Source organism: Streptomyces umbrinus, from assembly GCF_030817415.1.
Classification (GTDB): domain Bacteria; phylum Actinomycetota; class Actinomycetes; order Streptomycetales; family Streptomycetaceae; genus Streptomyces; species Streptomyces umbrinus_A.
In genome coordinates this window covers 6,075,441-6,189,548 of the sequence record NZ_JAUSZI010000002.1, presented here as the reverse complement: position 1 = coordinate 6,189,548, position 114,108 = coordinate 6,075,441, and the positions used below count along the sequence as shown (strand labels likewise).

The 114,108-nt window shown below is 70.3% G+C and carries 103 protein-coding genes and 2 pseudogenes (1 of these 105 cut by a window edge); 45 read left to right on the top strand and 60 right to left on the bottom strand.

What is annotated here, in order from left to right; genetic code table 11:
• Positions 1-533, top strand: partial view of a DNA polymerase III subunit beta family protein gene (locus QF035_RS27170; protein ID WP_307523201.1) — the end only. The gene continues 577 nt to the left of window position 1, outside the view; 533 of the gene's 1,110 nt are visible here — the last part of the coding sequence; its start codon lies off the left edge, out of view; it ends in the stop codon at positions 531-533.
• Positions 534-710: 177 nt separating this feature from the next.
• A complete protein-coding gene (locus QF035_RS27165; RefSeq protein WP_307523200.1) occupies positions 711-1,082 on the top strand; it encodes a VOC family protein in 372 nt (123 codons plus the stop codon).
• Here the strand turns inward: QF035_RS27165 and QF035_RS27160 are convergent.
• Both QF035_RS27160 and QF035_RS27155 read right to left on the bottom strand, forming a co-directional pair.
• On the bottom strand, positions 1,079-1,309 hold the full coding sequence (locus QF035_RS27160) for a winged helix-turn-helix domain-containing protein (RefSeq protein WP_307523199.1): 231 nt from the start codon (positions 1,307-1,309) through the stop codon (positions 1,079-1,081). The two genes, QF035_RS27165 and QF035_RS27160, sit on opposite strands and share 4 nt — an antisense overlap.
• A 306-nt stretch (positions 1,310-1,615) precedes the next feature.
• The gene (locus tag QF035_RS27155) at positions 1,616-2,260 is read right to left on the bottom strand and encodes a hypothetical protein (RefSeq protein ID WP_307523198.1); all 645 of its coding nucleotides are present in this window, start codon (positions 2,258-2,260) and stop codon (positions 1,616-1,618) included.
• Between the two features lie 293 nt (positions 2,261-2,553).
• On the opposite strand from QF035_RS27155, the gene QF035_RS27150 reads away from it, so the two are divergent.
• From QF035_RS27150 to QF035_RS27140, 3 genes are all read left to right on the top strand, one after another.
• Positions 2,554-2,928 (top strand): peptidase inhibitor family I36 protein, encoded by a 375-nt coding sequence (locus QF035_RS27150; RefSeq protein ID WP_307523197.1) that lies wholly within the window; start codon positions 2,554-2,556, stop codon positions 2,926-2,928.
• Positions 2,929-3,022: 94 nt separating this feature from the next.
• Positions 3,023-3,409: a peptidase inhibitor family I36 protein gene (locus tag QF035_RS27145; protein ID WP_307523196.1), complete on the top strand. Its 387-nt coding sequence runs from the start codon at positions 3,023-3,025 to the stop codon at positions 3,407-3,409.
• 502 nt (positions 3,410-3,911) lie between these two features.
• On the top strand, positions 3,912-5,255 hold the full coding sequence (locus QF035_RS27140; protein WP_307523195.1) for a helix-turn-helix domain-containing protein: 1,344 nt from the start codon (positions 3,912-3,914) through the stop codon (positions 5,253-5,255).
• 82 nt (positions 5,256-5,337) lie between these two features.
• On the opposite strand, the gene QF035_RS27135 is transcribed toward QF035_RS27140, so the two are convergent.
• Positions 5,338-5,913 carry a TIGR03086 family metal-binding protein gene (locus tag QF035_RS27135; RefSeq protein WP_307523194.1) on the bottom strand — a complete coding sequence of 192 codons (576 nt, stop codon included), beginning with the start codon at positions 5,911-5,913 and terminating at the stop codon, positions 5,338-5,340.
• Between the two features lie 269 nt (positions 5,914-6,182).
• On the opposite strand from QF035_RS27135, the gene QF035_RS27130 reads away from it, so the two are divergent.
• Positions 6,183-7,430, top strand: coding sequence for an amidohydrolase (locus QF035_RS27130; RefSeq protein ID WP_307523193.1), 1,248 nt, complete (start codon positions 6,183-6,185; stop codon positions 7,428-7,430).
• A 117-nt stretch (positions 7,431-7,547) separates the two neighbouring features.
• On the opposite strand, the gene QF035_RS27125 is transcribed toward QF035_RS27130, so the two are convergent.
• The gene (locus QF035_RS27125; RefSeq protein WP_307523192.1) at positions 7,548-8,768 is read right to left on the bottom strand and encodes an IS110 family transposase; all 1,221 of its coding nucleotides are present in this window, start codon (positions 8,766-8,768) and stop codon (positions 7,548-7,550) included.
• 209 nt (positions 8,769-8,977) lie between these two features.
• Here QF035_RS27125 and QF035_RS27120 point away from each other — a divergent pair, with 209 nt between their 5' ends.
• Positions 8,978-9,676, top strand: a complete 699-nt coding sequence (locus tag QF035_RS27120) for a response regulator transcription factor (protein WP_186001353.1) — start codon at positions 8,978-8,980, stop codon at positions 9,674-9,676.
• A 209-nt stretch (positions 9,677-9,885) separates the two neighbouring features.
• On the opposite strand, the gene QF035_RS27115 is transcribed toward QF035_RS27120, so the two are convergent.
• Together QF035_RS27115 and QF035_RS27110 are read right to left on the bottom strand one after the other, a co-directional pair.
• Positions 9,886-11,100, bottom strand: coding sequence for a hypothetical protein (locus QF035_RS27115; protein WP_307523191.1), 1,215 nt, complete (start codon positions 11,098-11,100; stop codon positions 9,886-9,888).
• 188 nt (positions 11,101-11,288) lie between these two features.
• The gene (locus tag QF035_RS27110; protein WP_307523190.1) at positions 11,289-12,452 is read right to left on the bottom strand and encodes a PP2C family protein-serine/threonine phosphatase; all 1,164 of its coding nucleotides are present in this window, start codon (positions 12,450-12,452) and stop codon (positions 11,289-11,291) included.
• 372 nt (positions 12,453-12,824) lie between these two features.
• On the opposite strand from QF035_RS27110, the gene QF035_RS27105 reads away from it, so the two are divergent.
• A complete protein-coding gene (locus QF035_RS27105; RefSeq protein WP_307523189.1) occupies positions 12,825-13,223 on the top strand; it encodes a hypothetical protein in 399 nt (132 codons plus the stop codon).
• 127 nt (positions 13,224-13,350) lie between these two features.
• Here the strand turns inward: QF035_RS27105 and QF035_RS27100 are convergent, their stop codons facing one another.
• A complete protein-coding gene (locus tag QF035_RS27100; RefSeq protein ID WP_307523188.1) occupies positions 13,351-13,914 on the bottom strand; it encodes an SH3 domain-containing protein in 564 nt (187 codons plus the stop codon).
• A 309-nt stretch (positions 13,915-14,223) separates the two neighbouring features.
• On the opposite strand from QF035_RS27100, the gene QF035_RS27095 reads away from it, so the two are divergent.
• The 3 genes from QF035_RS27095 (at position 14,224) to QF035_RS27085 (ending at position 17,150) form a co-directional block, all read left to right on the top strand.
• The gene (locus QF035_RS27095) at positions 14,224-15,279 is read left to right on the top strand and encodes an ATP-binding cassette domain-containing protein (protein ID WP_307523187.1); all 1,056 of its coding nucleotides are present in this window, start codon (positions 14,224-14,226) and stop codon (positions 15,277-15,279) included.
• Entirely contained in the window at positions 15,276-16,136 is an 861-nt protein-coding gene (locus tag QF035_RS27090; RefSeq protein WP_307523186.1) for an ABC transporter permease, read from the top strand. Before QF035_RS27095 ends, QF035_RS27090 begins: the two co-directional genes overlap by 4 nt.
• 129 nt (positions 16,137-16,265) lie before the next feature.
• Positions 16,266-17,150 carry a hypothetical protein gene (locus tag QF035_RS27085; protein ID WP_307523185.1) on the top strand — a complete coding sequence of 295 codons (885 nt, stop codon included), beginning with the start codon at positions 16,266-16,268 and terminating at the stop codon, positions 17,148-17,150.
• On the opposite strand, the gene QF035_RS27080 is transcribed toward QF035_RS27085, so the two are convergent.
• Positions 17,065-18,387: an aminotransferase-like domain-containing protein gene (locus tag QF035_RS27080; protein ID WP_307523184.1), complete on the bottom strand. Its 1,323-nt coding sequence runs from the start codon at positions 18,385-18,387 to the stop codon at positions 17,065-17,067. The two genes, QF035_RS27085 and QF035_RS27080, sit on opposite strands and share 86 nt — an antisense overlap.
• A gap of 77 nt (positions 18,388-18,464) precedes the next feature.
• Here QF035_RS27080 and QF035_RS27075 point away from each other — a divergent pair, with 77 nt between their 5' ends.
• Positions 18,465-19,241, top strand: a complete 777-nt coding sequence (locus QF035_RS27075) for an alpha/beta fold hydrolase (protein ID WP_307523183.1) — start codon at positions 18,465-18,467, stop codon at positions 19,239-19,241.
• Positions 19,242-19,406: 165 nt separating this feature from the next.
• Positions 19,407-20,486 carry an endonuclease/exonuclease/phosphatase family protein gene (locus QF035_RS27070; RefSeq protein ID WP_373466727.1) on the top strand — a complete coding sequence of 360 codons (1,080 nt, stop codon included), beginning with the start codon at positions 19,407-19,409 and terminating at the stop codon, positions 20,484-20,486.
• A gap of 102 nt (positions 20,487-20,588) precedes the next feature.
• Here the strand turns inward: QF035_RS27070 and snpA are convergent, their stop codons facing one another.
• Positions 20,589-21,257 (bottom strand): snapalysin, encoded by a 669-nt coding sequence (gene snpA, locus QF035_RS27065; RefSeq protein WP_307523182.1) that lies wholly within the window; start codon positions 21,255-21,257, stop codon positions 20,589-20,591.
• A 227-nt stretch (positions 21,258-21,484) separates the two neighbouring features.
• On the opposite strand from snpA, the gene QF035_RS27060 reads away from it, so the two are divergent.
• Entirely contained in the window at positions 21,485-22,408 is a 924-nt protein-coding gene (locus QF035_RS27060) for a LysR family transcriptional regulator (protein WP_307523181.1), read from the top strand.
• A gap of 120 nt (positions 22,409-22,528) precedes the next feature.
• Here the strand turns inward: QF035_RS27060 and QF035_RS27055 are convergent, their stop codons facing one another.
• Positions 22,529-24,601, bottom strand: coding sequence for a PhoX family protein (locus QF035_RS27055; protein WP_307523180.1), 2,073 nt, complete (start codon positions 24,599-24,601; stop codon positions 22,529-22,531).
• Between the two features lie 246 nt (positions 24,602-24,847).
• Here QF035_RS27055 and QF035_RS27050 point away from each other — a divergent pair, with 246 nt between their 5' ends.
• Both QF035_RS27050 and metG read left to right on the top strand, forming a co-directional pair.
• Complete coding sequence (locus tag QF035_RS27050; RefSeq protein WP_307523179.1) at positions 24,848-26,584, top strand: VWA domain-containing protein; 1,737 nt, start codon at positions 24,848-24,850, stop codon at positions 26,582-26,584.
• A gap of 209 nt (positions 26,585-26,793) precedes the next feature.
• The gene (metG, locus tag QF035_RS27045) at positions 26,794-28,530 is read left to right on the top strand and encodes a methionine--tRNA ligase (protein ID WP_307523178.1); all 1,737 of its coding nucleotides are present in this window, start codon (positions 26,794-26,796) and stop codon (positions 28,528-28,530) included.
• A gap of 71 nt (positions 28,531-28,601) precedes the next feature.
• Here the strand turns inward: metG and QF035_RS27040 are convergent, their stop codons facing one another.
• From QF035_RS27040 to QF035_RS27020, 5 genes are all read right to left on the bottom strand, one after another.
• Positions 28,602-30,800: a hypothetical protein gene (locus QF035_RS27040; RefSeq protein ID WP_307523177.1), complete on the bottom strand. Its 2,199-nt coding sequence runs from the start codon at positions 30,798-30,800 to the stop codon at positions 28,602-28,604.
• Positions 30,797-31,909: a hypothetical protein gene (locus QF035_RS27035; protein ID WP_307523176.1), complete on the bottom strand. Its 1,113-nt coding sequence runs from the start codon at positions 31,907-31,909 to the stop codon at positions 30,797-30,799. The genes QF035_RS27040 and QF035_RS27035 overlap by 4 nt, the downstream gene beginning before the upstream one ends.
• Positions 31,910-32,014: 105 nt before the next feature.
• Positions 32,015-32,716 carry a Crp/Fnr family transcriptional regulator gene (locus QF035_RS27030; protein WP_307523175.1) on the bottom strand — a complete coding sequence of 234 codons (702 nt, stop codon included), beginning with the start codon at positions 32,714-32,716 and terminating at the stop codon, positions 32,015-32,017.
• A 117-nt stretch (positions 32,717-32,833) separates the two neighbouring features.
• Complete coding sequence (locus QF035_RS27025) at positions 32,834-33,580, bottom strand: class E sortase (protein ID WP_307523174.1); 747 nt, start codon at positions 33,578-33,580, stop codon at positions 32,834-32,836.
• A 153-nt stretch (positions 33,581-33,733) separates the two neighbouring features.
• The gene (locus QF035_RS27020) at positions 33,734-34,786 is read right to left on the bottom strand and encodes a saccharopine dehydrogenase family protein (RefSeq protein WP_307523173.1); all 1,053 of its coding nucleotides are present in this window, start codon (positions 34,784-34,786) and stop codon (positions 33,734-33,736) included.
• A 71-nt stretch (positions 34,787-34,857) separates the two neighbouring features.
• Here QF035_RS27020 and QF035_RS27015 point away from each other — a divergent pair, with 71 nt between their 5' ends.
• The gene (locus tag QF035_RS27015) at positions 34,858-35,814 is read left to right on the top strand and encodes a helix-turn-helix domain-containing protein (RefSeq protein WP_307523172.1); all 957 of its coding nucleotides are present in this window, start codon (positions 34,858-34,860) and stop codon (positions 35,812-35,814) included.
• Positions 35,815-35,827: 13 nt separating this feature from the next.
• On the opposite strand, the gene QF035_RS27010 is transcribed toward QF035_RS27015, so the two are convergent.
• Both QF035_RS27010 and QF035_RS27005 read right to left on the bottom strand, forming a co-directional pair.
• On the bottom strand, positions 35,828-36,724 hold the full coding sequence (locus tag QF035_RS27010; protein ID WP_307523171.1) for a hypothetical protein: 897 nt from the start codon (positions 36,722-36,724) through the stop codon (positions 35,828-35,830).
• A 33-nt stretch (positions 36,725-36,757) separates the two neighbouring features.
• The gene (locus QF035_RS27005; protein ID WP_307523170.1) at positions 36,758-37,174 is read right to left on the bottom strand and encodes an ATP-binding protein; all 417 of its coding nucleotides are present in this window, start codon (positions 37,172-37,174) and stop codon (positions 36,758-36,760) included.
• A 240-nt stretch (positions 37,175-37,414) separates the two neighbouring features.
• Between QF035_RS27005 and QF035_RS27000 the strand changes: the two genes are divergently transcribed.
• Together QF035_RS27000 and QF035_RS26995 are read left to right on the top strand one after the other, a co-directional pair.
• Positions 37,415-38,266 carry a helix-turn-helix domain-containing protein gene (locus QF035_RS27000; RefSeq protein ID WP_307523169.1) on the top strand — a complete coding sequence of 284 codons (852 nt, stop codon included), beginning with the start codon at positions 37,415-37,417 and terminating at the stop codon, positions 38,264-38,266.
• Between the two features lie 8 nt (positions 38,267-38,274).
• Positions 38,275-38,472 (top strand): DUF397 domain-containing protein, encoded by a 198-nt coding sequence (locus QF035_RS26995; RefSeq protein ID WP_307523168.1) that lies wholly within the window; start codon positions 38,275-38,277, stop codon positions 38,470-38,472.
• A 55-nt stretch (positions 38,473-38,527) separates the two neighbouring features.
• Here QF035_RS26995 and QF035_RS26990 read toward each other — a convergent pair whose 3' ends face one another.
• Together QF035_RS26990 and QF035_RS26985 are read right to left on the bottom strand one after the other, a co-directional pair.
• Positions 38,528-39,871 (bottom strand): pectate lyase family protein, encoded by a 1,344-nt coding sequence (locus tag QF035_RS26990; RefSeq protein ID WP_307523167.1) that lies wholly within the window; start codon positions 39,869-39,871, stop codon positions 38,528-38,530.
• A gap of 168 nt (positions 39,872-40,039) precedes the next feature.
• A complete protein-coding gene (locus QF035_RS26985; protein ID WP_307523166.1) occupies positions 40,040-40,846 on the bottom strand; it encodes a DUF3152 domain-containing protein in 807 nt (268 codons plus the stop codon).
• Positions 40,847-41,197: 351 nt separating this feature from the next.
• Between QF035_RS26985 and QF035_RS26980 the strand changes: the two genes are divergently transcribed.
• The 3 genes from QF035_RS26980 to QF035_RS26970 all read left to right on the top strand — a co-directional run bounded on the left by QF035_RS26980 (position 41,198) and on the right by QF035_RS26970 (position 44,014).
• A complete protein-coding gene (locus QF035_RS26980; RefSeq protein ID WP_307523165.1) occupies positions 41,198-41,896 on the top strand; it encodes a response regulator transcription factor in 699 nt (232 codons plus the stop codon).
• 82 nt (positions 41,897-41,978) lie between these two features.
• Complete coding sequence (locus QF035_RS26975; RefSeq protein WP_307523164.1) at positions 41,979-43,457, top strand: sensor histidine kinase; 1,479 nt, start codon at positions 41,979-41,981, stop codon at positions 43,455-43,457.
• Positions 43,454-44,014, top strand: a complete 561-nt coding sequence (locus QF035_RS26970; protein WP_307523163.1) for a hypothetical protein — start codon at positions 43,454-43,456, stop codon at positions 44,012-44,014. Before QF035_RS26975 ends, QF035_RS26970 begins: the two co-directional genes overlap by 4 nt.
• An 84-nt stretch (positions 44,015-44,098) precedes the next feature.
• Here the strand turns inward: QF035_RS26970 and QF035_RS26965 are convergent, their stop codons facing one another.
• Entirely contained in the window at positions 44,099-44,794 is a 696-nt protein-coding gene (locus QF035_RS26965; protein ID WP_307523162.1) for a hypothetical protein, read from the bottom strand.
• 422 nt (positions 44,795-45,216) lie between these two features.
• On the opposite strand from QF035_RS26965, the gene QF035_RS26960 reads away from it, so the two are divergent.
• Positions 45,217-45,693 carry a hypothetical protein gene (locus QF035_RS26960; protein WP_189841432.1) on the top strand — a complete coding sequence of 159 codons (477 nt, stop codon included), beginning with the start codon at positions 45,217-45,219 and terminating at the stop codon, positions 45,691-45,693.
• Positions 45,694-45,756: 63 nt separating this feature from the next.
• Here the strand turns inward: QF035_RS26960 and QF035_RS26955 are convergent, their stop codons facing one another.
• The 4 genes from QF035_RS26955 to QF035_RS26940 form a co-directional block, all read right to left on the bottom strand.
• Entirely contained in the window at positions 45,757-46,122 is a 366-nt protein-coding gene (locus QF035_RS26955) for a hypothetical protein (protein WP_307523161.1), read from the bottom strand.
• A gap of 136 nt (positions 46,123-46,258) precedes the next feature.
• Positions 46,259-48,148 (bottom strand): carbohydrate-binding domain-containing protein, encoded by a 1,890-nt coding sequence (locus QF035_RS26950; RefSeq protein ID WP_307523160.1) that lies wholly within the window; start codon positions 48,146-48,148, stop codon positions 46,259-46,261.
• Positions 48,145-48,945 carry a polyphosphate polymerase domain-containing protein gene (locus tag QF035_RS26945; protein WP_307523159.1) on the bottom strand — a complete coding sequence of 267 codons (801 nt, stop codon included), beginning with the start codon at positions 48,943-48,945 and terminating at the stop codon, positions 48,145-48,147. The genes QF035_RS26950 and QF035_RS26945 overlap by 4 nt, the downstream gene beginning before the upstream one ends.
• Positions 48,942-49,568, bottom strand: a complete 627-nt coding sequence (locus tag QF035_RS26940) for a DUF4956 domain-containing protein (RefSeq protein WP_307523158.1) — start codon at positions 49,566-49,568, stop codon at positions 48,942-48,944. The genes QF035_RS26945 and QF035_RS26940 overlap by 4 nt, the downstream gene beginning before the upstream one ends.
• Positions 49,569-49,878: 310 nt before the next feature.
• Between QF035_RS26940 and QF035_RS26935 the strand changes: the two are divergent.
• Positions 49,879-50,952 (top strand): annotated as a pseudogene (locus tag QF035_RS26935) (CHAT domain-containing protein); the annotation flags it as partial.
• Positions 50,953-51,592: 640 nt separating this feature from the next.
• Here the strand turns inward: QF035_RS26935 and ltrA are convergent.
• Positions 51,593-52,648: a group II intron reverse transcriptase/maturase gene (ltrA, locus tag QF035_RS26930; RefSeq protein WP_307518095.1), complete on the bottom strand. Its 1,056-nt coding sequence runs from the start codon at positions 52,646-52,648 to the stop codon at positions 51,593-51,595.
• A 671-nt stretch (positions 52,649-53,319) separates the two neighbouring features.
• Here ltrA and QF035_RS26925 point away from each other — a divergent pair.
• Positions 53,320-55,503, top strand: coding sequence for a tetratricopeptide repeat protein (locus tag QF035_RS26925; protein ID WP_307523157.1), 2,184 nt, complete (start codon positions 53,320-53,322; stop codon positions 55,501-55,503).
• Positions 55,504-55,523: 20 nt separating this feature from the next.
• Positions 55,524-55,901: a hypothetical protein gene (locus tag QF035_RS26920; protein WP_307523156.1), complete on the top strand. Its 378-nt coding sequence runs from the start codon at positions 55,524-55,526 to the stop codon at positions 55,899-55,901.
• Here the strand turns inward: QF035_RS26920 and QF035_RS26915 are convergent, their stop codons facing one another.
• Genes QF035_RS26915 through QF035_RS26905 form a run of 3 tightly spaced genes read right to left on the bottom strand, consistent with a single transcriptional unit; the run spans position 55,902 to position 57,397 of the window.
• Positions 55,902-56,369, bottom strand: coding sequence for a hypothetical protein (locus QF035_RS26915; protein ID WP_307523155.1), 468 nt, complete (start codon positions 56,367-56,369; stop codon positions 55,902-55,904).
• Between the two features lie 2 nt (positions 56,370-56,371).
• Entirely contained in the window at positions 56,372-56,551 is a 180-nt protein-coding gene (locus tag QF035_RS26910) for a DUF397 domain-containing protein (protein ID WP_079053342.1), read from the bottom strand.
• A 3-nt stretch (positions 56,552-56,554) separates the two neighbouring features.
• On the bottom strand, positions 56,555-57,397 hold the full coding sequence (locus QF035_RS26905; protein ID WP_307523154.1) for a helix-turn-helix domain-containing protein: 843 nt from the start codon (positions 57,395-57,397) through the stop codon (positions 56,555-56,557).
• Between the two features lie 237 nt (positions 57,398-57,634).
• Here QF035_RS26905 and QF035_RS26900 point away from each other — a divergent pair, with 237 nt between their 5' ends.
• On the top strand, positions 57,635-58,081 hold the full coding sequence (locus tag QF035_RS26900) for an ATP-binding protein (protein ID WP_307523153.1): 447 nt from the start codon (positions 57,635-57,637) through the stop codon (positions 58,079-58,081).
• Positions 58,082-58,207: 126 nt separating this feature from the next.
• Here QF035_RS26900 and QF035_RS26895 read toward each other — a convergent pair whose 3' ends face one another.
• From QF035_RS26895 to aspS, 4 genes are all read right to left on the bottom strand, one after another.
• Entirely contained in the window at positions 58,208-58,600 is a 393-nt protein-coding gene (locus QF035_RS26895; RefSeq protein WP_307523152.1) for a hypothetical protein, read from the bottom strand.
• Between the two features lie 221 nt (positions 58,601-58,821).
• Positions 58,822-59,802 (bottom strand): intradiol ring-cleavage dioxygenase, encoded by a 981-nt coding sequence (locus QF035_RS26890; RefSeq protein ID WP_307523151.1) that lies wholly within the window; start codon positions 59,800-59,802, stop codon positions 58,822-58,824.
• 207 nt (positions 59,803-60,009) lie between these two features.
• The gene (locus QF035_RS26885) at positions 60,010-60,705 is read right to left on the bottom strand and encodes a JmjC domain-containing protein (RefSeq protein WP_307523150.1); all 696 of its coding nucleotides are present in this window, start codon (positions 60,703-60,705) and stop codon (positions 60,010-60,012) included.
• Between the two features lie 171 nt (positions 60,706-60,876).
• Entirely contained in the window at positions 60,877-62,640 is a 1,764-nt protein-coding gene (gene aspS, locus QF035_RS26880; protein ID WP_307523149.1) for an aspartate--tRNA ligase, read from the bottom strand.
• A 178-nt stretch (positions 62,641-62,818) separates the two neighbouring features.
• Here aspS and QF035_RS26875 point away from each other — a divergent pair, with 178 nt between their 5' ends.
• Complete coding sequence (locus QF035_RS26875; protein WP_307523148.1) at positions 62,819-65,032, top strand: SpoIIE family protein phosphatase; 2,214 nt, start codon at positions 62,819-62,821, stop codon at positions 65,030-65,032.
• Here the strand turns inward: QF035_RS26875 and QF035_RS26870 are convergent.
• Positions 64,936-66,072, bottom strand: coding sequence for an AI-2E family transporter (locus tag QF035_RS26870; protein ID WP_307523147.1), 1,137 nt, complete (start codon positions 66,070-66,072; stop codon positions 64,936-64,938). The genes QF035_RS26875 and QF035_RS26870 overlap by 97 nt on opposite strands.
• Positions 66,073-66,163: 91 nt before the next feature.
• Between QF035_RS26870 and QF035_RS26865 the strand changes: the two genes are divergently transcribed.
• Positions 66,164-67,540, top strand: coding sequence for a cytochrome P450 (locus QF035_RS26865; protein ID WP_307523146.1), 1,377 nt, complete (start codon positions 66,164-66,166; stop codon positions 67,538-67,540).
• 123 nt (positions 67,541-67,663) lie between these two features.
• Here the strand turns inward: QF035_RS26865 and QF035_RS26860 are convergent, their stop codons facing one another.
• Both QF035_RS26860 and QF035_RS26855 read right to left on the bottom strand, forming a co-directional pair.
• Positions 67,664-68,635, bottom strand: a complete 972-nt coding sequence (locus QF035_RS26860; protein ID WP_307523145.1) for a pirin family protein — start codon at positions 68,633-68,635, stop codon at positions 67,664-67,666.
• A 230-nt stretch (positions 68,636-68,865) separates the two neighbouring features.
• Positions 68,866-69,360, bottom strand: a complete 495-nt coding sequence (locus QF035_RS26855) for an SseB family protein (RefSeq protein ID WP_307523144.1) — start codon at positions 69,358-69,360, stop codon at positions 68,866-68,868.
• Positions 69,361-69,636: 276 nt separating this feature from the next.
• Between QF035_RS26855 and QF035_RS26850 the strand changes: the two genes are divergently transcribed.
• The 5 genes from QF035_RS26850 (at position 69,637) to QF035_RS26830 (ending at position 74,916) form a co-directional block, all read left to right on the top strand.
• The gene (locus QF035_RS26850) at positions 69,637-71,463 is read left to right on the top strand and encodes an acyl-CoA dehydrogenase (RefSeq protein ID WP_307523143.1); all 1,827 of its coding nucleotides are present in this window, start codon (positions 69,637-69,639) and stop codon (positions 71,461-71,463) included.
• 276 nt (positions 71,464-71,739) lie between these two features.
• A complete protein-coding gene (locus QF035_RS26845; RefSeq protein WP_307523142.1) occupies positions 71,740-73,038 on the top strand; it encodes a M18 family aminopeptidase in 1,299 nt (432 codons plus the stop codon).
• 138 nt (positions 73,039-73,176) lie between these two features.
• Entirely contained in the window at positions 73,177-73,917 is a 741-nt protein-coding gene (locus tag QF035_RS26840) for a hypothetical protein (RefSeq protein ID WP_307523141.1), read from the top strand.
• Positions 73,818-74,498 (top strand): hypothetical protein, encoded by a 681-nt coding sequence (locus QF035_RS26835; RefSeq protein ID WP_307523140.1) that lies wholly within the window; start codon positions 73,818-73,820, stop codon positions 74,496-74,498. Before QF035_RS26840 ends, QF035_RS26835 begins: the two co-directional genes overlap by 100 nt.
• A 172-nt stretch (positions 74,499-74,670) precedes the next feature.
• Positions 74,671-74,916, top strand: a complete 246-nt coding sequence (locus QF035_RS26830) for a DUF6458 family protein (protein ID WP_307523139.1) — start codon at positions 74,671-74,673, stop codon at positions 74,914-74,916.
• 81 nt (positions 74,917-74,997) lie between these two features.
• Here QF035_RS26830 and QF035_RS26825 read toward each other — a convergent pair whose 3' ends face one another.
• Positions 74,998-75,399, bottom strand: coding sequence for a cupin domain-containing protein (locus QF035_RS26825; RefSeq protein ID WP_307523138.1), 402 nt, complete (start codon positions 75,397-75,399; stop codon positions 74,998-75,000).
• 52 nt (positions 75,400-75,451) lie between these two features.
• On the opposite strand from QF035_RS26825, the gene QF035_RS26820 reads away from it, so the two are divergent.
• Together QF035_RS26820 and QF035_RS26815 are read left to right on the top strand one after the other, a co-directional pair.
• Complete coding sequence (locus tag QF035_RS26820) at positions 75,452-76,492, top strand: GlxA family transcriptional regulator (RefSeq protein ID WP_307523137.1); 1,041 nt, start codon at positions 75,452-75,454, stop codon at positions 76,490-76,492.
• Positions 76,489-76,983, top strand: a complete 495-nt coding sequence (locus tag QF035_RS26815) for an LURP-one-related/scramblase family protein (protein WP_307523136.1) — start codon at positions 76,489-76,491, stop codon at positions 76,981-76,983. The genes QF035_RS26820 and QF035_RS26815 overlap by 4 nt, the downstream gene beginning before the upstream one ends.
• A gap of 192 nt (positions 76,984-77,175) precedes the next feature.
• On the opposite strand, the pseudogene QF035_RS26810 reads toward QF035_RS26815, so the two are convergent.
• Positions 77,176-77,971 (bottom strand): annotated as a pseudogene (locus tag QF035_RS26810) (carbon-nitrogen family hydrolase).
• A 154-nt stretch (positions 77,972-78,125) separates the two neighbouring features.
• Here QF035_RS26810 and QF035_RS26805 point away from each other — a divergent pair.
• Complete coding sequence (locus QF035_RS26805; protein WP_307523135.1) at positions 78,126-78,950, top strand: maleylpyruvate isomerase family mycothiol-dependent enzyme; 825 nt, start codon at positions 78,126-78,128, stop codon at positions 78,948-78,950.
• A 147-nt stretch (positions 78,951-79,097) separates the two neighbouring features.
• Here the strand turns inward: QF035_RS26805 and QF035_RS26800 are convergent, their stop codons facing one another.
• Both QF035_RS26800 and QF035_RS26795 read right to left on the bottom strand, forming a co-directional pair.
• Positions 79,098-80,402, bottom strand: a complete 1,305-nt coding sequence (locus QF035_RS26800) for an MFS transporter (protein WP_307523134.1) — start codon at positions 80,400-80,402, stop codon at positions 79,098-79,100.
• Positions 80,399-81,049 (bottom strand): GntR family transcriptional regulator, encoded by a 651-nt coding sequence (locus QF035_RS26795; protein WP_307523133.1) that lies wholly within the window; start codon positions 81,047-81,049, stop codon positions 80,399-80,401. Before QF035_RS26795 ends, QF035_RS26800 begins: the two co-directional genes overlap by 4 nt.
• 260 nt (positions 81,050-81,309) lie before the next feature.
• On the opposite strand from QF035_RS26795, the gene QF035_RS26790 reads away from it, so the two are divergent.
• On the top strand, positions 81,310-82,206 hold the full coding sequence (locus tag QF035_RS26790) for a D-alanyl-D-alanine carboxypeptidase family protein (RefSeq protein ID WP_307523132.1): 897 nt from the start codon (positions 81,310-81,312) through the stop codon (positions 82,204-82,206).
• 145 nt (positions 82,207-82,351) lie between these two features.
• Here the strand turns inward: QF035_RS26790 and QF035_RS26785 are convergent, their stop codons facing one another.
• The 3 genes from QF035_RS26785 to pdhA (QF035_RS26775) are packed head-to-tail and all read right to left on the bottom strand — an operon-like array spanning position 82,352 to position 86,026.
• On the bottom strand, positions 82,352-83,866 hold the full coding sequence (locus tag QF035_RS26785) for a dihydrolipoamide acetyltransferase family protein (protein WP_307523131.1): 1,515 nt from the start codon (positions 83,864-83,866) through the stop codon (positions 82,352-82,354).
• A 10-nt stretch (positions 83,867-83,876) separates the two neighbouring features.
• On the bottom strand, positions 83,877-84,857 hold the full coding sequence (locus QF035_RS26780) for an alpha-ketoacid dehydrogenase subunit beta (RefSeq protein WP_143641408.1): 981 nt from the start codon (positions 84,855-84,857) through the stop codon (positions 83,877-83,879).
• 2 nt (positions 84,858-84,859) lie between these two features.
• A complete protein-coding gene (gene pdhA, locus QF035_RS26775; protein ID WP_307523130.1) occupies positions 84,860-86,026 on the bottom strand; it encodes a pyruvate dehydrogenase (acetyl-transferring) E1 component subunit alpha in 1,167 nt (388 codons plus the stop codon).
• Positions 86,027-86,404: 378 nt separating this feature from the next.
• Between pdhA (QF035_RS26775) and QF035_RS26770 the strand changes: the two genes are divergently transcribed.
• The 3 genes from QF035_RS26770 (at position 86,405) to QF035_RS26760 (ending at position 88,769) form a co-directional block, all read left to right on the top strand.
• On the top strand, positions 86,405-87,067 hold the full coding sequence (locus QF035_RS26770) for a response regulator (protein ID WP_307523129.1): 663 nt from the start codon (positions 86,405-86,407) through the stop codon (positions 87,065-87,067).
• A 208-nt stretch (positions 87,068-87,275) separates the two neighbouring features.
• Complete coding sequence (locus QF035_RS26765) at positions 87,276-87,698, top strand: pyridoxamine 5'-phosphate oxidase family protein (protein WP_307523128.1); 423 nt, start codon at positions 87,276-87,278, stop codon at positions 87,696-87,698.
• Between the two features lie 45 nt (positions 87,699-87,743).
• Complete coding sequence (locus tag QF035_RS26760) at positions 87,744-88,769, top strand: phosphotransferase (protein WP_307523127.1); 1,026 nt, start codon at positions 87,744-87,746, stop codon at positions 88,767-88,769.
• 137 nt (positions 88,770-88,906) lie between these two features.
• On the opposite strand, the gene QF035_RS26755 is transcribed toward QF035_RS26760, so the two are convergent.
• Positions 88,907-90,457: a protein kinase domain-containing protein gene (locus QF035_RS26755; protein ID WP_307523126.1), complete on the bottom strand. Its 1,551-nt coding sequence runs from the start codon at positions 90,455-90,457 to the stop codon at positions 88,907-88,909.
• 348 nt (positions 90,458-90,805) lie between these two features.
• On the opposite strand from QF035_RS26755, the gene QF035_RS26750 reads away from it, so the two are divergent.
• Positions 90,806-92,449: a protein kinase domain-containing protein gene (locus tag QF035_RS26750; protein ID WP_307523125.1), complete on the top strand. Its 1,644-nt coding sequence runs from the start codon at positions 90,806-90,808 to the stop codon at positions 92,447-92,449.
• A gap of 145 nt (positions 92,450-92,594) precedes the next feature.
• Here QF035_RS26750 and QF035_RS26745 read toward each other — a convergent pair whose 3' ends face one another.
• The 10 genes from QF035_RS26745 to pdhA (QF035_RS26700) form a co-directional block, all read right to left on the bottom strand.
• On the bottom strand, positions 92,595-93,137 hold the full coding sequence (locus QF035_RS26745) for a bacterial proteasome activator family protein (protein WP_143641401.1): 543 nt from the start codon (positions 93,135-93,137) through the stop codon (positions 92,595-92,597).
• A 100-nt stretch (positions 93,138-93,237) separates the two neighbouring features.
• Positions 93,238-93,813, bottom strand: a complete 576-nt coding sequence (locus QF035_RS26740) for a PadR family transcriptional regulator (RefSeq protein WP_307523124.1) — start codon at positions 93,811-93,813, stop codon at positions 93,238-93,240.
• Between the two features lie 324 nt (positions 93,814-94,137).
• Positions 94,138-94,311, bottom strand: a complete 174-nt coding sequence (locus tag QF035_RS26735; RefSeq protein ID WP_307523123.1) for a hypothetical protein — start codon at positions 94,309-94,311, stop codon at positions 94,138-94,140.
• Between the two features lie 214 nt (positions 94,312-94,525).
• Positions 94,526-95,506 carry an NAD(P)H-quinone oxidoreductase gene (locus QF035_RS26730; RefSeq protein WP_307523122.1) on the bottom strand — a complete coding sequence of 327 codons (981 nt, stop codon included), beginning with the start codon at positions 95,504-95,506 and terminating at the stop codon, positions 94,526-94,528.
• A 58-nt stretch (positions 95,507-95,564) separates the two neighbouring features.
• Positions 95,565-96,662, bottom strand: coding sequence for a potassium channel family protein (locus QF035_RS26725; RefSeq protein WP_055613043.1), 1,098 nt, complete (start codon positions 96,660-96,662; stop codon positions 95,565-95,567).
• Positions 96,659-98,101 (bottom strand): molybdopterin molybdotransferase MoeA, encoded by a 1,443-nt coding sequence (locus QF035_RS26720; RefSeq protein ID WP_307523121.1) that lies wholly within the window; start codon positions 98,099-98,101, stop codon positions 96,659-96,661. The genes QF035_RS26725 and QF035_RS26720 overlap by 4 nt, the downstream gene beginning before the upstream one ends.
• Positions 98,098-99,165 (bottom strand): NTP transferase domain-containing protein, encoded by a 1,068-nt coding sequence (locus tag QF035_RS26715; RefSeq protein WP_373466726.1) that lies wholly within the window; start codon positions 99,163-99,165, stop codon positions 98,098-98,100. The genes QF035_RS26720 and QF035_RS26715 overlap by 4 nt, the downstream gene beginning before the upstream one ends.
• A 90-nt stretch (positions 99,166-99,255) precedes the next feature.
• On the bottom strand, positions 99,256-100,800 hold the full coding sequence (locus QF035_RS26710) for a dihydrolipoamide acetyltransferase family protein (protein WP_307523120.1): 1,545 nt from the start codon (positions 100,798-100,800) through the stop codon (positions 99,256-99,258).
• Entirely contained in the window at positions 100,800-101,804 is a 1,005-nt protein-coding gene (locus QF035_RS26705) for an alpha-ketoacid dehydrogenase subunit beta (protein ID WP_307523119.1), read from the bottom strand. Before QF035_RS26705 ends, QF035_RS26710 begins: the two co-directional genes overlap by 1 nt.
• Positions 101,801-102,964, bottom strand: coding sequence for a pyruvate dehydrogenase (acetyl-transferring) E1 component subunit alpha (pdhA, locus tag QF035_RS26700; RefSeq protein ID WP_307523118.1), 1,164 nt, complete (start codon positions 102,962-102,964; stop codon positions 101,801-101,803). Before pdhA (QF035_RS26700) ends, QF035_RS26705 begins: the two co-directional genes overlap by 4 nt.
• A 175-nt stretch (positions 102,965-103,139) precedes the next feature.
• Between pdhA (QF035_RS26700) and QF035_RS26695 the strand changes: the two genes are divergently transcribed.
• Complete coding sequence (locus tag QF035_RS26695) at positions 103,140-103,640, top strand: Lrp/AsnC family transcriptional regulator (protein WP_372505488.1); 501 nt, start codon at positions 103,140-103,142, stop codon at positions 103,638-103,640.
• A gap of 36 nt (positions 103,641-103,676) precedes the next feature.
• Here the strand turns inward: QF035_RS26695 and QF035_RS26690 are convergent, their stop codons facing one another.
• On the bottom strand, positions 103,677-104,267 hold the full coding sequence (locus QF035_RS26690; protein ID WP_055613049.1) for a TetR/AcrR family transcriptional regulator: 591 nt from the start codon (positions 104,265-104,267) through the stop codon (positions 103,677-103,679).
• A complete protein-coding gene (locus QF035_RS26685; protein ID WP_307523117.1) occupies positions 104,264-105,778 on the bottom strand; it encodes a 3-hydroxyacyl-CoA dehydrogenase in 1,515 nt (504 codons plus the stop codon). Before QF035_RS26685 ends, QF035_RS26690 begins: the two co-directional genes overlap by 4 nt.
• Positions 105,779-105,926: 148 nt before the next feature.
• Here QF035_RS26685 and paaN point away from each other — a divergent pair, with 148 nt between their 5' ends.
• The gene (paaN, locus tag QF035_RS26680; RefSeq protein ID WP_307523116.1) at positions 105,927-107,618 is read left to right on the top strand and encodes a phenylacetic acid degradation protein PaaN; all 1,692 of its coding nucleotides are present in this window, start codon (positions 105,927-105,929) and stop codon (positions 107,616-107,618) included.
• A 91-nt stretch (positions 107,619-107,709) separates the two neighbouring features.
• On the opposite strand, the gene QF035_RS26675 is transcribed toward paaN, so the two are convergent.
• Genes QF035_RS26675 through QF035_RS26665 form a run of 3 tightly spaced genes read right to left on the bottom strand, consistent with a single transcriptional unit; the run spans position 107,710 to position 110,887 of the window.
• Entirely contained in the window at positions 107,710-108,486 is a 777-nt protein-coding gene (locus tag QF035_RS26675; protein WP_307523115.1) for a TrmH family RNA methyltransferase, read from the bottom strand.
• Complete coding sequence (locus QF035_RS26670; protein ID WP_307523114.1) at positions 108,483-109,967, bottom strand: HTTM domain-containing protein; 1,485 nt, start codon at positions 109,965-109,967, stop codon at positions 108,483-108,485. The genes QF035_RS26675 and QF035_RS26670 overlap by 4 nt, the downstream gene beginning before the upstream one ends.
• Complete coding sequence (locus QF035_RS26665; protein WP_307523113.1) at positions 109,964-110,887, bottom strand: DUF5819 family protein; 924 nt, start codon at positions 110,885-110,887, stop codon at positions 109,964-109,966. Before QF035_RS26665 ends, QF035_RS26670 begins: the two co-directional genes overlap by 4 nt.
• 297 nt (positions 110,888-111,184) lie before the next feature.
• Here QF035_RS26665 and QF035_RS26660 point away from each other — a divergent pair, with 297 nt between their 5' ends.
• The gene (locus QF035_RS26660) at positions 111,185-112,321 is read left to right on the top strand and encodes an acyl-CoA dehydrogenase family protein (RefSeq protein ID WP_307523112.1); all 1,137 of its coding nucleotides are present in this window, start codon (positions 111,185-111,187) and stop codon (positions 112,319-112,321) included.
• A gap of 57 nt (positions 112,322-112,378) precedes the next feature.
• Here QF035_RS26660 and QF035_RS26655 read toward each other — a convergent pair whose 3' ends face one another.
• Together QF035_RS26655 and QF035_RS26650 are read right to left on the bottom strand one after the other, a co-directional pair.
• Positions 112,379-112,708 (bottom strand): rhodanese-like domain-containing protein, encoded by a 330-nt coding sequence (locus QF035_RS26655; protein WP_200401672.1) that lies wholly within the window; start codon positions 112,706-112,708, stop codon positions 112,379-112,381.
• 115 nt (positions 112,709-112,823) lie between these two features.
• Positions 112,824-113,783, bottom strand: coding sequence for a J domain-containing protein (locus QF035_RS26650; protein ID WP_373466978.1), 960 nt, complete (start codon positions 113,781-113,783; stop codon positions 112,824-112,826).
• Between the last annotated feature and the right edge of the window lie 325 nt (positions 113,784-114,108).

Sequence of the window (114,108 nt, the reverse complement as noted above, 5' to 3'; positions counted from 1 at the left end):
TCGTGCCCGCCCCGCTCGCCGACGCGATGCGGGCGCTGCTGAACGGTGAGGACGGCGGGGGACCAGTCCAGCTCTCCGTGGACGGTGACCGCGTGACGCTGGAGGCCGGGGACCGGCAGGCGGCCGGGCAGTGCCTCGACCACGACTTTCCCGACTACCGTCGTCTCGTCCGCCTGCCGACCGGGCGCCGCGCGGTCGTCGACGTGCCCGCGTTCCGCGAGGCGCTGGAGACCGGGCCCGTCCGTACGAGCGAGACGCCCGGGCCGGATGGCAAGCCCTGCGACCTCAGCGTGCTCAAGCCGGCGGCCGACGGCACGGTGACCGTCTGCGCGGACAGCGAGGAAGGGAAGGAGGGGGAGGAAGGCCGGGACCACGTCGCCGTCAACCGCGAGTTCCTGCTGCACGCGCTCGCCGCCGGAGCCCGCGACCGACTGGTGCTCGAGTTCGGCGCTCCCACGGCTCCCCTGGCGATCCGCCGACCCGACACCGAGGACACCTTCTCGCTCCTGATGCCGGTCCGCCTGGAGAACTGAGCGCTCCGCCGGGAGGGTGGTGCTTCAACTGCGGGTCCGTCGTGGATGGTCGCGCCCGCGGCGGAGCCGCACGACGACACAGCCCGGCTCCCCTTCGGGGCGCCGACGAACCGCACCGGACTTCGTCCGACACCCGCTCAACCCCCGTCCGGGCGATCCGCGGGCACACTGGCCGCTATGCCTCTCGCACTGCATCACATCGTCATCGACGCCCACGATCTGCCCGGCCTGGCCCGGTTCTGGGCGGAGGCGCTGGGCTGGCGGATCCTGTCCGAGCGGGAGCGGGAGGTCGTGATCGGGCCGGACGAGACCGCGCCCGTGGGGATCTGCTTCATGCCGGTGACGGACCGCAAGGTCGTCAAGAACCGGCTGCACCTCGATCTCACGTCCGCCGCTCAGGACCGGGAGGCCGAGATCGAGCGCATCCTCGCCCTCGGCGCCCGCCGGGTGGACGTCGGCCAGACCGGCAACGAGTCATGGACCGTGCTGGCCGATCCGGAGGGGAACGAGTTCTGCGTGGTCCGCCCGAAGGAGACCCTCATCGGCTAGCACACCACCGCTTCTTCGGACTCTGTGCCCCGCCGCCGCACCTCCCCGGACCGGTTCGCCGTCAGCAGGCTGAGGCCCAGCGGAGTGGGAACGTGCAGCATGGTGTTCCGGTCGCGGACCGACGCGGTCAGGCCGGCCTCCCGCAGGATCCTGACGTGTTCGCTGACCGTCGCGGAGGTCACGCCCGCGCGCCGGGCCACCTCGCTCGTCAGGCCCCGGTCACACACCAGCGGTCCCGGCCGGGGGATGGCCGGGGCGGGCGGGCGGCGTCAACTCCCGCTTACGCACCGCCCACGAGTCACCGGAATGCTCCAGGCCGTCCCTGCACCGCGCCTTGAGATCCTTCGAAGCCAGCGACCCCAGATGCGCACCCACCCACCCCTGTCACCCCCGCCCGAAGAACCCGTCACCGCCTCCAACGAGCAGTTCCCGTAGAAGGTCACGCATTCGATGCAAGAACGTCAGTCCCTCTGAGAACCGGTGCCACAGCCGCGGCCCACGACTTGACACAGACCATCAACACTCACTCCCGCTCACCAGAACACCCTTGAACGCACCCCAGCGACAGCAGCTCCAAACCCCCTTCCACCGAGCCGCAGTTCACGGTCGAGCGGGTACTCCGCCTCCAGATGGGGCGGCCGCCAGCGCAGTGACGGACCCAGGCTCGACAGCAGCGCCTCGACTCCGCCGCTCAGCATCTCCCGCGCCCGCACCGCCCGGTCGGCCTCGATCTGCGCCCGCACGGCGGACCAGTACGGGGTCAGTGCCGCGTGGAAGTAGCCGTGCAGCGCCTGCCCGAGGCTCTCCAGCGCCGCGGGCTCACCGTCCGCGAGGGGACGCAGCCACGACGGTGCCTCGGTGAGTACGTTCATCTCCTCGGCCAGCCGTCGGCGAGGCGTGGACAGAATCGCCCGCACACCCTCCGACAGCCCCTGGGCGGCTTCCGCCGGATTCAGGAAGTCGGGGAAGCTGCCCCGGGGCGGTGCCAAAGTCCTTACCAGGTGCAGCTGGTGACGGGGCAGCCGCCGCAGCCCGGCCCGTGCCTGCGCGCGCCACGCGCCGAAGACGGCCCGGCCCTGACGCGTCGCCAGCAGGTTCGCGCTGAGCACGGTCTCCCACAACGGGTCCGGCGCGGCGGCGACTCGGGTTCCGAGCAGGTCTTCGCACGTGAAATGCACTCGGAGCACGGCAAACTCTCACGGTCGGTGGTGCGATCGACTGAGGCATCGGCGTGAAATGTTCCCTTGGATTGGAAGATCACGAAATATCCATTCGCGCCAACTCGCCACCACCATTCCCCGGATCACCGCACGCCACACGGCCACGAGGACCGTCGTGCGCACCACCGTTCCCGCACTCCACCAGCCCTTTTCGGCACGCGCCGAAACACCTGGCAGGAACAGTCGGCACCGGGCAGCCTGAAGGGCGTACGCGACCAAGATCTTCACAACGGCCAAGGGGGAAGAACGACATGCGCAAACGTGCTGCTTTCGGAGCGGTGGCGGCCGCGGCTTTCACTGCCGTGCTGGCCACCGCGCCGAGTGCTTCGGCCGAGCCCAATCCGCCCGGGTGCGCGAAGGAGTACTTCTGCGCCTACAGCGGAGAGAACCAGACCGGCCAGCTCGTCCTCAAGACCAAGGGGAACTGGTCCGGGAACGTCGCCATCCGCTCGGTGTTCAACAACGGGGTCGCCTTCCCGGGCGCCGACCACGTCGACGTGACGTACACGTCGCCCGGCGGCGGGGAAACGGCCTGTCTGCACTACAACCCCGGGCCCGGCGCCTACAAGGTGAACGCGGTCGCCGGCGTCCACATCACCAAGGTCGTATGGCGCGGCGAGTGCTGACAACGCGGATGCTGCCAACGCGGATGCTGCCAACGCGGATGCTGCCAACGCGAGTGCTGACCACACGAGTGCTGACTACGGAGGAGTCCTCATCATGCTGACCGGAAAGCGACTCGTCACCCTGGGCGCCGGAACCGTCGCGGCCGCCTTCCTCGGTGTCCTCGCCGTGTCCCCGACCGCATCGGCGGAGGCGAACCCGCCCGGCTGCGGGAAGGGCAACTTCTGCGCCTACAGCGGCCCCGACCAGACCGGCCGGCTCGTCCTGAAGGTCGCGGGCAACTGGTCGGGCAACCTGTCCGTCGGCTCCATCTTCAACAACGGAACCGTCTTCCCGGGCGCGGACCACGTGGACGTGACGTCGTACCTGGGCGGCCAGCCGTCGACCGACTGCTTCCACTACAACCCCGGCCCCGGCAAGTACAAGGCCAACGCCGAGGCAGGCCTCACCATCACCCGAGTGGTCTGGCGAGGCGAATGCTGACCGGCTGACACGGCGGGCCGGTGGGGGGGCTGAAGGACAGGGGCACAGCCCCGTCTCTTCAGGGGCGCAGCCCCTTGTTTCAAGGGGCGCGGGGCTGTGACATTTTGCGGCTCCGCCGCGTGGGCGCGACAAGCCCCCACCGGCCCGCACCCAACAAGCAAAACACCAGGCGGGGCCCCTAATGGGGCCCCGCCTCCGCCGCGCTGATCAGCGCGGCGAAAGCGATCACGGCGGCCCCCAGCGCGGTCATGAACCGAGCGGGGAAGAAGCGAGTGGCAATGCGTCGTAACACGGCGACAACCTCGCATCGTCAACGTAGGCCAGCGTATTAAGTCTGCGTCATCGTGCGCTTAACGCGCCGCTTAACCTAGGGCGTGTTCGCCTCCGGGGCAAGGGCCGCATTGAGCCGATCGGCGGCCTGCCCGCCCGTCTTAACTGCCTTCTTTCAACGGGAAGTTGAATAGCGTGCGGGTGTAAGTCGACTTACTGGCATGCTTACGCCATGGCCGAGCGCGACGACCCGGGAATCATCGGGCGCAGAGTGCAGCAGCTGCGTACGGAACGCGGGCTGACACAGAAGCAGTTGGCGGAACCCGCCTACACACCCGCGTACGTCTCCACGCTGGAGGCGGGCCGCGTACGGCCCTCCGAGGAGGCGCTGCGGCACATCGCGGAGCGCCTCGGGGTCGCTTACGAGGAGCTCGCCACCGGGCGGCCCGCACACCTCGCCACGGACCTGCGGCTGCGGCTCACCGACGCCCAGCGGACGCTGGCGACCGGCGAGGCGGAGGTCGCCGCCGAGCAGTACACCGCGCTCCTCGCGGAGGCGGAGTCGCACGGGCTGAACGCCGAGTGCGCGGCCGCGCTCCTCGGCCTCGGCGAATGCGCCCTGGCCACAGGGGATCTGGGGACGGCCCGGCTGCGTTTCGAGGAGTCGGAGAAGCGGCTCGCGGACTCCCCGCTGCCCGTGCGGGTCCCGGCCCTGCGCGGCCGGGCGGTCTCGCACTACCTCGCGGGTGAACTCCGGTACTCCTGCTACCTGCTGGAATCCACGATCGACGAGCTGAACCGTGGCGGGCTGCACGATCCGGACGCCCTGCTGCTGCTCTACGCGGCGATCATCGCTCCGTACATGGACATGGGAGCGCACGCGCGGGCCGCGCAGGCAGCGGAGTACGCGCTCGCGCTGGCCCCCCAGGTCGGCGAGCCCGCGCTCCTGGCCCGAATGCACCGGTCCGTCGCCCGCACGATGATCGCCGAGGGCCGCATCGCCGAGGCGGACGCGTCGCTGGGCAAGGCGGCGGAGCTGTACCGGCAGCTCCAGATCCGTACGGAACTCGCCAACTGCCACTGGATGCGCGGGTACATGCACGCGCAGAACGGCGACATGGAGCGCGCGGAGAGCGAGTTGCGCGAGGCGCAGGCCATGCACTCCGCGCAGCGCGCCACGCTCTACACCAGCCAGGTCGCCGTGGAACTGGCGGACGTGCTGCACCGGCGCGGGAAGTCGGACGAGGCGGCGGCCCTGCTCCACGACGTGCTCGGGGACCTGAGTTCGGAGCGCGGGGCCGTCCACTCCGCGGCCGCGCACCGGCTGCTCGGCATCATCGCGGAGGACGCCCGGGACACGGAGACCGCCGAGGAGCACTACGTGCGTGCGCTCAGCCTCCTCGAACGGGCCGGTGCGGCAGGGGACTTGGCGGACCTGTGCCGGTTGCTGGGGGATCTGCTGCGGCGTACGGGGCGGATCGAGGCGGCGTTGGATGCGTACCGCACGGGGCTCGGCCACCGTACGGCGCCGGGCACGACCACGCTCGGTCCGGCGCCGGCCCACCCGCCGCTCTGACGAGCACCTGGTCCGCTCCGCGGAGGGGGGCAGTCATTGATCTGCGGGTTCGTTGTGGCTGGGCGCGCAGTTCCCCGCGCCCCTAAAGGGGCCAGGCCGCGGGGTCCCGGCCCAGGAAACCCGCCAGGCGGTCTGCCGCCGGGGCCTCCTCCGCCACCGGGACGATGTTGCCGAAGGGCATGCCCTCGCCGCGGTACTGCGGCGGGAGGGTGGCCTCCGCGCGGGTCAGGATGTCCGCTGCCTCCTCCTCCGTGAAGGGGACCGGCTGCCCCGTGGCCACCGCCAGGTCCCAGCCGTGGACCGTGAACTCCATGAGGGTCATGTTGAGCACCATGGCGGCGGGCAGTTCGGCGTCGCCGGTCACGCCCACCTCGCGGTCGAAGCCGTACTTATGCCATCCGGCGACCAGCCCGGCCGCCGCGGCACGGAACTCACCGGCGGGGTCCGGCCCCGTCCGGTGCCGCGCGGGGTCGGCGTCGTACGCGCGGCCGTGGCAGCGGGCCTCGAACAGCAGCAGCCAGCCGACGAGATGGTTGACCAGCGTCTCGACGTCGTACTCCTCGCAGGGCGTCGGAGCACCCAGCCGCCCGGGCTCGACGCCCTCGATGAGGTCACCGGTCTTGGACAGAACACCCGAAAGCAGCTCGATCTCATCCATGCCCGGAGTCTAGGAGCGCCCGCGCACGCCGGTCTTGAAGAAACGCGTCACGCCGACGGCGTCACGACGACGACATGACGACGACCGCGTCACGACGACACATCACGCCGAGCGTCATGGGGCGACGGCACCCGGAACCGGCCGGGACAAGTCGCCGTCCCCGCGTTCCGACGAACGGGTCCGCCCGGGCCGCGGCTGCCACTCCCCCTCCCGTCGGCGGACGTTCCCGTCCCGGCCCACGGGACGGCGTACGGACATACGCTGGCCCGGTGACCTCTCCCGCCGCACGCATAGCGCTGGACCTCACCGCCGACCTCCCGGTCCCGTCCCTGGAGGACCTCTACCGGGACCTGCACCGCCATCCCGAGCTGTCGGGGCAGGAACGCCGGACGGCCGCGAGACTCTCCGAGCGCCTCGCCGGGGCCGGGTACGAGACGGTGGACGGCATCGGTGGCACCGGAGTCGTCGGGATGCTGCGCAACGGCGACGGGCCGACCGTCCTGCTGCGCGGTGACATGGACGCGCTGCCGGTCGCCGAGGAGACCGGGCTGCCGTACGCGTCCGGGACGCCCGGGATCATGCACGCCTGCGGCCACGACCTGCACGTCACCTGGCTGACCGGCGCCGCCGAGACGCTCGCCGCCGGGCGCGACACCTGGAACGGCACGCTGCTGGTCGTCGGCCAGCCCGCCGAGGAGACCGGCGAGGGCGCCGCCGCGATGGTGAACGACGGCCTGTACGAACGCTTTCCGCGCCCCGACGTCCTGCTCGCCCAGCACGCGGCCCCGGGTCCCGCCGGGCTGTACGCGCACTCGCCCGGACTGATCATGTCGGCCTCGACGGACGTCGACATCGTCGTGCACGGGGTGGGCGGGCACGGCTCGCGGCCGGAGGCGACCGTGGACCCGGTGGTGACGGCCGCGTACATCGTGACGAGGCTGCAGACGGTCGTCTCGCGGGAGGTCGCGGCCCGCGAGTCCGCCGTGCTGACGGTCGGCCGGATCGAGGCGGGCACCCGGCACAACATCATCCCGTCCGAGGCGCACATCTCCCTCAACCTCCGTACGCAGTCCGCCGAGGTGAGGGAGCGGATGCTGGCCGCGATCCGGCGGATCGCGGCGGGCGAGTGCGTCGCGGCGGGCTGCCGGCGCGAGCCCACGGTGACGGTCGGCGGCAGCTTCCCGATGACGGTGAACGACGCCGACACCGACCGCCGGGTGGCCGCCGTGCACGGCGAGGTGTTCGGCGCGGGCACGGTCCTCGACTTCGGGCCCGTCATGGGCAGCGAGGACTTCCCGCTGCTCGCCGAGGGCGGACTCCCGTACGCGTACTGGTTCGTGACGAGCACACCCGCCGAGGTGTGGGACGCGGCGGGGAGCGCGGCCGGGGGCGACCTGATGGAACAGCTCGCGGCCGTGCCCAGCAACCACAGCCCGCACTTCGCACCCGACCTGGCGACGGTCGGGCCGGGCGTACGGACGCTGGTGTCGGGGGCGTTGGAGATGTTTGCTCGATAACACGTGTTACCCGCTACCGAGCGGTACGTGTGACGATGTGCCCCCCCCTGAGCTTGAATCCTCAATAGCCCCCCACCTTCACGGTCGGCACAGCGAAGGAACTTCCCAATCGTGATGTCAAGCCGCCAGTGTGACGGGGGGTGAAGCATGGAACTGCTTTCCGTCACGGATCATCGCCCACAGGACATTGAGGCGTCGGCGTGCGAGAGCCAGCAGGGCCTGCTTGTGGCCCTTGCCCTCGCTCCGTTTCCGGTCGTAGAACGCCTTCGACACAGGGCAGCACTGAAGGCTCACCATGGCCGACAGGTACATGGTTCTCAGCAGACCGCGGTGGTAGCGCCGGGGACGGCGCAGATTGCCACTGACGCGCCCGGAGTCGCGCGGCCTGGGGGCCAGGCCGGCGAAGCCGGCCAGGCGGTCCGAGCTGCCGAAGGCGTCCATGTCGCCACCGGTGGCGGCAATGAACTCGGCCGCGAGTTTCGTGCCCATGCCGGGCAGGCTGCGGATCACTTCGGCGTGCGGATGCTCGCGAAACCGGGCCTCGATCAGGGCGTCGAGCTCGGCGATCTCCTCATCGAGGGCCATCACCCCCTTCGCGAGGCGGACCACCATGGCGGCGGCCAGCTTCTCGCCGGGCAGCGCGGTCTGTTGGGCCTGGGCGGCTTCCACGGCCGTCTTGGCCAGTGTGGCGGCGCCGCGGACTTTGCGGTTCTTCAGCCAGGTCCCGATCCGGCTCGCTCCAGCCCGGCGGATCCCGGCCGGGGTCTGGTATCCGGTCAGCAGCATCACCGGCCCCCGGTTCGTCAGTTCCAGGGCCCGCTCCAACGCGGGGAAGATCTCCAGCAGTTGGGCCCGGAGCCGGTTGATCTGCCGGGTCCGGTCGAAGACCGCGTCCAGGCGGCGGGTGGTCAGGGTGCGCAGGTCCACGGCGATCTCATCGCCGGGCCGCAGCAGGCCGAGGTCGCGGCGGACGCGGGCCTGGTCTGCGATGACGAAGGCGTCCTTCGCGTCGGTCTTTCCCTCGCCGCCCTTGTAGGTGGCCGAGGCCCGGTGGACCGCCAGGCCGGTGAGGTAAGCGACCGGCTGGCCGTGGCTGACCAGCAGGCCGATCAGCAGCGCGGCACCGCCGTGGTTGAGGTCGACGGCCCACAGCACCTCCCGGGATATCTCCAGGACATCGCTGATCAGGGCGAGGAGCTCGCTCTCGTCGTTCGCGACCCGGCGGGACAGCAGGCGCTTGCCCTCCGTATCGATGACCACGCAGTGGTGGTGCGTCTTGCCGATGTCCACTCCGGCCCAGATCTCGGGCACGTATCCCTCCGCCAGCTCGTCGTTCATCGATCCCGCAGACGACCTCGCCGACGTTGTCCTACAGCAGCGATCGGAGTCGCATCTCCCAATTGGCGGTCGAGTCGTCGCGGGGCTCCGGGTGGCCAAGTTCCTTAAGCCATCCCAGCGGCGCCGACATGACAGCCATGCCCAGAGCCCCTGGGCCCTCCGATCTTACGAATGACCAGAGCAACCACTCTTGAAAGGTAGGACAGGACATGACCACCCCTGTCTCCCCTGCCCCCGCCCATCTCCTCGTCGTCGACGACGAGGAGAGCGTGCGCGCCATGCTCACCACGGCGATGGAGTTCCTCGGCTTCCGGGTGACCGGCGCCGCCACGGGCCGCCAGGCGCTGGAGGCCCTCTCCCGCCACAGCCCCGATCTCGTCCTGCTCGACGTCGGCCTCCCCGGCATCGACGGCTTCGAGGTCTGCCGGACGATGCGGACGCGGGGCCACACCATGCCGGTGATGTTCCTCACCGGCCGCGACACGGTCGACGAGCGCGTCCGCGGACTCGACCTGGGCGGCGACGACTTCGTCACCAAGCCCTTCGAGCTCAGGGAACTCGCGGCCCGGGTCCGGGCGCTCCTGCGCCGCACCTCGGTCCGCTCGGCCGAACGCCGCAGCCTGCTGGCCGGCGACGTACGGCTGGACGCCGACACGCACGAAGTCTGGTCCGGCGGGCGGCCGGTGAGCCTGACGACCACCGAATTCGCCCTGCTGCGCTACCTGATGGAGAACCCCGGCCGCGTGCTGACCCGCGCCCAGATCCAGGAACGCGTCTGGAACCACCGCGCCGAGGGCTCGGGCAGCGTCGACACGTACGTCTACTACCTGCGCCGCAAACTGGGCGGCCCCGGTCAGGCACTCATACGGACCGTGCGCGGCACGGGCTATCTGCTGTGCGCGGACTGAACCCGGCCGAGCCGCGCAGAACCCGGCCGGGTGGTGCACCGTCGCCCCGTGCCCGGCCATCACGTCCGGGAGACGTCTACCCGCATAGGGATTTCTGAGGGAACTCTGGATCCGGCCCAGACCGATTCGTGATCTTGGCTTGATTCACTTGTTCTTCTCGGAAGCGCGCTCCCCTGCGCCTTCCGGCGACGAGGAAAGGCTCAGCCTCGTCAGACCTGCGCCTGAAGCCGGCTGAGGTTCCGCTGGACATCGTCCAGCGCCCCCTGCCGACGCCCCGGAACGCGCAGGCGCAGGTCGGCCAGCGCGGGCCCGAGCTCACGGGCCCGCGCGGAGTCGTCGATACGGCCCCACTGGTGATGCGCCCGGTCCACGGCCGCCTCGACACCGGGCGCGCCCGGCTCCTGCCCCGCGGCCAGCCGTACGTCGGCCACCGCCAGCCAGATCCGGCAGCTGAGCTCCGCGTCGCCCGCGAACATGGCCAGATCCGCCCGTACTTCCATCCAGTGCACGACCTCGTCGGCGCCGGGCCCGTGCGCCCGCAGCGCTTCCTGCTCCCGCCGCCCGGCCAGCTCCGCGGCCTCGGCATGCCTGCCGCTCTCGACGGCGGCGGTGATCTCGGCGTGGGGGTCGGAGGGCGGGGGCGGAGGTGCCATGGGGGAGGCGGGGGCCGGTACGGACACCGGGACGGGGGCGGGTACGGGAGGGGGTGCGGGCCGGAAACCGGGTACGGGGTGCATGGGCGGCTGTGCGGGATGCACGGGCTGTGGGGGCCGGGTTGGCTGCGTGGGGTCGACCGCCAGCACGATGTCCCGGCGGGCGGCCTCCGGGTCCTCGCCCGACGACCGTGTCAGCGCCTGCTGGTGGAGGTGCGCGAGCGGCGGCCGGTGACCGCTGCGGAGGATCGTGGCCACGGCCTTCATGTACGTGGGCGACGCCACCGCGCGCCGCGGGGGAGGCGGGGCGACGCGGCCGTACAGCAGGGCGCCCGGTCCCACGGTGAGCGGCTGGCCGGCCAGGTGCTGCCAGGTCTCCGCGTCCGTGTGCAGGTCGACGACGACCGCCGTACTGCCCGGCGCACGCAGCCGGAGCTCCTCGCGGATCCAGTGCCAGGGGAAGCCGGTGTAGCGGACGGTCGCGGCGGTCGTACGGGCCAGCGCGAGGTGCGGGAGCCGTTGGCGGCGGTCGAGTTGGAGCTGGCCGGTGAGGAAGACCGTGAGCGGGCCCGGGGCCGTCGCGGCGGCGCGCAGGCGGGTGAGGACGGCCTGCGGTTCCAGGGGGTCGGCCAGTTCGACGACGTTGGCCGTGTCCGTACCGGAGAGCACGTCGGGGGCGACGGCGGCGAGTATGGGGAGTACGGAGGCCGCGTCCACGAGGCAGCTCTTGCCTGTCGGCGACGCTGCGAGCAGCAATACGGTTCCTGGCATCGCCGTTGTCTCCTGCCCTTGGATCACCACGGTCTGCACGGTAACCGGTGCGGGTGCAAAGGGTGTTGGGGTGGGGGCGATAGGGGGTGGGTGGTGGGGGTTTGTTCGGCCTCTGCGGGGTGGTGGGGGCTTGTCGCGCAGTTCCTCGCGCCCCTTGAAAGCAGGCGGTTGCTCCTGGGCCGTCTCCATCACGGGGCCGGCCTCACCGCGAAGATCGTTGTGTCGTCCGCCACGTGGGTCGTGTGGTGGAGGGTGCCCTCGCGGATCAGTTCCACCAGGCGGTGGGGGTGGGCGGTGGTGGGGTCGGTGGTGACGGCATGGGTCACGCGTTCGTGGAGGGGGAAGAAGACGCCGGCCGCGTCCCGGGCCTCGGTCACGCCGTCGGTGACGAGGAGGAGGGTCTCGTCGGGGGCGAAGGGGACCCTGCGGACGGGCGGGACGCCCGCGCCTGAGCCCGCGAGCCCGGAGAAGCCGAGCGGGAGTCCGTCGCCGGGCGGCAGGACGCGTACGCCGCGCGGGCCCGCCACCAGCGGGGGTTCGTGGCCGAAGTTGACGACCTCGATGTGGCCCGCGGGGGAGCCCGGGGGCGGGAAGGCGACGAGGACCGCGGTCGCGAAGCGCTCCACGCCCCGTGCGGGGTCGCCGTCCAGGTCCTCGCCGAGGTCCGTGACGTACTGGCGGTGGCGGCCCATGCGTACCTCCAGCCGTTCGGCGACGACGGTCAGGGAGGCCTCGTGGTACGCGGACTCGCGGAACGTGCCCAGCAGGGCGGCGGCCGCCGCGACCGCGGGCAGGCCCTTGCCCTGGACGTCCCCGAGGAGGACCCGGGTGCCGTGCGGGCCGGGCTGGATGTCGTAGAAGTCGCCGCCGACGCGGGCCTCGCTGTCGGCGGCCAGGTACACGGCCGCGTGGTCGAGGCCGCCCCACGGGGTGGGGAGGGGGCGCAGCACGGTACGGCGGGTCGTGTCGGCCACGTCCCGCATGTGCAGCATCCGGCGCTCCTCCCGGACCCGTACGGCACAGGCGAGCGTCGCCAGGGCTCCGCCCACGGCGACGAGGATGAAGTCCGGCAGGCCGGTCTGGTCCTGGTGCGGCCAGGAGGCGTCGACCTCGATGTACGTGAGGAGCGCGAGGACGGCGAAGGCGGCTGTTTCCCGGACGCCGCAGATCGCCGCCGCGATGCCGGGGACGAGGACGATCCAGGAGATGACCCTGAACTCGCCCGAGGTGTTCCAGTCGACCACCGCGATGGCGACGAGCAGGAGGAGGGGTGGTACCCAGGCCACGCTGCGGCCGCGCACCCGGAGAAGCTGCTGCCGCCGGGCGCGGGTGCCCGGATCCGCGGCGCTCACCCGCCCAGCGAAGCACGACCGGGTGCTTGGCGCACGCCGACTTTCCTACATGGCCGGCGCCGGCTTGTTTTCGGGTGCGGCCGGGTGGGGGCTGGTCGCGCAGTTCCCCGCGCCCCTAAAGACAAAAGCCAGGGGCGCAGCCCCGCTTTCAGGGGCGCGGGGAACTGCGCGCTCAGCCCAAACGCACCCGCACCCGACACACCACGCCGACCCCCACCCACCCCAGGGGCGCGGGGAACTGCGCGACAAGCCCCCACCCAGCCGCACATGACACACAAGCCGGCGGCAGCCAAGCCGCACCCGACACACGACTTGCCAGGGGCGTCCCCCAGGTGTGCTCTGGAAGGCAGGGGCGAATGAGAGGAGTGCCCGATGACTCACGCGGCACCCGCACCACGCACACCCACCGCCGCCACAAAAACGACGGCGGCCTCGGCGAAACTCGCGATCCCGGCGCTCGGCGGCATCGTCTACGGCTTCTGGACATCCGGCATCGACCGCCACTCGGGCCCGATCACCGGCTGGAACGTCCTCCTGGGCGTCGTCTCGGCGGTCCTGTTCGCCGTGGTCGCGCAGGGCATCCACACCGTCGCCCCACGCCTCCCCCGGGAGGCCAGGGCCCTCGCGTGGGCGGTGTTCGCGGGCATCTCGTTCGGGTTCCTCTACAGCCTCACGGACGCCAGCATCCTCAAGTCCTCGGGCATCTCCCTCGTGATCGCCGCGGGCGTGTTCGCGGTGGTGTTCTACCGCTACTACACGACCGAGGAGTGAACCGGCGAACGACGGCGAACGACGTAGTACCGGCCTGTGCCCATCGGGCACAGGCCGGTACTACGTGTGCGGGTGGCCCGGGCCTCACCCACATCTCCCCGTCCCGGGCCACCCGTTCTCCTCGGACTCACCGCCCGCCGGGCACCCACTCCCAGCCCGAGCCCGAGGCGTCCCAGGAGCCGGAGAAGCTCCAGCTCCACGAACCGGACGCGCTCCAGGAGCCGGTGGAGCTCCAGGAACCGTCGTCGCAGCCGTTGCAGCCCCCCGAACCGTCGTGCCACCGGTCCTTCCAGGCCCCCTCGCAGGGGTCGGAGCACCGCGGCACCCCCGCCCCGCCGATGTCCACGAACGCGGCACTCGCCCAGGCACGCGCCCCGACGAGCCAGTACCAGTGCGGGTTGCCGAACACGTGCGTGCCGCGCGCCACGCAGGCGACCCGGTCCTGGCTGCCCGGCGAGAGCCGCCCGAGCACGGCCGAGCCGGTGTCGGGATGGGCCCGCACATTCAGGTCGCCGCGGGAGACGACGGTGCCCCACACCGGATCCTCGGAGCCGCCTCGACCGGAATCTCCTGCCGCCGGACCGGGAGAAGCCGTGCCGCCCGCCGTCGCCGTACCGGCGGCGGCCACCGTCAGCACACCGCCGCTGACCAGGGCGATCGCAAGGGTCCGCAGGGCCGGAGTGATGCCCATGATCGGCCTCCTTCTCCCCGCCTCCGTCCCCAGAACCAGGAAACACCCGTTCGGGTGAACCCTCCACCGGAGCCCAGGGAGAACGACGGAGAAATCTCCTGCCTCCCCGCCGATGAGTTTTCGTGCGTCCCAGGGTCTGCATCTCGAGACCGATCGAGGACTGCGTCGACAGACCGATGCTCTTCGGGCCCCGCGGACGCACCCTGAGAGCTACGGAAGCGCCGCGAGAGACCTCGAAGACCTCAAGATCTCGAAGACCTCGAAAACCGACAGCAGGCACGAGAGAACGACGCGGATGGGCGGACCGACATGACGAGCAAGAACCGCACCGACCAATGGGCCGGGCCGGCCATCGAGACCGCGGGTCTGGTGAAGACCTTCGGCGACAACCGCGCCGTCGACGGCGTGGACCTGCGCATCGAGGCCGGCACCGTGTACGGCCTGCTCGGTCCGAACGGAGCCGGCAAGACGACGACCGTGCGCATGCTGGCGACCCTGCTGCGCCCCGACGGCGGCGAGGCCCACGTCTTCGGCCACGACGTCGTACGGGAGGCGGACGCCGTACGGACCAGGGTGAGCCTGACCGGGCAGTACGCCTCGGTGGACGAGGACCTGACGGGCACGGAGAACCTCGTGCTGCTGGCGCGGCTGACGGGCCACAGCAAGAAGGCCTCGTACGACCGGGCGGCCCAGCTCCTCGACGCCTTCGGTCTGTCGGAGGCGGCGGCCCGCCAGGTGAAGAACTACTCGGGCGGCATGCGGCGCCGTATCGACATCGCCGCGTCCATCCTCAACACCCCCGACCTGCTGTTCCTGGACGAGCCGACGACGGGCCTTGACCCGCGCAGCCGCAACCAGGTGTGGGAGATCGTGCGGGCGGTCGTCGCCCAGGGGACCACGGTCCTGCTCACCACCCAGTACCTGGACGAGGCCGACCAGTTGGCGGCCCGGATCGCCGTCATCGACAAGGGCAAGGTCATCGCCGAGGGCACCAAGGGCGAGCTGAAGGCGTCGGTGGGCGCGGGAGCCGTGCACGTACGGCTGCGGGACGCGCACCAGCGGCCGGACGCCGAGCGGCTGCTGAGGCAGGCCCTCGACGCGGACGTCCAGCTTGAGCCGGACCCGGTGGCACTGACGGCCCGGGTCGGCAACGGCTCCTCGAACGGGGCCGGGGCCGCCGAGAAGGCGTCCCGTGCCCTCGCCGAGCTGGCCCACGCGGGCATCACCGTCGACAACTTCTCCCTGGGCCAGCCGAGTCTCGACGAGGTGTTCCTCGCCCTCACCGGCAAGTCCGACCACGCAGAGACCTCACCCCAGCCGCCGACGAAGCAGGCACAGCAGCAGACGAAAGAGGCCACGGCATGAGCACCGCGACCAAGCCCACCAACGGCACAGACACCGCCGACCTCGCGCCGGTCAGTACCGAGAGCCTGGCCGCGCTGCTCGTCGCCACCGAGCGCCCGCCGCGGCCGAACGCGATCCGGACGTCCCTCACCTTCGGCTGGCGCGCGATGCTCAAGATCAAGCACGTGCCCGAGCAGCTCTTCGACGTGACGGCGTTCCCGATCATGCTGGTGCTGATGTACACGTATCTGTTCGGCGGGGCCCTGGCGGGCTCCCCGCGCGAGTACATCCAGTACCTGCTGCCCGGCATCCTCGTCATGTCCGTCACCATGATCACGATGTACACGGGTCTCGCGGTCAACATCGACATCGAGAAGGGTGTCTTCGACCGCTTCCGCTCGCTGCCCATCTGGCGTCCGTCGACGCTGGTCGGCTATCTGCTCGGGGACGCCCTGCGCTACGCGATGGCGTCGGTCGTGATGCTGTCGGTGGGCCTGATCATGGGCTTCCGCCCGGACGGCGGCTTCCAGGGAGTGCTCGGAGGGGTGGTCCTCCTGCTGATCTTCTCCTTCGCCTTCTCCTGGGTGTGGACGATGTTCGGCCTGCTGCTGCGCACGGAGAAGTCGGTGATGGGCGTCAGCATGATGATCCTTTTCCCGCTGACCTTCCTGAGCGACATCTTCGTCCGCCCCGAGACGATGCCGGGCTGGCTGCAGGCCTTCGTCAACAACAACCCGATCACGCATCTGTCCTCGGCGGTGCGCGGTCTGATGGACGGCTCCTGGCCGACCGCGGAGATCGCGTGGTCGCTGGGCTGGGCCGGACTGTTGGTCGCGGTCTTCGGCCCGGTGACGATGCGGCTCTACAACCGCAAGTAGCGCGGTTCCACCACCACACGCTCTCCCGGGGGCCCGTTGTCCCCCGGAAGAACGCAATCCAGGCCCGGATGCAGTCACCCCGGCCGTGCCCCGATGGCGGAGGTCACGGCCGGGGTTCTTCCTTGAGGGGTGCGGAAAGTCCTCTCGGCGGTGCTGATCGTGCTCGCCTGCGTCCTCGTGCCGCTGGGCGGGCTTTCGGCATGGGCGAAGTACGAGATCGGCGACACCGGACGGTACGTCGACACGATGGCGCCCCTCGCCGCCGGGCCCGACGTCCAGAGCGCGATCGCCGACTCGGTCACCGACGGCGTCATGAACCAGATCGAGGTCGGACCGCTGGAGAGCGAGGTCCGCGCGTACGTGCGCAGGGCGGTGCGGTCCTTCACCGGTACGGAGGCCTTCCGCGCGGCCTGGAACACGGCGAACCGGGCCGCGCACGACGCCGTCCTGCGGGCCCTGCGCAGCAGCCGCGAGGGCGCCGTCACGCTCGACCTGGCACCCGTCACCCAGCAGCTGAAGTCCCAGCTGTCCTACGACCGGGTGCCGTTGGCGAACCGCATCCCCATCGAGCACACCGAGGTCACTGTCCTTGAGGCCCAGGAGCTGAGCACGCTCCGAAAGGGGTTCCACGTGCTGGAGATCGCGGGCTTCTGGCTCCCGCTCGCGGCGGTCGCCCTGGCCGTCAGCGGCATCCTGCTGGCCGTACGCCGCCGCCAGGCCGTCACGGCCACGGCACTCGGCATGGCCCTGGGCGCAGCCCTGCTGGCCCTCGCCACGGTCATCGGCCGCGCCCTGACGCTCGCCGACCTCCCCACCCATGTCTCCCGGGCGGCGGCGGGCACCGTCTACGACGCCCTGACCTCAACCCTTCGCACGGCCACCTGGTTCATCCTGGCCCTTGGCCTCACCGTCGCCGCCACGACCTGGCTCATGGACCACCACGCGCGACGTCGCGAAGCGTCCGCAGCGCCTGCCCCAGCGCCGGCACCGGAACCGACGCGAGCCCGAGCCTGACGGCGTCCGGCGCCGCCTGCGCCCCCACCGCGAAGACGGGCCCCGGCGTGATCGCGATCCCGCGCGCCGCCGCGGCCGCCGTGAAGGTGTCGGCGCGCCACGGCGACGGCAGCTCCCACCAGGCGTAGTACGCGGACGGGTCGGCGCGTACGGCGAATCCGTCGAGCAGTTCCGCGACGACCCGCTGCCGCCGGGCGGCGTCCGCGCGCCGGTCGGCGACCAGCCGGTCCACGACCCCGTCCTGGATCCACCGCGTCCCCGCCTCCAGCGCGAACCGTCCCGCCGTCCACCCGCCCGACCGCAGCGCCCCGGCCGCCGCCTCGACGCGCCCCTCGGGCACGACGAGAAACCCGACGGTGAGCCCGGGCGCGACCCGCTTGGACAGCCCGTCGACGACATGGACGCGCTCGGGGGCGTACGCGGCGAACGGCACGCCCTCCTCGTGCAGGAACGACCAGATCCGGTCCTCCACGACCGGCAGTCCCAACTCCCGAACCACCTCCGCGAGTTCACGCTTGCGCGCGTCCCCCATCGTGGCCGAGGTGGGGTTGTGCAGGGTCGGCTGGACGTAGAGGGCGGAGAGCGGCGCGGAGCGGTGGGCGGCGGCGACGGCCCCGGGCAGCAGCCCTTCCCCGTCCGTCTCCAGCGGTACGAGCACGCACCCGATCCGCGCCGCGATCTCCTTGACCAGCGGATACGTCAGTGCCTCGACCCCCACCCGCCCGCCGGGCCGTACCAGCGAGGCGAGCGCGCCCGCGATGGCCTGCCGTGCGTTCCCGGCGAAGAGCAGCTGCTCCGGGTGGGGCCGCCACCCCGATCCGGCCAGCAGCCCGGCGGCGGCCTCGCGCGCGGCGGCGGTCCCGGTGGCGGGAACCGCACGGGTCACCTCCCCCAGCACATCGGGCCGCAACAGCGGCACGAGTCCGCCGGCCAGCAGCTCCGACTGCCCTTCCACGGACGGGTAGTTGAGCTCCAGATTGACGACCGCCGTGGTCGCCGGCTCGGCGAGGGCCCGCCCCGACGGCACCGGCGCCGCCCGTACGAAGGTGCCGCGCCCGACCTCCCCGACGACCAGGCCCCGGCGCACCAACTCCCCGTACACGCGCCCGGCGGTGGACCCCGCGATGCGCCGCCGCTTCGCGAACACCCGCTGCGGCGGCAGCCGTTCACCGGCCTTCAGCCGCCCCGTGAGGATCTCCTCGGCCAGCCGGTCGGCGATCCGCCGATAGTCCTCCACGCCCACCCCTCCCTGGATTGCACCGAGAGCAAAGATCTTATTGCACCGAGGAGTTCCCTGAATCTAGGGTCCTGAACATGGCTCCCTTCCTCCTGTACGAGGACAAAGGCGCGCATGCCTCAACCTCCGTGCCCCTTGTCCTGATCCACGGCCACCCCTTCGACCGCACCATGTGGGCCCCGCAGATCGCCGCCTTCTCCCCGGACCGCCGGGTGATCGCCCCCGACCTGCGCGGCTACGGCAGGTCCCCGGTGGTGCCCGGGGTGACCGCGCTCGCCACATTCGCGGAGGACATCTCGGCCCTCCTCGACGACCTGGGCGTACGCGAGTTCGCGCTGGCAGGGCTCTCCATGGGCGGCCAGATCGTCATGGAGTGCTACCGGCAGTTCCCCGAGCGCGTCCGGGCGCTGGTCCTGGCGGACACGTTCCCGGCGGCCGAGACCCCGGCCGGCAAGAAGTCCCGCAACGACATGGCCGACCGCCTGCTCCGCGAGGGCATGCGGCCGTACGCCGACGAGGTCCTGCACAGGATGGTGGCCCCGTACGCCCACCCGGACGTGGCGGCCCACGTGCACCGCATGATGACCTCCACGTCCCCCGAGGGCGCGGCGGCCGCCCTGCGGGGGCGGGCGGAACGCCCCGACTACCGCGAACTGCTGACCCGCGTCACCGTTCCGACGCTGGTGGTGGTCGGCGAGGACGACGAGTACACGCCTGTGGCGGACGCGCGGGACATGCACGCGGGGATCCCGGGCTCCGCGCTCCGGGTCGTCCCGCGAGCGGCCCACATGCCGAACCTGGAACAGCCGGAGCAGTTCAACGCGGCTCTGGCCGCGCTTCTGCGTCGTCTTTGAGTACGGGGAAGGGGGGTTGAAGGAACAGGGGCGCAGCCCGTTCTTTCAGGGGCGCGGGGAACTGCGCGACCAGCCCAAGCGGACCCGCACCCGGCAGCAGCCCTGAACCGTCCCCCCACATCCCCCGTCTTTAAGGGAGGATCCAGCAAACGGAAGGGGGCGAATTTGCGCAGCGCAACGGCTGAGACGGACGAGTGGACGGACGACGTCCCGGTGTCACGCCACGGCGGAAGCCGGGCCGGCGCCTGGTTCGCCGCACTCCTGCTCGCCGGCGTGAGCACAGTCGTCGGGTGCCGCATCGCGGACACCGACGGCATCACCCCCGTACCGCAACTGCTCGCGTTCCTGCCCTGGCTCCTCGCCCCCACCACCGTCGCCCTCCTCTTCGCCGCCCTCACCCGCTGGCGCCTCGGGCTCGTCTGGAGCGTGGCCGTGCTCGCCGCGCTCGCCTGGTACATCGAGCCGTACGGAAAGACGTCGCAGCCCAAGGGCGCCCCGGTCGCCGAACTCCGCGTACTCACCTCGAACGTCGAGTTCGGCCAGGCCACGGACGAACTCATCGACGCGATCAGGGACCAGCGCCCCGACCTCGTCTTCGTCCAGGAATGCGAGTACGGGTGCGAGGAGAAGCTGGAGCAGGCCTTCGGAAAGGACACGGGGAGCAAGGGGGACAACACAGGCGGGGAGGCCGGGGAGGACACCGGGAGCGGTGCCGTGGGCAAGGGGTCCTATCCCTATCGGCAGGTGGTGGAAGGCGCGGGCTCCGACGGTTCGGTGATCCTCAGCCGCCATCCCCTCAAGCCGGCCGCGGGCATCCCCGCGACGATGGGCATGCCCGGTGCCACGGCCGATGTGAAGGGCCACGAGATCAGGCTCCAACTGGCCCATCCCATGCCGCCGCTGCCGACGCACCTGTCCACCTGGCGCGAGGAACTGTCCGACCTCCGCGACTACGCGGCGGCGCACCGCACCCGCCCCACCGTCCTCGCGGGCGACTTCAACGCCTCCCAGGACCACGCGGCCTTCCGCCGGATCCTGGACGTCGGCTTCGGGGACGCCGCCCGCCTCACAGGCGACGCCCGCACGCCGAGCTGGCCGGCCAGAACGGCCCCGCCCCTCGGCGCCCAGATCGACCACGTCCTCGTGTCCCGGGACTTCTCGGCGAACAGGGCCCGCTTCCTGGACTTCGGAGACACGGACCACCGGGCGCTCGTCGTGGACCTGACCCTCTTCAAGAGCACGTAGGGGCAGGGGTGGCGACACGGTCGGGAAAAGGCGACGTGGGCCGCCCCTGTGCAGGAGGGACGGCCCACGTCAGTGGGGGGTGGGTGGTACATCCAGGGGGACCTACCGGTCCTGGTTCACCTTCGCCAGTGCCTTCGCGAGGCCGTTGACCCACAGCTGGTCGACGCGGGCCCGCTCGGCCGCGTTCGGGTTCGCGTTCGTGCAGGACGTGCCGGGGCCGCCGCCCGACATCAGCTCGCTGCAGGGCCCGGTGTAGTGGTCGGGGAGACCGAGCACGTGCCCGGTCTCGTGGGCGGTCACGCGCGTGGAGTCGTACTGCTCGTTCTGCGCGTAGTCGAGGAAGATGTAGCCGCTGCCGTGCCCGTCCGTGGAGGCGTAGGAACCGCGGGAGTCGTTGCCCTCGCGGTACGTGAAGTCGGCGTTGGAGCCGGACTGGAGCTTCACGTTCGAGACGGAGCTGTTCCAGATCTGGGTGCTGCGGGCTATCTCGGCGCTGAAGGAGGGCGCGGAGGAGGCGTTGTAGACGACGGTGACGGCGGCGGCCTTCGGGTTCGCGGCACGCTTCTCGGCCACGGACTTCAGCACCGCGTCGAAGAAGGCCTTGTTCGCCTTGGCCTCCTCGCCGGAACCGTTGTAACCCGCGAAGGGGGCGGCCGGGGCGACGGGCGCGGGTGCCGCGGAGGCCGGGACGGCCCCGAGCACGGCGGCCGTGAGACCGAGCCCGACCGCGGCCGAGAGAACGGGTGTGGACAGACGGGTGGACAGTCGCATCGATGACTCCTTGAGTGGGGGGTGAAGTCGTCATCGGTGAGTGTCTGTGTCTGTGGGGCAGCTGTGATGATGGCAATCGGAGATAGGACGCAGCTATCACCCGGTCGGAAACAATCATCAATGGTCGATCATTGATCACTTACCGATCAGTATCCGACCCAACTCGCCCCCTTCGGTTGGGGTTTGTGCGTCTGGTGCGGCTCGTGCGACCGTCCTAGGCTCACCGCATGGAGCTCGAGGTGAGGCACCTCCGCGCACTGTGCGCCATCGCCGACACCGGCAGCCTGCACCGGGCGGCCCGGCAACTCGGCGTGGCCCAGCCCTCGTTGAGCACCCAGCTCAAGCGCATAGAGCAGGAGCTCGGCGGCCCGCTCTTCCTCCGCGAACGCACCGGCTGCCGGCCGACCCCGCTCGGCCGCATCGTCCTGGGCCGCGCCCGCCCGCTGGTGGCCGAAATGCGTGCCCTGGTCGCGGAGGCGCGGGCCGCCGCGAAGGACGACGACGGTCCCCAGCTCCGGATCGGCTCCACCGCGAGCCGCGCCCTCGCGGGGTGGCTGCGACGGCTTCGCGCGCGGCAGCGGGAGCCGGTCCTGCAGATGGACGTCTCCCCGAACGCGCTGCTGCGCATGCTCGCCGACGGCCGCCTCGACGTCGCCTACGTGCACGAGGTGGAGGGCTGTCCGCTGCGGGTGCCGGAAGGGCTCGCCATGCGCGTCCTGGTCGAACGCGAGCCGCAGTTCGTCTCCCTGCCCGCCGACCATCCGGCGGCCGCGCGCTCGGAGGTTCAGCTCTCCGACCTGGCCGAGGACCGCTGGATGATCGATCCCACGGTGGACGGCGAGTGGGACGCGGTGCACCGGATGCTGCGGGCGGCGGGGCTCAATCCCCGTGTGCTGCACGGGGATTACCACACGGCCGCGTCACTCGTCTCGACCGGTGAGGTCGTCACGGTGTGCCAGCCGACGTGTCAGCCCGGGCCGGCGATGGCCGTCCGGCGGATTCAGGGGGATCCGCTGGGTGTGCGGCTTTTGCTCGCGGCGCGTACGGAGGGGGAGTTGGACTCTGTTTTTCCCGGGCTGTGGGAGGCGTACTCGGAGGTTGCCCGGGAGGCGCCGGGGTATCGGGAGTGGCTGGATCGGGTGGGTGTTTGAGGTGCGGTCGTGTGTCGGGTGCGGGCCCGGTGGGGGCTGGTCGCGCAGTTCCCCGCGCCCCTGAAAGACAAAAGCACCAGGGGGTGCCCTCTTCTTGGAGAGGGCACCCCCTGGTGTGGGTCAGGTGCCGATGTCGCAGCCGTCCTTGCGCCAGACCGCTACCACTGCCGGGCGGACGATCTTGCCGGGGCCGTCGGGCCAGATGCTGGCGGGGTTCTCGACGGTCGCGCCGGTGATCTCGCCCGGGTGCTGGACCGCCACGAGGACGCGGCGGTCCTGGACGATGGGGCCGCAGGTCTCGGCGCCCTTCGGCACGGTGAGGAACTGCTTCAGTTCACCGCGGCGGTCGCCCTTCGTGGCCACGCCGAACAGGCCGTCGTGGGAGCCGAGCTGGGCGCCGTCGGTGGAGATCCACAGGTTGCCGTGCGGGTCGAAGGCCACGTTGTCGGGGCAGGAGATCTGGCTGACCTTGTCCTTCGGGAAGCCCGCGAAGTACGTGGCCGGGTCCTTCGGGTCGCCCGCGACGAGGAACAGCGACCAGGCGAAGGTCAGGGCGTCGGCACGGTTGCGGCGCTCGGTGAGTTCCAGGACGTGCCCGTGCTTGTTGGCGTTGCGCGGGTTGGCCTCGTCCGCCTTGGCGTTCGAACCGACACCGCGGTTGGTGTTGTTGGTGAGGGCGACGTAGACCTTGCCGCTGTGCGGCGAGGGCTGGATGTCCTCGGGGCGGTCCATCTTCGTGGCGCCGACCTTGTCACCGACGAGGCGCGTGAAGACGTACACCTCCTCGGCGGTCATGCCCTCGACGTGCGAGACGGCGCCCTTGGCGGTGGCGGTGGCCAGCGGGATCCACGTACCGCTGCCGTCGAACTCACCGTCCGCCGGGAGCTTGCCCGTGCCGTCGATCTCGGTCGCCGGGGAGTCGCCGGTGAGCTTGGCGACGTAGAGGGTGCCCTCGTCGAGGAGGGTCAGGTTGTGCTCGCGGGCGGAGCGGCTGTTGCCGTGGCGCATCCGCTTGCTGCCGACGAACTTGTACATGTAGTCGAAGCGCTCGTCGTCACCGGAGTAGGCGACCGGGCGGCCGTCGTCCGTGAGACGGATGGTCGCGCCCTCGTGCTTGAACCGGCCGAGCGCGGTGCGCTTGCGGGGCGTCGAGGTGGGGTCGTACGGGTCCAGCTCGACGATGTAGCCGAAGCGGTGCACCTCGTTCGGCTCCTGGGCGACGTCGAAGCGCTTGTCGAAACGCTCCCACTTGCGCTCGGTGGCGCCGGTGCCGATGCCGTAGCGCGCGTCCGTGGGACGGCTCGCGTTGGCGAAGTACTGGTTGAAGTTCTCCTCGCCGTGCAGCGTCGTGCCCCAGGGGGTCTGGCCGCCGGCGCAGTTGTTGAGCGTGCCGAGGACCTTCTTGCCGGTCGGGTCGGCGGAGGTCTTGAGGAGGTTCGAGCCGGCCGCCGGGCCGGTGACCCGGAACTCGGTGGTCGCGGTGACGCGGCGGTTGAGGTGGTGGCGGGGTACGGCGGTGAGCCTGCCGCTCTTCCGGTCCTCCTCGACCACGACGACGCCCAGACCGTGGGCGGCCCAGGCGATCTCCGCCTGCTCGCGGGTGGGGTTGGCGGGGTCGTATCCCTTGAACATCAGGACTTCGTCCGTGTACTCGTGGTTCGCCACGAGCAGTTGGCGGCCGCGCTCGCCCGGCAGCGGGAGCAGGGCGAGGAAGTCGCAGTTGTAGCCGAACTGGCCCGCCTGCGCCTTGGCGGTCTGCTTGTCCGGGTCGAAGGCCGGGGCGCCTCGCAGGATGGGCTCGCCCCAGCGGATGACGACGTTCTGGCCGTAGCCCTCCGGGACGGTCACGGCGTCGGCGGTGTTCGGCGCGACGGGGGTGAAGCGGAGGCCGCGGGCAGCCTTGCCGCCGGCGAAGGCGGCGGGCGTGCCCTCGGGGGCCTGGGCGGCGGCGGGGGTCGCGCCCGCACCGACGACCGCGCCCCCGGCGGCGGCGGTGACGGTCACGGCGGCTGCCGCGCGCATCATGGAACGGCGGCTGAGCGCTCCGGCGATGACGTCGCCGACGTATTCGTTGGCGCTGGTGTTGGGCGCCGGGTGAAAGCAGGCGTCACCACAGCGGTACCGACAGGTCATCTCGGACCGGCCGCCCGGGTGTGAGCCGGTCGAGCCGATCAACGGCAGCAGGTTGCGCACGTTCCCTCCCCTATGTCTGTGTCCGGCGTGACGCTATGGGCACGCACGTTCGCGGGCGCAGCCATGAGGTGAACGAGGGGTGAACCCCCGCCGTCCGCAGGGGGGTCGAGGCAAAGGGGAGGTAAGGGGAACCTAACTTGGAGGCCATAATCGACCCTGCCCAAGATCTCCAAATCCTGCGGCTAACCTTACGTGTCCGTCCTGGCCAGGGATTGACGGAACCAACTCATGCGAAGGGTTGCGCACATGGGCATTCTCACCCGCCTGCGGAATGCGTTCGGAAAGTCACGCAAGGGGGACGCTGCCGCTGCTGCCGCCACCCCTGCCGCCGAGCCGAGCGTGCCGGCGGCCCGACAGGAGACGGCTCCCGAGCCGGTGCCTACGGCGGCCGAGCCGAACTCACCGGCTGAGCCGGCTCAGCCGGAGGCCACGGTGCCGGCCCCCGCCACCGAGCCCAAGGCCTCAGTGGTGGAGGACCTGGTTTCGGCGGCCTTCGACAATGTGACGGTCCCGAAGCAGGCGTCTCCGACGACAGAACCGGAAACCAAGCCCGAGCCTGCCAAGAAGGCCAAGACCGAGCCGGTGACAGAGGCCGAGCCGGCAGCAGAGCCGGTGGTTGAGGCAGAGCCGGTGGCAGAGCAGACGGCTGCGGCGGAGCCGGTCGCCGAGACCGAGCCGGCGGCCAAGGCTGAGCCGGTTGTGGAAGCCGAGCCCGAGCCGGTTGTCGAGGCCGAGGCCGAGCCCGTCGTGGAAGCCAAGGCCGAGCCCGTGGCCGAGGCCGTCGTCGAACCCGAGCCGGTCGTCGAGCCCGAGGCCGAGGTGAAGCCCGAGCCCGTGGTCGACGCCGAGCCGGAGGCCAAGGTCGAGGCCAAGGTCGAGGCCGAGCCCGAGCCCGTCGCCGCCGACGTGACCCCGGAGCCCGAGCCGGTCGTCGAGCCCGAACCCGAGCCCGTGGTTGCCGAGGCCGTCCCCGCACCCGAGCCCGTGGTTGCCGAGGTCACCCCCGAGGCCGAGCCCGTCACCGCGCAGGCGGACGAGCCCGCGGCCGCCGACGGTGATGAGGACCCACAGGGGCCACTCGCAGTCGACGACGAGAGCGTCACGAGTGGTGCGGGTGGGAAATCCGAAGCGGACGAAGGCGAAGCCGAGTCCGCAGGGCCGGCACCCGAGCCCACCATGGAGCCCATCACGGAGCCCATCGCCGCCGACGGCGGTCAGGCCCCACAAGGGCCACTCGCAGCCGGCGACGAAAGCGTCACGGGCGGTGCGGGTGGGAAAACCGACGCGGACGAAGGCGAAGCCGAGTCCGGGGAGGCGGCCCCCGCCACCACCCTCACCCAGGTCAAGGCCCACGCCCCCGGCCTACTCACGGCCTACAACGCCGCCACCTCGACCCTCGAAAAGCACAACCTCACCGGCACCCGTGCCAAGGTCTACCTCGTCCTCGACCGCTCCGCGAGCATGCGCCCGTACTACAAGGACGGCTCCGCCCAGGCCCTCGGCGAGCAGACCCTCGCCCTGGCCGCCCACCTGGACCCCACCGCCACGGTCCACGTCGTCTTCTTCTCCACCGAACTGGACGGCACCGGCGAACTCGCCCTCCCCGACCACGAGAACAAGATCGACGAACTCCACGCGGGCCTCGGCCGCATGGGACGTACGAGCTACCACGCCGCCGTACAGGAAGTCCTCACCCACCACGAGAAGTCGGACGCCCCCACGGCCCCGGCCCTCGTGATCTTCCAGACGGACGGCGCCCCGGACGCCAAGACCCCCGCGACCCAGTCCCTCACGGACGCGGCCAAGAACCACCCCGGCGTCTTCTTCTCCTTCATCGCGTTCGGCGAGCAGGACAACAAGGCCTTCGACTACCTCCGCAAGCTCAAGACGGACAACACCGCGTTCTTCCACGCGGGCCCGACCCCGCGCGAGCTCACGGACACGGAGGTCTACGAGGGCGTACTGGCGAACTGGCGCCCGTAGCCCCACAGGAACGCACCAAGGAACGCACCAAGGAACGCACCCAGGAACACCCAGCAGCATCCACCGGGCCGCCCGCTTCCCACCCCTTAAAAGGGGGAGCGGGCGGCCCACCCATGTCGGCTACGATTTCAAGGTTCGTAAGACGGTCGACGATCGAAGCATCACCCACCGAACCGTCACCCCACGTAACGACCTGGGAGCAGCCCGCAATGGCTCGACACCTCATCACCAGCGCCCTTCCGTACATCAACGGGATCAAGCACCTGGGCAACATGGTGGGGTCCATGCTCCCGGCGGACGTGTACGCCAGGTACCTCCGCCAGCGCGGCCACGACGTCCTCTACATCTGCGCGACGGACGAGCACGGCACCCCGGCCGAACTGGCGGCTAAGGAGCAGGGCCTGCCGGTCGACGAGTTCTGCGCCCAGGCCCACGACGCCCAGAAGGCGGTCTACGACGGCTTCGAGCTGGCCTTCGACTACTTCGGCCGCAGCTCCAGCCCGCAGAACCGCGAGATCACCCAGCACTTCGCCCGCCGCCTGAACGAGAACGGCTTCATCGAAGAGCGCGCGATCCGCCAGGTGTACTCGCCGACCGACGGCCGCTTCCTCCCGGACCGTTACGTCGAGGGCACCTGCCCCCACTGCGGCTACGACAAGGCCCGCGGCGACCAGTGCGAGAACTGCACCCGCGTCCTGGACCCGACCGACCTGATCAACCCCCGCTCGGCGATCTCCGGTTCGACGGAGCTGGAGGTCCGGGAGACGAAGCACCTCTTCCTCCTCCAGTCGAAGCTCCAGCACGAGGTCGAGGAGTGGGTGGCGCGGACCTCCGAAAAGGCTCCGGAGTGGCCGCAGCTCGCCTCCTCCATCGCCCGCAAGTGGCTGAACGAAGGCCTGCACGACCGCGCGATCACCCGTGACCTCGACTGGGGCGTCCCGGTCCCGGCGGACACCTGGCCGGAGCTGGCCGCCGAGGGCAAGGTCTTCTACGTCTGGTTCGACGCCCCGATCGAGTACATCGGCGCGACGAAGGAATGGTCCGACAAGGACCCGGAGAACCGCGACTGGAAGTCCTGGTGGTACGAGTCCGACCAGGGCGAAAACCCCGTCCGCTACACGGAGTTCATGGCGAAGGACAACGTCCCGTTCCACACGGTGATGTTCCCCGCCACCGAGCTCGGCATCCGCGAGCCGTGGAAGAAGGTCGACTACGTCAAGGCCTTCAACTGGCTGACGTACTACGGCGGAAAGTTCTCCACGTCCCAGAAGCGCGGCGTCTTCACCGACCACGCCCTGGAGATCCTCCCCGCCGACTACTGGCGCTACTTCCTGATCGCCAACGCCCCGGAGTCGGACGACTCGTCCTTCACGTGGGAGCACTTCACGGCCACGGTGAACAAGGACCTGGCGGACACCCTCGGCAACTTCGTCAACCGAGTCCTCTCCTTCTCCAAGAAGCGCTTCGGCGAGGAGGTCCCGGCGGGCGCGGAGGCGGGCGAGCCCGAGACGAAGCTGGGCGAGGAGATCGCGGCCCTTCTCTCGGAGTACGAGACCCAGATGGAGGCCCTCCAGTTCCGCAAGGCCGCGGCCGCCCTGCGCGCCCTGTGGTCGGCCGGCAACTCCTACCTGGAGGAGAAGGCCCCCTGGCTGGAGATCAAGACCAACCCGGACGGCGCGGCCCTCACCCTCCGCGTCGCGATGAACCTCATCCACCTCTACTCGGTCATCTCCGAACCCTTCATCCCGGCCTCCTCCAAGGCGATGCGCTCGGCGTTCGCCCTGCCGGACGACACGGCGACCTGGGCGACGGCGGCCGAGGCGAAGTCCCTGACCTTCCTCCCCGCCGGCACCCCCTTCACGGTTCCCCCGGTCCTCTTCGCCAAGATCACGGACGAGGACGTGGAGTCGTACAAGGAGCGCTTCGGCAGCGAAGCCGCGGCCTAGGCCTGGCCTAGGGTCTGTCTGAGCCGAGGTGGCCGGCCTGTCCCCCGTGGCAGGCCGGCCACCGACCCGTCCTACTCGGACAGCAGCAGGACGGGGGGCTCGGCGACCGGATGGTCGCCGTCCAGGGGGCCGGAGCCCACGAAGGCCTGGTACGACCGCTGCCGCCGCTGCGCGAACCACTTCCTGCCCTCGGTGGCCAGTGCGGTCAGGATCCGGAACCCGGCCGTGATGCCGGACGACTCCAGAGCGAGACGGCGAAGCTGCACGCGGTCCTCGTGGTCGGAGTCGTACAACTGCTCGTAGTTCTCCAGCAACGCGGTCAGCCGCTGCCCGTTGTGCAGGGCCAGCCGCAGCGCTTCGTGAAGCACCAGGCCGTCCTCCTCCCCGGCATCGCGCAGCGCTCCGTCCTCGGAGAGGGCGACGATCTCCCGCAGGGAGTCGCCGGAGCGGACGCCGACCGACTCCACCGTCACCGAGCTGATGGCGTCGTAGCGGAACACCGTGTCCTGCCGGCCGTCGTGCTCGCCGGTGGCGAAGTCCACGTTCCAGGCGCTCACCCACACCCCGCTGGAGGTCAGGACGTAGAACGTCTGCCGGTACTGCGAGTAGCGCGGCGGACCGTTCTTGACCTTGGCCCGGACGCACCCCGGGACGCCTTCCACCAGGAAGAAGCTGAAGAGGATGTCGCGGTGCTCCATACGGTGTTCGGCGAGGACCTCCCTGCGCAGGTACCGCTGGTCCAGGTCGTACCAGCGGGCCATCTGCTCGTCACCCGGGCGGCCCAGCCTGAGTTCGTTCTGCCATCTTTCACGCTCCAGCAGATCGTCTTCGTACTGCTTCCTGTCGCGTCGGTACGCCCGAAAACGGGCGTAGTGGCGAGCGGACAGTGACATACCCGCCACGCTGACCACGAGCAGAGAGGCAGCCATGAATCCGTCGTCGGGAGCCCGGCCCGGGATGATCCGCACGACGGTGACGGCGAGCAGGCCGACCCCGAGGAGCGCGCAGAGGCCCCTGACGCGCCGGAAGCCCTCCTCGAACCGCACCTGCGCGGGGTCGACGTGCCGCCCCCCGATCTCCTTGGCGCGCAGTTGGATCAGCCAGTCGAGCGCACCGGGAGCGCCGGTCCGCCAGTGGCGATGGGTGAGGTCGTCGATGAGGTCCTGCCGCGCGCGCTCCGTGTGCCGCCGCCACTGCTTGGCGTTCTCGGAGCCCTTCGGCTCGTAGTCCAGGAACCGGTCCTGCACGATGGCCTCGACGGTACGGCGGAACCTCGCCTTCTTCGTCTTCCGCCGTTCCTTGGCCCGCTGCTCCCGCTCCTCACGCCACTGCTTGTTGTTGATCAGAACCGCGCCCAGTCGTGCCCCCTGCCGACGGAACGGGTTCTGCTCCTGGTCGAACACGACCTTGCCGTCGGGGTCGGCCTGCCACTCGCGGCGCCGAGCGTCTCGGACGGCCGACCGCAGCCATTCAGGTACGCCGAACGCCAGCGCCAGGCACCCCGTCGTGAACGCGAGCCAGGCGACGGACTTCTCGTTGTCGAGGAGGTCGTCCGGGATCTGCACGATGAGCAGCAGGACACCGAGGACCGCGCCCATACCGCCGAGAAGGCCGGCGATCGCCGGATCGATCTTCGGCTCCTCGGGCGGGAGGGGGCATTGCAGCACGGGATCCGGCGTGAAGAAGAGCGGCGCCCTCTCCTTCCGGTTCTTCGCGAGCCGTTCGCCCAGCTCCCCTGCTTCCTCGGAGTCCAGGGAGTCCCGCTCGATGCCGCGCAGGAGGTACCTCAGGTGGTCCTTGAGCTGGGCGCGGATCTCGTCGTCCGGAAGAGTCTCCAGGAGCAGCGTGGCGTCCAGGCGGCTTCCCGGCTCGCCGGTCCGAGAAGGGCCGACCGATGCCTTCATCAACTCGTGCAGGGCCCGGCCCGCCGCACCGTACTCCCCGGGGTCGTCCCTGAGCAGGTCGAGGGCGTGGCGCAGCTTGTGCCAGTCCTCGTCCGTGAGGTCCTCCGGGGAGCGGCGGCTCACTATGGACAGTGCCCAGTAGTACAGCCCTTCCGGCGAAGGTGTGTCGCTGCGCTCGACCGCCTCGGCGATCAGCTGCTCGGCCCTGTCCCGCATCCCCGCCCGCAGGCTTCGTACGCCCTGTTCGAGCCTTTCCTCGGCGGTGGCGTCCTCCCCGATGACGTACTGGTTGACCTGACCGTGGTTGACCCCGACACCATGGACGTTGACGTCCAGTGCCTGGATTCCCTGGTTCCCCGGTGTCATGCCTGGCCTTTCACGAGCTGTATGAGTTGTGTGACGGTCGCCACGAGGCCTGCCAGCGCGGCGGTGTCCGCGACGATGCCCCGCAGGCTCATCAGCGCGCGCAGCAGCCTGCCCCGGCCCTCCTCGTGACGGGTCTCGGCGTTCTGCTCCGCGGTCTGGAGTTCTTCGTCGGCGGCCTGGAACGTGAAGTCGTCGATCTGGTCCCGCCGACGAGCTTCCTTCAAGTCGGTGCGCAGCCGGGACAGTTCGCGAAGGAGGCCGGCTGTCCCGTCGGGGTCCGGGCCGGTCGTGGACGTCCAGGACTGGCTGACCGCGCCGTGGTTCACGCCCACGCCCGTGACCGTGACGTTCGTCGCGCTGATGCCGAGGTTGCCGCTGCCGGGGTTGCCGCTGCCGGCCGACGGCCGCGGAGGCATGGGCGGAAAAGGTGGGACCGGTGGAACCGACGGCTCCCGCGATGCGGCACGCGGTCCGTGACCCTGAGTCCCGGATGCGGCGGGCGCGTGCGGGTCCAGGGACACCGGCCGACCCGGAACCCTGATCCACACCTTCTCGTCCCGGAGCTCCTTCGCGGACAGTACGAAGGGGGCGAACTCGGCGTCCGCCAGGCCCGGATGACGGTGACGGATCACTCCCTGGTGCAGGACGTGGGACACCGCGAGGGACAGGACCGCCCCGGGAGCCCCGGCCAGTGCCTGCCGCAGCGGCTCCATGTCCGCGATGCGGAAGGCGGTGTTGAGGTCCGCACCGACCCAGCCCGTGCCGTGGCGGGCCACCTCGCCCGCGTGGAAGGCCGCGCGGAGCCGCATCTCCCTGTCTCCGGTGTGGCTGCGGGCGTGCTCCCGCAATTCGCCCACGAGCGTGCGGACGAAACCTCCCAGGAGATCGGTCTTGGGCACCGTGCCGGGGAGGATCAGGAGCACGGCGTCGCCGCGGTCCTCCAACGGCGGCTCCTCGATGCGGGCGGCGTGGAGCGCCTTGGTCACGACGGCCCGCAACCGCTCACGGAGCCATGCCTGATCCGGGTCCGTCCGTCGTCCGAAGCCCTCGATGTCGAGGATGACGATCAGGGAATACCGCGCCGAATGACGCGCTGTGGAACTCAACATGCGTAACTGGATACCGCACAACTACCTTGCCGACAGTGTCAGTTGACACCCTGTCGGCTCTCGTGAGGCGTCCGTGGCCACTCCGCCCACCCTGTTACCGGATCTTCACTCGCCTCTCCATCTCAGCAGCGCCCGCGAATCCCGCATCACGACGCGCCCCCGGCCGACGGTGACCAGTCCGTCCTGCTGCAGGGCCCGCACGGTGCGTGCCACGGATTCGCGCGAGGTGCCGGCCGCGCCCGCCAGTTCCCTCTGGGTGATCCGTACGGATACGGATCCGGATCCGGCATCGGCATCGGCATCGGCATCGGCATCGGCATCGGACGGACCTGGCACGGGCTCGCCGTGGCGCATCGCGAGGTCCGCGAGCACCCGGGCGATGCGTGTTCCGGCCGGATAGGCGCCGTATTCGCCGCGCTGCCGGTCGGACTGGCGCAGCCGCCCGGCGACGCTGCGCAGCACCGCGAGAGCCAGCGGCCCCTGCTGTGCCAACAGTTGCCGGAACCGCTCGGCCGTCACGACCACTCCCCGACCGTCCCAGAGCGCGGTGGCGGTGGCCGACCGCCGACCGCCGTCGACGCAGGACAGTTCCCCCAGCAGTTCTCCGGGGCCGCGGATGGCGAGCACGCTGGTGTAGCCGTTCGAAGTCTCCGTCGTGATCTTCACGAGGCCGTCCTCGATCAGGATGACGTTGTCCGGCGGGGACCCCTCGTGCATCAGCGGCTCCCCGCGCTCCCAGTCACGCCGACGCCCCGCATCGCAGATGTGCCGCAACTCATCCTCCGTGAAGGGGCTGTGCTCCCTCACATTCACCTCCGTACGGGGCCGGTTCCGGACCGGCCACCCTGACGAGGACTCCAGCGACACCGGTCCCGGTCCCGGTCCTGGAGGAGACCCGGACCCTTCAGTGCACTCCCGAGGAGGCTACGGCGTCCGGCCACCCGCCTCGGTCAGTACGCCGATCTTGTCGATGCGGTGTTCGGGATTGCCTCTGTCGTCGCGCCAGAAGTTTCCGGCCGCGTTGTCCTCGGGTGTCGCGCAGGTGGAGATGGTGATCATGGCCTGGGTGGGGCTTCTGCCCGGGAAGCCCGGGACCGCCGCCCGCTGTTCGGCGAGCGAGCGCTCGGAGCGGAAGGAGGTCTCCCTTGTGCCGGTGATCTCGTACTCGTACACCGTGCCGCCGGACGTGACGACGACCGAGTCGCCCTTGTCGAGAGCCGGGAGGTCGCGCAGCGGGCCGCCGGCGGAGAGCCGGTGGGCCGTGACTAGGTAGTTTCCGACCTCACCGGGCCCGACCCCGCCCGTGCTCCCGTACGGGCTGGCTCCGGCGCCACCGTTCTGGATCCGGGTGCCCGGCCAGTCGTCGGTCGTCCCCTCGTACGGGACGACGCGCAGGTCCTTGAGCCCGATCGCGGGGATGGCGAGCCGGGCGGTCCGGGTCCGAGTATCGGTATCGGTCTCCGTCTCGGTCTCGGTCTTCGGAGGGGCCGGGCTCGCGGAGGACGGGGGCGGGGCCGGGGTGGCGGGAGCCGTCGGGACCTGGGCCGTCGTGGACGTGTCCCGTGGAGGCTTCGCGGAGGTTCCCGTCGGCACGGTCTCGCTGGAACAGCCCAGGAGCAGCGCGACGACAGCGCCCGTGAGCGCGCCGGAAAGTGCTCGGGAACGGGACATGGCACTCGGGATCGATAGCCGGGTTCGGGTCGTACCGCCACGCGTGGCGGCCGCCCGACTCAAAGACAAGAACGGCGAGACCGGCCCAGGTGTTCCCGCGCGACGGATGTACGCCCTCGACCGGCCGCCGAGCCGACCGGGCGACCGGGTTCGCTACTGACCCACTTCCACTTCCACGGAGATGTGCGGCGCCAGTGCGCGCAGAAGCTCCGAGGCATCGAAGATCTCGCCCGCCGAGGCGACGCCGACCGTGCGGGTCCGGCCGGTGAGGATGCGGTGGACCGCCTCCACCGCGAGCGGCGCGGTGACGGCGTAGATGTCCTGGCCCCGCGCCACGGCGTGCCGTTCCGTCTCGCCGGAGCGGACGACGACGTCGACGAGGAAGGTCTGGTCGGAGCGGCCGTGCTCGTCGACCGCGGACGGTGCCGGGGTGTCCGGGGCGGCCAGGTCCCCGGCCGCCTCGACCGTCATGTAGGTGCGCACCTCGGGGATGGTCAGATGGCTGGGGATCGTGACGACGTCGGCCATCGTGAACTCCCCGATGACGGCCCGGGTGCCCATCGGTTCGGGGAAGGGCCACTTCAGGGTGGGCAGGGCGTCGCTGTGGTACTCCAGCTTCCCGTTCGTGTGGCGGACGCGCCGCCCGTTGCGCCGCTCCCCGGAGATCCTGCCCGCCTCGCGGGTCCCGGGTGTGGGGTGCCAGCTGTTCAGGCCGTACGCGATGTGCGCCTCGTCGGCCGTCGTCCAGTCGCCCATCGCGGCGGTGACGAGCAGGTCGCCGAGGCCGCCGTAGAAGGCCATCGCGGGGACGATCACGGCTCCGGCGGCGCGGGCACGGTCCGTGAAGTGCGCGAACGTGTCGACGTTGGCCTCGATCTCCGCCGCCACGTCCACGTACGGGATCCCGGCGCGCAGGGCCGCCTCGATCACGGGCGCGGCGGTGGTGGCGAAGGGCCCGGCACAGTTGATCACGGCCGCCGTGCCGGCCAGGGCCCGGTCGAGCGAGGCCGCGTCGTCGACCGACGCCGGCCGGACGTCGAGCCCGGGACCGTACGCCGCCGCCACCTCCCCCAGCCGGCCGGCGTCACGGCCGGAGAGAACCGGGACGAACCCGCGCTCCAGCAACTGCGCCACCACGAACCGCCCGGTGTGCCCGTACGCACCGAACACCGCCACCGTCTGCCCCGACCCCGCCTCTGATCTCATACGGACATCCTGTCGGAGGCGGGCGCCCAACCGTGAGTGTCCGGAACGACACACCCCATACAATTCCGGACATGAGCTCTGTCGCGCTGGCCGTCACCGACAGGATGCTGCACTTCGAACTGTCCGTGGCGTACGAGGTGTTCGACGCGGCGCCGGTCGGCGTGGCCGCTCCCTGGTACGACGTGTCCGTCTGCGGATCGGCCGCCGTGCAGGTCGGACGATTCAGGCTGGAGCCCGACCACGGTCTCGACCACCTCCGCAGCGCCGACACCGTGATCGTCCCGGCCTGGGCGGACGTCGACGAGGATCCGCCCGCCGACCTGATCGACGCGGTACGTGCCGCCCACGAGGCGGGCGCGCGCGTGGCCTCGCTCTGTACGGGCGCGTTCGTACTGGCCGCCGCCGGTCTGCTGGACGGGCGGCGCGCGACCACGCACTGGGCGCACACCGACGTCCTGGCCGCCCGCTACCCAGAGGTGGAGGTCGACCCGGACGTGCTCTACGTGGACAACGGCAGCGTGCTCACCTCCGCGGGCAAGGCCGCCGCGCTGGACCTGTGCCTGCACCTCGTGCGCCTCGACCGCGGTTCGTCGGTCGCCAACGCCGTCGCCCGCCGCCTGGTCGTGCCGCCGCATCGGGCAGGCGGCCAGGCTCAGTTCGTCACCGCTCCGGTCCCCGCCCGGGACGACCACCCGCTCGCCGACCTGCTCCCCTGGGCCGTCGACCGCCTCGACCACCCACTGACCGTGGAGGACCTGGCCCGCCAGGCACGCATGAGCTCCCGCAACCTGGGCCGCCACTTCAGAGCGGCAACCGGCACAACCCCACTCCAGTGGCTTCTCACCCAACGCATCCGCCGCGCCCAGGAACTCCTGGAAACCACCGACAACAGCATCGACGCCATCGCCACAGCCACCGGCATGGGCACCGCCACAACCCTGCGCCGCCACTTCAACCGCACCATCGGCGTCCCCCCGGACACGTACCGCCGCACGTTCCGCTCGTCGTCCCCGCGGCCGGGAGGCTAGGCCTACGCCGGTGTCAGCTCTCCTCGAAGAGCTGCCCCGCCTCGGTCGCGTGCACCGCTCGCCGTGCCCAGAGTTCGAGCTGCTCCAGGTCCTTGCAGGCGCGCACACGCTCGCGCACCGAATCCGGAACCTCGATGCCCCGCCACTCAAGAACGTTCAGGGTCATCTCGGCACGGTCCTCAAGTCGGCCCTCTTCCCGGCCTTCCTCCCGGCCTTCCTCCCGCACCTTCTCAGCGACCTCGTGCCGGAAGAAGTAGTTGATCGCCGTCATCAGGTCCCTCCAGATCTGCTGCGCCTGGGGGTCGACCAGGCATGACTCGGTGAACTGCGCGAGGACCGCCGCGGTGTCGGGGTCGATGGTCTGCAGAGCGGCTGCCAGGCTCTCCAGTATGGCTGCCGACTGCGGGCCCCTGCCATGTGTCATCGCCGAGAACGCGGCGAGCGGCACGTCCTGTGCGGCCCCGCGTTCGTCCGTGATCAGCGGCACGTTGTCCGGGCCCAGAACCAGCGGCCGTACGGTGAGCGAGTTCCAGACGGGCAGCCCGAACCGGATGGGCCGGGCCGCCCAGCGGGCTGTGGCACTGGTCTGGGTGAGGACGATCAGGATCGGCTCGCAGTGGTACTTCGCGTACAGGTACGAGAGGTAGTAGGCCCAGCTGCCTCGCTTCCCCTCGTCCACCTTCCCCTGCGCCTCGACGACCAGGAGGTACGTCCCCACGTCCGTCTCCACGCGTAACAGGGTGTCCACGCGCCGCTCGATCGGTTCGATCTCCGTGAGGTCCGCGTTCAGGATCGCGATGTCCCTGGGCTCGGGGAACGGGATGTGCAGTACGCGTTGCAGCGTGCGGGTGAGTAGCGCGGGGTCCTTCTGGAAGATCCGGTGCAGGGCCTCGTGCGACGAGCCGACCATCGGGTCTCCTTTCTTGTCGACGTGATCAACTCGCTACGCGGCACCGAGGTCACACCACACGTACTTGCCCCGGTCGGCACCTCTGGCCAGCGGGTGCCAGCCCCAGACGTCGGCGCAGGCCTGGACGAGGGTCAGACCTCGGCCCGTTTCCGCGTCCAGGGAGGCCTGGTCCAACGCCGGCGCGGGGTCAGGGGGTTCGGGGTTCGCGTCCCACGCTCCGATGCGGAGTACTCCGTCGCGCCAGCGGAGGCGTAGGGCGGCGGAGCCCTTTGTATGGCGTACGGCGTTGGAGATCAGCTCCGTTGCGAGGAGTTCGGCGACGTCCGTGAGGCGGATCAGACCGTGAATCGTGAGGATCAGGCGGAGGGTTCGGCGGCAGACCGTCACCGCGCGGGGGTCGTGGGGGATGTGGAGTGTGTACTCCCAAGGCTCGGTGGCGTTTTGCGGCATGCGTGAACTCCGGTTCAGGTGTGGGGAGTTGGAGGGCGGCTGCGGGTGGCGGGCGGTGGCTGTGTCACGGCCGTCATGGCAGGACGGAGTGGTGCGCTTCCGGAGATCCCGGACCTTTCGCAGCGTGTGCGTCGCGTCACTGACGCGAGGTCCTTAAATTAGGACCTCGCAAGTCGCTGCCGTAATCTTCCCCCTGAACGAGTCACTGCCTCCCTGCAGTTGGGGGGCGAGGAGGAAGCCATGCCGCGTCGACGGCAGCCCACCGCGCGCCAGCTACGCCTGGGCTCCGAGCTGCGCAAACTGCGTGAAGCAGCAGGCCTGAAGGCCCGCGAAGCCGCTGAGCTGCTCGGAGCCGACTCCGTCCAGATGAGCCAGATCGAGTACGCCATCGCGGGCGTGAGCGAGACACGCATACGTCGTCTTGCCGCTCACTACGCCTGCGCGGACGAAGAGTTGATCGCGGCACTGGTCACGATGGCCACCGATCGCACGCGCGGCTGGTGGGAGGAGTACCGGGGCTTGCTGCCCACCTCGTTCCTGGACCTGTCCGAACTGGAGCACCACGCCACCTTTCGGTGGGATGTGGACTGCCTGTACGTGCCAGGTCTGCTCCAGACAGAGGAGTACGCCCACGGGGTCTTCTCACACAGAGTGCCCGAGCTTCCTCAGAGTGAGCTCGGCCTGCGCGTTGAACACCGGATGAAGCGGCGCACCATCATCGAGGGCGCGCAACCCACTCCGTACACAGCAGTGATGCACGAAGCAGCCCTGCGCATCAGGGTCGGCAGCCGCGCCGCTTCACGGGCCCAGCTCGGCCGCGTCCTGGAACTCTCCGAAGCGGATCACGTGACCGTGCGGGTCATCCCGTTCGACCTCGATGGATTCATCGACGCCGGAAGCGCGATGGTCTTCGCGGGCGGCGCCGTTCCGAAACTGGACACCGTCGTACGGGACGCACCGCACGGCTCGGCATTCGTCGACTCCGAAGCCCAACTCGGCAGTTTTCGAACGCTCTTCCGTAGAGTGGAAGGTGCATCACTCGAACCCGAACGGTCGCGTGACTTCATCCACAGGCTGGCGAAGGAACTGTGAGGCGCACCATGACGACCCCCGACAACTGGCAGAAGTCGTCCTTCTCCGGTGGCGGCGACGGCAACGCCTGCGTCGAACTCGCATCGACCCGCGACGCCGTCCACCTCCGCGAGAGCGACACCCCCTCCATAGAACTCGTCACCACCCCCACCCCCCTCTCCCACCTCCTCCACCGCATACGCTCCGGCGCCCTCGGCCGCGTATGAAAGTGGCCCTGGACGCCAAGTCCCGGGCCGCTCTCATGCCTTCAGTGGGGCGAGGTCAGGAAAGAACCCCCGCGCCCGTCGTCTTCAGGAGCTCCGTCGGCAGGCTGTTCGCCGAGGTCTGGAGGCCTGCCGTCAGGGTCGGCTTCCAGTTGACCGTCGTCTTGAGCTTCTTCGAGTTGGCCGCGTTGTACGCGGCGACGAGGTCCGTGGACTTGCCGTTGACGAAGTTGCCCGTGCCGGCGACCGAGCCCGTGCCGTCGCCGCTCAGGAGCTTGGCGACCTTCGCGCCGGACGGGAGGGTCCAGGAGTTGTGCTCGGCGACGACCTGGGCCTTGGCCCGGGAGTCGAGGCTGTACTTGGGGGCGTAACCGTTGAGGGTCGTCGTGTCGTAGACGTTGTTGTAGAGGTGGATCTGGCCGATGCGGGCCAGCGGGGCGCGCTGCGTGATGCCCTTCCACACGTTGTGGTGGATGGAGACCCGCAACTTGCCGACGCTGTCGGTGTCGCTGCTGCCGATCAGCATCGTCTTGTCGTGGTTGGTGAACTGGTTGCGCTCGACGGTCACCAGGTCCGAGCCGTTGGTGATGTCGAGGGCGCCGTCGTGGATCTGGTACTTGCGGCCGAAGTACGTCTGCTCGGACTTGTCGAAGAACGGCGCGTCGCTGAACGTGTTGTGGTCCGCCCAGACATGGGTCGCCCCGCGCAGCGTCACCGAGTCGTAGTTGGAGTTCCACTCGCCCAGGGAACCGTCCGTCGGGTCCCACTGCGGGAAGCAGTCCTCGGTGGCGGTGAGCGAGAGGTTGCGGATGATGACGTTGTCGACGTCCTGCACCTGCAGACTCCCGCCGGTGATCCCGGCCTTGGTGCCCGGGACGCCCACGACGGTGGTGTTGGCCGGGGCCCGGAAGACGATGTTCTTCTTCTGCTTGGTCTGGGCGGCCGCGCGGGCCTTCTCCTGCGTGCCCACGGGCGCCTTCTTGCCGTACGTGGCCGGGTCGAACGCCTTCAGGTACGCGGACAGTGAATACCCCGTGCCGGAGGCGTAGTCGGCGCAGGTCAGCTTCTTGCCCGCGTCGTCCGTGTTGGCGTCGATCGTGCCCTTGATCTTGATGATCTTCGGGGTGGAGTTGGTGGCCGCGCCGAGCGCCTTCACCAGCTGGGCGCGGGTGCTGACGGTGAAGGTGTGCGCGGAGTCGGCCTTCGAACCGCCGGTCGTGCCCGAACCGGACGCCGCCCAGCCGTCCTTGGCCGGCAGGGCCTGGTGCGCCAGGTCGACGACACCCGCGTTCGCGTTCATCACGAAGGGGACGGCGCCGAGACCCGCGGCCACCACGGCAGCGGCGGAGAGGAGCGCGGTGCGCCGCTTGCGGAGGGACCTGCGGTGGGAGGGGGATGCCACGGATGAGTCCTTACGTGGTTCTTGTGGGGCTCGTGCGTTGTGTGGAGCCCCTGTGAACAGGGTTCCGACTCATCTGTGGTCGCGGCGGCCGGAAAGGTTGCCCTCTTTCCTGACAGCGCGTTTCAGGCCCTCCTCCAGGGCACCCCTCACGTCCTCCTCAGGGCACCCTCAGGACACCGCCGGCCCCGTGACGAACCGTCCCTTGGTGTCGTACGGCCAGACGTTGGGCTTGCAGCCGAGCATCCCCTTGATCTGCTGCATCATCGCCGGGGCCGGCTTGCCCGCTCCAGGACACGTCACATGGCCGTGGCCGAGGAAGTGGCCGACCTCGTGGTTGATGATCAGCGCGCGGTACGCGTCCACGTCGGCGGCGTAGACCGGCGTCGCCAGCAGCCACCGCTTGAGGTTGACGACAACGTCCTTGCCCACGTTGCAGTTGACCTCACCGCGCGTGTTCAGGCCGTACTTGCCGCAGATGGCGTCCACCGTTCCCGGCGTGGCGAGCCGTACGACGAAGTCGGCCGTACCGCCGGAGACGCGACGGAAGCCCGACCGGCCGTCGGCCGTCCAGCCGCGCGGGTCGGCGAGTATGCCCTCCACCTGCTCGGCGACATCGGCCGCCGACTGCTTGAGGCCGTCCTCGACGACGACCTTGTAGCTCAGGACCCGGCTGCCCTTCCCGACGGTGCCGCTCCCGCCGCCGGCGGTGGCGAACGTCCCGGGACCCGAGGCCGGGATCTCGGGCGCGGAGGAGGACGAGGAGGCGGAGGGGCTGCCCTTTCCGGACGGCTCGGCGTCGGCCTTCCCGCCGGCCTTCTCGTCGGGCTTCCCACTCGCCTCGGCCGACTCCGTCCCGCCGCCCGGTTCCGGTGTCGGGTCCGGCGACGGAACGGACGGCGACGAGGAAGCGGATCCGTCCGCGGCGTCGGAGGACGAGGACGTCGTCCAGTTCACGGCCACAGCGGCGGCGATCACCAACGCGACCAGCGCCGCCAGGCCGCCGACTAACGGACCCTTGCTCTTCCGGCCGCGCCCGCCGGAACGACCGCCGGAACCCCCCGGGCCACCGGATTGCGCGGCACCTCTGCGACGACGCCGGGACGGTCGGGAGGCGGAGGGCCCCCTGGTCGAGGACGGCTTCGTGCGACGGGCAGTCGTGTTCATGGTCATCAAGAGTGAGTACGGCATGTGATGGGATATCGCTCAGCCGATAACGAAGAGATAACGGTCGATCACCCGTCCGGCCTATGTGATCGTCCCGTAACAGTTCCCCCACCGGCGCCCGTACCTGCCTCAACTCCCCTGAGGCGTACGGATACTGAGCACATGCCACGCGTCCTGCTGATCGAAGACGACCGCGCCGTACGGGAGGGCGTCCGGCTCGCACTGCGCCGCCAGGGGCACGACGTCACCACCGCCGGAACCGGTGAGGAGGGGCTGGCCCTGCTGCGGTCCTTCCGGCCTGACGTCGTCGTGCTCGACCTGATGCTGCCCGGCCTCAGCGGTCTCGAGGTGTGCCGCCGGATCCGTACCGAGGACCAGGTGCCGATCGTCATGGCGACCGCCCGGGGCGACGACACGGACATCGTGGTCGGGCTGGAGGCCGGGGCGGACGACTACGTGGTCAAGCCGGTGCAGGCACGCGTACTCGAAGCGCGTATCCGCGCGGTCCTGCGCCGGGTCGGCGGCGCACCGAACGCCGAGGGCATACCGAAGATCGAGACCCACGGCGACGACGGCGAACTGACCATCGACCGGGCCGGGCTGGCCATCACCCGGCGCGGTGCGCCGGTCTCCCTCGCCCCTTCCGAACTACGGCTCCTGCTGACCCTCTCCGCCTCGCCCGGCCAGGTGTTCTCCCGGCAGCAGTTGCTGGAGGCGGTCTGGGAGCACAGCTACCACGGCGACTCCCGGCTGGTGGACGCGTGCGTCAAGCGGCTCCGCACCAAGATGGGCGAGCCCGCGGGGCAGCCGCGCTACATCCAGACCGTGCGCGGCTTCGGCTACCGGTTCCAGTCCCGGTGAGCGGTACCTCGACGCGTACCTGGACACATACCTGGACACGTACCTGGATGTGCGGGTCGGCCGGATACGGACAGGTGACCCGGTGAAGCGACCGCTGCGCGGTCTGCGCGGCCGGCTGCTCGTCGCCTTCGTGCTCGTCACCGCCGTCGCCACCCTCACCACGGGCGCCCTCACCTTCCGGGAGGCCCGCATCGCCGTGCTCCAGCAGAGCCAGGACACCATCATCAAAAGGCTGCGGGCACACGTCGACGGCCTGGCGCCCGGCATCGCCTACCCGCCGACCCAGAGCGACCTGGAGTCGGTCGCCCAGGAGGTGGCCGCCGCCGAACCGGCGCAGAACTGGCGGGTCCTGGCCACCTACCGCGATCTGCGGGCCACCTCCAGACCACAGGACGCGTTCACCGAGCTGACGGCCGGCATGCGGTCGGCCGTGGGCTCCCGGCGGGCCGCCGTCTTCCAGCGGGTGACGACGGACGGCCGCTCCTCGCTCGTCGTCGGCCTGCCGGTCACCTTCAGCGAGCCCGCCGAACGCTCCGCCTCCGGGGTCTCGGTCTTCCTGACGGTGCCGCAGACCGGCGAACAGGGATACGTCGACGCCCTGGTCACCGCCATCGGACGCGCCGTCGTGCCCGCCCTCGGCCTCGCTGTCCTACTCGCCCTGCTGGCCGCCCGCGGAGTGCTGCGCCCGGTACGCGAACTGCGTCGCGCCACCCGGAGCATCGCCGAGGGCCACCTGGACACCCGGCTCGCCGTCAACGGCTCCGACGAACTCGCCGATCTGTCCCACACGTTCAACGAGACCGCCGCCGCCCTCGAGGAGTCCGTGGCCGAGCTGCGCCGCATGGAGGCCCGCGCCCGGCGTTTCGTCGCGGACGTCTCGCACGAGCTGCGCACCCCGCTGGCGGCGATGTCGGCCGTCACCGACGTCCTGGACGAGGACGCGGCCCGGCTCGACCCGGACACCGCGATGGCCGTACGCCTCATCAGCGGGGAGACCGTGAAGCTGGCCCGGCTCGTCGGCGACCTGATGGAGATCTCCCGCTTCGACGCGGGCGCGGCAGGCCTGCAACTGGACGACCTCGACCTCGCGGAGTCCCTGCGGCGCACCCTCGCCGCCCGCGGCTGGCAGGACACGGTGGACACCCGGCTCCCCGGACCCGGCGAACTGCGCGGCCGGGTCGACCCGCGCCGCCTCGACGTGGCCGTCGCCAACCTGGTCGGCAACGCGCTGCGGCACGGCGCATGCCCCGTACAACTGCGTCTGTACGCACGGGAGATGCCGGATGCCGCCGACGACGGGGGGTGGGCCGTCATCGAGGTGACGGACAGTGGGCCCGGCATTCCGGCGGACGTCCTGCCGCATGTCTTCGACCGCTTCTACAAGTCGGACACCGCCAGGACCCGGTCGGAGGGCAGCGGCCTCGGACTCTCGATCACGGCGGAGAACGTCCGGCTGCACGGCGGTACGGTCCGGGCGGCGAACCGGGAGGAGGGCGGCGGGGCCGTGTTCACGGTCGAGATCCCCCTGGGCCAGGAGGAGAAGGAGGTACGGGAGACATGAGATGGCGCATCGGACGTGGGCAGCGGGCGGTGCGGTCCGGGCTTTCGCTCACGGCCGCCGCGCTCCTGCTCTCGTCCTGCGGGATTCCCTCGACCGGTGTGGTGGAGGCGGGAGAGGCGGCCACCGGAATACGGCCGGCCTACGTCCTCTACTTCGTCAGGCAGGACACGCTGCTCGGCGTCCGCAGCCAGGTCCCCGGCACCTTCGACATCGGAACGGCGGTGGAACTGCTGTTCCGGGGGCCGGACGCCATCCTCGGCCGCAAGGGCCTGGCCACGGAACTTCCCCCCCTGAGGTCCACGCCGACCGTCCGGGCGAACGGGGCGCGGGTGTCGGTCGAACTGCCCCGCGGCACCGAGCCCCTGACCAGGACGGCCCTCGCCCAGCTGACGTGCACGATCGCGGACGCCCGCCTCGTCGTGTCCGCGGGCTCCGGGAGCTCGGGCGGAAGCGCGAACGACACCGCATCGTCGACGAAGGTGACCGTGACGATCCCCGGCGTCAGGCGGGCCGGGGGCTCGGGCGAGACGTGCCCCGGGTCCGCGGCCGCGGAGTGACCGGGCAACCGGCCCAGCGGGCCGGGGTGCCGCGCGCGCCGGCTGTAGCCATTGCGCGCGCGGCGAACCGGGCTGGTGTCGGGGTCAGGAAACCAGCACACCTGTCGGGACACGGTTGGGGTTGACCGGTGTCACCTTCTCGCCCTTCTCCCTGGTCGCGAGGTCGTTCTCCCGCGGCGTCTCCAGCTTCACCCAGTCGTCGTTCCAGGTGAACTCGGAGCCCTCCTTGCTGCCCTCGGTCTCGTAGACGCGGCCGTTTTTGGTCAGCACCTTGATCCAGGCGTCGTCGTCTCCGTCGGTCGAGATGGAGATGGCGCAGGCCTTGTCGGGGAAGCCGTCATTGTTGCTGATCTTGTCCCATTCGTAGTCGCTCGGGTCCCCGTTGAAGGTCCGTTGCCCGGCGAACGCCTTCCCGTCGGTCAGCACGGCGCTGAGCTCCACCCTGGGCACCTGGTTTTGGGGCGGCAGGACGACCGAGTCGATGTCCGAGCACTCCTGCTTGTCGCGGTCCCGGTCCTCGCACTGGTCGTGACCCGGTCCGGTGGGCGTCTGGGCCTTCCCCTCCGGCTGGTACTTCTCGTGGTGCCCGTTCTCCTTCTTGCAGTCTTCGTTCGACGGGCCGGCCACGACGCTGTCGGCGGCCGGGGTGACCGAGGCCGATGCGGGAGTCGCGACGCCTGCGAACACGAGAGCGAGCGAGGCAACAGCCCCGCCGGTCAGCCACGCGCCACGGGCGGCGAGGGGGCTCAGGGAGGACCTTGTCCTGAGTTCAGGACTCATGCATTGCTCCTTTGATCCGAAGGTACAGATGTGCGAGTGCACCGGAAGCGAGTTCGAGCTTCCTCTGCAAACATCGGGTCGCGGACGCAACGACTGAAGGACTTCCCCGTACGATCAACACATCAGCCGACACGCGAAACTCCAATGGGTTCCTGCGCGAAAGCGAATCGGAAAACGGGTACTCGGCAAGCCGCAGCAAGGCGGACAGGGTCGCGTACGGACGGCCTTCCGGGTCGAGTCGCCGGCAATGGTGTTGCCGTGAGGCCGCCGATCTGCGTCGGCGCGATCGTCAGGCCACAACCGTCGAAAACGTGTCGAACAAGGCGAACGTCTCGAACACACCTCGCATCCGCCCGGAGTCCGAGGGCTGTTACGGTGGCCCCGCCTGTGGCATGTCCACGATTCATCCGTATGGTTTCGCCATGGCAGTCCCCGAGGTCATCCCGATCGCCTACGAGCCGCGCCACCGCACCGAGGCCATCGGTCACTACGCGGAGGGGCAGTTCCTGGGGTCGATCACGTACGCGTTCCCCGAGGGGTACCGGCCCGACGACGGCTGGGAAGAGCACAAACGTCTCTACGCGGTGCTCCACACCTTCGACGCCGAGGGCCGTTACCGGGACTCGGACATCTGGTGTGCCGGCACGTGGGCCGAGCAGCAGCGCGCCCCGGAGGGCCAGGACTCGGTCCTCGCCCGGGCCCAGGCCCACCTGGCCAAACTCCTCAGGAGCCTCCCCCGGCGCCGGTACACCGACATCGCGGTCCGCCCCTTCCGGCTCACCGTCGACGGCGTGCTGTTCGGCATGCTGACCGGCGAGGACGAAGGGGAGCCCTGGGCCGAGCTCTACCCGGACCGGCTGGGCTTCGGCCCACCCTGGGACGGGCTGTACGAGACCTGATCCGCCACCGCCGCTCCGCCGCGGGTTCGACCGGTCCGCCGGACAGGCTGCCCTGCCCCGGCCCTAGCTCATCTGCGCCTTGACGTGGTCGATAACCTCGTTGAACTCCTTCGTCGGCGAGAAGTCGACGTACTCGCAGTCCTCGAGCGCCTCCGGTACGTGGCCGGGCGCCCAGTAGAAGGCCTGCCCCGCCTCGTAGACCTCGCTCCCCGCCTTGGTGCGCATCCTGAGCCGCCCCTTGAGGAGGTATCCCCAGTGGGGGCACTGGCACTGGTCGTCGGGCAGGCCCTTCACCGCCGGCCCCATGTCCGTCCCCTCGGGGAGGCTCGCGAAGGCGACGCTCATACCGCCGCCGACTTCCTGCATGCGCAGTTCCACACCGTTGCCCTCGATCGCGACGGGTGTGTCGTTCCGCGTGGCTGCCGTCATGATTCCTCCATGGCCGGTCCGCTGCGGGTCTCGGGATCCGCGTCTCGGGAATCTCCGCTCATGGGATTCTCGGCGTCTCGGGAATCTCCGCCTCCTTCCAGTCTGGCCCCGGGGACCATGGAGTGCGACAGCTCGCCTATCGCCGGCCGCCCCCGAAGCCTCCCTCCGGTGCCTCGCCCGCCGTCACCGTGGCGATGCGCTCGGCCGAGCCCAGGGTGCCCGAGGGGGCCAGACCTCCCGTACCGGTACCGGACTTCGTGCCGCCCGAGTAGATCTCGTACTCCTCTCCGCTCTTCACCGCGGAGGACGAGTAGACGACGTTCTGGATCGACTTCGAGGTGACGTACGTGGCGACCACCTTGCCGTCGGAGTCGACGACGTGGAGGGTCGTGCCGGCCGGGACCGACGAGTCGAGGGTGGCGGAGAGCCAGCCCTGTTCGGAGTCGGTGGAGGGGGCGACGGCCATGCCCGCGCTGCCGGCGGCCAGCAGGACTCCGCCGCTGATGCCGAAGTCGCCGTTGACGTCGAGGGCGCCGTTGCCACCCTGCTGCGGGCCGTTCACGACGACCGTGCCACCGGTGATCTCGGCGGTGCCGTTGGAGTCGAGGCCGTCGCCCTCGGAGTCGACGACCAGGGTGCCGCCGCTGACGGTGAGCTTGTAGTCACCGACGCTCTCACCGCCGCCGCCTCCGCCACCCCCGCCGAGGCCGCCCCCACCACCTCCTCCGCCATCGCCCGAGGAGCTCGTACCCCCCGCCGCGTTGATCCCGTCGTCGCTGGAGCGGATGTCCACCCTCCCGCCGTTCACGGAGATGTCGGCGCCCTCGACGCCTTCGACGGCGGACGTGACCTTCAACGTCCCCTTGCCGACGGTCAGATCGCCCTCCGCGTGAACCCCGTCGTCGCCGCTCGCGGCCGTCACCTTCGCTCCGTTGACGTGGACCGCGCCGTCGCTGTGGATGGCGTCGTCGGAGGCGTTCACCGAGACGGTGCCGCCCTCCAGGACGTTGATCACGCCCGCCTTCAGCCCCTTCGTGGACGCGTCGTCCGAGGGCTGCGTACCGCTGCCGCCGCCGCTCTCGACGGTCAGCGTGCCGCCGGTGGCGACCAGGTCGGTGGCCGCGTCGACCCCGTCCCCCTCGGCGGTCACCTTCACGGTGCCGCCGCCGACAGCGACGTAACCGGAGTCCTTGTCCTCGGAGTTGTCGGCCTTGAGCCCGTCGCCACCGGCCGTGACGGTCACCGAACCGCCCTCGACGATCAGGTAGTCCTTGCCGCGGATGCCGTCGTCCACGGCATCGACCACGATCGCGCCGGAGGCGATCACCAGACCGTCCGTGCTCGCGATCCCGTCGTTGCCGTTGCCCCGCACGGTGAGCTTCCCGTCGCCGGTGACCGTCAGATCGGCGGCGCTGTGGAGCGCGGCATTGGCTTCAACATCATCGGCGTACGAGTCGGCGTCACTGAGGGTGTTCTCGCTGCCGTCGGCGAGGATCACGACGGCCTCGTCCGCCTCGGTGATGTCGATCGCCGCACCGGAGGAGTGGGAGATCTTCGCCCCGTCGAGCACCAACCTCACGTCCTGATCAGGGGCGTTGACGACGATCTGCCCGTCGGAGAGGGTGCCGCTGATGCGGTAGGTACCGCCGGCGGTGATGGTCACGGTGGCCCCTTTCGCGGTCACCCCGTCCCCATCCCCATCGACGGAGGCCGAGTCGCCCTTGAGCTGGACCGCGACGGCGTCCGACTCGTCCCACTCGGCGTCGGAGCCCTCGGCGTGCGACTCCTTGTTGTCGGCGAGCACGGCGGCGGCGTCCTGCCCTCCGTCCACGGCGGCTGCGGACCCACTCGTACCGGAAGAGCCCGAGGAGGACCCTGAGCCGGAATCGGAGTCGCTCCCGGAAGAGCACCCGGCGAGCGCGGCCGTGGCGAGCGCCATCGAAGCGAGGGCGCCGGCGGCCTTCGTACGAAACCGTCGTGCCCTCTTCGGAGGCGTGCTCGGCTGGGTGTTGAGGTAGGTCTTCATGCTGGTCTCCCGTCGAGCGCGGTCGGAAAGTGGCGCCGCAGTACGGGCAGCCAGCGGTTGGAGGGCAGGTCGGGGCGCAGGGCGGCGAGCCCGGTGCCGTACTTCGACACGGGACAGGGCCGGTGCTTCAGCGACCAGAGCAGCCGGTCGGCACCGGAGCCCGCCCGGCCCGCCTTCGTCTCGACGATGGCTCGGTCCGGGGTACGCAGCGCGGTCCCGTCGGGCAGTGCCCAGGTCAGATCGGTGTCGACGGTCAGCCGGCTGCCTGTGGCCGGGAGGAAGAGGGTCGTACGCCGGTAGTACGTGGTCAGCGCGGGTACGAAGCGCAGGCGCCCGGAGTTGATCCCGGCCTCGGCGAGCACGGTGTCGGCGTACGCCCGGGCGTCGGGCCCGAGCCGCCGGACGTCCCCCTCGTACGGGATGCGCTGTTTGACGGTGGTGCCGCGCGGGCCGCGTGTCTTGACCTCGAAGTAGTGCCGCCCGGAGTCGAGATAGGTACGGATCCGGAGCTTGAACCGCCGCCGCCGATGCCGGGCCGCGCCGAGGTACCCGTCCATCTCCGGGGTGTCGAAGTAGACGGACCGGTACCCGAACTGCCGCGCGCCGTCCACGTCCAGGACCCGCGTGTCCTCGTCGAGGCCGCCGAGCACCAGGGGCAGATCGGCGACCGGCAGCATGTACTTGCGGTCCAGCCGGGTCAACAGCGAGGCCTGAGCGACTAGTTCGTCGAGCCCGATGGCCGGCAGCGCGCCGACCACGCGCCCGACCGACTCGGACTCGAACCCGAGGGCTGTCATGCCCGCACTCCGCGCCCGCGGGGGGAGTCGTCGGTACGGGGGTTGCCCTCCCGGGGCTTGGTCACTGGGGCCCGGGACGCGTTGGGGACCACATACCGGACCTCGACGAGCGTCGTGTCGTTGACGAGGTCGATGCCCTTGACCGACAGGTTCAACACCCGCCCGCCCAGCAGCACTTCAAGATGCGCGCGCAGAGCCTCCTCGTCGGTGTAGGCGGAGTCCAGGCGCAGTTCCCGCTGCCGGTGGCGCGGGAACAGCCGGGGATGGTCACCGGCGTAGAGGGTGGCCACGACCAGCACCATCAGCCCGGTGTGGAGAAGGTCGAGGGACTCGGACAGCCCGGTCAGCAGACCGAGCGCCAACGCCGAGAAGTAGTACGCGATCTCGTGCTGCGCGATCTCGTACGACCGCAGCCTGATGATCGACAGAACCCCGAAGAGCCCCATCCCCATCCCGATCCCGACCGACGTCGACCCGAGCACCATCGCCACGGCGAGCACCCCGACATTGACCCCGAGAAACGCGGCGACCAGGTCACGCCGGTGATGCCGCGGGAAGTAGACCGCGAAGGTCAGGAGGGAGATGGCGACGAGATCGGCGCCGACAAGAAGCAACCGGTCCATGTCAGCGGTCTCCCTGGGATCTGCCGTCGAATGCGTCGACTGCGACGAATGCGATGACTTCGATGGCTGCGCTCATGGTGACGACGATCGGGGGTCCGCCTGTGGGTTCCCTTTGGGTTTCCTTAACCACCGTTGAGAAGTACGCACGGGAAATGGGAGGTGAACTCGCCGCCACGGAAGTCGTGTTGTGTACGAGTTTCGTCCTGATCCGATCACTTCGGACCTTGCCCTGTTGATGACAGAGAGTGGTGGATAAAGTCGCTGGTGCGAGCGGCCGAGAGGCCGTTGAACGGCAGCCGTCACGGGGGCGATGGGCATGACGGAGCGGCTTCTGCTGGATGTGGACGAAGACGGCCGGGTAAGCGTGTCCGCCTGGCGGGCCGGTGAGACGCTTCCCAACCGCGTGGGTGATCCGGCCCCGCTGGTGTGGCCGCTGGACGGGCCGGCGCTGGAGGAGTTGCGCTGGTACCTGGAGGACTACCTGCGGGCACCGTTCGGCGTGTACGGGGAGCGCGGGCCACGGGTGGAGGCCCAGTTCCCGAAGTGGGGCGCCCAGGTCTTCGAAGCGGTGTTCGGTTCCGGTCCGGCGCGCGATGCGTACACACGGGCGCGGGCACGGGGTGGCCGGGTCGAGATCGTAGTCCGGTCGGGCACGGCCCAGCACTTGGGTCTGCCGTGGGAACTGATGGCCGATCCGGAGCGGCCGACACCCATCGCGCTCGACGACCAGGTGGTGGTGTCCCGCAGCCTGCCGACCGCGGCGCTGGGTGATGTGTTCACGGTCGGAGGCTCCCGGCTGCGCGTGTTGATGGTCATCTCACGGCCGTCCGGTACCGCCGACGTGGGCTACCAGATGATCGCCCGACCGTTGCTGCGCCGTTTGGAGGCGGTGCGGGGGCAGGTGGACCTGGTGGTGCTGCGGCCACCGACGCTGGAGCACCTGGAGAAGACGCTCGAAGAGGCACGGGAGGCGGGGGAACCGTTCCAGATCGTGCACTTCGACGGGCATGGGGTGTTCGGGCAGGCGCCGGGTGGTGGGGGCGGTTGGCCGTCGTCGGTCATGTTCAATGGGCCCGGCCCGCAGGGAATGCTGGCGTTCGAGAAGGCGACGGGCGGCTCCGACCTGGTACCCGCCGGGCGCGTGGCGCAGGTGCTGAAGAAATCCCAGGTGCCGGTGGTGGTGCTCAACGCCTGCCAGTCGGCCGTGCTGGGCTCACAACTCGAAGCGGCCGTCGCGACACGGTTGCTGCAGGAGGGCGCCGGCGCGGTGGTGGCGATGGCGTACAGCGTGTACGCGGTCGCGGCGGCGGAGTTCATGACGGCGTTCTACGAGCGGTTGTTCGCCGGGGATCTGTTGTCGGCGGCGGTGTCGGCGGGGCGCCAGCGCCTGGACCGGCATCCGCTTCGCCCCTCTCCGAAGGGGTTGATGCCGCTGGCGGACTGGGTGGTGCCGGTCGTTTATACACGGACTGACGTGCACTTTGCCGGGTTGCGCACCAGTCGCGGTCAACAGGAGTCGTTGGACGAGCTGTTGGACCGGATGCGGGAGCAGCCTGCTGTCGAAGACGCCGAGGCCGGGGAGGCGGACCCGGAATCCGCGCTGGCGGCCGTGGGTGAGTTCACCGGCCGCGACGCGTTGCTCTACACGCTGGACACGGCGGCCCGGCTGAACCGAGTCGTCGTCCTGCACGGGCCAGGAGGAACGGGCAAGACCGAGCTGGCCAAGGCGTTCGGGCGGTGGTGGCGGGACACGGGCGCGCTGGACGATGTGCGCGGGGTGATCTGGCACTCGTTTGAGCCCGGCGTGGCGAGCTTCGGCCTGGATGGGGTGATCAACGCCGTCGGACTGGGTCTGTTCGGTGCGCAGTTCGCCCTCTTGGACCAGGAAAGGCGCCAAGGCCTCGTGGAGAAGACACTTGTCACTCATCGACTACTGCTGCCGAGTAGCCGAGGGGAATCTCACCCCTCGGCTCTCACAGAACCGTGCGTAACAGTCGCCCGTTACACGGCTCTTGCCGTTCTGATCAGCAGGCCAGTACGGCATCCGTCGTCAGGCGCCAGTGCGCGAACATACGGGGGTATCGCTGAGCGATCTCCACGAGTTTCGCAAGGGCCTTCCGTCTGCCCGCGAGCCGCTTGTACTTCTGGCGGATCCAACGCACCAGGTAGGCGTTGATGCGCATCGCGAAGGTGCGCAACTCCCACGGCCGGAAGCGGCTGTAGTAGTTGAGCCAGCCCGCCACCACAGGGTTGGTCCTGCGGGCGAGCTCGTTGAAGGAAAGGTCCGAGCGGGTGTGCAGGTGCCAGGAGCGCACCTCCCGGCTCATCCTCGTCAGGGCGTCCTTGCTGACCGCCGGGTCGAACGACAGGAACTGCCTGCCGTGCCGGTTCCGGCTTCGCCTGGCGCGGAAGGTGTATCCGAGGAAGGTGAACGCGGTGTGCTCGTAGGAGCGTCGGCGTTTGCCGTTCTGGCAGTACACAATCCGGGTCTTGGCCGGGTGCAGTTGCAGCCCGACCTCGGCCATCCTGCCCGTGAGCGCGGCCAGCACCCGCTGGGCCTCGCGCTCGGAGACGCAGTGCAGCACCGCATCGTCCGCATAGCGCTCGAACCAGACGGCCGGGAACTCCCGGGCCATCCACATGTCGAACGCGTAGTGCAGGAACAGGTTCGCCAATACGGGAGAAACCGGAGCCCCCTGTGGGGTCCCTCGCTCCCGCTCCAGCAGGGAGCCGTCGGGCATGGCGAGCGGGGCCGCAAGCCACCGCCGCACATACAACTTCACCCAAACGGCGTCAGTGTGCGCCTCCACCGCCTTGACCAGCAGGTCCCAGGGCACACTGTCGAAGAACTTGGCGATGTCGAACTCCACCACCCAGTCCCGCTTCCAGCAGCGCTCCCGGCATTTCCCCACCGCGTCCAAGGCGGACCGCCCGGGCCGGTATCCGAAGCTGTCCGGATGGAAAATGGGCTCCACCCTTCGCATCAGGTGCCGGGCCACTACGGTCTGCGCCACTCGGTCGGCGACAGCGGGAATGCCGAGCATTCTCGTGCCGCCGCCGTGCGGCTTGGGAATGGCCACCGCACGCACCGGCGGTGGAAAGTAAGAGCCCGACGACATCCGGTTCCAAGACCTTGAACAGATTATTCTTCAGGTCCTTCTCGAAGTCGTCGATACTCTGCCCATCCACTCCTGGTGCGCCTCTGTTCACCCTGACTTCCTCCCACGCCTCCTTGACTTCCCACTTCGAAATATCAAACGGCTTGGCCTGCGACTTCAACTGGCCCATCGAACTCCTCCCGGACACCGTCCGGTTGATGCGATCAACTCAGTCACGAACGACCCGGCCCCTTCGCTCCACCCCCATTACAGGGGCTTCATCACTACTACGAGCCGGTCCGCCGGCAGGCCCCGCATCGGTACTCGACCCCTCGCGGTGTCCGCCGCTTGGGGCACTCCCTCTCGCCCGCCGCCACGCGGCGGACAGTGTCGGGGCCTGCCTTCTCCTGTTCCATGCGGAAGCCGCAGACCGGGCTCACGTCGCCTACATGCCGGACACCACCTGGCCAATAAACGGGCACCCGCCAGGCTCATCCCGGAGCCCAGATCATGCCCCGGTTTCGATGTCATCTGTTTGTCTTTCGACACATCAGCAGCGATTCACTTGCGTTCGTCTTCCCGGTCCCCACCTGACGCCTCTTACAACGCCTTTTCCTCATCGCTCACCACGACGGTCTTCAACCCAACGCAGCATGAGGCGGTTTGAAGTCTCCCCCCGCAGGGCGACTCCGAAGGGCCACAAATCCTTCATCTTCCGCACAGCACCATTTTCGGAAGCTGTTCCTACAACCAACTCCCTTTCATGTTCAGGACACAAGATCTGGGACAACTTCGAATCCGTCCACACCCTGCCCGATCCCACCCACGCCACCCAGCCCTTGACCGAACCCGAGCGCGAGGAACTGCGCGGCTTCCTTGACCACATCGCGACGAAGGGCAAAAGCGCGATCATCGTGACCAGCCGTACCCCGGAGACCTGGCTCGGCGTCGAGCGACGGCGGATCGAGGTGGGCGGCTTGGAGACCGATGAGGCCAACGAGTACGCGGACCAGCTGCTGTCCTCCTACCCGGACACCAAGCAGCGCCGGGAGTCGAAGGCGTTCGGCGAGCTGATGCAGTGGCTCGACGGACACCCGCTCAGCATGCGGCTGATCCTGCCTCGTCTGGACAGCACCGGGCCGCGGGAACTGCTGGCCAGCCTCCGGGGCACTACGCCGTTGGCGGACACCGAAGGCAGCGACCGCACCACATCGTTGTCCGCCAGCATCGCCTATTCCTTCACGCACCTGTCGGCCGCGGACCAGCACGCTCTTACCGTGGTCAGCCTCTTCCATGGAGTTGTTGATGCTGACGTGTTGGGCCAATTCTCGACACTTCCCGATGTTCCGGAGTGGTATCAGGGCCGCACCTCCTCCGAGTGGGCGCAGGTTTTGGAGCGGGCGACGGAGGTGGGGCTGCTGACATCTCTGGGCGCGGGTATGTACCGCATTCATCCGGCCCTGCCCTCCTATCTGACCTCTCTCTGGCAGACCCTGGCCCTTGGCCGCCACCAAGAGCTGCGCAGAGCTGCCGAACTCGCCCTCCTCGACGCATACGCCTCCTTCGGCGGATGGCTACTCCAGCAGATTCAGAGCGGGGACGCCCAGTTGGCCATGGTGGTGATCCACCTCCAACGGAGGACTCTGGGGAGCCTGCTTGGTTACGCGCTCGACCACAGCCTGTGGGACCAGGCACAGGACATTGCCCAGCCGCTGGAGGAGTACTGGGACGCGCGAGGATTCGTGGAGGAGGCTCGTGCATGGGTCAACCGCACGCGAGTGGCCGTGGAAGACTCCGATGGCAACGCGCCCGACCTGAACTCCTCCGCCGGCGCACTGTGGCTGTTCCTAACGGGCTCTCAAGCGAACCGGCAAGTCACGGCCGGCCAACTCGGCCAAGCCGAACGCACATACAGAAACATCCTGCACGCCCTGCAGCTACAACCGGCTGCCTCGGAGCAGCGCAGCCGTCTTGCCGTCACCTACCACCAGCTCGGCGTGGTCGCCCAAGAACGAGGCCGACTCGACGAAGCCGAAGACTGGTACCGCCAATCCCTCACCATCAACGAAGACCTCGGCAACCGACCCGGCATGGCCAGCACCTACCACCAACTCGGCAGGGTCGCCCAAGAACGAGGCCGACTCGACGAAGCCGAAGACTGGTACCGCCAATCCCTCACCATCAACGAAGACCTCGGCGACCGACCCGGCATGGCCGTCATCTACCACCAGCTCGGCAGGGTCGCCCAAGAACGAGGCCGACTGGACAAAGCCGAAGACTGGTACCGCCAATCCCTCACCATCAACGAAGACCTCGGCAGCCGACCCGGCATGGCCGTCATCTACCACCAGCTCGGCAGGGTCGCCCAAGAACGAGGCCGACTCGACGAAGCCGAAGACTGGTACCGCCAATCCCTCACCATCAAGGAAGACCTCGGCAGCCGACCCGGCATGGCCGGCACCTACCACCAACTCGGCATGGTCGCCCAAGAACGAGGCCGACTCGACGAAGCCGAAGACTGGTACCGCCAATCCCTCACCATCAACGAAGACCTCGACAACCGGCCCGACATGGCCAGCACCTACGGGCAACTCGGTCTTCTGGCCGGGAACCGGCAGCAACCGGGGGAGGCTCTCAAGTGGATGGTCCAATGCGTCACCCAGTTTGAGCAGTTCCCACATCCTCTGACCGGCCCCGGCCCCGCCCATCTCAAGCGCCTGACCAATTCCCTGGGAATAGGCGCCCTCGAACAGACCTGGCAGTCAGTCACCGGCAGCCCCCTTCCCTCGCCCGTACGCGACTTCGTCCTCGCAGAAGACCCACCCGCCACCGACTGAGCACCGCAAGGAGATCACCCATGGCCGACCCGGTCGAACTCGGCGCCCGCGCCGCGGCGAAGCGGCTGATCACGCCGCATGCCCCGGCGCTCACCACGGACGTGGAAGTCGCCCTCCACACCCGCGACACCACCACCCGCCCCGACCAGTACGTCGACCCCATCTCCCTCGGCGCTCTCATCGTGAGCATCGCCAGTCTCACCTGGACCGTCTACAACGACCTCAGGAAGAGCAACCCCACGCCACCACCCGAGGCAGTCACCCGCCGCGTCCGTGTGCAGCTCGACCGGCTCGACACGCCCCAGGCGGGGGTCAGCCCGGCAGAGCGCGAGCGCTGCATCGACATCACCATCGAGGAGACGCTCAACAGCGCCCAGAACGGCGACGGGTCGACCTGATCAGCGGCCTCGCCGTGAGTGTTTTCGTCCGCCTCGGCCACGACGAAACGCTCGGCCGCTCACACCTGCACCCGCTTCCGACACAGGCAGTTCGCCGATGCGGGCCTCGGTGTTGCCGGTACTCGGGCAGACCCAGACCGCGTCCCCCTCTTCCACCTGTTCCACGGTCGCGGCCAGCGGGTGCGTGTCCAGGTGGCTCGGGCACCGGGGCCAGACCGCCGGTTCGCCCTGCCCCCACAGGGCCTCCACCGCCCACTCCTGAACCTGGTCCGCGACGTGGGCGAGCAGCATGGCGGGCCTGCCGTCCGGCTCCGCGTACACGCCCTGGCCGGAGCCGTCGGGGGCGTAGAGCATGACCCCGCGAAACTCGTCGTCGTCCTTGCGGAGGTCCGGCTGTACGGGGCATTGCGCACGCAGGTCTCGCAGGACGGTTTTCAGGGCGTACGTGAACTCCTCGTCGTCGTCCACGGTCAGGGACGGTTCGCCCGGAGGTGGTGGAGGAGGGCGGCGAGGCCGGTAGGGGTGGCGGAGAGTATTCGGGCGGGGTCATCGCTTTCACGGAGGAGCAACAAGCCGTCTCCGGGGGCGAGTTCAACGCACTCGTTGCCGTCTCCGCCACCGGAGAATGAGGACTTCTGCCACTGGATCACGGCTCACAGCTCCTTCGTCAGTCGGCTGATGTAGTCCCGAGACCGGGCAGCCGTCAGCGCTGCCGACTCCACCCTACGGAAGAGCGTTCGCATGGCCAGTAGTCGAGCAGAGGCGTCCAGGAACATCGAGCCGTACGGGGCGTCCCGCTGCACGGTGTCCAGCGCCGGTACTCGCCCACCGGCGTAAAGCATCATCGCGCCCGCCCCGGCAAACCCATCGGCGTCGAACGGGATCACCCGCACGCTTACGTTCGACCGCTCCGACTGGCTCAGCAACTCGTCGAGTTGAGCACGGGCACCCCGGCGATCGGCAACGCGCGTACGCAGTACGGACTCATGGAGCACCGCCTCGTAGGGGACTCCGGAGAGGATCTGCCGACGGCGCATCCGGTGCTCCACACGCAACTCCACCTCGTTCTCAGGCAGTTCCGGCACCACATACGCGAACACCGCCCGCGCGTACTCCTCGGTCTGAAGCAGTCCGGGCACGTGGACGGTGCCGACCACCCGCATGAAGGTGGCGTGGTGTTCCAGCTCCGCCAAGTCCTGGAAGACGGCGGGCAGCACACCTCGGTACTCCTCCCACCAACCGCGCGTACGGTCTGTCGCCATCTCCACCAGGGCGTCGATCAACTCCGTGTCGGAGCAGTCGTACTGCACTCCGAGCTTGCGCACGCGCTCTCCGCTGACTCCCGCGTTGCCCGCTTCGATCTGACTCATCTGAGCCGGGTTGGTCCCCAGCAACGCGGCCGCCTGCCGGGAGGTCAGCCCCGCCGCCTCCCGCAGTTTCCGCAGCTCAGCACCGAGGCGTACTTGCCGAGCGGTCGGCTGAATCCTCGCGGGCACACTGCCCCCACTTCCTGAACGACAGGGTCCTCAGACGGGGTTGAACGTCCCCGATCGGGTGTCAGGTTACGCGAACGACTTGCCTGGGCGAAACATTTGGCCCTACCGTCGGTGACGCGACGCACACGCTGCGGAACCCCGGGACCCCGGAAGCGCACCGCCCCGCCATGCCACGACGGGAGCGACACAGCCACCGCCCGACGACCGCACCCCTCCCTCCCTGACCAGGAGTTCGTCATGCCCGCACCCGCATCCGAAGACCCGTTCGGCGAACCATGGCAGTACACCCTCTCCCTGCCCAACGACCCCCGGGCCGTCACGATCTGTCGCCGCACCCTCCGCCTGATCCTCACCCTCCACGGCCTGCCCCACCTCACGGAGGTGGCCGAGCTGGTCGCGACGGAGCTCGTGGCCAACGCCGTACAGCACACGAAGGGCCCGGCGGCCATAAGGCTTCGCTGGGTGGCGCCGGTCCTCCGTATCGGCGTATGGGACACGGACCCCAGACCTCCCGCACCCCCAGCCCTGGCGGCCATGCCGAACCCGGCCCTCGAATCGGGCCGCGGCCTCACCCTCGTGGAGGAGTGCGCGGACAAGTGGGGTTGGTACTCCCTGGGCGCCGCGGCCCAACTACCGCACACCAACGGCAAGTTCGTGTGGTGCGAACTGGCCCAGACGGCGTGAACGCCCCGCTCACCCCGACAAACGACTATCGGCGCGTACTTCTGTAGATGGCATCTACGTAGATTCAATCTACGTACTCAGGTGTCGCCTCACCGAGTCCGGACGGGATCTCGTTACGGGGTCTCGTTACGTCCGGACGTGATCTCTTTGGTGCCGGCGTTGGCCCGAGGGCGAGGCAATGCCCAGAGCCGTGCGGGCCGCGCGGACATGGTGCATGCCCTCCAGGGCGGTGCGGGTCACCACCGCGTACTCGGCGGGGGTGCGGGCGGTGGCCAACTGGTGGCGGGCGGTGCGGTGGCGTTCGGCGGCGGCCGAGAGTTCGCGGGCCGCGGTCCGGTCGGCCCGCGCGCCGGCGGTGAAGGCGGACAGGCTGCCGCCCAGCCGGACCACCCAGCGGTTGGCCTCGGCCTCCGCGTCCAGGTCGGACATGGCGCCCCCGCCGTTCGACCGCCGCTGTACGACGACCGCGGCCACCGCCCCGACGATCAGCAGCAGTGCGAGCAGCACGGCGAATCCCATGATGTCCTCCGGTGGTCTCTCCTCCGGCGCTGCCGGTCTCCTGCGGGAGGTTCTCGTCCCGCACCACCCATCAGACTCCCTGCCGCTGTGCGTCTCCGACGAGAATCCTGTGCGCCACCTGATCAGATGCCCACGAATTGCCGATCCATGACCGCCGAGCGAGCAGGGCGGGCCCAGGGTCCCACTCCCCGGGACCGCCCTGCGGTCAGCGCCGAACCGGGCTACGAGGCCGAGGCCGAGGCCGACGCGGACGCCGACGCGCCCGGCTGCACCGCGTCGTCCGTGCCCTCATGGGTCGCGTCCGGGTCGACGCCCATGGTGATGGTGCCGAGGACGCCCTTGGCGATGCCGTTCTTCTTGTACTTGAGCTTGAGGAGACCACCGGCCGTGCCGGACTGGTCGTAGATGGTGTCCTCGGTGAGCGTCGTGCGCTCGGTCGTCGACGTGGAGTACGGCTCGACCTCCGCCGAGGCGAGCACCGACTCCTCGTCGAAGAAGAACTGGCCGGTGTGGCAGGTGTTCCCGCCCTCGTAGCCGGCGTCCGTCCAGGTGCCGCTGACGTGCACCTTGGTGTGGATGTGGACGCAGCGGCCCCGGTACCAGCCCGGGAAGACCGTCTTGAAGGTGACGAAGCCCTGCTTGTCCGTCTTCCACGTGCCGCGCAAGTAGCGCTTGTCGTCGGTCGGCTCCTCGTGGCCGCCACCGCCGCCACCCGCGGGCGGGGAGCCGGTCGGCGTGCCGGACGGGACATCGGTGGGCGTTCCGCTGGGCGGCGTGCCCCCGCCGCCGCCGGAGGAGAGGTCCTCGTACCCGGAGTACAGGCCCAGCGCGTCACAGTGCCAGATGTCGACGGCGGCGTTTCTGATGGGCTTGCAGGTCTCGTTGTCGATCACCTTGAGGCGCAGGGTCAGCGGGATGCCCTCCCGGTCCTCGGTGATGTCCTGGCGGAGCTTGTCCGCGTCGATGTAGTACGGGCCCTCGGTGGTCTCCGACGTGAGCTTGTAGCACGTCTCCGAAGAGGTGGAGGAGGCGGTCGGCGAGGCGCTCTTCTTCGTCTGGCCGGCGTTCGCGGTCGCGGCGATCGTGCCGCCCACGCCCACCGCGGCCACCGCCGCGCCACCTGCCACGACGACCTTGCGACGCGTCACGTTCCGCTTGTGTTTCGGACCCTGGGCTGTTTGGTTTCCTTGGATTCCCGTCATGGACAGGGAAGTTAGGTAAGAAGACTGTCAAGGGCGTGGGCACGGACTGTGGGTTGCTGTGTCCATGAAGAACGTGGCGCGAATCGATCGCAGACCTACCTCTCACGACCGTGGCTCTACCTCCCACGACCGTGGCCCTACCTCCCACGACCGTGGCCCTACCTCCCACGACCGTGGCCCTGCGACTCACGACCGGAGCCCCGCAGCTCAGCGGCTGCCGCGGGTCTCGGCCGCGCGGCGCGACAGGTCACGTACCAGGGCGGCCCGGTCCACGCGCCCGAGCGCTTCGGCGAGCCGGGTCAGGAGTTCGTCGGCCGTCTCCTCCCGCTCGGCTCCGGTCCCCGACAGGGTCGCGTGGTCCGGGATGCGTGCGAGGCAGGCGCGTACGGCCAGTTCGACCGTGTCCCGCAGCCGGGGCTCCCTGATCGCGACGGTGACGTGCACGGACTCCGTGTCGAGGGTGCGGGTGTGGTGGACGATGCCCTCGGGCAGATACAGCACCTGGCCGGGCCGCAGGTCGACGGTCCGGGCGCTCGCCAGGTCCTCGACGTATCCGGGGCTCCAGTCGGCCGCGTCGCGCGGGGTGTCGTACAGATACCAGCGCTTGATCCCGGAGATCTGCACCACGAACAGGTGGCCGTCGTCGCGGTGGACGCGCAGGCCGTCCTCCCCCGCCCGCGTCCAGAACTCCACGGCTCCGGCTTTGGCCGAGAACAGCTGTGCCAGGCGGCGGCACTGGACGACGACGAAGCCGGCCGACGCGAGCGGCGCCGCCTCAGCAAGGAGTCCCGGCGCATGAACCTCCAGGTACGCATACACCGCTACACCCGAGGCAGCGACGACGAGGGCCCGGTACCGGGCGACCTGCGACTCCCGCCCCGCCCGGACCCCGAGGACGATCACGAGCCTGGCTGAGCAGGCAAGTCCCGGCGCGCCCCTAAAGTGGCGCGGGGAACTGCGCGCCCAGCCACAACGGCCCCGCAGACAAAGCGAGACCTCCCAGCGGAGCGCCCTGCGGGCCCGACCCGAGAGCCGGACCCGCAAACCGAACCTGAGAGCGGGGCCCGCAGGGCCCTACTTCGGCTGAGGCTTGCGCACCGAAAGGTGCAGTTCCCGCAGTCGCGTCTCGTCCAGCTCCGTCGGCGCGCCCATCATCAGGTCCTGCGCGTTGCCGTTCAGCGGGAACGCGATGGTCTCCCGGATGTTCGGCTCGTCGGCGAGGAGCATCACGATGCGGTCGACGCCCGGGGCGATGCCGCCGTGCGGCGGGGCGCCGAAGCGGAAGGCGCGGAGCATGCCCGCGAACTGCTCCTCGACGGTCTCACGGTCGTAGCCCGCGATCTCGAAGGCCTTGAGCATGATGTCCGGCTCGTGGTTCCGGATGGCGCCGGAGGACAGCTCGACGCCGTTGCAGACGATGTCGTACTGCCAGCCCAGGATGTCCAGCGGGTCCTGGGTCTCCAGGGCCTCCAGACCGCCCTGCGGCATCGAGAACGGGTTGTGCGAGAAGTCGATCTTCCCGGTCTCCTCGTCCTTCTCGTACATCGGGAAGTCGACGATCCAGCAGAACCGGAAGACGCCGTCCTCGAAGTGCCCGGCGCGCTTGGCGGCCTCGACGCGGACCGCGCCCATGATCTTCGAGACCTCGTCGAACTCGCCCGCGCCGAAGAAGACCGCGTGGCCGGCCGCGAGCGACAGGCGCTTCGTCAGCTCGGCGACGTTCTCCTCGGTCAGGAACTTCGCGATCGGGCCCGTCAGCGAACCGTCCTCGGCCACCCGCACCCAGGCCAGGCCCTTCGCGCCCTGCGAGACCGCGTAGTCACCGAGCTGGTCGAAGAACTTGCGGGACTGCGCGGCCACGTCCGGCACCGGCAGGGCCCGTACGTGCTTGCCCGCGAAGGCCTTGAACTCCGAGCCCTCGAAGACGTCGGTGATGTCGACGAGCTCCAGCTGGGCCCGCAGATCCGGCTTGTCCGAGCCGTACTTCAGCATCGACTCGCGGAACGGGATGCGCGGGAACGGGGACGTCACGTGACGGCCCTTGCCGAACTCCTCGAACAGCTCGGTCATGAGCTTCTCGATGGGCTGGAACACGTCCTCCTGCTCGACGAAGGACATCTCCACGTCGAGCTGGTAGAACTCGCCCGGCGAACGGTCGGCGCGCGCGTCCTCGTCACGGAAGCAGGGCGCGATCTGGAAGTACCGGTCGAAGCCCGAGATCATCAGCAGCTGCTTGAACTGCTGCGGCGCCTGGGGGAGGGCGTAGAACTTGCCCGGGTTCAGGCGGGACGGGACCACGAAGTCGCGCGCGCCCTCGGGGGAGGTGGCGCTGAGGATCGGGGTCGCCATCTCGTTGAAGCCCAGCGCCGTCATCTTGTGACGGATGGCGGAGATGACCGACGTACGCAGCAGGATGTTGCGGTGCATGCGCTCGCGTCGCAGGTCGAGGAAGCGGTACTCCAGACGCCGCTCCTCGTTCACACCGTCCTCGGCGTTGATCGTGAAGGGCAGCGGGGCGGCCGCGCCGAGCAGCTCGACCTCGCCCACCTCGACCTCGATCTCGCCGGTCGGCAGCTCCGCGTTCACGTTCTCCGCGCCACGCGAGACGACCTTGCCGTCGATACGGACCGTGGACTCCTTGGAGAGCTTGTCCAGGGCCTCGTACGCGGGGGTACCGGGGCGGGCGACGAGCTGCGTGATGCCGTAGTGGTCGCGCAGATCGATGAAGAGGATGCCGCCCAGGTCTCGGCGATTGTGCAGCCAGCCGCTCAGCCGGACGTCGCTGCCGACGTCAGAGGCGCGGAGCTCGCCGCAGGTGTGGGACCTGTACCGATGCATCGTCGTTTCATCCAGTCTTCGCGGTCGGGGGCGTTGTTTCACGTGAAACACAGCAAGCCTACCGGCCGCCCCAAGATCGCTGTCCGCAATAGTTCCGCCACCGGCTGCCGCTCAGCGCCCACGCGCCCCTCACCTGCCTCGGTGGCAGCTTTCGTTCACCTCTTCATACAGTGGGGCAATGCGCATCGGTGATCCCCTTCCCTCAGTGGGGGACGTCCTCGCCACCCTCGCCACCGGCCTGTGGAGGTGGGACGACGCCGCCGGGAAGGTCACCCTCGACGCCGAGGCCGCCCGGCTCCTCGGCCTGCCCGCGGAGCCGACCGTGCTCACGGAGGCAGGTGTACGCGCCCGTTTCCACCCCGTCGACTGGAACGAGGTCAACGGGGTCGTCCAGCTCGCCGTCGTCGAGGGCACACTCGCCGAGCTGCGGCTGAGGGTCATGGACGAGCAGGGCCATGTGATCCGTACCGTACGCAGCCGTTCCAAGCCGTCGATCGACCCGGGCACCGGGTCGTACCAGCTGATCGGCACCATGCAGGAGGTCACCGAGCCGCAGCCGGGCTCCGCCGCGCGTACGCCGGTCACGGGTGACTGGAGACGCTCGCGGGAGGCGTTCCTGCTGGACGCGGGGCGGGCGCTGGCCGAGGCACGGTCCACGGCGGAGGTGCTGCGGGTCGCGGCGGGCCTGTCAATGCCCGGTTTCTCGCCGGACGGGCTCGCGGTCTTCGGCGCGGCGGGCGACCGGCTGACGGTCATCGGCCACCACGGGCACAACCCCGGGGACGAGGAGCCGTTCACCCAGATGCCGCTGGACACGGACTATCCGGCCGCGGAGGTCGTCCGCACCGGCCGTGCCGTCTATCTCTCCTCGCCCGACCACTACCGCGACCGCTATCCGGCCGCCTGGCCGCTCGCCCAGCACTTCGACCGCCAGTCCTGGGCGTTCCTGCCGCTCACGTTCGCAGGGCGCACGATGGGCGCGTGGATGGCGGCCTTCACGTACCCCGTCACGTTCACGCCCGACGAGCGTTCCGTGCTGACGACGGTGGCGCGGATGCTGGCACAGGCCCTCTCGCGGGCCGGGGTCGCCGAGTCCGAGCGGGAGCTCACGGACGGCCTCCAGCGCTCGATGCTGCCCACCCTGGGGCCGCAGATCCCGGGCATGAGCGTCGCGGCCCGGTATGTGCCCACCGGCGGCGGACTCCAGGTGGGCGGCGACTGGTACGACATGATCCCGCTGCCCGGCGGCACCTCCCGGAACAGCCCCGAGGGTGGCCGCTTCGCCCTTGTCATCGGCGACGTCCAGGGCCATGACGTACGCGCCGCCGGACTGATGGGCCAGCTCCGGATCGCACTGCGGGCGTACGCCTCCGAGGGACACCGCCCGGACGCGGTCCTCTCCCGCGCCTCCCGCTTCCTGTACGGGATCACGTACGACGAGGAGATCTCGGACCTGCGCTTCGCGACCTGCCTGTATGTGGAGGTGGATCCGGAGAGCGGGGTCCTGGAGATAGCCAGGGCCGGGCATCCGGATCCGGCGATACGCATGGCCGACGGGACCGTGCTGACCCGGCCGACCGCGGGCGGGCTGCCGCTCGGCATCGACCCGGACGCCGACTATCCGACGACGCGGCTCGTCCTGGAGCCCGGCGAGACCATGCTGATCTGCACGGACGGGCTCATCGAGACCGGCGGGCACGACCTGGACACCGGCTGGCGGCGGATCCGCAAGATCCTGGAGAGCCACGACGGCGACATGGAGGAACTGGCCGACGCACTGGTCCAGGCCGTGCACGGGCCCTCCTCCCACCACACGACCGGACCCCTGGTGGACCGCCGCGAGGACGACATAGCGGTACTGCTGCTGAACAGGGCGGGGGAGGACAGCAGCCTCGGCGGCACCCTGACCGAGCGGTCCTCCGTACGCCGCACGATGGTGACCGTCGCTCAGGCCGAGCACCAGCGGGTCGCGGGAGCCCGGCAGCAGCTGCGGGAGTTCCTGCACGACTGGGCCTCCGCCGACCAGGTCGACTCGGCGGTCCTGCTGGTATCCGAGATGATCACGAACGTCCTCGTCCACACCGACGCGGACGCGCTGCTCGTCGCCGAGATGACGGGCGGAGCGGGTGCCCGTCGGATACGGATCCAGGTGACGGACGGGAGCGACGACCTGCCCCACAAGCGGCACCCCGGCGAACTGGCGTCCTCCGGGCGGGGCCTGATGCTGATGGAATTGCTCGCGGACGCGTGGGGGGTGGACCCGCGAGGCGAGGGCAAGAGCATCTGGTTCGAGCTCTACGAGGAGGAGCCGGGCGGCGAGGAGCCGGGCGGCGAGGCCGAGCCCGGGCTTCCCGGCTTCTCCGGGGTCACCGACGTCTCCAAAGACGCGTAACGTCCCCGCAGTTCAGCGATCACCCCGAACGCCGCCGCCGTCAGGGGCACCGCCAGCAGCATCCCGAGGATGCCCGCCACGGACGCGCCCGCGGTGATCGCCAGCATGACGACGGCGGGGTGCATCTGCACGGTCCGGCTCTGGATCATCGGCTGGAGCACATGCCCCTCAAGGACCTGCACGGCCAGGACGACCCCCAGCGCCCACAGCGCGATCACGAAACCCCGGTCCGCGAGGGCCACCAGAATCGCCACAGCGCCGGACAGAAAGGCGCCCAGATACGGGATGTACGCGCCGACGAACACGAGCGCGCCGAGCCCGACGGCCCCCGGCACCCGCAGCACGAGCAGGCCCACGGTGATGCAGATCGCGTCGATGAGCGCGATGAACGTCGTCCCGCGCATGAACCCCTCGACGGCCTGATAAGCCCGCCGCGCCATCGCCTCGGCCATGTCGCCCGAGCCCTGTGGCACCAGCGAGCGCAGGGTCCCGGCCGCGCGGTGCGAGTCCCGCAGGAAGAAGAAGACGAGCAGCAGCGCGAGGACGGCCATGGCGATGGCCTGGCCCACGACGCTGATCCCGCTGATCACCCCGGACGCCGCCGTCCCGCCGAACTTGCCCAGCAGCTCCTTGGCGTTGGAGGCGAGGTCGTCGAGCGAGGTGCCGGCCGCCCCGAAGTGCTCGGACAGCGACTCGGCGGCCTGCTTGAGCGAGGCGGTGATCTCGTCACCGGTGTCGATCAGCGCGGCCACCACGATGTACGTGGCCCCGCCGACGACGGCGAGCACGGCGGCACAGGTCACACCGGCCGCGATCGACCGGTTCACCTTCGCCCGCACGAGTCGCCCGTACAGCGGCCGGAGCAGCGCCGTCCCGAGCAGCGCGAGCAGCACCGGCACCACCGCGGTCTTGAATTCGACGCACAGCCGCACCCCGACCACCACGACCCCGGTCACCAGCAGAGCGACGACGCACCAGGCGGCCACGCGGCGCACGGGTTCGGGCAGGAGCCGGGCGGATTCCGGAAGCAGGGGCTGCACGCCTCCACCTGACCATGCGTCAGTCGGGGCGGCGCTCCGGGAGGGCTGAAAGGGGGACCCGCCGGGGGACCGGTGCGCGATGATGCGAACCATGGCCGCCATCACTGAGATACCAGGGCCCAAAGGCCTCCCCCTGCTCGGCTCGGCACTCGACCTCCGGCGCGACGCGCTGGATGCCTTCCTCCGCGCCCGGCGGGACCACGGCGACGTGGCGCGTCTCTCGGCGGGCCCACCGGGAGTCCGTTCGGTGCTGCACTGCGTCTTCTCCGCGGAGGGCGTGCAGCAGATCCTGGCCTCGCAGGCGGCCAACTTCCGCAAGGACAACCAGTTCTACGAGGAGCTGAGGCAGTCCGCCGGCAACGGCCTGCTGACCGCGCAGGACGCCGACTACCGGCGCCAACGCCGTCTGATCCAGCCGCTGTTCACGCAACGGCAGGTGGACACCTATGCCACGGCGGTGACGCTGGAGGCCGACGGCACGGTCGAGCGCTGGCGGGACGCGGCCGACGGCGTCGTCGACGTGGTCCGGGAGATGGACCGGCTCGCGCTGCGCACGGTCTCCCGCATCCTGTTCGGCGCGGACGTCGAGGCCGCGGTCGAGGTCATCCACGACAACTTCCCCGTGGTCAGCGAGTACGTGACGCGGCGCGGCTTCTCCCCCGTCAACCCGCCGCGCTCCTGGCCCCTCCCGTCCAACCGCCGGGCCGAGGCGGCGTCCCAGGCGGTGTACGCGGTCTGCGACCGGATCATCGCTGAGCGCAGGGCGGCCGACGCGACGGCCGGGGCCGCCTCCACCGAGGGCGACGACCTGCTCTCCCTTCTCTCCCGGGCCAGCAGCGAGGAGGACGGCATCCTCGACGCGGACGAACTCCGTAACCAGGTACTGGTCTTCCTGGTCGCGGGCCACGAGACGACCGCGACATCCATGGCCTTCGCGCTCCATCTCCTCGCCCGCCACCCGGAGGCCCGGAAGCGGGCCCAGGAGGAGGCCGACCGGCTGCCGTCGGGGCGGGCGCCCTCGGCCGCCGACCTCGACGAACTCCCTTACCTGACAAGGGTGCTGAAGGAGGCCATGCGGCTGTATCCGGCCGCTCCGGTGGTCGGCCGCCGGTCCGTCGAGGCCGCGGAGGTCGAAGGACATCTGATCCCGGCGGGCGCGGACGTCCTGGTCCTGCCCTGGGTCACCCACCGCCACCCGGACCTGTGGGACGACCCGGAACGCTTCGACCCCGACCGCTTCACCCCCGAACGGGAGGCGGCCCGCCACCGCTACGCCTGGTTCCCCTTCGGCGGCGGCCCGCGCGCCTGCATCGGCCAGTACTTCTCGATGCTGGAGTCCGTACTGGCCCTGGCGGCCCTGCTGCGCTCGTACGAACTGGAGGCCGTGGACACGGAGGTCCCCCTGACAGCGGGAATCACCCTCCAGGCGACGGGTCCGGCACGGGTACGGGTGCGGGCCCGCGGCTGACCGCACACAACGAGACAGGCCCGAAGTCGCAGGACGAACCTGCGGCTCCGGGCCTGCCTCGTGCTGTACCGGACCCTGCGGGCCGACCGCGGACCGGGCGTCGAAAGGGTGTCGAACGGGCGACTACAGCCCGCCCTCCGTCATCCCGTGCACGGCGGGAATGGTCCCCAGCCGCCCCTTCTGGAAGTCGTCGAAGGCCTGCTGCAGCTCCTCGCGGGTGTTCATCACGAAGGGGCCGTAGTGGGCCATCGGCTCCCGGATCGGCTGTCCGCCCAGGATGACGACCTCCAGGTCCGGGGTGTTGGCGTCCTGCTTCTCGTCCGCACGGACGGTCAGCGAGGAACCCGCGCCGAAGACGGTCGTCTGCCCGGTGTGGACCGGACGGCGGTCCGTACCGACACTGCCGCGGCCGGCCATCACGTACGCGAGGGCGTTGAAGTCCTCGCGCCACGGGAGCGTGAGCTCGGCGCCGGGGGTCACGGTCGCGTGGATCATGGTGATCGGCGTGTGCGTGATGCCGGGACCCTGGTGGCCGTCCAGCTCACCGGCGATGACGCGCAGGAGCGCGCCGCCGTCGGGCGTGCTGAGCAGCTGGACCGAGCCGCCGCGGATGTCCTGGTAGCGCGGCGCCATCATCTTGTCCTTGGCCGGCAGGTTCACCCACAGCTGGAGCCCGTGGAAGAGACCGCCCGACACGACGAGCGCCTCCGGCGGGGCCTCGATGTGCAGGAGGCCCGAGCCCGCGGTCATCCACTGGGTGTCGCCGTTGGTGATGGTGCCACCGCCACCGTTCGAGTCCTGGTGGTCGAAGACGCCATCGATGATGTAGGTCACGGTCTCGAAGCCGCGGTGGGGGTGCCAAGGCGTGCCCTTGGGCTCGCCCGGCGCGTACTCCACCTCACCCATCTGGTCCATCATGATGAACGGGTCGAGATGGCGGTAGTTGATCCCGGCGAACGCGCGGCGGACCGGGAAGCCCTCACCCTCGAAGCCGCTCGGCGCGGTGGTCACGGCGAGCACAGGACGTGCCACGGCCTCGGTCGACGCGGCCACACGGGGCAGGGTCAGCGGGTTCTCGACGGTCACTGCAGGCATGTCGGTACCTCCTTGTGCTCGAAGTTTAGTTGAATCTCGAACTTTCTGCCACCTGGAACGCAGAACGCCCGGAGGGCATTCCCTCCGGGCGTCACGTGTGGAGCGGGTCGTGCGGGCCAGCTGTACAGGTCGGCCATGCGGGCCGGCTGTACGAGCCGGCCCTACCGGGCAGTACGCGCTTGCCGTCTGCGCGTGGCGGTGTCTGTCGGCCGTCTGTGGAGCAAGCGCGGTCAGCCGTACATCCGGCGCATGGCGAAGTCGACCATCTGTTCGACCGCCTTCGCGTCGAAGACGATGCGGTGCTCGCCCTCCATGTCGAGGACGAAGCCGTAGCCGGTGGGGAGCAGGTCGATCACCTCGGCGCCGATGACCACGAAGTACTTGGACTCCTTGCCGGCGTACCGGCGCAGTTCCTTGAGCGAGGTGAACATCGGGATCACGGGCTGCTGGGTGTTGTGCAGCGCCAGGAATCCGGGGTTGTCACCGCGCGGGCAGTAGACCTTCGAGGTGGCGAAGACCTGCTGGAAGTCCTCGGGGGTCAGCGACCCCGTGGTGAACGCGCGCACCGCGTCCGCGAGCGACGGCGGCGACGGCTCGGGGTAGAGCGGCGGCTGCTGGCCGTATCCGCCGACGCCGCCGACGCCACCGGGCATCTGCTGCTGCGGCGGCGGCTGGGGCTGTGTGTACTGCTGCCCCGGTCCCACGTTCTGGTCGTAGCCGTACATGGGGGCAAGAGTACTGGCGGGGCGGGCCGCCCGGTCGTCCCCGGCGGATTTCCTCGAACAGGTGGCGGAGTCGTGCACTCCCACCCGAAGGTGGACCCCGAAATGTAGACCCTGCTCACACTTGGGCAATCAGGGGTTGATTCTTATTACCGACGGGTAGCATCATCGTAGCTACTAGTTGGTACGTGGACCGTATGCGCACCAGACTCGAACAAGGTACGAGGACTCGTCACCGAGGACTCACCCACCTCCCCGATCTTTAACGGAGCCGTCGCCATGGGGCACTACAAGTCGAATCTCCGCGACATCGAGTTCAACCTCTTCGAGGTGCTCGGGCGCGACAAGCTGTACGGCACCGGCCCGTTCGCGGAGATGGACACCGAGACCGCCAAGAGCATCCTCGAAGAGCTGACCCGCCTCTCGGAGAACGAGCTGGCCGAGTCCTTCGCGGACGCCGACCGCAACCCTCCGGTCTTCGACCCGGAGACCAACACGGCGCCCGTCCCGGCATCCTTCAAGAAGTCCTACCAGGCCTTCATGGACTCCGAGTACTGGCGGCTCGGCCTCCCCGAGGAGATCGGCGGCACCACCGCCCCCCGCTCCCTGATCTGGGCGTACGCGGAGCTGATCCTCGGCGCGAACCCGGCGGTCTGGATGTACTGCTCGGGCCCCGCGTTCGCGGGCATCCTCTTCGAAGAGGGCAACGAGGTCCAGAAGCACATCGCGAAGATCGCCGTGGACAAGCAGTGGGGCTCCACCATGGTTCTCACCGAGCCGGACGCCGGCTCGGACGTGGGCGCGGGGCGTACCAAGGCGGTCGAGCAGGAGGACGGCTCCTGGCACATCGAGGGCGTCAAGCGCTTCATCACGTCCGGTGAGCACGACATGTCGGAGAACATCCTCCACTACGTGCTCGCGCGTCCCGAGGGTGCCGGCCCCGGCACCAAGGGCCTGTCCCTCTTCCTCGTCCCGAAGTACGAGTTCGACTTCGAGACCGGCGAGCTGGGCGAGCGCAACGGCGCCTACGCGACGAACGTCGAGCACAAGATGGGCCTCAAGGCCTCCAACACCTGCGAGATGACGTTCGGCGACCGCCACCCGGCCAAGGGCTGGCTCATCGGCGACAAGCACGACGGCATCCGCCAGATGTTCCGCATCATCGAGTTCGCCCGCATGATGGTCGGCACGAAGGCCATCTCGACGCTGTCGACGGGCTACCTGAACGCCCTTGAGTACGCCAAGGAGCGCGTCCAGGGCCCCGACCTCGCGCAGTTCATGGACAAGACCGCGCCCAAGGTCACCATCACGCACCACCCGGACGTGCGCCGCTCGCTGATGACGCAGAAGGCGTACGCGGAGGGCATGCGCGCCCTGGTGCTGCACACCGCCGCGCTCCAGGACGAGATCCAGGTCAAGGAGGCCGAGGGCGAGGACGCGTCCGCCCTGGAGGCCCTCAACGACCTGCTCCTGCCGATCGTGAAGGGCTACGGCTCCGAGAAGGGCTACGAGCAGCTCGCCCAGTCGCTGCAGACCTTCGGCGGCTCCGGGTTCCTCCAGGAGTACCCGATCGAGCAGTACATCCGCGACGCCAAGATCGACACCCTGTACGAGGGTACGACCGCGATCCAGGGCCAGGACTTCTTCTTCCGGAAGATCGTCCGCAACCAGGGCGCGGCCCTCAACTCCCTCGCCGAGGACATCAAGAAGTTCCTGGCGCTCGGCACCGGCGGCGAGGAGCTGTCCGGCGCCCGCGAGCACCTCGCCAAGGCGGCCGTCGAGCTGGAGGCCATCGTCGGCCTGATGCTGACCGACCTCGCGGCGACCGAGCAGGACGTCAAGAACATCTACAAGGTCGGTCTCAACAGCACCCGCCTGCTGATGGCCTCGGGTGACGTCGTCGTCGGCTACCTGCTCCTGAAGGGTGCCGCCGTCGCCGCCGAGAAGCTGGAGACGGCCTCGGCGAAGGACCGGCCGTTCTACACCGGCAAGATCGCCGCGGCGAAGTTCTTCGCGGCGAACGTCCTGCCGGGCGTCACCGGTGCGCGCAAGCTCGCCGAGGGCGTCGAGCTGGACCTGATGGAGCTGGACGAAGCCGCGTTCTGAAGAAGGGCGGGGCGCAGCCCCGCCCTTCTTCAGGGGCGCGGGGAACTGCGCGACCAGCCCCCACGCACCCGCAGGGTCGGCGTTCACGCACCCGCAGGGTCGGCGTTCACGCACCCGCAGGGTCGGCGTTCACGCACCTGCAGGGTCGGCGCTCGGGCCGTGAGCCGTCACGTTCGCGCCGAACGTCCGGACCCGTCCCACCGTCTGTACACACCCCTCACGAAGGCCCGTTCCCATCCCCGGGAGCGGGCCTTCGTACGTCGTTAAGGTGAACCCATGCGCACACCCCCACGCTTCGACCGCGGACACACCGACGACCTCATGTCCTTCCTGGCGGCGAGCCCGTCCCCGTACCACGCCGTGGCGAACGCCGCCGAGCGGCTGGAGAAGGCGGGCTTCCGGCAGGTCGCGGAGACCGACGCGTGGGACGGGACGAGCGGTGGAAAGTACGTGCTGCGCGGGGGCGCGATCGTCGCCTGGTACGTGCCGGAGGGCGCCGAGCCGCACACCGCCTTCCGCATCGTCGGGGCGCACACCGACTCCCCCAACCTGCGGGTGAAACCGCGCCCGGACAGCGGTGCGCACGGCTGGCGCCAGGTCGCGGTCGAGGTCTACGGCGGCCCGCTCCTCAACTCCTGGCTCGACCGGGACCTGGGCCTCGCCGGACGGCTGTCGCTCCGGGACGGCTCGACGCGGCTCGTGAACATCGACCGGCCGCTGCTGCGCGTGCCCCAGCTCGCCATCCACCTGGACCGGTCCGTCACCTCGGACGGCCTCAAGCTCGACAAGCAGCGGCATCTGCAGCCCATCTGGGGCCTGGGCAACGACGTGCGCGACGGCGACCTGATCCGCTTCCTGGAGGAGGAGTCGGGGCTCACCGAGGGCGAGACCACCGGCTGGGACCTGATGGTGCACTCCATCGAACCGCCCGCCTACCTGGGCCGCGACAAGGAGCTGCTCGCGGGCCCGCGCATGGACAACCTGCTGTCCGTGCACGCAGGTACGGCCGCGCTGACGGCCGTGGCGACGGCCGACGAGCCCCTCTCCTACATCCCGGTCCTCGCGGCGTTCGACCACGAGGAGAACGGCTCGCAGTCGGACACGGGAGCGGACGGGCCACTGCTGGGCAGCGTGCTGGAGCGTTCGGTGTTCGCGCGCGGCGGCTCGTACGAGGACAGGGCCCGCGCCTTCGCCGGCACGGTCTGCCTCTCCTCCGACACCGGTCACGCCGTCCACCCGAACTACGCCGAGCGGCACGACCCGACGCACCACCCGCGCGCGGGCGGCGGCCCGATCCTCAAGGTGAACGTCAACAACCGCTACGCGACGGACGGTTCGGGCCGCGCCGTGTGGGCCGCCGCCTGCGAGAAGGCCGACGTGCCCTTCCAGACGTTCGTCTCCAACAACTCCATGCCCTGCGGCACCACCATCGGCCCCATCACCGCCGCCCGCCACGGCATCAAGACGGTCGACATCGGCGTGGCCATCCTCTCGATGCACAGCGCCCGCGAACTCTGCGGCGCCACCGACCCGTTCCTGCTGGCGAACTCACTGGTGGGGTTCCTGGAGGGATAGAGCTGCCTCAGGTGGGCCCAGTTTTGAACCTGTTCATGACAGGCCCCTCCGCCATACGATGCCGTCTTGATCAATCACCGTGGTCAATCACCCGGTGAAACACCTTGGTCGAACATCTTGCCCACGGGGGGACTTGATATGAGACGGCGTTCCATGCTGCTCGCCTGCGCGTCGGTCGCGGCCGGACTGCTGCTGGGGCCGGTTCCGACGGCGTCCGCCGCGACGACCGCACCCGAGCTGGTGGTCGCGGGCGGCACCGGCGAACAGTCCACCGGCCTGGTCTCGGTGACCGCGCGCTCGGACAGCGCCATCACCTCGATCACCGCTCATCTGTATGCCGGGGGAAGCTCCGAAGAGGTCGCCACCGTCAGCGAGTTCGCCCTCGGCTCGGGGAGCGAGTCGGACGGCCGCTGGACGGCGACCGCCCCGCTGCGCCTCGCCGAGCTGGGCACCTACCGCATCGTCGTCGACCTGACCGACGCCGACGGGGACACCTCCACGACACAGAGCGCCGCCGGATTCGAGTACTGGCGCACGGCCGACCTTCACGACTTCGAGGTCACGCCGGAGCACCCCGACTTCGGCCACCAACAGATCTCCGTGTCCGGCCGGTACACGATCACGGACCCGCGTACCGGGGAGACGACTCCCGCCGCGGACAACGCCGTCGAGATCGCGACCTCGAACACGGGCGAGACCGTCTCGGCGAGCACGGACGCCGACGGCCGGTTCTCCACCGCGTACGCGCACACGTACGACGGCGGGGGCAGCGTCTCTCCGTGGCTCCAACTGGCCGCACCGGGGTCCCAGGACGGCGCGACGGTCTCCGTGTCGCCGGTCAGGTCGGCACCCGGGTACTGCTCGACACCGACGAGCTGAGCACCGTCGAGGGCGAGCCCGTGACGGTCTCGGGCCGCGCCGAGGTGTGGATCGACGACGACTGGCGGCCGCTTGCCGGGGCCACGGTCCGCGCGCTGTGGAGCACCGACTCGGGAGCCGCCGCGGTGCGGCCCGTCACCGACGCCGAGGGCCGGTTCTCCGGAGAGCTGCTGATGCCCCGCTCCGGCACCGTGCAGGTCAACGTCCTCCCGGGCACGTACCTCGACGCGAGCGCGGAGGAGCCCCTGAAGGTCGAGGTCGCTCGCGCCGCCTCCATCGGTTCCTTCGCCGTGACCGTCGGCACGAACTCCCGGCTCACCGCCCAGGGACGCCTCTACACCGGCGAGAGCACGCCCTCGGACGCCGACAACAAGGTGCAGATCCAGTACTCGGCCGACGGCGCCACCGGCTGGACGACGGTGACGGCGGTCGTACCCGGCTTCGGCGACCCGCAGGAAGGCTCCCTGTTCCAGGGCACGTTCGCCGCGCCCGCCGGACAGGGCCACTACCGGGCGTACTTCGCGGGAAGCGCCGACTGGCAGGCCGCGTACAGCGAACCGGTCTTCGTCCAACTCCCCTGACCCGTCTCCCTGATCGGTCTCCCTGGCCAATCTCCCTGGTCCGTCCCGCCTCATCCGCCCGCGGAGATCTCCCCTGCATGGAGGGACCGGGTCCGGGTACTCGCCTCGGACCCGGGAACCGCACGGTCTCCGGGCCCGGAACGAACTGTGTTTCAAACAGGAGGCGACACCCATGGGCCTGGGCGGGTGCATCATTCTGATCGCCGCAGGGGCGATCCTCACGTTCGCGACCGACTGGGACATGCAGGGGGTCAACCTCGACCTGGTCGGCATCATCTTCATGATCGTCGGTCTGATCGGTGTGGCGACGTTCAGCAGCATCGCCAAGCGGCGCCGGGTCGTGGTGCCGCCCACCACACCGGTGGTCACCGAGGAGCAGCGCAACCGCGGCGGGTACAGCGACGGTTACGGCGCCTGATCACCGACGGCCGCAGCATCTGACCACCGACGGCTCCGGCATCCGACCGTCGACGGTCACGGCATCCGGCCGCCGTCCGAATCAGCTGTTCAGCACGTGCCCGGTGGTGGCGTCCACATGGTCGGGGACCTCCTCGTGGCGGTCCCCGACCGACAGCGTGCCGGTGGGCTCGATGACGAGGATCGCCGCGCCGGAGGGTGAACTCGGCTTGTGCTCGGTGCCGCGCGGGACCGTGAAGAGCGACCCCTTGGGCAGGACCACCGTGCGCTCGCCGCCGGGCTCGCGCAGGGCGATGCGCAGTTCGCCCTCCACGACCAGGAAGAACTCGTCGGTGTGGTCGTGGGTGTGCCAGACGTGCTCGCCCTCGACCTTCGCGAGGCGTACGTCGTAGTCGTTGACGGCGGTGACGATGCGCGGGCTCCACAGGTCCTCGAAGGAGGCGAGCGCGACGGCGAGGGAGACGGGTTCGTTGTTCTTGGCCATGGGTTCATCGTGCGGCGGGACGGCCCGGGCGTACGAGTGCTAGAAATCGCACATGTCGCAAGGATCCTCGCAGCACCCGACTCCGCCTCTGGCTCCGGCTCCATCTCCTGGACTCCGGCCGCACCGCGTCGCGGTGATCGTCGACGAGGGCACCAACCCTTTCGAAGTGGGCGTCGCGACCGAGCTGTTCGGACTGCCGAGGCCCGAACTCGGCCTGCCCCAGCCGCTGTACGAGCTGACGCTGTGCACCCCCACCCCCGGGGTCCGTATGAACCACGGCTTCTTCACGCTGAGCGGGGTGCCCGGGCTCGACGCGGTGGACGGCGTGGACACCCTCGTCGTCCCCGGCCGCCCCGACAACGTCGTGCCGCGCGGTGAAGCCGTACTCGACGCCGTCCGGCGCACGCACGCCCGCGGGGCCCGCGTCGTGAGCCTGTGCACCGGGAGCTTCGCGCTCGCCGAGGCCGGAATCCTGGACGGGCGCCGGGCCACCACGCACTGGCGCTGGGCCGACCTCTTCCGGGAACTCCACCCGAAGGTCCTCCTGGAGCCGGACGTGCTCTTCGTCGACGAAGGCGACGTGCTGACGGCGGCAGGCAGCGCGGCCGCGCTCGACCTCGGGCTGCACATCGTGCGCCGCGACCACGGCGCCGAGATCGCGAACGCCGTGTCCCGGCGGCTCGTCTTCGCCGCCCATCGCGACGGCGGGCAGCGGCAGTTCGTCGAACGCCCCCTGCCCGACGTACGGGACGAGTCGCTGACGCCGCTGCTGGCCTGGGCGCAGGCCCGGATCGGCGAACCGCTGACGGTCGCGGACCTCGCGACGCACGCGGCCGTGTCGCCCGCCACGCTCCACCGCCGCTTCCGTGCCCAGCTGGGCACGACCCCACTGGCGTGGCTGACGGGCGAACGGGTGGCGCTGGCCTGCCGGCTCATCGAACGCGGCGAGGAACGACTGGACGTCGTCGCGGCACGCAGCGGTCTCGGCACCGCCGCCAACCTGCGGGCCCGGCTGCGCCGCGAGACCGGGCTCAGCCCGTCGGCCTACCGACGGCGTTTCGGACCTGCTGCCGGGGAACCGCTAAGAGCATGAAATTCCTCGTACGCGACCGGCTCCTGGGCATCGGTGACGACTACTGGATCGAGGACGAGCACGGCCGCAAGGCCTTCCTCGTCGACGGCAAGGCGATGCGGCTGCGGGACACCTTCGAGCTGAAGGACGCGCAGGGGCGGGTGCTGATCGACATCCACAAGAAGATGCTCGCCCTGCGGGACACGATGGTCATCGAGCGGGACGGTGAGCCGCTGGCGACCATCCGCCGCAAGCGGCTGTCGCTCCTCCGCAACCACTACCGCGTGGCCCTCGCCGACGGGACCGAGCTCGACGTCAGCGGCAAGATCCTCGACCGTGAGTTCGTCGTCGAGTACGACGGCGAACTCCTCGCCCACATCTCCCGCCGGTGGCTGCGGGTCCGGGAGACCTACGGCGTCGAGGTCGTACGCGACGACGCGGACCCTGCCCTGCTGATCGCGGTGGCGGTATGCGTGATCCACCTGGCGGAGAGAGAACGGGACTCGGACTGAAGCGGTTTCCTCGCCCCCGCCGCCCCTACCCATTCCCTTCCCCTGGGGGCTGACGCCCCCAGACCCCCACTGAAATTCAGCCCCTCCGGCGTTTGAGGAGCGGGGGTTCGGGGGCCGGCCCCCGAAAAGGGACGGGAATGGGCAGGGGCGGCGGGGGCGAAAGAAGGACCGGTGCCACCCCCGCCAGGCAGCTCACCCGCGAGGACGCTCAACCCCCAGCACCCGATCCCTCAACACAGGAAACTGCCCCCGAGTCGCACCGACCTTCGCGGGATCGAACTCCACGGAGAGGACCTCCTCACCCGCACCCGCCTCCGCCAGCACCTCACCCCAAGGATCGACCACGATCGAGTGACCGGCCTGCGGAACCCCCGCGTGCGTACCGGCCGTTCCACAAGCAAGCACGAAGGCCTGGTTCTCGACCGCCCGCGCCTGGGCCAGCAGCGTCCAGTGCGCCCTGCGACGCTCCGGCCAGCCCGCCGGAATCACCAGGGTCTCGGCGCCCGCGTCGACGAGACCGCGGAACAGCTCGGGGAAGCGGAGGTCATAACAGGTGGCGAGCCCAACGACGGTCTCAGGCAACCGGGACCGTCACCAGCTCCGCCCCCGCCCCCATCAACACGGCCTCACCCTTGTCGAAGCCGAACCGATGGATCTTCCGATAGGCGGCGGCCAGTTCACCGGCGGGGGAGAAGACGAGGGAGGTGTTGTAGAGCGGCCCCTCAGGATCCCGCTCGGGAATCGAACCCGCGTGCAACCAGACACCCGCGTCGCTCGCCGCCTTGGCCATCACGTCGTACGTGGGCCCTTCGAGCGGCTCCGCCTCGGCACTGAACGACTCGAAGGCGAAGGCCCCCGTCGTCCACAGTTCGGGCAGCACGACCAGGTCGGCACCGGCCTGTTCCCGTACCAGCGAGGCGACACGCTCCCTGCGGGAGTCGATCGATTCGCCCTCGTCCACAGCGATCTGGAGCAGGGAGGCGCGCACACTACCACCGTCCTGGCATTCGAGCCTTTGATACGGGCCTACGATCGTCACACGAAAGCACTGCCGGGGTGCCTCACAGCAGCGTAACTTAGCGTCCCAAGACACCCGCTGACTGTGCACTGCCCGCGTCCAACCGCCCGAGGGGTCCCGTTCCGTGAGTCTGCATCCCAGCCTTCAGTCCTACGCCGACGCCTGGACCCACTCCATCGACGCGATATCCGAACTGGTGTCGCCGCTGGTGGAGGGGGAATGGAACCGGCGGACTCCCTGCCCAGGCTGGTCGGTGCGCGACCTCGTCTCGCATGTCATCGGCCTCGACTGCGAGATGCTGGGCGACCCCCGGCCGATCCACACGCTCCCCCGCGACCTGTACCACGTGACGAACGAACACCAGCGGTACATGGAGATGCAGGTCGACGTACGCCGTCACCACACCGCCCCGGAGATGACCTCCGAGCTGGAGTACACGATCATCCGCCGCAACCGCCAGCTGCGGAACGAGTCGCGGCAGCCGGACGCCCTCGTGCGCGGCCCGCTCAGCACCGAGGTCACGCTCGAAGAATCCATGCGCAACCGGGCGTACGACCTCTGGGTGCACGAGCAGGACCTGCGCACCGCCCTCGGCCGGCCGGGCAACCTCGACTCCCCCGGCGCGTACGTCGCCCGCGACGTGCTGCTCAGCAGGCTCCCGAAGGTCGTCGCCAAGGACGCCGGCGCCCCGCCGAACTCGGCGGTCGTCTTCGATGTCCACGGCCCTCTCGAATTCCTGCGCACGGTCCGCGTCGACGCCGAGGGCGTCGGCTCGATAGACGGTGCCCCCTCCCTCGGCCCCGCCGCCACCCTCACCCTCGACTGGGAAACCTACTTCCGCCTGGCCTGCGGCCGCGTAACCCCGGAGGCGGTGGCAGACCGCCTCAAGACGGAGGGCGACCCGGAACTGACAGCGGCAATCCTGAGGAACTTCGCGGTCACACCCTGATTGCAGGGCTCGTCCAGCGCCGAATTCAGCCCCTCCGGCGTTTGAGGAGCGGGGTCTGGGGCGGAGCCCCAGGTTCGGGACGGGAAGGGGCGGCGGGGGCGAGAAAACCCACCCCGCCCCACCCCCGCCAGGCCAGACCGGGCCGGCCTACGCCGGAACGTGCACCGTCTCTACCCGGCTGGCAACCAGCCGCTCCCGCCGAGCCGCCTGCTTCCGCAACCGCAGTATCTGACTGACCCCGAACGCCTGCAGAACGAACACCACGGAGAACGCGACCGAGTAGTCGCCCCCGGTGGCATCCAGAAGCACCCCGATCGCGAACAACGTCGTCATGGAGGCGACGAAACCGCCCATGTTGGTGATGCCGGAGGCAGTCCCCTGACGCTCCGGCGGATTCGCGGGCCGCGCGAAGTCGAAGCCAAGCATCGACGCGGGCCCGCACGCACCGAGGACCACGCACAGCACGATCAGCAGCCACATCGGCGCATGGTCGGCGGGATAGGCGAGCGTCGCACCCCACACGACGGCCGTCGAAAACACCGTACCGAGCGCCAGCGGCAGCCGCGCCGCATGGTGCCGGGCGACGATCTGCCCGTACACGAGGCCGATGAGCATGTTGGAGAGCACGACCAGCGTGAGGAGTTCCCCGGCCGCCGCCCGTGACAGGCCCTGGGCCTCGACGAGGAACGGCAGCCCCCACAGCAACAGGAACACCATCGCCGGGAACTGCGTCGTGAAGTGCACCCACAGCCCGAGCCGGGTGCCGGGCTCCCGCCAGGACGCCGCGATCTGGCGGCGTACGTACGCGGCTCCGTGGTGCGGGAAGGGCTCCGGCTCGTGTCCCTCGGGGTGGTCCTTCAGGAACAGCAGCATCAGGACGAGGACGACCACGCCTGCGACCGAGCTGCCCGCGAAGGCGGCCGTCCAGCCGACGCCGTGCAGCAGCCGGGCGATGACGAGCGTCGAGACGAGGTTGCCCGCCATGCCGACGAGCCCCGCGAGCTGCGCGACCATCGGCCCGCGCCGGGCCGGGAACCAGCGCGAACCGAGGCGCAGCACGCTGATGAACGTCATCGCGTCACCGCATCCGAGCAGAGCGCGCGAGGCGAGCGCCATCCCGTACGAGGGCGAGAGCGCGAAGCCCAGCTGCCCGATCGTGAACAGGACGACGCCGAGGGTCAGCACCTTCTTGGTGCCGAGCCGGTCGACCATCAGGCCGACGGGTATCTGCATGCCCGCGTAGACGAGGAGCTGCAGGATCGAGAAGGTCGAGAGCGCGGAGGCGTTGACGTGGAAGCGGTCGGCGGCGTCGAGGCCGGCCACCCCCAGCGACGTACGGAAGATGACCGCGACGAAGTAGACGGAGACGCCGACCGACCAGACCGTGACCGCGCGACGCCCGCCGGGCGGGTCACCGGGGAGGGTGAGCGCCGAGGAGGAGGACGAGCTCATCGGACGTCCCCCCGCGCCAGGTTGGAGAACCAGCTGACGTGGCGGTGGACCAGGGCGACGGCCGCCTCCGCGTCACCGGAGCGCAGCGCGTCGAGGATCTCCCGGTGCTCGGTGAGCGTCTTGGTGATCCGGTCGGGGTGGGCGTGCATCACGGCGACGCCCATCCTCAACTGGCGGTCGCGCAACTGGTCGTAGAGGCGGGAGAGGATCTCGTTGCCCCCGCTGCGGACGATCTCGGCGTGGAAGCAGCGGTCGGTGACGGCGGCTCCGGACAGATCGCCGGCGGCCGCCTGCTCCTTCTGCTTCGCAAGGAGTTCGGTGAGGCGCTCGATCAGCGCGGGGGAGGCCGGGACGGCCTTGCGGATCGCGTGCTCCTCGACGAGCTGCCTGGTCTCCACGACGTCCGCGATCTCCTGTGCGGAGACGGGCAGCACGAGGGCGCCCTTCTTCGGGTAGAGCCGGATCAGTCCCTCGACCTCCAGCTTGAGCAGCGCCTCGCGCACCGGAGTCCGTGAGACCCCGACCGCATCGGCCAGTTCGCCCTCGGTGAGCAGGGTCCCGCCCTCGTAACGACGGTCCAGCACAGCCTGCTTGACGTGCGCGTAGACGCGTTCGGCGGCGGGAGGTTGCTTCACTGCCAAAGACATGGCGACATCATAGATACAACACGTACACATGGTCGCGGGCCGTCCAGGATTCGGACGGGGCGGGAAGCCGAGCGAGGGGCCAAGTGAGGGGCCGGGCGAGCGGCTGGGCAAGTGGCCGGTAAAAAAGGGCACCCCAGTTCAGGAACCGCACATCCTTTTGTGCTACTCACATGTCACACGAGAAGGCGCCACTCTCAAGTGACCGCCATCCTGGGGCATTTGGCACCTTCGGTGCCTTCAACCTAATCGGGGTAATCGACTTGATAACCGTCATAAAGGGCGCACGAATTCGCAGAGCTGCCGCAGTGGTCGTCACCACCGGAGCCGTGCTCGCGACCGGGGCCCTCACAGCGGCGCCCGCGCAGGCCCTCGCGACCCCCACGGTCGTCGCCAAGGGCGGCTACGTGATGAACAACGGCACGGCCAAGACGCTCTACACCAAGGCCGCGGACACCCGCCGTTCCACCGGCTCCACGACGAAGATCATGACCGCGAAGGTCGTGCTGTCGCAGCCGAACCTCAACCTGGACGCCAAGGTCACCATCCAGAAGGCGTACAGCGACTACATCGTCTCCAAGAACGCCTCGTCGGCACGGCTGATCGTCGGCGACAAGGTCACCGTCCGCCAGCTGCTGTACGGGCTGATGCTGCCGTCCGGCTGCGACGCGGCGTACGCGCTCGCCGACAAGTTCGGCGCCGGCTCGACGCGTGGCGCCCGCGTGAAGTCGTTCATCGGCAAGATGAACAAGCAGGCCAAGGACCTCGGTCTGACGAACACCAAGTTCGACTCGTTCGACGGGATCGGCAACGGCTCGAACTACTCCACGCCGCGCGATCTGACGAAGATCGCCAGCAGCGCGATGAAGAGCGCCAACTTCCGCGCGATCGTGAAGACGAAGAAGTACACGGCGAAGACGATCACGAAGACCGGTGGCACCCGCACGATGGCGGCGTGGACCAACACCAACGGTCTGCTCAACAGCTACAGCGGCACCATCGGCGTGAAGACCGGCTCCGGCCCCGAGGCCAAGTACTGCCTGGTCTTCGCCGCGACCCGCAACGGGAAGACGGTGATCGGCACGGTTCTTGCCTCGTCGTCGATCTCGGCCCGCGAGTCCGACGCGAAGAAGCTGATGGACTACGCCTTCAAGAAGTAGCCGGGTCGCTCCGCGGAGAGGGGGACGGGCTTCGGCTCGTCCCCCTTCTGCGGGCCGCATGTGGTTACTCGCGCAGTTCCCCGCGCCCCTTTTCAGGGGCGCGGGGAACTGCGCGACCAGCCCCCACCGCCCCGCAGCCGAGCCACTACCCCCAAGTAATCAGTCGCTTGGGCTGCTCCAGAATCGCCGCCACATCCGCCAGCACCTTGGAGCCGAGCTCCCCGTCGACCAGGCGATGGTCGAAGGACAACGCCAACGTCGTCACCTGACGAGGCTTGACCTTGCCCTTGTGGACCCACGGCTGGAGCTTGATCGAGCCGACGGCGAGAATCGCGGACTCGCCGGGATTGAGAATCGGCGTACCCGTGTCGACGCCGAACACACCGACGTTCGTGATCGTCACCGTGCCGCCCTGCATGGCCACCGGTGACGTCTTGCCGTCGCGGGCGGTGGCGACCAGCTCCCCGAGCGATTCGGCGAGCTGGGGCAGGGTCTTGGCGTGGGCGTCCTTGATGTTCGGGACGATCAGGCCGCGGGGCGTGGCGGCGGCGATGCCCAGGTTCACATAGTGCTTCTGGACGATCTCCTGGTTGGCCTCGTCCCACGAGGCGTTGACCTCCGGGTGGCGCTTGATGGCGACCAGCAGGGCCTTGGCGATCAGCAGCAGCGGATTGACCCGCAGCCCCTGGAGCCCGTATGTGTCGGGGGCCCGCTTGATCTCCTCGACCAGCTTCATCGTGCGCGTCACGTCCACCGTGACGAACTCGGTGACATGCGGCGCCGTGAACGCCGAGCCCACCATCGCGGCCGCGGTCGCCTTCCGGACGCCCTTGACCGGGATACGGGTCTCCCGGGCACCGTCGTACGTGACGACCGGGGCCGGAGCCCGGACGGGAGCGGGCGCCGACGCGGGCACTGCCGCGGCCGGGGTCTCCTGAACGGGAGCGGCCGGGGCGACCGCCGCGTGCACGTCCTCGCGCGTGATGATCCCGTCGGGACCGGACGGCGTGACCGTCGCCAGGTCGACGCCGAGATCCTTGGCGAGCTTGCGCACCGGAGGCTTGGCCAGCGGGCGTGTCGCCGGAGCCGCGTGCCCGTGCCCGTTCAGCTCGCTCTGGACGGCCGGCGCCGCCGCGGCGGCCTCGGGCTGCTGGGCCGGAACTCCCCTGCGGGGGCGGCGCTTCGTGGAGGACTCCGCGACCCCGTAGCCGACGAGGACCGGCGTGCGGCCCACGGGCTTGGGCTTCTCCTCGGCAGCCGCGGGCTTCTCCGGAGGAGCTTCGGTCCGCCCGGCGGGAGCAGCCGGAGCGGATCCGGTTGCCGGAGCCGACGCGGTGGGCGTCGACGCGGCCGGGGCCTGCGCCTCGGCCGGCGGGGCGGCCGGAGCGGCTCCGCCGTCCACGTCCACCGCGATGATCACCTGGCCGACGTCCACCGTCGTCCCCTCGGGGAAGCGCAGCTCGTGCACCACCCCGTCGAAGGGAATCGGCAGCTCGACGGCGGCCTTGGCGGTCTCGACCTCGCACACCACCTGGCCGTCGGTGACCGTGTCACCGGCCTTGACATACCACTTGAGGATCTCGGCCTCGGTCAGACCCTCTCCCACGTCGGGCATCTTGAACTCGCGAAGTCCCGAGGCAGTCTCAGTCATCGTCGTCACGACCCTCTCCTCAGTACGCCAGCGAGCGGTCGACGGCGTCGAGCACCCGGTCCAGGCCAGGCAGGTACTCCTCCTCCAGCCGTGCCGGCGGATACGGGGCGTGATAGCCGCCGACCCTCAGCACGGGTGCCTCCAGGTGGTAGAAGCACCTCTCCGTGATCCGGGCCGCGATCTCCGCGCCCGTCCCCAGGAACACCGGTGCCTCGTGGACCACGACCAGGCGGCGGGTCTTCTCGACCGAGGCCTGGATGGAGTCGAAGTCGATGGGGGACATGGACCGCAGGTCCACCACTTCGAGGGACTTGCCCTCCTCCTGGGCGGCGGCTGCGACCTCCTGGCAGACCTTCACCATCGGGCCGTACGCGGCCAGTGTGAGGTCGCTGCCCTCGCGCACCACGCGCGCCTTGTGCAGCGGGCCGGGGATCGCCTCCCGGTTCACCTCGGACTTGTCCCAGTAGCGCCGCTTCGGCTCGAAGAAGATCACCGGGTCGTCGCTCTGGATGGCCTGCTGCATCATCCAGTACGCGTCGGAGGCGTTCGAGGGCGAGACGACCTTGAGGCCCGCGACATGCGCGAACAGGGCCTCCGGGGACTCGGAGTGGTGCTCGACCGCTCCGATGCCGCCGCCGTACGGAATGCGGATCACGACGGGGAGCTTGATCTTGCCGAGCGCCCGCGCGTGCATCTTCGCGAGCTGCGTGACGATCTGGTCGTACGCCGGGAAGACGAAGCCGTCGAACTGGATCTCCACCACCGGGCGGTAGCCGCGCAGTGCGAGGCCGATCGCCGTGCCGACGATGCCCGACTCGGCGAGCGGGGTGTCGATGACCCGCTCCTCGCCGAAGTCCTTCTGCAGGCCGTCGGTCACCCGGAACACGCCGCCGAGCTTGCCGACGTCCTCGCCCATGATCAGGACCTTGGGGTCGGCGTCGAGGGCCGTGCGCAGCGATTCGTTGATCGCCTTGGCCAATGCCATCTTTTCCGCGGTCATCGCTACTTGCCCTCCCCTTCATCGGCGAACGACGCCTGGTAGGCGGCGAACTGGGCCCGCTCCTCGTCGACGAGCGCGTGCCCGTCCGCGTACACGTTCTCGAAGATGGCGAAGTGGTCCGGGTCCGGCATGGCGCGGACCACTTCGCGCACTCGCCTTCCCAACGCCTCGCTCTCGGCCTCGAGTTCCGCGAAGAATCCCTCGTCCGCGTGGTTTGAAGCCTCCAGGTAGGTGCGCAGGCGCTGGATCGGGTCCTTCGCCTCCCACGCCTCGCGCTCCTCGTCGGCCCGGTACTTGGTCGGGTCGTCGGAGGTGGTGTGGGCACCCATGCGGTACGTGTACGCCTCGACGAGGGTGGGGCCCTCGCCCCGGCGGGCGCGCTCCAGGGCCCACTTGGTGACGGCGAGGCAGGCGAGGACGTCGTTGCCGTCGACGCGGACGCCCGGGAAGCCGTAGCCCTGCGCGCGCTGGTAGAGCGGCACGCGGCTCTGGCGCTCGGTGGGCTCGGAGATGGCCCACTGGTTGTTCTGGCAGAAGAACACGACGGGAGCGTTGTAGACCGCGGAGAAGGTGAACGATTCAGCGACGTCGCCCTGGCTGGAGGCGCCGTCCCCGAAGTACGCGATCACGGCCGAGTCGGCGCCGTCCTTGGCCACGCCCATGGCGTAGCCGGTGGCGTGCAGCGTCTGCGAGCCGATGACGATCGTGTAGAGGTGGAAGTTGTTGCTGTTCGGATCCCAGCCGCCGTTGTTCACGCCGCGGAACATGCCGAGGAGGTTGGTCGGGTCGACCCCGCGGCACCAGGCCACGCCGTGCTCACGGTAGGTCGGGAAGACGTAGTCGTCCTCGCGGGTGGCCCGTCCGGAGCCGATCTGGGCGGCCTCCTGGCCGAGCAGCGAGGCCCACAGGCCCAGTTCGCCCTGGCGCTGCAGGGAGGTGGCCTCGGCGTCGAAGCGGCGGGTGAGCACCATGTCGCGGTACAGGCCGCGGAGCTCTTCGGGGGTGATGTCGGCTACGTACGCGTCATATTCGCCATTCTTGACGCGCTTGCCCTCGGGCGTCAGCAGCTGTACGAGCTCGGGCTGGGCGCCCGGCGGCTTCTTCGCAGCGGTGCGCTTGGTACCGGCGCTGCGTCGCGGCTTGCGCGCGGCAGTGCTCTCCACGGTCACGTGTGCTCCTCCGTCGGTCCGGCCCCCGGGGTTGCCGGGTGACCAGTGCGGCTCGCCTGATCTCCGTACCCGCGCACGGGGTGGGTGCTCGGCCGGGAACAGGCGTGACAGGTGCCCCGGCGAGCGCCCTGCACATAGCACGTTACCCAGTGCTCCACATTTCTGTGAAACCCCTCCTGACCTGCGTTTTTGCTTGGATTTCCGAGTACTTTCCACTCGGACTTCCAAGTACTTCGCGCCGATCCGGAACAATCGCTGGTCAGAGCACTGGTTACAGCCTGGCAGGGGGCCGGAACACCGGCACGTTATCCCGGTCACCCCGGAGACGGGAAGAGTCCGACTGGGGCAGTCGGAAAGATCGTGTGTGAGACTGACTCCGTGCGCGAAGAAGGAAAAATCGCTGTATTTCTTCTCGACGACCATGAGGTGGTCCGCCGGGGTGTGCACGAGTTGCTCTCGGTGGAGGACGACTTCGAAGTGGTCGGCGAGGCGGGTACGGCGGCCGACGCGCTGGTGCGAATTCCGGCCACCCACCCGGACGTCGCCGTCCTGGACGTACGGCTGCCGGACGGCAGCGGGGTCGAGGTGTGCCGCGAGATCCGCTCCCGGGACGAAAGCATCAAATGCCTGATGCTGACGTCCTACGCCGACGACGAGGCCCTCTTCGACGCGATCATGGCGGGCGCCTCGGGCTACGTCCTCAAGGCGATCCGCGGCGAGGAGCTGCTCTCGGCGGTCCGTGACGTCGCCGCAGGCAAGTCCCTGCTCGACCCGGAGGCCACCGCCCGCGTCCTGGAGCGGCTGCGCGACGGGGGCAGCGCCAAGGGCGACACCCGGCTCGCGAGCCTCACCGACCAGGAGCGCAGAATCCTCGACCTGATCGGCGAGGGGCTCACCAATCGCGTGATCGGCGAGCGGCTCCATCTCGCCGAGAAGACGATCAAGAACTACGTCTCCAGCCTGCTGTCCAAACTCGGCATGGAGCGGCGTGCGCAGGCGGCCGCCTATGTGGCCCGGATGCAGGCGGAGAAGCAGCGCTGAGTTTTCCAGGCCCTCCGTAGGGCCGTGTTTGAGTTTTCCGTGCTCTCCATGGGGCCGCGCTGAGTTTCCGTGCTCTCCGTAGAGACGATCAGCGCTCCGCGGACGCCGTCCAGCACTCCGTGGAGGTCGCTTATTCGGGACTTATGTCCCTCCATGGAGGGTCGGGCGCCCCTTCTTCCGTCTCCCGCGGTGCCGCACATTGAGAGGCATGCCGACCGACGAACAGCTCGCCGCCGGACTGCTCGGCCGCGTCGAGCACGGCCGCCTGGCGGCCAGCATGCGCGCGCTGCCCTTCCTGGCCACCGCCCGCCACATCGTGGTGGGCGGCCGTGTGCTGCTACGGATGCACAAGGGACACGGCCACCACCGGGCGTGCGCGGGAAGCGTCGTCGCGTACGGCGCGGACAACCTCGGCTCCCCGCGCGCGGGCGAGGGCCACTGGTCCGTCCAGGTCGTCGGCGTGTGCGAGACCGTCCAGCCGACCGCCGCCCAGCTCGCGCATTTCGGCCCGGCCCCGCGCCGCGTGGACGACGCGCCCTTCGAGCCGGTGTATCTGGAGGTCACACCGGAGTTCGTCACCGTGCACTCGACGGACGGTGGCCTGGAGCTTGCACACCAGCACTGTCCGTGACAAGCCCGAGGTCAACGGCCTCTCCGGTGCCCTAACATCTGGCGCGTGCCGCGCTCATCTGTTTCGCCCGCCCTCTCCCCCGCACCCCCTCTGGGCGCCCTGCTGCGGCGATACGCCGCCGGGTCCCCGCTGGCCTGCGAACCCGTCGACGAGGGGCTGCTCAACCGCGGCTACCGCCTCGCCACCACCCAGGGCCGGTACTTCCTCAAGCACCATTTCGACCCCGAGACCGCCGACCCTGCCGCGATCGCCCGCCAGCACCGCGCGACCCAGCGCCTCGCCGACCTGGGCGTCCCGGTGGCCCCGCCGCTGACCGGCACCGACGGCCGCACGGTCGCCGTAGTCGGCGGCCACGCGTACGCGCTGCACCCCTGGATCGACGGACGCCACCGCAGCGGCGCCCAGCTCACCACGGAGCAGTGCCGGCGCCTGGGGGCGCTCCTGGGCGTCGTACACGCGTCCCTGGAGCAGGTGATGCCGCCGCGGCGGTCCGAGGAGCGTGCGGAGAGCGCCGACCCCGCCGACACCTTCGCCCTCATCGACGACCTGCTCGCCCGGGTACGCCGCCACCACCCGTCCGACGCCTTCGACGAGCTGGCCCGCCACCGGCTCCTGGAGCGGCGCGCCCTGCTGGAACGGCACGCGGACCGGCGGCCCCCGCAGGGCGGCTCGGTCGGCTGGGTGCACGGGGACTTCCACCCCTTCAACGTGCTCTACCGGGGAGACACCCCCGCCGCGATCGTCGACTGGGACCGGCTCGGCGTCCAGCCGCAGGCCGAGGAGGCGGTGCGCTCCGCGGTGATCTTCTTCGTACGTCCCGCCGGCACGCTCGACCTGACGAAGGTACGGGCCTACGCGCGCGCGTACCGGCGCTCCGCGCGGGCCACCCCGTCCGAGCTGTCGGCCGCCGTGCACCGCGTGTGGTGGGAGCGGCTCAACGACTTCTGGATACTGCGCTGGCACTACGAGCGCGGGGACACCCGCGCCGACCCGCAGTTCCCCGCGGTCTCCGCGCTGGCGGTGTGGTGGACGCGGGAGTACGACGCGGTGTGCGAGGCGTTCGTGGGGTGAAGCCAAGCCGAACCAACCACATCAGCCGGCTCACTCGGCTCGGTCGCCTCGGCCGTGGGACTCGTGAAACGGCACGCGCGCGTGGAGCCCGATTCCGGGTTCCACGCGCGCGTGAAGGGTGTTGCGGAGGGTCCGGGTCAGCCGCCGGTCACGCCTTCCACGTCCCCGACTTCGCCCGTCGGCTCGCCCGACGGTGTCGGGTCGTCCGTCGGGGTCGTCTCGTCGTCCGTCGGCGTCACGTCGTCCGTCGGAGTCGTCTCCGGGTCCGTCGGCTCGCTCTTCGTGGGAGATGGGGTGTTGCTCGGCGATGGTGTGTACGACGGCGAGTAGTCCGGGTCGCCGCCCGTGCCGGTGTCCTGGTCCGTGGGCTCGTCCGTGGGCTCGTCGGACGTGCTCTCGCTCGGTGTCGTTTCCTTCTCGGTCTGCGAGGTGGTCGGCGTCTCCTTCGTGCCGCCCCCGCCGCCGTCGCCGTTGCCGTTCTGCAGCGCCAGCGCGACCCCCGCAGCGATCGCGACCACCGCGAGAACCGCCAGGATCCACAGCTTGCCGCGGCCGCTGCCCCGGTTGCCGTGCCCCTCGAAGCCCCCGTCGTCGCCGCCTCCGCCGCGGCCGGGCGGCAGCATCGGTGACGGGATCTGGGTGGTGCCCGAGTCGCCGGGGTGCGGCAGCCCGGCGGAGCCCGCGAGGCCCATCGCCGGGGTGTTCACAGCCTCGTGCATCTCCACGGGACCGGTGTTCCAGGTCCCGGTGTGGCCGCCCTGGTCGTACAGCATCTGCAGCCCGTACTGGGTGAGCCCGCGCATCTCCTCCGCGGTCTGGAACCGGTCGTCCGGCTCCTTCGCGAGCGAGCGCATGACCAGGCCGTCCAGCTCCGGCGGCGCCGCGTCCGAGACCTCGGAAGGGGGCACCGGGATGTCCTGGACGTGCTGGTAGACCACCGACAGCGGGGTCTCACCGGTGAACGGCGGCCGCAGCGCGAGGAGTTCGTAGAGGAGGCAGCCCGTCGCGTACAGGTCGCTCCGGTGGTCGACCGCCTTGCCGAGCGCCTGCTCCGGCGAGAGGTACTGGGGCGTGCCCATGACCATGCCGGTTTGAGTCATTGTCGACTGGACGCCGTGCAGGGCGCGCGCGATGCCGAAGTCCATCACCTTGACCGCACCGGTGTTGGTGATGATCACGTTCGCGGGCTTGATGTCGCGGTGCACGATGCCGTGCTGATGCGAATAAGCGAGCGCTTCCAGCACTCCGGAGACGATGATGAGCGCCTGCTCGGGCCCGGGCGCCTCGGCGTTGAGCAGCAGGTCACGGATCGTGCGGCCCTCGACGAGCTCCATCACGATGTACGGGACGACCTGGTGGCCGACCACGTCCTCGCCGGAGTCGTAGACCGCCACCACCGCATGGTGGTTGAGCCCGGCCACCGACTGCGCCTCGCGCGTGAACCGCGCCTTGGACACGGGGTCCTCGGCCAGGTCGGAGCGGAGCAGCTTGACCGCGACCGTGCGCCCCAGCCGGACATCCTCGGCGGCGAACACCTCGGCCATGCCGCCCCGGCCTAGTCTGTGGGTCAGCCGATACCGGCCGTCGCCGACCAGCCCGCCGTTACCCCACAACTCCGGCGCATCTGACATACCGCCGCCAGTCGCCTCGGGGTCGGACGGGCCCTGAGCGCGCTGCTGCTGTGCCATCAGTCCTCGCCGTCGTTTCTGTCCGCACCGGTCGAAAGTACGCGCGGTGGTTGTTACGGTCTCCGTCGGGCCACGCTACAGCCTCCGCGTGAGCGGCCGACCCGAGATGGACCGGCCATGAAACCCACACCCGGTCCGCGGGTGCAAATTCTGTGTACCGGCCGTACGGCACCTGTAACGCTTCCGCGACTCTTCTTTCGCGTACGGTCACGGAACGGGCACCGAGCTTGACGTGTCAGTGCCCTCCGGCAGACTTGGCCGGGAATAACACTAAGGATCACCGCCTCGGGGGCCACATCAGCAGCTTCGGCCCGCGTGACGGGGCACGCCGATGGGGGACGCAGAGACATGAGCCAGGACGGCGCACACGGCCGGTACGCGGGGCGTTCGGTCGCCGGCGGGCGCTACCAACTGCGCGACCTGCTCGGCGAGGGCGGCATGGCCTCGGTCCATCTCGCGTACGACTCGGTGCTCGACCGACAGGTCGCGATCAAGACACTGCACACCGAGCTCGGCCGTGAGCAGGCCTTCCGCGAGCGCTTCCGCCGCGAGGCCCAGTCGGTGGCCAAGCTCACGCACACGAACATCGTCTCGGTCTTCGACACCGGCGAGGAGGACGACCTCGACGGGGCGACGACTCCGTACATCGTCATGGAGTACGTCGAGGGCCGCCCGCTCGGCTCGGTCCTCGACCAGGACATCGCCCAGTTCGGGGCCATGCCAGCCGACAAGGCCCTGAAGATCACCGCGGACGTGCTGGCGGCCCTGGAGATCAGCCACGAGATGGGCCTGGTCCACCGCGACATCAAGCCGGGCAACGTGATGATGACGAAGCGGAACGTCGTCAAGGTGATGGACTTCGGCATCGCCCGCGCCATGCAGTCCGGTGTGACGTCGATGACGCAGACCGGCATGGTCGTCGGCACCCCGCAGTACCTCTCGCCGGAGCAGGCTCTCGGCCGGGGCGTGGACGCCCGCTCGGACCTGTACTCGGTCGGCATCATGCTGTTCCAGCTGGTCACCGGGCGGCTGCCGTTCGAGGCGGACTCGCCGCTGGCCATAGCGTATGCGCACGTCCAGGAGGAGCCCGTCCTGGCCTCCTCGGTCAACCGCTCGCTGCCGCCGGCCGTGGACGCGCTGATCACCCGTGCCCTGAAGAAGAACCCCAACGAGCGTTTCCTGAACGCCGAGTCGATGCGCGACGAGTGCCTGCGCGTGGCCCAGTCGTTCCAGGCCGCACCGCCGAGCATCGTGCCGGGCGCCCAGACGTCGAGCGGCGCCGGTGTCGGCTCCGCGGTGTTCCCGCCGGTCGACCAGTCGGCCCAGGCTCCGCAGGGCAACGTACAGACGCCGTACCAGCCGGGCGCCTACGGTCCGCCGACCCCGGCGCACTCGTCCACGCCCGCCCCTTCGTACGGCTATCCGCAGCAGGGCGGCTACCCGACGCCGGCCCAGACCGCCGCGTACTCCCCACAGCAGGGCTACTCGACCCCGCCGCCGTACACGATCACGCCGCAGCAGCCCTCGTCGCCCGCCTCCGGTGGCGGCCGCAAGAGCAACATGCCGGTGCTCGTGGGCTCGATCGTCGTCGCGCTGGCCGCCGTCGGCGGGCTGATCGCCGCGCTGCAGCTGGGCGGCGGGGGCGACGACGACAAGGGCGGCGGTACGGAATCCAGCCCGTCGGCGTCCGTGGTGGCCGGGCACAAGGGGCCGGACACCACGAAGAAGATCGAGAAGACCGAGTGCACGGAGCCCGACGAGTCGTACAACGACGCCGACAAGATCAAGGTCCCGGACTTCAAGTTCAAGAACATGGACTCGGTGAAGGCGTGCCTGCAGGCGGCGGGCTGGCAGTACGAGAGCCAGCCGGTCGACGAGAACGCCTACGGCCAGGACACGGTGATGAGCCAGATCCCCGCGGCGGAAGCGGACGTCGACCCCAAGAGCATGCCCAAGATCCAGCTCTATGTGTCGACGGGCAACCCCGCCTGATTCCTTGACCGTTCGGACCCACCAGGACCGTTCGGACACGCGAAGGGGCCCGGCATTTCTGCCGGGCCCCCCCTTTCGTCCGCACGCTGTTCGGAGTGATGGGAGTCGTCGGAGTTACGGGTGCAGGTTCGGGTTCGGACCGCAGTTACAGGTACGGACCCCCGACACGGCCGCCCGCTCGCGGATCGTCGTCGTCCTCGCCGCCGCCCACACCCGGCGGAAGCGCCCGGCGCATCGACTCCAACTGGGCGCGGGCCGCCATCTGCTGGGCGAACAGGGTGGTCTGGATCCCGTGGAAGAGCCCCTCCAGCCAGCCGACCAACTGGGCCTGCGCGATCCGCAGTTCGGCGTCCGAGGGGATGCCGTCGTCCGTGAACGGCAGGGACAGCCGCTCCAGCTCATCGACGAGATCGGGAGCGAGCCCGTCCTCCAGCTCCTTGACCGAGCTGGCGTGGATCTCCTTGAGCCGGACCCGGCTCGCCTCGTCGAGGGGTGCCGCACGCACCTCCTCCAGCAGCTGCTTGATCATGCTCCCGATGCGCATGACCTTGGCGGGCTGCTCCACCATCTCCGTCACCGGGACCTCACGGGAGTCCTCGTCTCCTCCGCCGCCGAGAGCCATCCCGTCCTGGCCAACGACCAGGATCTGGGGGTTCTCCGGCGACCTTTCGTTCCTCGGCATCTCCATGCCGCCATTCTCTCGCACCCGCACACTTCATCACCCTCGTGCCCCCTCCCGGGCGTGATCCACCATGTACGCACCGGCATGTACACACCGGCGTCGCGCGTCAGACCGGCGGCGTGGGCGGCTGTGGCGGATCCGTGGCCGCCGCCTCCGCGAGCCGCAGCAGCCGGGCCTCGCAGTGGTCGAGCCACCGCATCTCGGCCTCCGCCCGGAAGACGAGGTGCTCCAGGACGAGCAGCCGGGCCACCTCGTCCCGGTGCCCGGGGCCCTCCGCGAGCGCCTGCGCCCGCAGCCGGGTGTACGTGTGCATCGCCTCCGACAGATACCGCCGCTGTGTCTCCACGATCGCCCGTATGTCGGCTCCAGGCGCCCCGACCGCCATGGCCAGCTTGATCGCCAGCTCGTCACGCGGCAGGTTCGTGCGCTCCACCGGACGCGTGAACCAGGACCGCAGCTCGGCCCGGCCCGCGTCCGTCAGCGCGTACAGCACGTGTCCGGCCTCGTCCGCGCCCTGCTGTACGACCAGACCGTCCCGCTCCAGCCGGCCCAGCGTCGTATAGACCTGGCCGATGTTCAGCGGCCAGGTGGAGCCGGTGCGCGCCTCGAACTCGGTGCGCAGCCGCGAACCGTAGCGGGGCCCACGCTCCAGAAGCGCCAGCAGACCGTGACGTATCGACATAACCGGTATCTCTACCCCGTACATCTGTGCCCGCCAAGGGTGTCACTGAGGGCGATCGCGTCGGCACCCGGACGATCGAGATGCCGGTGCGGGCGCCCCGTGTGACTCTGGTGCCGTCGATCTTGGTTCCTTCGCACCAGGAGGGGGTCACCGACGTGACTCCATGGCTCCGCCCCCTGCGCGTGACAGGCCTGCTGCTGGTCCTGCTGGCGGGCCCCGCTCCGATCTCGTACGCCGTCCCGTACGTCCCCTCCTACGAAACCCGCGCCCGGCGAGTCACGGGCAGGCAGCCGGGCCGGAGAGGGCCGCGAGCGGCCTGGCCGGTCACCCGCGCCGACGGAGGAGACACAGGAAGAGCAGGACGCGGAGGAAGCGCAGGACGAGGCGCAGGAAGAAGCTCCGGAAGAGGACGTCGGGGTCGGTCACCCGGACGGGCCAGCGGACGACGAGCAGTCGGAGGGCGAGCGGTCGGAGGGCGCTGTCGCCCCCGAGACGCACGGGAACACCGCGCCCACGTCCCACCCGCCCGTCGATGCCGAGCAGGCCGCCGGCCGCCCCGTACGCGCCACGGAACCCGTCCTGCGGGTCCTGCCCCTCGGCAGCGGACTGGTCCTCATCGGCCTGGGCCTCGGCCTCGCGTTCGTCGCACTGCGCGTACGACGAAGCTGAGGCGGGCCGCGGCCCGCCTCAGCACCGCCCCGGCCGTCGAGTCCTACGGGAGCGTGAGCAGCACCTTCCCGATGTTCCCGCTCTCCTCCAGCACCCGGTGCGCCGCGGCCGCGGCGCTCATCGGCAGCTCGCGGTCGACCACCGGACGTACGTGACCTGCGGAGACCAGCGGCCAGACATGCTCCCGTACGGCCGCGACGATCGCCGCCTTCTCCCCGGCGGGACGGGCGCGCAGCGAGGTCGCGGTGACGGCGCCGCGCTTGCCCAGGAGCGTCGCGATGTTCAGCTCGCCCTTGATGCCGCCCTGCATGCCGATGATCGCGAGCCGTCCGTTGACCGCGAGGGCCTTGACGTTGCGGTCCAGGTACTTGGCGCCCATGTTGTCGAGGATGACGTCGGCGCCGGCCCCGTCGGTGGCGGCCTTGATCTCCTCGACGAAGTCCTGCTCGCGGTAGTTGATCAGCACGTCCGCGCCGAGCTCGGCGCAGAAGTCCAGCTTCTCCTTGCTGCCCGCGGTGACGGCGACCTTCGCGCCGACGGCCTTGGCCAGCTGGATCGCCATGGTGCCGATGCCGCTCGCCCCGCCGTGCACCAGCAGCGTCTCGCCGGGGCGGAGGTGGGAGATCATGAAGACGTTGGACCAGACCGTGCAGGTCACCTCGGGCAGCGCGGCCGCCTTGTCGAGCCCGACCCCCTCCGGCACGGGCAGCAACTGCCCGGCCGGCACGGCCACCTTCTCGGCGTACCCGCCGCCCGAGAGCAGCGCACACACCTCGTCCCCGACGGCCCACCCCGACACCCCGGCACCGACCGCCGCGATCCGCCCGGAGCATTCGAGGCCTGGGTACGGGGACGCGCCGGGCGGCGGATCGTAGAACCCCTGCCGCTGCAGCAGATCGGCACGGTTCACCGCGCTCGCCGCCACCTCGACCAGCACTTCGCCCTCTCCGGGCACCGGATCCGGGACCTCGTCCCACACCAGCGCCTCGGGCCCACCAGGTTCAGGAATAGTGATCGCTCGCATGTCGGCGAGGCTACTCCGGGCCTCCGGCCCTGCCGCTGGTCCTGCCCCTGTCCTGCCTCTAGTCCTGCCTCAGTGGCCTCATGTCCGGTGCGACCTGGGTGTGCGGGGTGACGCGGACGATGGTGATCAGACGGTCCGTCAACTGCAGCTTGCCGATGGCGGGATCGTCGTAGCCGAGGACGCGGTGTCCTCGTACGACGCTGACCACCAGGTCTTCGGTCTCGCGGACGCCCTTGCCCACCTCGGCCTTTATGACGGGCCGTTCGACGATGTCGAGGCCGCTGCCCTGCTGGATGAGATCCTCCATGACCATGCCCGCGCTGGGGCTGAGCACGGAGAGACCGAGGAGGCGGCCTGCCGCGCTGGCGCTGGTGATGACGGCATCGGCGCCGGACTGCTTGAGCAGCGGCGCGTTCTCCTCCTCACGCACGGCGGCCACGATCTTCGCCCCACGGTTGAGTTGCCGGGCCGTCAGCGTGACGAGCACGGCGGTGTCGTCGCGCTGGGTCGCGATGATGATCTGCCGGGCCCGCTGGACCTCGGCGCGGATCAGTACGTCACTGCGGGTGGCGTCGCCGACCACGCCCGCGTATCCGTCCGCCGTCGCCGCGTCGATCACCTTGAAGTTGGGATCGACGACCACGACCTGCTCCTTCTTCAACCCCGTCGCGCACACGGTCTGAATCGCCGAGCGGCCTTTCGTGCCGAACCCGATGACAACGGTGTGCTCCCTCAAAGCGGTCCTCCAGCGGTTCAGTCGCCACTCCTCCCGGGTGCGTTCGGTGAGGACCTCGAGAGTGGTGCCGACCAGGATGATCAGGAACATCACGCGCAAGGGCGTGATCACGAAGATATTGGTGAACCGGGCGGCGTCACTGACGGGGGTGATGTCGCCGTATCCGGTGGTGGAGAGCGTGACGGTCGCGTAGTAGAAGGCATCGAGCAGGTCGACCGAGCCGTCCGAGTTGTCGTTGTAGCCGTCGTGGTCGGCGTAGACGATGAGGGCGGTGCCAACCAGGACAAGCAGTGCGATGGTCACCCGCTTGGCGACCTGCCTCAGCGGATGTTCCACCCGTCGGCGAGGCAGTTTCACCCGGCGGGTGACGATGCGTTCGTCCGCGTGACGGGCGATGGCGTCCTGGCCCGGAAGTTTCACGTGAAACACACCCCGATCCCGGCCGTCGCCCAGGGCAGGTCGAGAATCTCCAGCTCCTGGCCGGGGCGCGCCCCGCCGGGCGGCACGACCGCGAGCGCGTCGGCCACGGCGATGCCCCGCAGCATGGCCGGTCCGTTGTAGTGCAGCGGCACGGCCCGGTCCTCGCGCAGGACGACGGGGATCAGCCGGGTGTCGTACGGGTGGCCGTGCACGGTCTCCTTCAGGGGCAGCGTGTAGGTCTCCGGGGCCGCGCGTCCCGCGAGGGTGCGCAGCAGGGGTTCGGCGAGCGTGAGCAGGCCGGAGACGGCGGCGAGGGGGTTGCCGGGGAGGCCGACGAGGTGCTGGTTCTCCTTGGTGCGGGCCAGGAGCATGGGATGGCCGGGGCGCACCTTGACGCCGTCCACCAGGAGTTCGGCGCCGATGCGGCGCAGGGTGGGGTGCACATGGTCGACAGGGCCCGCAGCGGTGCCGCCGGTCGTGACGACGAGGTCGGCGTCGGAGTTCTTCAGGGCCTTGCGGAGGGCTTCGGCGGCGTCACCGAGCCTGCGTACGGCGATGACGTCCGCGCCGAGAGCACGCAGCCAGGACGGCAGCATCGGGCCGAGCGCGTCCCGGATCAGTCCGTCGTGGGGCAGGCCCTCGGTGAGCAACTCGTCGCCGAGGACGAGGACTTCGGCACGGGGCCGGGGGAGGGCCGAGACGGTGTCGTATCCGGCGGCCGCGGCCAGCCCGAGCACGGCCGGGGTGACCACGGTGCCGCGCTGCAGCAGGGGATCGCCGGAGCGGCACTCCTGGCCCCGGGGACGGATGTCCTGCCCGGGCACGACCTCCCGGGTCGCGTGGAGCCGTTCCTTCTCGTCGGTGCGGCCGTGCTCGCTGCGGATCACCGCGGTGACGTCCTGCGGGATCCGCGCGCCGGTCGCGATACGGACGGCCTCTCCGTCGGTGAGGCGCTCGGGCTCGGCATGACCCGCGAGGACTCCCTCGGCCCGGACGTCCCAGGGCCCCGGCCCGGCGACGGCCCAGCCGTCCATCGCGGAGGTGTCGAACGACGGGAGGTCCGTGAGGGCGGCGAGGGGAGCGGCGAGGACGAGGCCCAGCGCGGCGTCGAGGGATACGGAGACGGGGGCGTCCGGCCGGCGGGGGGCCCGCCCGGCGAGGGCGCGGGCCTCGGGCCAGGGGGTCGCCCTGTGGTGGCCGTGCTTGGCCGTGTGGGCACGGGAGGGTCCGTCGGCCGTTCCTGCGGCGGTTCCGTCGGCGGTGTGTTGCCCGTGCTCCCGGCTGCCGCCCCGCGGTGACGGCTGGGGCACGGCGGGAGAACCTCCAGTGGCTCCGGAGCCGTCGGGCACCTGTGCACCGCCTTCCTTGGCCAGGGCGAGGGCCTCCTCCACGTCGAGGTCGTCGAGGTCGACCTCCTCGTACTTCCCCGGGGCGGTCATCCGGCGTCCGGACGGGCTTCGGGAGAGGCGGTCTCAGAACCGGTGCCGGACCCTCTGCCGGTCCCGGTCCCGGCCCCGGTCCCGGTCTCGGTGCTGGTGCCGGACGGGGCCGTCGGGGGTGGTGCGGTGCCGTCGTCCGCCTCCGCCGCCCAGCGCAATGCCAGTGCCGTCGCCTTTCGGGCGGCCTCCGCGACCGCCTCTGGGCCCCCCTTGGCCTGCGCGGCCGCGTACCCCACGAGGAACGTGGTCAGCGGTGCCGCCGGGCGGGCCACGCCGTGCGCGGCATCGCGGGCGAGGTCGAGCAGGGTGCCGGTGTCGACGTCCAGGTCGATGCCGAGCTCGTCCTTGACTGCGGTGATCCATTCATCCAACACGTGCCCATGCTCCCTGATACGTGCCCGGGCGGCGGCGATGTCGTCCCAGGTGTCGCAGTCGAAGGACGCGACGGGGTCGGTGATACGGGTCAGTTCGAGCGCACCGGTGAGCCGGCGCAGCGGCAGCCCGGTCAGTTCGCCGTGCTCGGTACGGAGGGCCGCCAGTTCGCGGCGCAGCGACGCACTCCGGTACGCGGCCACCAGTGGCTGGTCGCGGCCGCCGGAGTCGGTGAGCAACGCGCCCTCCGTGCCTGCCTCTTGAAGACTGGTCAGCAGCAGCTCGACCGTCTTCTCGTCCAGGAACGGCAGATCGGCGGAGAGCACCACGACGTACGCGGCCGTGGTGTGCCGGAGGCCGGCGTCGAGGGCGGCCAATGGACCCGCGCCGGGTGGGTCCTCGCGCGCCCACTCCACCGGACGCGCGGTGGGCCGGGGCTCCGCGACGACCACGGTGACGGCCGCGCCCGAGCAGGCGGCCAGGACGCGGTCGAGCAGCGCGCGGCCGCCCACGCGAACGCCGGGCTTGTCCGCCCCGCCGAGGCGACGGGCGGAGCCGCCGGCGAGCACGACGGCGTCATGGCCGTCCGTGTCCCGGCCGTCCGCACCGAGTGCGCCGTAGGAACCGGGCCCGATGGAGGAACCGGGTGCGCCGACGGAACCGGGTGCGCTGGGACGCTCGTACGCGGTCACCCCCCGAGTATGAGCGCCCGATGGATCATTTCCACCCCCGCGCACAGCATGTGGACGGGGGTGGTGACGAGGTCGTACGGGCCGAGCGGGCTACAGGGTCCGCAGCAGGACCGTCGGCTGTTCCACGCAGTCCGCCACATACCGGAGGAATCCGCCCGCCGTGCCGCCGTCGCACACCCGGTGGTCGAAGGTGAGCGAGAGCTGCACGACCTGCCGCACCGCCAGCTCGCCCTCGTGCACCCAGGGCTTGGGGACGATCCGGCCGACGCCGAGCATGGCCGCCTCGGGGTGGTTGATGATCGGCGTGGAGCCGTCGACGCCGAACACCCCGTAGTTGTTCAACGTGAAGGTCCCCCCGGTGAGTTCCGCCGGTGTGAGCGTCCCGGTCCGTGCCGCCTCGGTGAGCCGGGCGAACTCCGCGCTCAGGGACTCCGCGTCCCGTGCGTGCGCGTCCTTCACCACCGGCACGACGAGCCCGCGCTCGGTCTGCGCGGCGAACCCGAGGTGCACCGCGTCGAGCCGGACGACCTCCCGGGCTTCCATGTCGACCGTCGAGTTGAGCTCGGGGAATCGGGCCAGCGCGGCGGTGCAGATACGGGCGAGGAGTGCGAGCAGGGAGATCTTCGGCCCGCCTGCCTCGTTCATCCGCACGCGCGCGTGCATCAGTTCCGTGGCGTCGGCGTCGACCCAGCAGGTCGCGTCCGGGATCTCGCGCCGGCTCCGGGAGAGCTTGTCGGCGACGGCACCTCGGACGCCCTTGAGCGGGACGCGGGTGCCACGCGCGTGCGTGGCTGTGGGCGACTGGGCCGGTGCGGGCGCGGGCGCCGCGGCCTGTGGTGGCCGCGCGGCGGTCGGGGCCGACGCGGCGGCCCGCGCGGCGTGCTCGACGTCCGCGCGCGTGATCAGCCCGTCGGGACCCGAGCCCGCCAGCTCCCGCAGGTCGAGCCCGCTCTCCCGGGCCAGCCTGCGCACGAGCGGGGAGATCACCGGCACGGGGCCGTCGGCCCGACGCCCGGCGTCGGCATCGGTCCCGTCCGCGACCGGCTCCTCGTCCTGTACGGGACGACGGGGGGCGGTGCCGGACCCGGCGAGCGCCGTGGGCGCGCCCACGGCGGCCAGGTCGGGGTCCGGGAACCCAGCGCGACGGCTTCCGGCCGATCCGGCGCCGGCTCCAGCACCGCCATGCCGTCCCGAGCCCGGCCCGCCCTCGGGCGAACCCGGTGAGCGCCGCCCCGGAGCCGCCCCGGCCCCGGGCGGCCGCAACCGTCCGCGTCGCGCCGGAGGCGCCTGTGTGCCGTAGCCCACGAGTACGTTCCCGGAGCCTTCGTCCTTGTCCTCGTCCCCGGAGTCGGAGGCGAGCGGGCCGGAACCCAGTGCGCCGGAGGCCGGTGCCCCCACCGCGACCGTCAGCAGCGGGGAGCCGACGGGCAGTTCGGTGCCCTCTTCGCCGTAGCGGGCCGTGACCACGCCTCCGTACGGGCAGGGGACCTCGACCATCGCCTTGGCCGTCTCGACCTCGACGACGGGCTGGTCGACGGCGACGACATCGCCCACCTGGACGAGCCAGCGGACGATCTCGGCCTCGGTGAGCCCCTCGCCGAGGTCGGGCAGCTTGAATTCCAGAACCTGGGCCATCAGCTCTGTGCCTCCCACTGCAGCCGCGCCACCGCGTCCAGGATCCGGTCGACACCGGGCAGATGGTGGCGCTCCAGCATCGGCGGCGGATACGGGATGTCGAACCCTGCCACGCGCAGCACCGGCGCCTCCAGGTAGTGGAAGCACCGCTCGGTGACCCGCGCGGCGATCTCCCCGCCGGGCCCGCCGAAGCCGCCCGACTCGTGTACGACCACGGCCCGCCCGGTGCGTCGTACGGACGCGGAGACCGTCTCGTCGTCGAACGGCACCAGGGAGCGCAGGTCGACGACTTCGAGGTCCCAGCCCTCGGCGCGCGCCGCCTCGGCGGCCTCCATGCAGACGGGCACCGACGGCCCGTACGTGATGAGCGTGGCGCTGCGGCCGTGGCGCCGCACGGCCGCGCGGCCGATCGGGTCCACGGCCTGCGGCTCGTCCGGGTTCCAGGTGTCCTTCGACCAGTACAGACGCTTCGGTTCGAGGAAGACCACCGGGTCGTCGGAGGCGATGGCGGCGCGCAGCAGCCCGTACGCGTCGGCGACCGTCGCGGGTGTGACGACATGGAGGCCCGGGGTCGCGATGTAGTACGCCTCGGAGGAGTCGCTGTGGTGCTCGACGCCGCCGATGCCGCCCCCGTAGGGCACGCGCACGGTGATGGGCAGCGGCATCGCCCCGCGCGTGCGGTTGCGCATGCGGGCCACGTGCGAGATCAGTTGCTCGAAGGCCGGGTAGGCGAAGGCGTCGAACTGCATCTCCACGACCGGCCTGAGCCCGTACATGGCCATGCCGACGGCCGTGCCGAGGATGCCCGCCTCGGCGAGGGGCGTGTCCGTGACGCGGTCCTCGCCGAACTCCTTGGCGAGCCCGTCGGTGACGCGGAAGACGCCGCCGAGGGTGCCGACGTCCTCGCCCATGACGTGCACGGTCGGGTCGTCGGCCATGGCGTCCCGCAGGGCGCGCCCGAGGGCCTGCGCCATGGTGGCCGGCTTCAGCGCGACGGTGGTCATCGGGCCGTTCCTTCCGACTCGTGCTCGTTCTCGTGGTGGCGCGCCTCGGCGTCCAGCTCGGCCCGCAACTGTGCCTCCTGTTCCAGGAGTTGCGTCGTGGGCTGGGCGTAGACGTGCGCGAAGAGGTCCATGGGGTCGAGCGCCGGGTCCTGGTTCATGCGCTCGCGGAGGTCCGCGGCCATCGCCTCGGCGTCCTCGCGCGCGGCGCGCATCCCGGCCTCGTCGAGCAGCCCGCGCTCGGTCAGCTCGTGCTCCAGGAGGGCGATCGGGTCGTGCGCGCGCCAGGCCTCGACCTCGGAGTCGCCGCGGTAGCGCTTGTCGTCGTCGGCGTTCGTGTGCGCCTCCATGCGGTACGTGACCGCCTCCACGAGCGTCGGACCGCCACCCGCGCGCGCGTGGGCGACGGCGTCGCTGAGGACCTCGTGCACGGCGGCTGCGTCGTTGCCGTCGACCAGGCGGCCGGGCATCCCGTAGCCGACGGCCTTGTGGGCCAGCGACGGGGCCGCGGTCTGCTTGTCGAGCGGAACGGAGATCGCGAAGCCGTTGTTCTGTACGAGGAAGACGACCGGGGCCCGCCAGACGGCGGCGAAGTTCAGTGCCTCGTGGAAATCGCCCTCGCTGGTGCCGCCGTCGCCGACCAGGGCGAGCGCGACCACGTCGTCGCCCTTGAGGTGGGCGGCGTGCGCGAGGCCCACGGCGTGCGGGAGCTGGGTCGCGAGCGGCGTGCACAGGGGCGCGATCCGGTGCTCGTGCGGGTCGTAGCCGGTGTGCCAGTCGCCGCGCAGCAGGGTCAGCGCCTGGACGGGGTCGAGGCCGCGGGCGACGGCGGCGAGCGTGTCGCGGTAGCTGGGGAAGAGCCAGTCGCGCTCTTCGAGGACGAGCGCGGCGGCGACCTCGCAGGCCTCCTGGCCGGTCGATGAGGGGTAGACGGCGAGGCGGCCCTGCTTGGTGAGGGCCGTGGCCTGCGCGTTGTAGCGGCGGCCGCGCACCAGCTCCGCGTACAGCCGGCGCAGGAGCTCCGGGTCGACCCGCTCGGCCGCCTCGGTGCCGAGGACGCGGTGGGGCAGCGCGTCGGGCAGCAGCGGCGCGGGGTCGGTGCGGGGCTGCCAGGCGGGCGGCGGGGTCGGCCGGTATGCGCCTCGCTGCTCCATGACCGTCATGTCGGCACCTCCTCGTGGGGGCGGCTTCGAGAGACGTGCCGAGAGTGACGCGCCTCACCTACCGATTGTTCGGTCGTCGGCACATTTTGGCTACAGGCACCTCCAGGCTGTGGACAAACGGTTCTCCACAGCCTGAGATGGACGCAGTACGTCCATGGTAGGGAGGCGGGGGGACATGGCACCTGAACAAATGGCCGAGGGGCCGGAGGCCGGATCCTCCCTGCCGCCGCCGCGCCCGCTGGACGCCATCGATCAGGACATCCTCCAGATGCTCCAGGCGGACGGCCGCGCCTCGATACGGTCCGTCGCCGAGCGCGTCCACGTGTCGCGCGCGAACGCCTACGCCCGCATCAACCGCCTCATCGAGGACGGTGTGATCCGCGGCTTCGGTGCCCGCGTCAACCACGAGCGCGCGGGGCACAGCACGTCGGCGTACATCACCCTCAAGATCGTGCAGAACTCCTGGCGCACCGTGCGCGAACAGCTGAGGGCGCTACCGGGGGCCTCCCACATCGCGCTGGTGGGCGGGGACTTCGACGTCCTGCTTCTGGTGCACACGCCCGACAACAGGGCGCTGCGCGAGCTGGTGCTCACCCGGCTCCAGGCCATCCCCGAGGTGCTCAGCACACGGACGCTGCTGGTGTTCGAGGAGGAGGACCTGGAGCCGCAGGGGTGACCCGCGCTTTTGGAGGCTGCGGGCTCTTCCCGCGCCTCAGTCCTCCTGCCGGAGCCCCCCGAAGACCAGCCGCACCACCGCGTCGGCGACCTCGCGCTCGCCCATGCCCCGCCCGTCGGGGCGGTACCACTCCACGATCGAGTTGATCATCCCGAAGACCAGCCGCGTCGCGAGCCGGAACTCCACGTCGACGCGTACGTCCCCGTCGGCGGCCGCGGCCCGCAGGAGCTCGGCCACCCGGTGGTCGAAGTCCCGGCGCCGCTCCAGGGCCCACCGCTCGGCGTCGGTGTTGCCGCGCACGCGCAGCAGCAGCGTCACGTACGGCAGCTCGGCGGTGAGGACCTCGACCATGCGCCGGGTGACGTACTCCAGACGCTCCACGGCACGCCCCACGCGCGCGTGCTCCTCGTCGAGGATCCCGAAGAGGCCGTCGAGCGCCCGGCTGACGGCCCGGCGCAGCAGCTCCTCCTTGCCCGTGACGTGGTGGTAGATCGACGACTTGGAGATGCCCGCGGCCTTGGAGAGGTGCTCCATGGAGGTGCCGTCGTAGCCGCGCTCGTTGAAGACCCGCACGGCCACTGAGAGCAGCGTCTCCGGGGTGTAGGTGTCACGCTTGGCGGTGGTCATGGGGTGCCCTCCCGCTTCTCGGAGGCGTACGCGTGGCGGTAGAGCGCGAGGGACGGCGCGTAACGCCCCGACGGGTCGCGCATGTGCAGGTCGTCCAGGACGTCGTAGGCCCAGCTCCTGCCCAGTCTGCGGCTCCATTCGAAGGGTCCCAGGGGGTAGTTGACGCCCAGGCGCATCGCCGTGTCGATGTCCTCCTCGGTGGCCACTCCCTTGGCGACGGCGTCGTGCGCCAGGTCGACGATGCGGGCCACCGTGCGGGCGACGATCAGGCCGGGCACGTCCCCGATGACGCTGACGTCCTTGCCGAGCGCCTGGAAGAGCCCGGTGGCCTCGGCGAGGGTCTGGGTCTGGGTGTCCTGCGAATGGGACAGGGCGATCCGGGACGCCCGGCGGTAGTCGAGCGCCAGGTCGAAGTAGACGACGTCACGGAACTCGACGGCGGTCTGGCCGTCCGCGAGGGCCAGCTGGCCGCCGCTCGGCAGCACCAGCCGGGTGCCATGGTCCTCCTCGTCCTCGCGGACCTGGATGCCCGCCTCGCGGATCAGCGCGAGCAGCTCGGACGCGGGGCCCAGATCGCCCTCGGCGACGACGTACGCGGGCGGCTGGACCTTTTCTGCGGTGTGCGGCTCGGGACGCTCGCCCTCGTCCCCGTAGTCGTACCAGCCGTGCCCCGACTTGCGGCCGTGGCGGCCGGACTCGACGAGCCTGCGCTGGGCCAGCGAGGGCGTGAACCGCACGTCCTGGAAGAAGGCCTCCCACACGGAGCGCGTGACGGACTCGTTGACGTCCTGGCCGATCAGGTCGGTCAGTTCGAAGGCGCCCATCCTGAAGCCGCCCGACTCGCGCAGGACCGCGTCGATCGTGGCGGGGTCGGCGGCCTGTGCCTCGTAGACCGCGAAGGCCTCGGCGTAGAAGGGCCGCGCGATGCGGTTGACGATGAAGCCCGGCGTGTCGGCGCAGGCGACCGGGGTCTTCCCCCAGGCGCGGGCCATCTCGTACGCGCGCGTGGCCGACGTGACGTCGGTCGCGAATCCGGAGACGACCTCCACGAGGGGCAGCAGCGGCGCCGGGTTGAAGAAGTGCAGCCCCACGAAACGGCCGGGGTTGCGCAGGGCGCCGCCGATCGCGGTCACCGACAGGGAGGAGGTGTTGGTGGCGAGCAGGCAGTCGTCGTCGACGACGTCCTCCAGCTCGCGCAGCAGCTGCTGTTTGACGTCCAGGCGCTCCAGGACGGCTTCGACGACCAGGCCCGAGTCGGCGAGGTCGGCGAGGCTCTCCGCGGGGCGCAGACGGGCACGGGCGGCGTCCCGTTCGGCGCCGGTCAGCCGGTCCTTCTCGACGAGCCGGTCGAGGCGGGCGGCGATCGCGTCGGCCGCGGCCTGCGCACGGCCCGGCACGGCGTCGTACAGCCGTACGGGGTGGCCCGCGACGAGCGCGACCTGAGCGATGCCCTGGCCCATGGTGCCGGTACCGACGACGGCCACGGGGCCGGCGAGGTCGAGTGCTGTCATGCTCGCGATCCTCCCGCACGGGGTTGTCCACAGGTTCAGCGGACCCCCTTGTCCCGACCGATCGTTCGGTTACTCTAACTCTGTCCGCCCGTTCCTGCCCACGTCGTGAGCTCGACGGAGAGCTCATGAGACGAGGAGTTGGTCCCTCATGGCCGCCGAACTCACCGCGCACCAGCTGATCGAACAGCACCGGCCCACCCTCGACCAGGCGCTGGAAGCGATCCGCACGCGCGCGTACTGGTCGCCACACCCCGAACACCCCAAGGCGTACGGGGAGAACGGCAGCCTGGACATGGCGGCGGGCAAGGCCGCCTTCGACGCCCTCCTGGGCGGCCGTCTCGACCTCGGCCAGCCCGGCACCGACGACTGGGTGGGCGGCGAGGTCTCGCCGTACGGAATCGAGCTGGGCGTCACGTACCCGCACGCGGACGTCGACACCCTGCTGCCCGCCATGCGCGCGGGGCAGCGCGCGTGGCGCGACGCCGGCGCGGAGATGCGCGCGGTGGTGTGCCTGGAGATCCTCAAGCGGATCAGCGACCGCACCCACGAGTTCGCGCACGCGGTCATGCACACCAGCGGCCAGGCCTTCATGATGGCGTTCCAGGCGGGCGGCCCGCACGCGCAGGACCGCGGCCTGGAGGCGGTGGCGTACGCGTACGTGGAGCAGGTCCGCACCCCCGACAACGCCGAGTGGACGAAGCCCCAGGGCAAGCGCGACCCGATCGCGCTGACCAAGCGGTTCACGCCGGTGCCGCGCGGTGTCGCGCTGGTGATCGGCTGCAACACCTTCCCGACGTGGAACGGCTACCCGGGCCTGTTCGCGTCCCTCGCCACGGGCAACGCGGTGCTCGTGAAGCCCCACCCGCGCGCGGTGCTGCCGCTCGCGCTCACCGTCCAGGTGGCCCGCGAGGTGCTCGCCGAGGCCGGCTTCGACCCGAACCTGGTGGCGCTGGCCGCCGAGCGGGCGGGCGAGGGCATCGCCAAGACCCTGGCGACACGCCCGGAGATCCGGATCATCGACTACACGGGTTCGACGGCGTTCGGCGACTGGCTGGAGGCCAACGCCCGCCAGGCGCAGGTCTACACGGAGAAGGCCGGCGTCAACACGGTGCTCGTGGAGTCGACCGACAACTACAAGGGGATGCTGTCGAACCTCGCCTTCTCCTTGTCCCTCTACAGCGGCCAGATGTGCACGACCCCGCAGAACCTCCTCATCCCCCGCGACGGCATCCGTACGGAGGAGGGCCCCCGGTCGTACGACGAGGTGGTCGCCGACCTCGCGAAGTCGGTCGGCGGACTCCTCGGGGACGACGCCCGGGCCAACGGCCTGCTCGGCGCGATCGTGAACCCTGACGTGAAGGCCCGCCTGGAGGCGGCCGCCGGTCTCGGCGAAGTGGCCCTCGCCTCACGGGAGATCGCCAACCCCGAGTTCCCTGACGCGGTCGTGCGCACCCCGGTGATCGTGAAACTGGACGCCGCCAAGCCGGACGACCAGGCGGCGTTCATGAACGAGTGCTTCGGCCCTGTCTCCTTCGCGGTCGCGGTCGACTCGGCGGCGGACGCCGTGGCGCTGCTGCGGCGGACCATCGCCAACAAGGGTGCGATGACGGTGGGCGCGTACACGACCTCGGAAGAGGTCGAGGAGGCCGTCCAGGAGGCCTGTCTGGAGGAGTGCGCCCAGCTCTCGCTCAACCTGACCGGCGGGGTCTACGTCAACCAGACCGCGGCGTTCTCGGACTTCCACGGGTCGGGCGGCAACCCGGCGGCGAACGCCGCGCTGTGCGACGGGGCGTTCGTGGCCAACCGGTTCCGCGTGGTGGAGGTTCGCCGGGAGGCGTGAGAATTCGGCCGGGGGCGCGGGACGTCTTGCAACTGCGGACCATTGTGGCTGGTCGCGCAGTTCCCCGCGCCCCTGATGGGGCGCCCCGTGCTTACGAGGCACTCCAGTGGAACAGCGCCATCGCCACGCTCGTGGCGAGGTTGTAGCTGGAGACCTGGGGCCGCATCGGCAGCGAGACCAAGTGGTCCGTGCGGGCGCGCAGTTCGCCGGACAGCCCGCTGCGCTCGGAGCCGAAGGCGAGAACCGCGTCGTCCGGGAGCTTCAGCGCCCGGATGTCCTCGCCCTCGGGGTCGAGGGCGAACACCGGCCCGGCGGGCAGCTCGTCCACGGTCAGCCGCTCGACGGCCGTGGCGAAGTGCAGGCCCGCCCCGGCGCGCACGACCGTGGGGTGCCATGGATCGAGCGTGCCGGTCGTGACGACCCCCGTCGCGCCGAAACCGGCCGCGAGCCGGATCACCGCGCCCGCGTTGCCGAGGTTGCGCGGCTGGTCGAGGACGACCACCGGCGCGGTGCGGGGTGTCCGGGCCAGCAGGCGCAGATTGGCGGCGCGCTCGGGACGTACCGCCAGGGCTGCCACGGCGGTGGGGTGCGGGCGCGGGACGAGGGCTTCGTACGCGGCCTGCGGGACCTCCGTCAGGAGGGCGTCCAGCGTGTCCCGTACGTCCGGGGCCAGGTCGTCGGCGAGGGCGAGCGCGGCCTGTCGATCAGCAGTGACCGCCACCGGGATCTCGGCCTGGAAGCGCACGGCGTGCTTGAGGGCGTGGAAGCCGTCGAGCAGCACGGACGTGCCGGCGAGCCGACGCCAGGCACTCACGGGATCCGGGTCGTGGGGGTCGACGGCATCGAGGTCGCGGGGTTCGTCCGTCATGCGGTGAAGCCTACGTGCGGAGGCTCGGCCGTCTCGGCCGTCTCCGGGGTGCGCGCGGGCTTCTTGCGGGGCCGCGGGACCGTACGAAGCGTTCGGCCCAGACGCGAGAACAGCCCTCCACGCGCGCGTGCCGCCCATCCGCCCACGCGGCGCAGGAAGGACGTCGGCAGGAACACGGCGTCGGCGGCGATCATCGCGAGCGAGAAGAACGGCAGGCCCAGCACGACGGCGATCACGGCGTGCTCGGTGATCATGGCGGCCAGCAGGACGTTCTTCACCCGCCGGTTGAACAGCGTGAAGGGGAAGGCGACCTGCACGATCACCGTCCCGTACGTCACCAGCAGCATCAGCGCGCCGCTCGCGGACAGCAGATCGGAGAGCGCCGGCCAGGGGGAGAAGTAGTCCAGGTGGAGGGGGTAGTAGACGGCGGTGCCGTCCTGCCAGCGCGAGCCCTGGATCTTGTACCAGCCGGCGGTCGCGTAGATCAGACACGCCTCGGCCATGATCACGAAGAGGGCGGCGTTGTGGACGAGGTTGGCGACCACATCCAGGAGGATGCGGGGCTGGATGCTCCGGCCGTACCGGCCGGCCAGCCACCACAGGCCCTGTACGGCCCACAGCCCCCAGTAGACCGTCCGCCAGCCGCCGAGAATGCCGCCGTCGATCTTCCCCGCGAGCGTGGCGGCGGCCAGGACGAGGCCGAGCGCCGTCCAGAGGGCGGGACCGGCCCTGTCCGGGCCGACCCACGCTCCACGCGCGCGTGCGTCCCGGGCCCGGCGCTCCCGCCGCTCGTCCAGCGACCAGACCTGACCGCAGCGCGTGAGCACCAGGTAGACGGCCATGAGGTGGATGACGTTGTCGCCGCCGTCCCCCATGAAGATGCTGCGGTTCTGCAGGGAGAGCACGCCGACCATGAAGAGCACGGACATGGTCCGGGTGCGCCAGCCGAGCATCAGCAGAAGGCTCGACAGTGCGGCGAACGCGTAGACGATCCCGGACCAGACCTGGCCGTCGGCCCACATCAGGGCCGTGAAGGCGTGGTTGCTCGCGATGAGCTGCTGGGCGAGATCCCAGCTCCAGGGGCCGTCGGGCCCGTACAGCTCCTCGCGGTGCGGGAACTCCCGCAGCAGGAACAACAGCCAGGTCCCGGCGAAACCTATGCGGATCACGGCGCTCTGGTACGGGCCGAGTGCCTCGCCGGTGACGCGTGTGATGGCGTGCGCGAGGGTCCGGTCGACGCGGTGCCTGCGGTCGAACCGGCTTATCCGGCCGGCAAGCCGCTCACGGCCGAGACTGCGCGTCCGCTCACGGCCGAGGCTGCTCGCTTGCTGGTGGTCGGGGGCGCTCGTCCGGTGGTGGTCGGGGGTGCTCGCCGGGGCGCCGGTCGGGGCGCCCGTCGGGCTGGGGCCGCGGTCATGGTTGCCCGGCGGGGCGGGCTTGGGGTCGTGGTTGCCCGTCGGGTCGTGGCCGAGGTCGCTCATCGGGCGCTCGCCTCCGTCCCCGTCGACTCTCCGGGCCGCGTCCCGGCCGCCCGGTCGGCCTCCGAGACCGGCCACCAGGGCAGCTCGCGGACGATGGGCTTGTCGGACACCTGCTCCTGGCTCCACTTCGGAGGCGGCACATTGGTCGTACGGGAGCGGACCTGGACCTGTTGGACGACCGCGCCCCGGCCACCGGCCTGCTCGCGGTCGAGACGCAGGACCACGATGCGGCGCAGATACTTCTCGGAGAGGGCGCCGCGCAGGCCGTTCGGACGGTTCGCGTTGTCGTGGGTCGCCACGAAGAAGTCCCAGGCTCGGCGCAGCTCGTTCTGCTGGGTGTGGCTGGGCAGCAGATTGCCGTCGATGGCGGCACCGTCCAGCGCGGAGAGGTCGTACCAGCGGGTCGTCCTGATCTCACCGTCCGTGGCCCGTACGTCGGCCCGGACCTGGACCGCGATGTTCTGCTGCAGCGGGTTGGGCGCGAAGAGCTTCCAGTTCTGCTCGAACTCGGGGTAGATCCACTCGTCGATCGCCTGCCCGTGCTGCTTGCTGACCGTGTTCGACGGCGCGACATGCAGGAAGACCATGCCGACGTGCACACAGGCGGCGACCGCGACGACAGCGAGCGCGAGCGCGGCGGCGATCTGGTACGGGAGGGAGAGGGCGGCGATGCCGGCGGGAGGGGGAAGCGGGGGACCGGCGAGGGCTGTGTCGTCGTATTGCTCGTCGTCGTACCGGCCGTCGTATTGCTGACCCTCGCGTTGCTGGTCCTCGTATTGCTGGTCCTCGCGTCGCTGGTCGCCGTACTGCTGGGGGATCCGGGCGGGAGCCTCGCCGGAGGGGCTGTCGGGGACGGCGGCCGCGGGCTCGGGCTCGCCCGGCACGGGCCGGGCGTTCGAGCCCTTGTCGTACGCGTCCATTCCGCCCCGTTCCCGAAGTCTGTCCGATTCCCGTCGCCCGTCCCGCGACAGTCGCACCGGCACGGTACTCAGGCCCGCCCGCCGAGCACAGTCCCATGGGTCACAGAGGCCACGAGGTTATCCACAGCGGTTGACACCTTACGACCCTCACCTCTCCCCGAATCGAACACACCGACCGATCGGTCGGGAGTCCTTCGGCGACCGCAGGACCGACCCGCCCGCACCGTTCCCTTCTTGTAGAACCTGTTCTATCTTGACGCTCCGCCAGATCACCGGATCCGCCGGAAGGACAAGGTCGTGGACTTCACCTTCACCGAGGAGCAGCAGGCGGCCGTGGAGGCGGCGAGGGCGGTGTTCGCGGGGGTCGCGCCGGACGGGGTGCAGAGTCCCGCGCTCACCGCCGGTGCCGTCGCGGACGACTTCGACCGCGCCCTGTGGGCGAAACTGGCCGACGCGGACCTGCTGAGCCTGCTGCTCGACGCCCGCCACGGCGGCGCGGACCTGGACGCCGTCGCGCTCTGCCTGGTGCTGCGCGAGTCCGCGAAGGTGCTCGCGCGGGTGCCGTTGCTGGAGAGCACCGCGGCCGCGGTGACCGTGCAGACGTACGGCGGCGAGGAGTTGAAGGCGGACCTGCTCGCCCGGGCCGGCCGCGGTGAGCTGGTCCTGACGGTCGCCGCGAACGGACGTACCGGCCACGACGGCGCCGAACTCGCCGTGACCGCGCGCCCGGAGGGCGACCTGTGGGTGCTGGACGGGATGCAGACGGCCGTCCCCTGGGCGCAGAACGCGGACTTCGTCCTCGTACCCGCGCTGAGCACCGACTCCGGCCGCTCCGTGCTCGCACTGGTCCCCCGCGTCCACGAAGGCGCGCTGCTCGCCGAGCAGTTCTCGACATCGGGCGAGCGGCTCGGCGAACTCCGGCTGGATTCCGCACGCGTTCCCGCCCGTGACGTCATCGACGCCGACGGGGCCTGGGAGTCGCTGCGTGACCTGCTCGCCACCGGGACGTGCGCGCTGGCGCTCGGGCTGGGCGAAGGAGTGCTCGGGATGACGAGCGAATACACCAGCAAACGGGAGCAGTTCGGGTTCCCGGTCGCCACGTTCCAGGCCGTGGCCGTGCAGGCCGCCGACCGCTACATCGACCTGCGCGCGATGGAGGCGACCCTCTGGCAGGCCGCGTGGCGGATCAGCTCGGGGGCAGGCGGGGCGCTCCCCGCGTCGGGTGACATCGCCGTCGCCAAGATCTGGGCCTCCGAGGGCGTACGCCGTGTCGTGCAGACCGCGCAGCATCTGCACGGCGGCATCGGCGCGGACACCGACTATCCCCTGCACCGGTACCACGCCTGGGCAAAGCACCTGGAGCTCTCACTCGGCCCGGCGGCGGCACACGAGGAGGCACTGGGCGACCTGCTGGCGGCGCACCCCTTGGGCTGAGTGAGAAACCTTGAAACAGGCGGGCGGGCGGCCGGGAACCCCGGCCGCCCGGGTCGGCTAGAGCACGAATCCCGACTGTCCCTCCGCGTTCACAACAGGACGGCCCGCGGCCGCCCAGACCTGCATGCCGCCGTCGACGTTCACCGCGTCGATGCCCTGCTGGACCAGGTACATCGCGACCTGTGCCGAACGGCCCCCGGAGCGGCAGATCACATGGACCCTGCCGTCCTGCGGCGCCGCCTCGGTCAGCTCGCCGTAGCGTGCGACGAAGTCACTGATGGGAATGTGCAGCGCCCCTTCGGCGTGACCCGCCTGCCACTCGTCGTCCTCCCGGACGTCCAGCAGGAAGTCACCGTCCGCGAGATCCGAGACCTCGACCGTGGGCACACCAGCTCCGAAACTCATGCCCCGACGCTACCCGACCGCGCCATCCCGCAGCTCGCCCCGGTGTACGCGGACGGGGGCCGCGGTTCCCAGGGCCGACGTCACCGGAAACCTGCCCTCAGGCCCCGCTGCCGAGCAGGCCCGCCAGCTCGGCCTCCCGTTCGCTGACCTGCGCCAGCAGCTGCTCGGCGATCTCCTCCAGCAGCCGGTCGGGGTCGTCCGGCGCGATCTTGAGCATCGCGCCGATCGCGCTCTCCTCCAGGTCACGGGCCACGAGGGCGAGCAGTTCCTTGCGCTGGGCGAGCCATTCGAGACGGGCGTAGAGCTCCTCGCTGCGGCTCGGGCGCCACTCCTCGGCCACAGGCCCCGCGGCCCATTCCTCGGACAGCTCCCGGAGCAGGGGCTCGTCCCCACGGCTGTACGCCGCGTTGACCCGGGAGATGAACTCGTCGCGCCGCGCGCGCTCCGTGTCGTCCTGCGCCAGGTCGGGGTGCGCCTTGCGGACCAGCTCCCGGTAGAGCTTGCGGGCCTCGTCGCTCGGCCGGACCCGCTGCGGCGGCCGCACCGGCTGCTCGGTCAGCATGGCCGAGGCCTCCGGGGACAGCCCGTCCGAGTCGAGCCAGTCGTGGAACAACTCCTCGATCCCAGGCATCGGCATGACGCGGGCCCGTGCCTCCTGCGCCTTGCGCACGTCCTCCGGGTCCCCGGTGCTCGCGGCCCGTGCCTCGGCGATCTGCGCGTCCAGCTCGTCGAGCCGCGAGTACATCGGGCCGAGCTTCTGGTGGTGCAGCCGGGAGAAGTTCTCCACCTCGACCCGGAACGTCTCCACCGCGATCTCGAACTCGATCAACGCCTGCTCGGCCGCCCGAACGGCCCGCTCCAGCCGCGCCTCGGGCCGCGTCTGCTCTTCGTCACTGGCGTCACCGGCGGACGCGTCACCGGCCGTCGAGCCGCCGACCGTCCCGTCGTCGACGGTCGAACCACCCACCGACCCTGTGTCCGCGGCCGAGCCACCTACCGACTCGTCGCCCGCTGTCTCGTCGCCCGCTGTCTCGTCATCCACCGTCTCGGCGCCCACCGCTGGGGCGTCCGCCGACCGGTCACCCGCGATGGAACCGTCCGCAGACTCGCCGCCCTCGGCCCCACCGCCTCCGGCCACGTCCGACAACAGCGGCACGTCGGCGCCCGACCCGGCAGACGCCTCAACCGACGGCTCGGCAGCGTCCGACTCGACAGCTGCCGAGGCAACTGCCTCAACGGATGCCTCGGTGGACGCATCAACAGACGGCTCGGCGGACCTCTCGGTGTCCGACTCGGCAGACGGCACCTTCTCGGCGCGCGGCTCATCGGAGCCCGGTTCCGCGAAGGGCTCGGACGGGGGCTGATCAGCTTCCGGGGTCGTC

Bases quoted from the DNA above. Each gene is read 5' to 3' on its own strand.
- QF035_RS27165 (WP_307523200.1), top strand. From the start codon at position 711: ATGCCTCTCGCACTGCATCACATCGTCATCGACGCCCACGATCTGCCC.
- QF035_RS27150 (WP_307523197.1), top strand. From the start codon at position 2,554: ATGCGCAAACGTGCTGCTTTCGGAGCGGTGGCGGCCGCGGCTTTCACT.
- QF035_RS27145 (WP_307523196.1), top strand. From the start codon at position 3,023: ATGCTGACCGGAAAGCGACTCGTCACCCTGGGCGCCGGAACCGTCGCG.
- QF035_RS27140 (WP_307523195.1), top strand. From the start codon at position 3,912: ATGGCCGAGCGCGACGACCCGGGAATCATCGGGCGCAGAGTGCAGCAG.
- QF035_RS27135 (WP_307523194.1), bottom strand. From the start codon at position 5,913: ATGGATGAGATCGAGCTGCTTTCGGGTGTTCTGTCCAAGACCGGTGAC.
- QF035_RS27125 (WP_307523192.1), bottom strand. From the start codon at position 8,768: ATGAACGACGAGCTGGCGGAGGGATACGTGCCCGAGATCTGGGCCGGA.
- QF035_RS27120 (WP_186001353.1), top strand. From the start codon at position 8,978: ATGACCACCCCTGTCTCCCCTGCCCCCGCCCATCTCCTCGTCGTCGAC.
- QF035_RS27115 (WP_307523191.1), bottom strand. From the start codon at position 11,100: ATGCCAGGAACCGTATTGCTGCTCGCAGCGTCGCCGACAGGCAAGAGC.
- QF035_RS27105 (WP_307523189.1), top strand. From the start codon at position 12,825: ATGACTCACGCGGCACCCGCACCACGCACACCCACCGCCGCCACAAAA.
- QF035_RS27100 (WP_307523188.1), bottom strand. From the start codon at position 13,914: ATGGGCATCACTCCGGCCCTGCGGACCCTTGCGATCGCCCTGGTCAGC.
- QF035_RS27095 (WP_307523187.1), top strand. From the start codon at position 14,224: ATGACGAGCAAGAACCGCACCGACCAATGGGCCGGGCCGGCCATCGAG.
- QF035_RS27090 (WP_307523186.1), top strand. From the start codon at position 15,276: ATGAGCACCGCGACCAAGCCCACCAACGGCACAGACACCGCCGACCTC.
- QF035_RS27075 (WP_307523183.1), top strand. From the start codon at position 18,465: ATGGCTCCCTTCCTCCTGTACGAGGACAAAGGCGCGCATGCCTCAACC.
- snpA (WP_307523182.1), bottom strand. From the start codon at position 21,257: ATGCGACTGTCCACCCGTCTGTCCACACCCGTTCTCTCGGCCGCGGTC.
- QF035_RS27060 (WP_307523181.1), top strand. From the start codon at position 21,485: ATGGAGCTCGAGGTGAGGCACCTCCGCGCACTGTGCGCCATCGCCGAC.
- QF035_RS27050 (WP_307523179.1), top strand. From the start codon at position 24,848: ATGGGCATTCTCACCCGCCTGCGGAATGCGTTCGGAAAGTCACGCAAG.
- metG (WP_307523178.1), top strand. From the start codon at position 26,794: ATGGCTCGACACCTCATCACCAGCGCCCTTCCGTACATCAACGGGATC.
- QF035_RS27040 (WP_307523177.1), bottom strand. From the start codon at position 30,800: ATGACACCGGGGAACCAGGGAATCCAGGCACTGGACGTCAACGTCCAT.
- QF035_RS27035 (WP_307523176.1), bottom strand. From the start codon at position 31,909: ATGTTGAGTTCCACAGCGCGTCATTCGGCGCGGTATTCCCTGATCGTC.
- QF035_RS27025 (WP_307523174.1), bottom strand. From the start codon at position 33,580: ATGTCCCGTTCCCGAGCACTTTCCGGCGCGCTCACGGGCGCTGTCGTC.
- QF035_RS27020 (WP_307523173.1), bottom strand. From the start codon at position 34,786: ATGAGATCAGAGGCGGGGTCGGGGCAGACGGTGGCGGTGTTCGGTGCG.
- QF035_RS27015 (WP_307523172.1), top strand. From the start codon at position 34,858: ATGAGCTCTGTCGCGCTGGCCGTCACCGACAGGATGCTGCACTTCGAA.
- QF035_RS27010 (WP_307523171.1), bottom strand. From the start codon at position 36,724: ATGGTCGGCTCGTCGCACGAGGCCCTGCACCGGATCTTCCAGAAGGAC.
- QF035_RS27005 (WP_307523170.1), bottom strand. From the start codon at position 37,174: ATGCCGCAAAACGCCACCGAGCCTTGGGAGTACACACTCCACATCCCC.
- QF035_RS27000 (WP_307523169.1), top strand. From the start codon at position 37,415: ATGCCGCGTCGACGGCAGCCCACCGCGCGCCAGCTACGCCTGGGCTCC.
- QF035_RS26995 (WP_307523168.1), top strand. From the start codon at position 38,275: ATGACGACCCCCGACAACTGGCAGAAGTCGTCCTTCTCCGGTGGCGGC.
- QF035_RS26980 (WP_307523165.1), top strand. From the start codon at position 41,198: ATGCCACGCGTCCTGCTGATCGAAGACGACCGCGCCGTACGGGAGGGC.
- QF035_RS26970 (WP_307523163.1), top strand. From the start codon at position 43,454: ATGAGATGGCGCATCGGACGTGGGCAGCGGGCGGTGCGGTCCGGGCTT.
- QF035_RS26965 (WP_307523162.1), bottom strand. From the start codon at position 44,794: ATGAGTCCTGAACTCAGGACAAGGTCCTCCCTGAGCCCCCTCGCCGCC.
- QF035_RS26960 (WP_189841432.1), top strand. From the start codon at position 45,217: ATGGCAGTCCCCGAGGTCATCCCGATCGCCTACGAGCCGCGCCACCGC.
- QF035_RS26955 (WP_307523161.1), bottom strand. From the start codon at position 46,122: ATGACGGCAGCCACGCGGAACGACACACCCGTCGCGATCGAGGGCAAC.
- QF035_RS26950 (WP_307523160.1), bottom strand. From the start codon at position 48,148: ATGAAGACCTACCTCAACACCCAGCCGAGCACGCCTCCGAAGAGGGCA.
- QF035_RS26945 (WP_307523159.1), bottom strand. From the start codon at position 48,945: ATGACAGCCCTCGGGTTCGAGTCCGAGTCGGTCGGGCGCGTGGTCGGC.
- QF035_RS26940 (WP_307523158.1), bottom strand. From the start codon at position 49,568: ATGGACCGGTTGCTTCTTGTCGGCGCCGATCTCGTCGCCATCTCCCTC.
- QF035_RS26925 (WP_307523157.1), top strand. From the start codon at position 53,320: ATGAGGCGGTTTGAAGTCTCCCCCCGCAGGGCGACTCCGAAGGGCCAC.
- QF035_RS26920 (WP_307523156.1), top strand. From the start codon at position 55,524: ATGGCCGACCCGGTCGAACTCGGCGCCCGCGCCGCGGCGAAGCGGCTG.
- QF035_RS26900 (WP_307523153.1), top strand. From the start codon at position 57,635: ATGCCCGCACCCGCATCCGAAGACCCGTTCGGCGAACCATGGCAGTAC.
- QF035_RS26895 (WP_307523152.1), bottom strand. From the start codon at position 58,600: ATGGGATTCGCCGTGCTGCTCGCACTGCTGCTGATCGTCGGGGCGGTG.
- QF035_RS26890 (WP_307523151.1), bottom strand. From the start codon at position 59,802: ATGACGGGAATCCAAGGAAACCAAACAGCCCAGGGTCCGAAACACAAG.
- aspS (WP_307523149.1), bottom strand. From the start codon at position 62,640: ATGCATCGGTACAGGTCCCACACCTGCGGCGAGCTCCGCGCCTCTGAC.
- QF035_RS26875 (WP_307523148.1), top strand. From the start codon at position 62,819: ATGCGCATCGGTGATCCCCTTCCCTCAGTGGGGGACGTCCTCGCCACC.
- QF035_RS26865 (WP_307523146.1), top strand. From the start codon at position 66,164: ATGGCCGCCATCACTGAGATACCAGGGCCCAAAGGCCTCCCCCTGCTC.
- QF035_RS26860 (WP_307523145.1), bottom strand. From the start codon at position 68,635: ATGCCTGCAGTGACCGTCGAGAACCCGCTGACCCTGCCCCGTGTGGCC.
- QF035_RS26855 (WP_307523144.1), bottom strand. From the start codon at position 69,360: ATGTACGGCTACGACCAGAACGTGGGACCGGGGCAGCAGTACACACAG.
- QF035_RS26850 (WP_307523143.1), top strand. From the start codon at position 69,637: ATGGGGCACTACAAGTCGAATCTCCGCGACATCGAGTTCAACCTCTTC.
- QF035_RS26845 (WP_307523142.1), top strand. From the start codon at position 71,740: ATGCGCACACCCCCACGCTTCGACCGCGGACACACCGACGACCTCATG.
- QF035_RS26840 (WP_307523141.1), top strand. From the start codon at position 73,177: ATGAGACGGCGTTCCATGCTGCTCGCCTGCGCGTCGGTCGCGGCCGGA.
- QF035_RS26830 (WP_307523139.1), top strand. From the start codon at position 74,671: ATGGGCCTGGGCGGGTGCATCATTCTGATCGCCGCAGGGGCGATCCTC.
- QF035_RS26825 (WP_307523138.1), bottom strand. From the start codon at position 75,399: ATGGCCAAGAACAACGAACCCGTCTCCCTCGCCGTCGCGCTCGCCTCC.
- QF035_RS26820 (WP_307523137.1), top strand. From the start codon at position 75,452: ATGTCGCAAGGATCCTCGCAGCACCCGACTCCGCCTCTGGCTCCGGCT.
- QF035_RS26815 (WP_307523136.1), top strand. From the start codon at position 76,489: ATGAAATTCCTCGTACGCGACCGGCTCCTGGGCATCGGTGACGACTAC.
- QF035_RS26800 (WP_307523134.1), bottom strand. From the start codon at position 80,402: ATGAGCTCGTCCTCCTCCTCGGCGCTCACCCTCCCCGGTGACCCGCCC.
- QF035_RS26795 (WP_307523133.1), bottom strand. From the start codon at position 81,049: ATGTCTTTGGCAGTGAAGCAACCTCCCGCCGCCGAACGCGTCTACGCG.
- QF035_RS26780 (WP_143641408.1), bottom strand. From the start codon at position 84,857: ATGACCGCGGAAAAGATGGCATTGGCCAAGGCGATCAACGAATCGCTG.
- QF035_RS26765 (WP_307523128.1), top strand. From the start codon at position 87,276: ATGCCGACCGACGAACAGCTCGCCGCCGGACTGCTCGGCCGCGTCGAG.
- QF035_RS26755 (WP_307523126.1), bottom strand. From the start codon at position 90,457: ATGGCACAGCAGCAGCGCGCTCAGGGCCCGTCCGACCCCGAGGCGACT.
- QF035_RS26750 (WP_307523125.1), top strand. From the start codon at position 90,806: ATGAGCCAGGACGGCGCACACGGCCGGTACGCGGGGCGTTCGGTCGCC.
- QF035_RS26745 (WP_143641401.1), bottom strand. From the start codon at position 93,137: ATGGAGATGCCGAGGAACGAAAGGTCGCCGGAGAACCCCCAGATCCTG.
- QF035_RS26740 (WP_307523124.1), bottom strand. From the start codon at position 93,813: ATGTCGATACGTCACGGTCTGCTGGCGCTTCTGGAGCGTGGGCCCCGC.
- QF035_RS26730 (WP_307523122.1), bottom strand. From the start codon at position 95,506: ATGCGAGCGATCACTATTCCTGAACCTGGTGGGCCCGAGGCGCTGGTG.
- QF035_RS26720 (WP_307523121.1), bottom strand. From the start codon at position 98,101: ATGACCGCCCCGGGGAAGTACGAGGAGGTCGACCTCGACGACCTCGAC.
- QF035_RS26710 (WP_307523120.1), bottom strand. From the start codon at position 100,800: ATGGCCCAGGTTCTGGAATTCAAGCTGCCCGACCTCGGCGAGGGGCTC.
- QF035_RS26705 (WP_307523119.1), bottom strand. From the start codon at position 101,804: ATGACCACCGTCGCGCTGAAGCCGGCCACCATGGCGCAGGCCCTCGGG.
- pdhA (WP_307523118.1), bottom strand. From the start codon at position 102,964: ATGACGGTCATGGAGCAGCGAGGCGCATACCGGCCGACCCCGCCGCCC.
- QF035_RS26695 (WP_372505488.1), top strand. From the start codon at position 103,140: ATGGCACCTGAACAAATGGCCGAGGGGCCGGAGGCCGGATCCTCCCTG.
- QF035_RS26690 (WP_055613049.1), bottom strand. From the start codon at position 104,267: ATGACCACCGCCAAGCGTGACACCTACACCCCGGAGACGCTGCTCTCA.
- QF035_RS26685 (WP_307523117.1), bottom strand. From the start codon at position 105,778: ATGACAGCACTCGACCTCGCCGGCCCCGTGGCCGTCGTCGGTACCGGC.
- paaN (WP_307523116.1), top strand. From the start codon at position 105,927: ATGGCCGCCGAACTCACCGCGCACCAGCTGATCGAACAGCACCGGCCC.
- QF035_RS26675 (WP_307523115.1), bottom strand. From the start codon at position 108,486: ATGACGGACGAACCCCGCGACCTCGATGCCGTCGACCCCCACGACCCG.
- QF035_RS26670 (WP_307523114.1), bottom strand. From the start codon at position 109,967: ATGAGCGACCTCGGCCACGACCCGACGGGCAACCACGACCCCAAGCCC.
- QF035_RS26665 (WP_307523113.1), bottom strand. From the start codon at position 110,887: ATGGACGCGTACGACAAGGGCTCGAACGCCCGGCCCGTGCCGGGCGAG.